Source organism: Novosphingobium profundi, assembly GCF_020524485.1.
Lineage (GTDB): Bacteria > Pseudomonadota > Alphaproteobacteria > Sphingomonadales > Sphingomonadaceae > Novosphingobium > Novosphingobium profundi_A.
The window spans coordinates 567432-682774 of sequence record NZ_JAIVLF010000003.1 but is presented as its reverse complement, the minus strand read 5'-3'; the positions used below and the strand labels follow the sequence as shown (position 1 = coordinate 682774).

Sequence of the window (115343 nt, the reverse complement as noted above, 5' to 3'; positions counted from 1 at the left end):
GTGGCGGGCACGGTCTCGGCCTGGGAGGCGGCGCTGGCCGACCCGGCCTGCATCTTGCCGCTCGATCGTCTGCTGCGCGATGCCATCGTCCATGCCGAAACCGGCGTTGCGGTGACCGCAGGCGGGGCAGGGATTGCGCAGACCAAGGGCGAGGAACTGCGTAGCCAGCCCGGGGCCTATGCCGACATCTTCGAGCCCGAAGGCCGCCCGCTCGCCGAGGGCGACGTGCTGCGCCAGCCTGCGCTCGCCGAAACGCTGCGCACGCTCGCGCGCGAGGGATTGGCGAGTTTCTACACAGGTTCGCTGGCCACGCGCCTGGCTGAGGACCTCACGGCGCTGGGCAGTCCGGTCTCGGCGGGCGATCTGGCCGCACATGCGGTGAGCCGCCCCGCGCCTCTCTCGGTGCCGATCACGGGCGCGCGCCTCTTCAACACTGCGCCCCCCACGCAAGGGTTCGCCTCGCTCCTGATCCTCGCGCTGTTCGACCGCCTGCAGGCCGACGCGCCGGACGGCTTTGATCACGTCCACAGCCTTGTCGAGGCGACCAAGCAGGCCTTTCTGCTGCGCGATGCACACGTGGGCGATCTGACCTTCACCGATTTCGATTTTCAGGGCCTGCTCGCCGATCCCCAGGCGCTCGACGCCCTGGCTGCGCGCATCGACCCCGCAAGAGCGCTGCCCTGGCCGCAGCCCCCGCAGTGGGGCGACACCTGCTGGTTCGCTGCCGCCGATGGGGAGGGCCGGGTGGTCTCGTGCATCCAGTCGACCTACTTCGAGTTCGGCTCGGGGCTGGTCCTGCCGCAGACCGGGATCACCTGGCAGAACCGGGGCTCGTCCTTCCGTCTCGCCGAAGAGGGCTGGAATGCGCTGAAACCGGGGCGCAAGCCCTTCCACACCCTCAATCCCGCCATGGCGCTCTTCGACGATGGCCGGATCGTGGCCTACGGCACGATGGGCGGTGAGGGGCAGCCCCAGACGCAGGCCGCGCTCTTTACCCGCTATGCGCGCTACGGCGTGGACCTGCAGGAGGCGATTTCGGCGCCGCGCTGGCTGCTCGGGCGCACCTGGGGCGATGTCACGACCTCGCTCAAGCTGGAGGACGGCTTCGATCCTGCGCTCTACACAGCGCTCGAAGCGGCGGGGCACGATGTCGAGCGGGTCGGCCCGCCCAGCGCCATGATGGGGCACGCCGGGGCCCTGGTGCGCCTGCCCGATGGCGGCTTTGAAGGCGCGAGCGATCCGCGCAGCGACGGGGCAGCGCTGGGATGGTGAGTGCTCTGCAAACTCCTGGTGGCGCCCGAGCTGTCGCGCGCTGCGACGCGCTGCGCGAAGTGCCCTATTCCGACATGGAAGGGGGGCTCTATCGCGGTTACCTGACGCCAGCCTATGCCGAGGCGCAGGAGGCGCTGACCGGCTGGATGGAAGAGGCCGGGATGCAGGTGCGCCGCGATGCCGCCGCAAACCTCATCGGCCGCTACGAGGCGAGCCGCCCCGATGCGCCCGCGCTTATGATCGCCAGCCACCTTGATTCGGTGCGCGATGGCGGGGCCTACGATGGACCGCTGGGCATCATGCTCGGGATCGAGTGCGTGGCCGCGCTCCATGCAAAGGGGCGCCGCTTTCCTTTCGCGATAGAGGTCTATGCTTTTGGCGATGAGGAAGGTTCGCGCTTTCCCGCCGCGATGCTGACCAGCCGTGCGGTGGCCGGAACGCTGGAGCGCGGCGCGCTCGACATCGCCGATGGGGACGGGGTGACGCTGGCCGAGGCCGGAGTAGATCCGGGGGCCTACCTCACCGCCCGGCGCGCGCGGGGCGAAATCTTTGCGTATCTGGAAGCCCATATCGAACAGGGCCCGGTGCTTGAAGCCAATGGCCTTGCGGTGGGGACGGTCACCGGCATTGCTGCGCAGCTGCGCTACGCGATCACCCTCAAGGGCCTTGCCGGACACGCAGGGACGAGCGCAATGCCGCTGCGCCGCGATCCGCTGCCGGGCGCTGCGCAAATGGTGCTTGCCGCCGAGGAACTGGCCGCGGCCGACATGTCCGATGCCGTCGCCACCGTTGGCCGGATCGAGGCGCTGCCCGGAGCGCCCAATGTCATTCCCGGCGAAGTGCGCTTCACTCTCGATGTGCGCGCGGGCGATATACGCCGCCGCAACCGCGTGGCCGAGGCAATCCTGGCGCGCTGCCAGGCGATCGCCGCGGCGCGGGCGCTCGACCTGGACGTCACGTGCATCCACGACCTTCCGCCCAGCCCTTGTGACGAAGGGCTGATGGAGCTGCTCGACGCCGCGCACGAAAGCGCAGGCCAGCGGGTCTTCCGCCTCGTTTCGGGGGCAGGCCACGATGCCATGAACATGGGCGCGCTATGCCCCACCGCCATGCTGTTCCTGCGCTGCAGGGGCGGTATCAGTCACAACCCGGCCGAACATGTGGAACCTGCGGACGCGGAAATCGCGCTCGCCGTCATGCTCGGTTTCCTCGACCGCCTCGGAGAGCGCCACCATGCCCGTTGAACTCGATCCCCTTCTCTTCGGGGAGATCGATCCGCCCCAGCGCCTGCTCATGGGGCCTGGCCCCGTCAATGCCCACCCGCGCGTGCTGCGCGCGATGTCGGCCGATCTTCTGGGCCAGTTCGACCCCGAGATGACCGGCTACATGGAGCAGGTCATGGCGCTCTACCGCCCGATCTTCGGCACGAAGAACCGCTGGACGATGCTGGTCGATGGCACCGCGCGTGCCGGGATCGAGGCCGCCCTCGTCAGCCTTGTTGCGCCGGGCGAGACCGTACTTGTCGTCAATTTCGGCCGCTTCGGCCTGCTCCTGACCGAAATCCTCACCCGCATCGGCGCGCGGATCGAGACGGTCGAGGCGCCCTGGGGCGAAGTCGTCCCGCTCGGCGCTATCGAGGAGGCGATTGCACGCACCTCGCCAAGACTTGTGGCGACGATCCATGGCGATACCTCGACGACGATGGCGCAGCCGCTTGAGGGTTTCGGCGCGCTGTGCCGTGCAGCGGGCGCGCTTTCCTACGTGGATGCGACCGCGACCATCGGCGGCATGGAACTGGCCGCCGACCGCTGGGATGTCGATGTCGTGACGGGCGGCCTGCAGAAGTGCCTGGGAGGGCCTTCGGGCTCGGCCCCGATCACCATCTCGGACGGGGCGGCCGAGCACATCTTCGCGCGCCGCCACACCGAGGCGGGCATCCGCATGAAGGGGCTGGAGGACGGGCAGGGGCCGCGCATCGCTTCCAACTACTTCGACCTCGCCATGATCATGGATTACTGGTCGGAAAAGCGCCTCAACCACCACACCGAGGCGACCTCGATGCTCTACGCGGCGCGCGAATGCGCCCGCGTGGCGCTGGGCGAGGGGCTGGCCGCGCGCTATGATCGTCATACTCGCTCGGGCCGCGCGATGGCGGCGGGTCTGCGCGCGATGGGCCTCACCGTCTTTGGCGACAATGCGCATCGCATGACCAATGTCACGGGCGTCCACATCCCGGACAGCGTCGATGGCGAGGCGGTGCGCGCGATGATGCGCGACACCTTCGAGATCGAGATCGGCACGGCCTTCGGCCCCTTGCAGGGGCGGATCTGGCGGCTGGGCGCGATGGGCTACAACGCGATGAAGCACAAGGTGCTGATCACGCTCGGCGCGCTGGAAGCGAGCCTGCGCGCCCATGGTTTCGTGCTCCCGCTGGGCGAGGCGGTGCCTGCCGCGATCGAGGCATGGGACAGTGCCGGAGTGGGAGAAACCGCATGAACATGACGCCGCGCGATCTGGTCGGCTATGGCGCGAGCCCGCCCAAGGCGCACTGGCCGGGCGGCAAGCGCGTCGCCCTCCAGTTCGTCATCAACTACGAGGAAGGTGCGGAGAACAGCGTTCTCAACGGCGACAAGGGCTCCGAAGCCTTCCTCTCCGAGATGGTCGGGGCGGCCAGCCACCCGGACCGCGCGATGGCGATGGAAAGCCTCTACGAATACGGCAGCCGGGCCGGGTTCTGGCGGCTTCACCGCATGTTTGCATCGCGCGGCCTTCCAGTGACGGTGTTTGGCGTCGCCAAGGCGCTCGAAGCCAACCCCGAGGCCGTTGCCGCGATGCGGGCGGCCGACTGGGAGATTGCCAGCCACGGCCTGCGCTGGATCGACTATCAGAATGTTCCCGAAGAGGTCGAACGCGCGCACATCGCCGAGGCCATCGCGCTGCATGAAGAGGTCACGGGTACCCGGCCGCTCGGCTGGTATCAGGGGCGGACTTCGCCCAACACCGCGCGCCTCGTGGCCGAGGAAGGCGGTTTCGTGTACGATGCCGACAGCTACGCCGATGACGTGCCCTACTGGGACGATAAGTATGGCCGCGTGCAGCTGGTCGTGCCCTACACGCTCGACGTCAACGACATGAAGATCGTCGCCTACAACGGCTTTACCGAAGGCGAACAGTTCTTCCGCCATATGCGCGACACCTATGACCAGTTGGTCGAGGAGGGCGGGCGGATGATGTCGGTGGGCCTGCATGCCCGCATCGCCGGAAAGCCGGGCCGCGCGCGCTGGGTCGGTCGGTTCCTCGACCATGTTGCGCAAAGCGGCGAGGCCTGGATCGCGCGCCGCATCGATATTGCCCGCCACTGGCAGACCACGCACCCTTACGCCGGAGATAAGGCATGAAGATCAACGATCCCGTTCTCCTCGCCGAAGTCACCGCTGCGTTCCACGAATACGAACGCGCGCTGATGGAGGACGACATCGCGGCGATGGATGCGCTCTTCCACGAGGCGGATACCACCAACCGTTACGGCGTGGGCGAAGTGCTTTACGGCATCGAGGAAATCCGCGCATTTCGAAAGGGGCGGGGGGGCTCCCCCCAGCGCACGCTCGGCAAGGTCTCGATCGTGACCTACGGCGATGCCTTCGCGACCGCGGATGCCGAGTTCTTCCGTGAGGGATCGGAGCGGCGCGGGCGCCAGACGCAAAGCTGGGTCAAATTCGGGGAAGGCGATTTCGGCGGCTGGAAGGTCGTCTCCGCCCATGTCAGCCTGGAGGGAAGCACGCACTGATGGCCGCGCTCTTCGAACACAGCCCCTGGGTCGAGGCGCGCGCCGATGCTGCGCCTACGCGCGGGGACCGTCACGCCGATCTCATGGCCGTGGTTCACGCCGCGAGCCGCGAGGAGCAACTCGCGCTCATCCGCGCGCATCCCGAACTTGCCGGCAAGGCGGCCATCGACCGGACCTTGACGCAGGCGAGCGCGTCGGAACAGGCGAGCGCCGGGCTCGACCGCCTTTCGCCTGCCGAATACGAGGAGTTCCATGCGCTCAACGCGGCCTACCGCGAACGATTCGACTTCCCCTTCATCATCTGCGTGCGCCTGACCGACAAGGCCGGAATCCTTGCCGCCATGCGCGCGCGCCTCGCCAACGACCGCGAGACCGAGATCGCCACTGCCCTTGCGCAGATCGGTGAGATCGTCCGCCTGCGCCTGGAAGACCTCGCATGACCGAACAGATGGGCCTGCGCGCGCTGGAACAGCGCCTTGAACGCGAGCTGGAGCTTGTCGCCTTCAACCGCCCGCAATGGGTGCGCCCGCGCACGTTTGCGGGCGAAGACGTGCTCGATGTTGCCGTTATCGGCGGCGGGCAGTGCGGGCTTGCCACGGCCTTTGGCCTGAGGCGCGAAGGCGTGACCAACGTCATGATCTTCGATGAAGGCCCGGCAGGCTTCGAGGGGCCGTGGGAGACCTATGCGCGCATGGTCACGCTGCGCACGCCCAAGACGCTCACCCCGCTCGATTTCGGTGTGCCTTCGCTCACCTACCAGGCCTGGTGGGAGGCGCAGCATGGCGCCGCGGGCTGGGCCGCGCTCGACAAGATCGCGCGGGGCGACTGGATGGAGTACCTGCGTTGGTACCGCCATGTTCTCGACCTTCCCGTCGTCAACGAGGCGAAGCTGGTGCGCATCGAGCCGCTGCCCGATGAGGCGCTCCACCGCCTGCACTTTGCCGACGGGACCATGGAACTCGCGCGCAAGGTGGTCCTTGCCACTGGCATTCAGGGCGGGGGAGAATGGCACACGCCGGCCATGGTGCGTGACAACCTGCCCAAGGCGCTCTGGGCGCACACCAGCGAACCCATCGACTTTGCCGCGCTTCATGGCAAGCGCATCGGCATCCTGGGGGGCGGTGCCTCGGCCTTCGACAATGCGCACTTTGCACTTTCGCAAGGCGTGGAAGCGGCCGAAGTCTTCATCCGCCGCAGCCAGCTTCCACGGGTCAATCCGATCCGGTTCATGGAGAAGGTGGGTTTTGCTGCGCGCTACCCGGCGCTCGACGATGCGACGAAGTACGCCGCGATGGACTGCTTCCTGGGGCACAACCAGCCCCCGACGAATGATACGTTCGCGCGCGCCGCGTCCTGGCCCGGTTTCCATCTCCACACCGGTGCGCCCTGGCTGGACGTTGCCGAACACAACGGACTGGTGCGCGTGACCACGCCGCATGGCCATCACGAGTTCGACTTCGTGGTGATCTCGACCGGGCTCATCAGTGACCCCGCGCTTCGCCCGGAACTTGCCGAGGTCGCCGATCTCATCGCGCGTTGGGGCGAGGTCGTAACGCCCAAAGGGCGCCGCAACGCGCTCATCGATGCTCATCCCTACCTGGGTGACGGCTTCGAGTTCTGCCCGCGCAAAGGCGTTGACGGCGCGCCGCTTCATGGCCTCTTCGCCTTCAACTATTCCGCGCTGATCAGCCTGGGCCTCTCGGCCTCGGCGCTCTCGGGCCTGCACCTTGCTCTGCCGCGCTTGCTGCGCAGCATTGCCGACCAGCTCTTCCTCGATGACAAGGATGTCCTGGTCGAGGAATTTCTCGCCTACGACGATCCTGAATTCGTCGGTGAATGGCCCCTTCCCGAAGCCGGAGACGCGGCATGAACACGCTCTCGACCCATGTTCTCGACACCGCCCACGGCACTCCCGCCAGCGGCGTCGGCCTCGAATTGATCGCCGAAGGCGGCTCCGTCCTGTTCGCAGGCACGACCAACGCGGACGGCCGCTGCCCGGACCTGCCGCAGGTGCCCTCGGGCGGATACCACCTGCGCTTCGCCGTTGCCGACTATTTCCGGGGCAAGGGCGTACATTTGCCCGAACCGCCGTTCCTCGATGTCGTCCAGATCGACTTCGGCATCGCCGAGACAGGCGCGCACTACCACGTGCCGTTGCTCGTCTCGCCTTACGGCTACTCGACCTACCGGGGCAGCTGATATGGCGATTTCGTTTCTTCTCGATGGCGCGCGGATTGATCTTGATACGTGCGATCCGACGGGGTCGGTCCTCGATTTCCTGCGCTCGCAGCTTCGCCGTACCGGCACCAAGGAAGGCTGCGCGGAAGGCGACTGCGGGGCCTGTACAGTGCTGGTCGGGACGCTGGAGGCGGGGGGCAGGGTGCAGTGGCGCGCGCTCAATTCCTGCATCCAGTTCCTCCCCATGCTGCACGGCAAGGCGCTGATGACGGTGGAGAGCCTGGCGCGCGAGGGCGTTCCCAATCCGCTGCAGGCCTGCATGGCGGGCAATGGTTCCTCGCAGTGTGGCTTCTGCACCCCGGGCTTCGTCATGTCGCTCCATGGCCGCGCCATTGGCGCCACCGGCTGCGATCTTCCGGTCGAGGACGTGATCGCGGGCAACTTGTGCCGCTGCACCGGGTATGGCCCGATCCTGGAGGCGGCGCAGGAAGTGCCGGTTCTCGCACAGGACGATGCCGCCGTGATCGCACAGCTTGCCGAGATTGCAGGGCTACCGGCATCTGGGGAATGGCAGGGGCGGCCCTGGTTCGCCCCGGGCAGCGCGGATGAGTTGACCGGGCTCCTGCGTGAGCATCCTGATGCCACGCTGGTGGCCGGGGCGACCGACGTGGGCCTCTGGATTACCAAGGGTCTGAAGGTCCTCGACACCGTGATCTTCATCGGGGACATTGCCGAGCTGGCCACAATCGAAGCGAGCGATGAGGCGTTGTTCCTTGGCGCCAATGTCCGTCACGCCGATGCGCATGCGGCCCTGGCGCAGCTACATCCCGACCTTGGCGAGTTGTGGCGTCGCTTCGCCGCGCTCCAGGTTCGCAACGCGGGCACCATTGGAGGCAACATCGCCAACGGCTCGCCCATCGGCGATGGGCCGCCTGCGCTGATTGCGCTTGGCGCGCAGGTTATGCTGCGCAGCATGGAGGGTACGCGCACGCTTCCTCTCGAAGACTTCTTCCTCGACTACGGCAAGCAGGATCTGCGCGACGGTGAGTTCGTGGCCGGGGTGCGCATCCCGCGCCCGGAGAGCGGTAGCGTGATCCATATCTCCAAGCTTTCGCGCCGCTTCGACAGCGACATTTCCGCCGTGTGCGGGGCTTTCGCCCTGACCCTGGAGAAGGGTGAGGTGGCTTCTGCCCGTGTGGCTTTTGGCGGGATGGCGGCGACCCCGCGCCGCGCGGCGGCGTGCGAGGCCGCGCTGGTCGGCGCGCCTTTCACGCTGGAAACGATGGAGCGTGCAGCCGAGGCTCTGCGCGAGGATTTCACGCCGCTCGACGACGTACGTGGCTCGTCCGCCTACCGCCTCGAAGCGGCGGGTAATCTGCTGCGTCGTCTCTGGCTGCGCGAGCAAGGCGGGGCGGTTTCGGTGCTGGACATGGAGGCGCTCGATGGCTGAGCGCGATCCCGAACCGGGCGCGCTCGTCCTGGCCAAGCCCTCGCACCCGCATGAGAGCGCACACCTGCACGTGACGGGCGCAGCGCGCTATACCGATGACCTCACCGAGCCCGGTGATATGCTGCATTTGTGCTTTGGCCAAAGCAGCGAGGCGCACGCGCGTATCGTGTCGATGGACCTCGAAGCGGTACGTCAGGCCCCCGGTGTCCACAGTGTCTACACCGCCGCCGATATTCCCGCCGCCAACGATGTCGCGCCTGTCGCGCATGACGATCCGCTGCTGGCCGAGGACGAAGTGGTAAGCCACGGTCAGGCGCTGTTCCTCGTCGCGGCCACAAGCCGCGATGCTGCCCGGCGCGCGGCACGTCTTGCCAAAGTCGAATACGAACCGCTCGACGCCGCGATCACGCCTGCACAGGCGCGCGCGGCAAACAGCCTGATCGAGCCGACCCAGCGCATGGCGCGCGGCGATGCCGGGGCCGCTTTGGCCTCTGCCCCGCACCGCGCCAAGGGCGCCTTCGAGATGGGCGGGCAGGACCACTTCTATCTCGAAGGCCAGATCGCGGTGGCGACGCCGGGCGAGGACGGCGCCGTCCACATCGTCAGCTCTACCCAGCATCCCAGCGAAGTGCAGCATCTGGTCGCGCACATGCTTGGCCTCACTTCGGCCGATGTGACGGTGGAAGTGCGGCGCATGGGCGGGGCCTTTGGCGGCAAGGAAACGCAGGCTGCGCTTTTTGCCGCGGCGGCCGCGCTCGTTGCCGCGCGGACCGGGCGTCCCGCCAAGCTGCGCTGCGATCGTGACGACGACATGGTGATGACCGGCAAGCGCCACCCCTTCGAAGTCGCCTACGAGGTCGGCTACGATGAAGAGGGCCATCTCCTGGCTCTGTCGCTGTTTCTGTCGAGCCCATGTGGGGCAAGCGTCGACCTTTCCCCCGCGATCAACGACCGCGCGATGTTCCACGCGGACAACTGCTACTACCTGCCAGACGTGGAGATCGTCTCGGAACGGCTCAAGACCAACACGGTCTCGGCCACCGCCTTCCGGGGGTTCGGTGGTCCGCAAGGGATGCTCGCGATCGAGCGTATCCTCGACGATGTTGCCGCGCGCCTGGGCCGTGATCCGCTCGAAGTTCGTCTTGCCAATCTCTACACGGCCGGGCGCAGCGAGACGCCCTATGGCATGGAGATCAAGGACAATATTGCGCCCGAGATGATCGCGCGCCTGCGCGAGAGAGCGCGCTACGATGCGCGTTCCAAGGCCATTGACACTTTCAACGCGCAAAGCCCCATTCTCAAGCGCGGCCTTGCGCTAACGCCGGTCAAGTTCGGGATCAGCTTCACGACGACCCACCTCAACCAGGCGGGCGCGCTCGTCCATGTCTATGCCGACGGTTCGATCCAGGTGAACCACGGCGGAACCGAGATGGGACAGGGGGTCTACGTCAAGGTGGCGCAGGTTGTCGCGGATGTCTTCGGCGTACCGCTCGGCACCATTCGCTGCACCGCGACCCGTACCGACAAAGTGCCCAACACGTCCGCGACGGCGGCGAGTTCGGGCGCGGACCTCAACGGCATGGCCGCTTTCAACGCGGCCGCCTCGATCAAGGCGCGCCTCGTCGATTTCCTGTCGCGGACGTACTCCTGCGCGCCCGAGGATGTGACCTTCGGCCCGGAGGGTGTGCAGGCAGGTGCAGCCCGGCTCACCTTTGGCGAAGTGGCGCGGCGCGCGCAGATTGGCCGCGTGTCGCTCAGCTCCACCGGCTTCTACGCGACGCCCGACATCGCCTACGACCGCGCCGCCCACAAGGGCCGTCCGTTCTACTACTTTTCGTATGGCGCCGCGGTGAGCGAGGTGGCGGTGGACACGCTGACCGGCGAGCACAAGGTACTGGCCGTCGACATCCTCCACGACGTGGGCGCCTCGCTTAATCCGGCCATCGACAAGGGCCAGATCGAGGGCGGTTTCGTACAGGGGCAAGGCTGGCTCACGACCGAAGAGCTGGTCTGGGACGCGAAGGGGCGCCTGCTCACCCATAGCCCGGCGACTTACAAGATCCCGACCGCCTCGGACCGCCCGAAACGCCTTACCATCGAACTGTGGGACGGGCAGAACGTGGAGCCCACGATCAACCGTTCCAAGGCCGTGGGAGAGCCACCGTTCATGCTTGCGATCTCGGTCTTTTCCGCGCTCAACCGCGCGATCGGGGCCTGCGTGCCCGAGGCGCGGTGCCTGCCTCCACTTGATGCGCCGGCAACGCCCGAAAAGGTGCTTGCCGCGATTGCGGGGCATCGCAAGGAAGGCACGGCGGCATGACGCAGTGGATTGGTTGGCTGCGGCGGCTTGAGCTTGCACCCTGCGCCATGGTCTCGGTGCTCGCGACCGAGGGCTCGGCGCCGCGCGGCGGCGGCACGCGTATGCTGGTGACCGCGAGGGACCAGCAGGGCACGATTGGCGGCGGTCAGCTGGAATACCGCGCGGTTGAACAGGCGCGTGCGATCCTTGACCGACCGGTCGGCACCTGGCGCGTGCAGGACTATCCGCTTGGGCCTCTGTTGGGGCAATGCTGCGGGGGGCGTGTGCGCCTCCTCATCGAGCATCTCGATTCCGCAGGGCTCGACTGGCTGCACGAAGCCGAGCCCGGACGCATGCTGGAGACCCGCTTTGAGGACGGCGCGGTGCTGCGCCGCATCCATGACCGCGAGACGACAACGCGCCAGTCCGCGCGCGGTGACAAGCCGGGGGTGGGCACGCGGATCATCGAGCCGGTGGGGGAGCGTCCGCGCCCGGTCTACCTTTTCGGAGCGGGCCATGTCGGGCAGGCCATCGCGCGGCATGCAACAGGCCTGCCGCTCCAGCTGGCCTGGTTCGACACCCGCCCGGAGCTGGCCGATCTCGACGGGGTGACCATCGTCGATGTCGAGGATATCGCGACCTGTATCGAGGAAGCGCCGCCCGAGGCCGCCATCGCGATCCTGACGCACGACCATCCGCTCGACTACCACCTGACCCTGACCGCGCTGCGGCGCGATCCGGTCGCTTTCGTGGGCCTGATCGGCTCGTCCACCAAGATCGCCCGCTTCCGCTCGCGCCTCAAGGCCGATGGCATCGCCGACGAGGCACTCGCGCGCCTGACCACGCCCATCGGGGTGCCGGGGGTGAAAGGCAAGGAGCCCGACGTGATCGCGATTTCGGTGCTGGCCCAACTCCTTCAGTTGAGGGGCCAGTAATGGGACTTCGCGCATTTCGGGGGGAGCTGCTTTCGCTGTCCTGTGATCCGCGCGATGCGGGGCCGGAAGGCGAGGGGGCGGTGCGCCACGAGGAGGATGGCCTGCTCGTGGTCGAGGACGGGATCGTCGTGGCGCGTGGCCGCCATGCCGATCTGGCTGGGCGTTTTGCCCAGGTTCCGACCGAGAGGGTGGCGGGGCTGATCGTGCCGGGGTTCATCGATGCCCATGTCCACTATCCGCAGATGGACAGCATGGCTGCGCACGGCGAGCAGCTTCTCGACTGGCTGGAACGGCACATCTTCCCGGCCGAGATGGCCTTTGCGAAGCGCGCCCATGCCGACGCTCTGGCACAGGCGTTCCTGACCGAAATGCTGCGCAACGGCACGACGAGCGCGCTGGTCTTCGCAACGGTCCACGAGCATTCGGTCGATGCGCTGTTCGAGGCGGCGCTGGCGCGGCGTATGCGGGTGATCTCGGGCAAGGTGCTGATGGACGAGGGGCCCGAGGGCCTGCGCGACAGTGTCGCCTCGGGCCGGGCGGAGAGTGAGGCGCTGCTGCGGCGCTGGCGCGGACGCGGGCGGCTGGGCTATGCGTTGACGCCGCGTTTCGCGCTGACCTCCAGTGATGCGCAGCTCGCCGATGCGGGCGCCTTCCTGGCCGACCATCCCGAAGTCCTGCTGCACACGCACCTCGCTGAGAACGTCCACGAGTGCGCGGCCGTCGCGGCGCGCTTTCCCGATGCGGCGGACTATCTCGATGTCTATGACCGCTTCGGCCTCGTCGGGCCGCGTTCGGTCTTCGCGCATGGCATTCACCTGCCCGACCGGGCCTGCGCGCGTCTGCATGAAAGCGGGGCGGGCATCGCGGTCTGTCCCAGCTCCAACCTGTTCCTGGGCTCGGGCCATTTCGACTTCGGGCAGGCGGACCGTTTTGGTGTGAAGCTGGGGCTGGGCAGTGACGTCGGGGCGGGCACGACCTTCTCGTTGCTGCACACGGCGGGCCTTGCCTACCAGGCGGCGCTGGCGCGCGAGGACCGGCTCTCTCCTTTCCGTGCGCTGTACCTGGCAACGCTGGGAAGTGCGCAGCTCCTGGGCATTGCCGACAAGGTCGGTGCACTCGAGGTCGGGCAGGAGGCGGACTTCGTGGTGCTCGATCCCGCCGCGACCCCGCTCCTTGCACGCCGTACACAGGCAGCACCTCTTGCGCAGCGGCTGTTTGCGCTTCAGGTTCTGGGCGATGACCGGGCCGTGGCCCGCACCTATGTTCTGGGCGAGTGCGCCTGGGAAAGGACAGCATGATGACCGATCTCGACACGTTTATTGCCGGGCTTCCCAAGGCCGAACTGCACTTGCACATCGAGGGCAGTCTCGAGCCGGAGCTGATGTTCGAGCTGGCCCGCCGCAACCAGGTCGAGATCCCCTATGCGAGCGTGGAGGAGGTGCGCGCGGCCTATGCCTTCACGAGGCTCCAGGACTTTCTCGACATCTACTACGCCGGCGCCAACGTGCTGCGCACGCGGCGTGATTTCCACGACATGGCGATGGCCTACTTCGACCGGGCGGCCGAGGACGGAGTGGTCCATGCCGAGCTGATGTTCGACCCCCAGACCCACACCGATCGCGGCATTCCCTTTGCCGAGGTGATCGAGGGGCTGCTCTCGGCAATGGACGAAGCACGCGCGAAGCACGGCATGACCAGCTGCCTCATCCTCTCCTTCCTGCGGCATCTGAGCGAAGAGGCCGCCTTTGAAACCCTTGCGGCGGCCGAGCGCTGGCTCGACCGGATCGCGGCGGTGGGGCTGGATTCCAGCGAGGTCGGCCATCCCCCGATCAAGTTCGCGCAGGTCTTTGCCGCGGCGCGCGAAAAGGGCCTGAAGCTCACCGCGCACGCGGGCGAGGAGGGGCCTCCGGAGTACGTCTACCAGGCGCTCGACCTGATCGACGTTGACCGCATCGACCACGGCAACCGCGCGCTGGAGGACCCGGCGCTGACCAGGCGGCTGGCGGAGAGCGGCATGACGCTGACGGTCTGTCCGCTGTCAAACCTCAAGCTCTGCGTGATCGATGACATCGTGCAGCACCCCATCGACGCCATGCTCAAGGCGGGCCTGAAGGCGACGCTCAATTCCGATGATCCGGCCTATTTCGGAGGCTATATCGCGGACAATTATCGGGCGGTGGCAGAGGCGCGCGGGCTGGGGCGTGAGGATCTGGTGACGCTGGCGCGCAACAGCTTCACCGGATCGTTTTTGCCTGCCGAGGACATCGCGCGCCATCTGGCTGCGATCGACGCCTTCGTCGCCGAGGTCGCCTGATGCACAGGCGTGCGGGCGCTGCACTGGCGCTGCTTGTGGCCCTGTTCCTTGCGCCGGTGGCGGCCCTCGCGGCGCAAACGCAGGACGGGGTGCCGCGCAAGGTCATCATCGAGGATGAGGGCTTTGCGCTCATGCACCTCATGCTGCTGGAAAGCCGCAAGATCGACGTGGTGGGCATCACCACGGTCTCGGGCGATGTCTGGGCCAACCGGGCGACCGCGCTTGCGCTGCGCGGACTGGAGTTGACGGGCCGTGACGACATCCCTGTCGCGCAAGGGGCGACCTTTCCGCTCCTCAACTCCGAGGCCGCGACTGCGCGCTGGGAGGGGCTCTACGGCAAGCTTGTCTGGAAAGGCGCGTGGATGCGCGAATGGGTGGAGCCCACCGTGCAGTCGACGCCCGAATATCATGGGCCTTTCGATCCAGTGGACCTGCCCGGTGGCAACCCGCACCTGCAGAAGTCGGACGAGATTGCGGCGAATTTCCTGATCCGTATGGTGCACCAGTACCCGGGCGAGATCACCATCGTTGCTTGCGGGCCGCTGACGAACCTCGCGCTCGCCCAGCGGCTCGATCCTGATTTTGCGGGGCTCGTGGGCGAACTCGTCTACATGGGTGGCAGCTTCAATCCCCAACAGGTACTCAAGGACCAGTCCGCCGCCGAGTTCGCGCGTGAGTTCGAGAACACCCCGCGCCGCGAGTTCAACGTGGCCTTCGATCCCGAGGCCGCGAGCATCGTCTCGCGCAGCCCCTGGCGCAAGCTGACGGTGATCCCGGTCGATCCCTCCACCGCCACACAGCGCACGCCTGAGCTTCTGGCGCGGCTGGAGAAGGTCGCGCCCACCAAGGTCGCGGCGTTCATCGCAGGTCTCGAACCGGGCTTCCCGCTCTGGGACGAGATCGCGGCAGGCTATGTGCTGGACCCAGGCATCGTCACCAAGGCGGACCAGCTTTACGTCGACTACGTTACCGACTTCGGGCCCAAGTACGGTGCCACGCTGAGCTGGCACGAGCACTACCAACCTGGGCTCGGTGAGCGCAAGGCGAACGTGGTGCTGGCGATTGACCCGGCGAGGCTGGAGGACCTGATGGTCACCGCCATGCGCGAAGGGGCCCAGCGGCAGGGCAACTGATCGGGTGGACTGGCGCGGTATCCTCGCGTCGAGCGGTTTGCCCCATGTCCTGGCGGCCTATGATGCCCGTGTGGTTGGCACCTTCCCGCTCGGGCTGGACGTTGCGGGCAGCGATGTGGACATCGTTTGCCATGCCCCCGACGGGCACGCCTTTGCGCAGGAGCTATGGGCGCGTTTTGCAGGGTGCGAGGACTTTACCCTGCGGCAGTGGACGCAGGGCGAGCGCGCAGTGATCGCGCAGTTTTCGATTTGCGATCTGCCCCTCGAAGTCTTCGGCGCGCCAGTGCCGGTCGCGATGCAGGCGGGGTGGCACCACTTCGAGGTGGAACGGCGCTTGCTGGCTCTCGGCGGCAGCACTTTTCAGGCTGCCGTGAAGGCGCTTCGTCACACTGGGATCAAGACCGAACCGGCCTTCGCACAGGTTCTGGGACTTGCAGGGGACCCTTACGCGCAGCTGTTCGATCTGGCTTTGGCCCGCGATGCCCAGCTGCGCGGCATTCTCGCGCAGGCGGGCTTCGCCTAGAGCCACATGCGAAACGGGCCGGCGAAAAGTGTCCTTCCGCCAGCCCGCGTTAGCCGTGCCTCAGTTCTCGCCTTCGTGGAGCCAGTGCTCGGTCTTGGGCGGAATGAATTCGATGATCCGGTCGAGCAGGCGCTCAGGGTTGTCGTCGACGAGCAGCATGTCGCGGTGGCGGTCCTGGAGGAAGCCCTCGGAGACGATCTTGTCGACGAACTGGATGAGGCCGTTGTAGAAATCGCCCACGTTGAGCAGGCCCACGGGCTTGGCGTGGTAGCCCAGCTGCGACCAGCACCAGGCCTCGAACATCTCCTCGAAGGTGCCGATGCCGCCCGGAAGCGTGACGAAGCCGTCGGAGAGCTTGGCCATCAGTGCCTTGCGTTCGTGCATGGACTTGACCACGTGGAGCTCGGTGATGCCCTGGTGGTCCTTTTCGCGCGCGCGCAGCGCCTCGGGGATCACGCCGATCACTTCGCCGCCCGCTGCGCAGACCGCGTCCGCGATCACGCCCATCAGACCCACCTCGCCGCCGCCATAGACAAGGCCGATGCCCCGCTTGGCGAGAAGCGTGCCGAACTGCTCGGCCGTCTCGCGGTAGATCGGGTTACGGCCGGGGGAGGAACCGAGGTAGACACAGATGCGCATGAACGGGATCTTCTTTCTGCTATCGCACGGGAGGGGCAGGCGCGAAGGCCTCAGGCAAGTCTTTCAGGTACCGAAAGCGCTTCGGCGGTAATGGTTTCCCGGGTCGAGACCGATTCCCAGGGGAAGACGAACCAGCGTTTGTCGTGGCTACGATCGATGGTCTGGGCCCAGTAATCGGTCTTCGCGCGCGAGCTGGTGTTGGTGATGATGACGGCAAAGCGCACGAAGCTTGCGTCCGCGCCCAGTTCGGCAAGGCGCGTACGAAGGAATTCGATGGTGCCGCCGCTGTCGTTGATGTCGTCGATGAACAGCAGCTTCTTGCCTTCGCCACTCATCACCGCGAGCTTGGCAAGCAGTTCGTCGGCAAAGTCGGGCTGCTTGGCCGAGTGGTCGATCGAGAGCATGGGGACGTCGAGCTGGTGCGAGACGTAGCAGCCCGGGACGAGGCCGCCGCGCCCGATGCCGATGACAAAATCGGGCATCCAGTCGCTGTCGGCGATCTTGCGCGAGACGACGCGCACCTTGGCAAGGAAGTCCTCGTAGTATTCGAGGTACTGCAGTTGGGGCTCGGACGTGTCGTCCATGGGGGACTCCTGAGAGGAAAGCTGGGGGAGGGAGAGCCTTCCGAATTACCCAATTCCGGCCCTGCAAACAATATTGGAACGCGCGCTATTCCCCCGCCTCGCGCGCTGTATCCGTCCCGAAATCGGCCAGGGCGCTACGGTGGTCGAGGCGGGTGTAGCCATTGCCGATCTCGCGCAGCACCAGTGCCGCGGCGTAGGACGGTGTGCGCGCCGAGGCGGTGCACAGAGCCAGCGTCATGGGCCGCAGCAGCGGTTCGGCGATGCGGGTGAACTGCAGGCGGCCTTCCTGCACCTCGGTCATCACGTCGAGCGAGGTGAGGATGCCTATGCCTGCGCCCTGGCGCACAAGTGCCGCTATCATCTGGATATTGTCCGAGGTGACGCGCCGCTCGAGGGGGACGCTTGTGGCCGCTTCGAGAAGGGCGACCTGCTGGCCGACGGCAAGCGGTTCACCCGGTGCGATGATGGGTTCGCCCACGCATTGCGAGAAGCGGGCCTGCGCGCGCGCGCCGAAGGGATGGCCGGGAGGCGTGACGAAGCCGAGCACCACTTCCACATAGGCACGCACGTTCAATTCGCGCAGCGACTGGGGATCGAACATGATCCCGCAATCGACTTCGCCCTCGGCGACCGCGCGGCGCACCGAATCGTTGTCGAGCACGCGCAGCGAGATCGTGATGCCGGGATAGTCGCGCTGGATGCGGTGGACGGTCTCTGGGATGTAGCCGCGGGTGAGCGCATCGATCACCGCGATCTCGACGTGACCGCGTTTGAGCCCGCGCAGGTCCTCGATCCGCGCGCGCACCTCGGTCATGCCCTTTTCCCACTGGTGGGCGCTGGCCATCATCAACTCGCCCGCCGCGGTCAGCTTGAGGCCGGTGGGCAGGCGCTCGAACAGCGGCATGCCCAGCTCGGCCTCGACGTTGAGGATCTGGCGGTCAATGGCCGAGGCCGACAGGTTCAGCTCGTCCGCGGCCTTGCGGATCGAGCCGAGGCGGCCCACGGCCATGAAGTAGCGCAGGAAGCGCGAGAATGCCGGCATCGCGTGATGGTGTCCCCGAGGTGCGCGTTTTTGGGCAACGCGTTTCAGGGTAGCATTGCATTTTGCCGGGCCCTGTCAAGGACGCGCGGCGGGGTAGGTCCAGGGTATTGAATCTGCAAACGCAGGAGTTTGCAGGGAAGAAATGGGGTGACGGAAAGAAGATTCCGAGGGCCATCGCCCTCGGGCTCCCCAAACTGTCGAACTCACCTTTGTCGCGCCGCCTGGGCCGAGAAAGGTGAGGTCGCCCATTCCGGGGTCAAGGGGCGATGACCCCTTGAAGATATACTTCTCTCTAAGGCCCTTTCCCCTCAGGCCGCCACCGCGCGGCATTCGAGCCGGTCGGAGATGCGCGTGGCCACCGCGTGAAGACGGTCGGCGTAGCGCGCGATTGCAGTCTGCTCGTTCATCGCGTTGAAGAAGTAGGTCAGTGTGAGTGTCGCTTCCACTTCGCCGTCGGCGACGATCGGCACCGCGATCGAGGCGGTGCGGTTGGCCTCGCGCGAGGTATAGGGAGCCGCGCTGACGCCGCGTGCGCGGATCTTCTCAAGACGGGCGAGGAAGGCCTCGCGCTCGAAGTTGGGATCGAGGCCCCAGCGGTTGCGTTCGGCGCTGTCGAGGATCGCGTGGACGCGCGCGGTCGGCAGGGCCGAGAGATAGGCGCGGCCGGTGGTGCTGCTGAGCAGCGGGATGGTGACGCCCGGATTGCACGGTTCGAAGGTCATCGAGGTCTGGGCGTGGGTCGATTCGCGCACGACCATGCGCTGGCCGACGCGCACCGAGACAAAGACCGGCCAGCCGATGTCGCGGGTGAGCGCGGCGATGGGCTCGCGACTCGCTTCGCTCAAGGGGCCGTCCGAGCGGTAGCCGTGGGCCAGTGATTCGACGAGCGCGGTCGGGCGGTAGGTCTTGGACGTCGGCTCCTGCTCGACCAGTCCCTCATGGACGAGCGTCTGCACGATGCGAAAGACCGTGGGATAGGGCAGATTGCCGATGCGCGCGATGTCCATCAGCGGCAGCGGCCCATGCGAATTGATGACTTGCAGGACCGAGATGGACCGGCAGACGGAGCGAATAGGAACCCCTTCCATTTGTGTACTTCCCCCTGTGTTCGCGCGGTTTCGCGTCGTGGTGGGAGGAAGATCGGCAAATTGCGCTGCGCCGCAGCAGGAAATGCAAAGTGTTTCCACCTAATGGAAACTTTTTAAAAAAATTCGTTCTGTGAGAAGAGCTTCAGGTCGGTGTTAGGGGCAGCTCGGGGGGACGTCGTGTGCGATGCAAGCGGCGGTTTCCTTGAGCGGTTGCACATAGCGCTCCAGCGCGACATCGGATTTCATCGCGGCGGAGAAATAGGTCAGCGTGAGAACCGCGAGGATGCGTTCGCCATCGAGCACCGGCACCGAGATCGAGGAGGTCTTGTTCTCGTCGCCGAACAGCGAGGGGCGCCACGCGTAGCCCTCGCGCCGAATGCGCGCGAGCGCCTCGAACATGGTTTCCTGGCGGTCCGCATCCGCCCCTTCGCCTCCGGTGTGGTAGTCGCTGCCCCAGTTCACCAGGTCGCGGGCATGGTCCTCGGGCAGGTAGGCGAGCCAGGCGAGGCCCGTTGCGCTCCCCTCCATCGGCATGGCCGAACCCGCCTCCCAGTTGTGGAAGGTGAGCGTGGTTTCATGGTGGGTCGAGGCGCGGATGACCATGCGCGAGCCGACCCGCACCGAGAGGAGCAGGGGCCAGCCCACTTCGCGGGTCAGCGCGCTCATGTGCGGCTGCGCGCGGGAGCGCAGGGCGCTGTCGTCGTACCCGCTAGAGAGCGTGTGGACGAGCGCGGTGGCACGGTAGCGCTTGCCGCTGGCGTCGCGTTCGATCAGTCCCTCGTGGACCAGCGTCTGCACGATGCGAAACATCGTGGGGTAGGGCAGGTTCTCGATGCGGACGAGGTCGGTGAGCGAGACTTCGCGCTCGTGATTGATCGTGCGCAGCACCGAGAGCGTGCGGCTGACTGCCCGGATGGGAACCCCGTTGTCCACTGCCTGCGCCTGTCCTTCCGCGTTGCTCGTGCCGGTGCGGCCAGAGAGTGCGGCTCGGTCGGGAGGGCAGCAAGCGGTTCGTTCTGAAGTTGGGCCTACAAGGGCCAAACTTGCGCCTGTTCCTCCGCTACGCGGATAAACAGGGCGGTGTCAGGCGGGGGCTTCGCGCGGCGGCAGGGTGACGAGGGGCATGGCGAGCAGCGTTGCGGCAAGCAGCGCACCGCCCCAGAACAGCGGCGCCGCTTCGCCCTGGATGTCGTAGAGCGGACCTGCCGCCAGTGGCCCCAGAACGCGGCCCAGCGCGTTGGCCGACTGCATGACCCCGAGCCCGGTCCCTTGCGCATGCGCGGGCGAGGCCATCGAGACCAGCCCTGAGATCGCCGGGTTGACGAGGGCGAAGCCGCTGGAGGTGAGGAACAGCCCGATCCCGGCCAGCACGAGGCCATGGGCAAAGCCAAGGACAACCAGCCCGCCCGCGATGATTGCCAGAGAGAGGGCGAGCATGGCGGCCTCGCCCAGATGCTTGGCAACAGGGCCTGTGACGGTGAACTGGGTTACCGTGGTGACAAGGCCCATGGCGCCGAAGAGCAGGCCAATGCCAAGCGGATCGAGGCTGAGCACGTCGTCGGCAAAGAGCGCGAGGATCGCCTCCATCTGGGCAAAGGCGATCGAGACCATGAGCGCAAAGCCAATGGCCGCGGCAAAACCGGGACGGCGCAGCAGCGGGCCCTTGTCGGCCGCGCTGGGCTCACTGGCGGTGGGCGCGGCCTCGGGACGGGTCTCGGGCATCAGCCACCAGGTCAGAAGCGCGGCGACAAGGCCCAGCAGCGCGCCCACCACGCAGACCAGCGCAAAGGCGTTGTCTTCGCCTGTAAAGCTGGCGGTCACGCCGCCGATGGCCGGGCCGAAGATGAAGCCGAGCGAGAAGCCGGCGCTGACGATGCCCATGACGTGGGTGCGATTGTCGCGCGTGGAGAGGTCCGAGGCCACCGCGAAGGTGATCGAGAAGCTTCCCGTGGCAAGGCCGCTGACAAAGCGCGCGGCCAACAGCGTCAGCGGCGAGAGCGCGAAGATGTGAAGGACATAGACGAAGGCACCGACGGCCAGACCACCGATCATCACCGGACGACGCCCCCAGCGGTCCGACCAGCGTCCCCACAGCGGACTGGAGAGGAACTGGCCCAGCGAGAAGGCGGCGACCGCGCCTGCAATCTCGATCCCGCTCGCCCCGATCTGGCGGCTGTAGATGGCAAAGACCGGGAACATCAGCCCGAAGCCTGCCAGCGAGACGAAATTGACAAGGATGATCGCGATCAGCGCGCGGCGCCGAAGCGATTGGGCCGTGGTGTCATCGCGGGCTGCAAGCGGGGCGTCGGACATCGGAAAACAAGGCCTTGGATTGGAGAACCTGACGAGGAACGTCTGGCCTGATTGCCTGTAACGGGGAAGGGGCGGTGGGTGAATGGTCGCAAGCCGGAGTGGAGAAGTGTGAAAAGCAACGATTGCCGAGGGCCATCGCCCTCGGGCTCCCCAACCCGTCGACCTCACCTCCTGCGCGCCGTCGGGGCCGAGGAAGGTGAGGTCGCCCGGTTTGGGGTCAAGGGGTGATGACCCCTTGAATCGATTGCTTCCTACTCGCCCTCTGTTCCGGCCAGCGCGGCAACGATCGTCTCGACGAGGTGCTTGCCGCGCGCGTTAAGCTTTTCCTGCATTTCGGCGCTGGGCTGGAAGGTCTCGATCTGCCCGGCGATGTCGATGCCGTTTTGCGTGAGGAGTTCCTCCATCACCGCGACGCGGTCGGTCAGCACCCAGAGTTCGCGCGTGAGGGCGAGCACCGCGCTGCCCACGCGCCCGACGTCCGCATCGACCAGCGTCGGGCGGTCGGGGTGGTTGTAGGCCTTGGGATTGGCGGGCGTGGCAATCGTGTTCATGGCTGCGGCGTTCATTTCGGTTTGTGTCCCTTCACGACGTGGGGATAGATGCCTTGCGCGCTGACATCGACGAAGCCGGCCGCGCGGGCCACTTCGGCAAGATCGAGGCTGGCGGATTCGCGCCAGTAGGGCTCGCCCCCGAGGCGCGCGTTGCTGTCCGCGCGCCAGACCGAGAGCTTGTCCATGTCGGCGTAGCGGGTGACATCGGACATGATCATGTCGCCGCCGGGCTCCAGCACGCGGAAGGCTTCCGCAAAGACGCGGCGGATCACGTCGGCGGGGATCTCGTGGAGCAGGATGTACGAGGCGACGAGATCGAACGAGGCGTCGGCAAAGCCGGTGTCCTCGGCGGGGCGCTGGTGGAGCTTCCAGGCCCAGCCGTGGGCGTTGCCGATGCGCTGCGCGTGTTCGAGGACCCGCAGCGAAAGGTCGACGCCGGTGATCTCGGCCTCGGGGTAGGTCTCCTGCAGGGCCTGCGTGAAGTGGCCGGTCGACGCGCCCATGTCGAGGATGCGCGTGTAGTCGGTGCGCGGGGCCATCGCGGCGACCGCGCGGCGCTGCTTGAAGATGCCGCCCGGGAAGAAGGCGTTGACGAGCTTGCGGTGGACGATCTCGCCGTGGATATACCCTTGCATCTCGTGGTCTTCCCAGCCGCCTGCGGTGCGGTGGAAGTTGACGCCCTCGAAGTAGGCGGGGGGCTCGGTTCCTTCGGGGGCCGGCTCCAGCGTGGTGGCGCCTTGCGACTGGTAACGCTCGATCACGGGATCGAGGTCTTCGCGCACTTCCTCGAAGGCTTCGCGCGCGATGAGGCCGTGGTTGCGCGCATTCCATTCCCCGATCAGCGCCTGGGTGCGCCAGAGCGGGCTTGCCATCAGGCGCTGCTCGATCTGCTGGCTGCGCTGGTCGATGTCCTGCGGCAGCTTCTCAGGATCGGGCACGACGCGCGCGATGTCCTTCTCGACCTCGCCGCGCAGGCCTTGCGTGCCGCGTCCGAAGTGGAGCAGGAAATCGAGCGAGGCACGCCCGCGCTGGCGGACGGGCGGTTCAAGTGGGTTGGTCATGCGCATCCTCTTCTCAAGCTCTCGTGGGCGTGGGGACCAATGTGCCCCTGGCGGGTGTCGTTAGTGGGCGCGGGCCTCGGCCATGGCGTCGCTGCGCTGGGCCCAGATCTCGGAACCGGGGAGCGCGCCGGCAAGGGCCGCGTGCATGAAGTCTCCGGTCTCGCGAGTCATTCGGGCGAGCGCGTCGGCGGCCTTGCGCGCGCCGTCTTCGCTCGGACGGCCGAAGGCGCCGTTGAAATAGTGGTCCATGCCCGCAAAGACGAGCGCGTACCCCAGCCCCTGGGGGGCGGCCTCGTAGGCGTCGAGGTGCTGGTGCCAGTCGTCGATGAAGCCGGGCAGGACATCGCTGGTTCCGGTGATGACGAGCGCGGGATGCCTCAGCGCGCCGAGCCCTTCGCGCGTTGCGAGCCCCTTCATTGCGCCCGGCGGAGACAGCGCGATGACCGCCTCGGGCGCGCGCGCCGTGCCCAGCGTCCAGGCCGGATCGGCGAGCTTTGCCCCGCCCGCAACCAGCGCGATCAGCGCGCCGTAGCTGTGTCCGGCCGCGATCACCTGGCCCGACAGGGTGGTCGCGCCCAAGTCCAGGCCCTGGGGGAGGCCGGATGCAAAGGCCGCATCGACCGCATGCCAGTCGGCGAGGCGGGTGGCGCGGCTGTCGGGGTACTTGTCCGGCTCGGGATATTCCTCGGAATCGGTGTGGAGCGGGGCCGCGACGACAAAGCCCTGCGCGGCCCAGGCGCGCAGCACGCGGTCATAGCGTTTAGGCGTTGCGAAATTGCCATGTGAGAAGATCACCAGCGCGCAGGCCTCGCAGGCGGCCTCGGGCGCGTAGACGGCGACGGCAAGCTTGCGTGCATCTTCGGTTGCCAGCGTCAGGGTCTGCTGGCGCACGCCAGGCGCACTCTCTTCGGCAGCACTCTCCCACGTTGTGGGTGCCCCGGGTGCGGTCGACGCGCAGGCCGGAAGGCTTGCCAGAAGGGACAGTGCGGCCGTTGCCTGAACCAGTGTTGGTAACCTCGTCATGGCCGCAATGATCGACGAGTTGGCGGCCGAGCGCTCCCCGTTTTGTGCGCTGTGTTCGTCAGTTGAAAACGCGTGCAGTCCTGCATTCAGGTGCGCGCAAGCGCGGTGCAGAACACGGGCCACGAGATCAGGAGAAACTCTGCATGACGCGATCCTTCGCATCCCTTGCCCTGCCCACGCTGTTGCCCGCGCTGCTGGCCGGATGCGCCGCTGCGCCGCTGTCTGAGACGCCCGCGCATGCCGATACCGGCTTGAGCGAGGTCGAGGGCGAGGCGCTCTACCAGGAGCGCTTTGCGCGCTACATGCGGCGCGAGCCCGGCGCGGGGCTGGCCGGCTACGACACCCTCGCCCCGGTTGAGGGCACGGCGGCCTGGACGCCTTTTCCGAAGGGAAGCGGCGTGGCGCCCGATGCCCTGGCGGCCGCGCGCGCCTATGCCGCGCAGGCCAACAGTTCCGCGTTCCTCGTCTGGCAGGGCGGCCAGATGGTGAGCGAGGACTACTTCGGCGAGACGACCGCCACCAGTCCGGTTGTCTCCAAGTCGCTGGCCAAGCCCCTCGCGACGATCGCGGTGGGCCGGGCCATGGCGGCAGGGCACATCGCTTCGCTCGACCAGCCCATGGCCGATTTCCTGACCGAGTGGCATGGTACGCCCAAGGCCGCGATCACCATCCGGCAGGTCCTGGGCATGCGCTCGGGGCTCTTGCCGCAGGGCAGTTCCACCGATCCCGAGAGCGTTCTCAACCGCTCCTACCTGCATCCCTTCCACGACCGGGTGCTGATCGAGGACTACCCGCTCGTCGACACGCCGGGCAGCCGCTATGAATATTCCAACGCCAATGGCGACCTTGTCGCGCTCTTGATCGAGCGCGCTACGGGTACCCCTTACGAGGATTGGGTGGGCCGCGAGGTGCTGGCGAAGATCGGTGCGCGTGGCGGGCAGATCTGGATGGACCATCCGGGTGGCACGCCCCATTCGGGGTGCTGCATCCTGCTTCCCGCCGAAAGCTACCTGCGCCTTGCCGTGTTGCTGGCACAGGACGGAACCTGGGAGGGCGCGCGCCTGCTGCCCGAGGGTTTCGTCACCGCCATGCGCACGCCTTCTGCGCAGAACCCGCATGCCGGGCTCGGTGTCTACGTGGGCGCGCCCTATGTCGAATGGCGCGGACCGGCCAACCCGGAGCTGACCTACGGGCGCAACTACCACTCCGAGCCCTATGCCGCAGAGGACCTGTTCCTGTTCGACGGCAATTCCAACCAGGTGGTCTATGTCGTGCCCTCGCGCCAGCTGGTGGTTCTGCGCACCGGAGACAGCCCGCCCAAGGAGCCGGTCTGGGACAACACGGTGCTGCCCAATCTGATCCTGCGTGGGCTTTCTGCTGACTGAGCTTTCACGCGCTGCGCAGATGAAACGAAAGGGGCCCGGATCCAGGCGATCCGGGCCCCTTTCTCTGGTCGCCGTGCCCCGCACCTCGCGGCGCGGGGCACGGCTCCTGCAATCAGTACTTTGCCTTGAGCGTGAGGCCCATGGTGCGGCGCTCGCCGTAGAACAGCTGGTAACTGTTGCCCGAGGGGAGCAGCACGACATAGGCGTTCGAGACGTACTTCTTGTCGAAGAGGTTACGCGCCCAGATGCTGAGGTCGAAGTTGCCGAAGGAGATGCCCGAGCGCGCGTTGAACAGCGTGCGCGAGGGGATGGTCGCCTCGTTGGCGGGGGTGGTGTACATCTTGTCCTGCCAGCTGACATCGCCGCGCAGGAAGAACGAGCCGTTGTCCCAGGGCATCTCGGTCTGCCACTGAGCGCCGAACGAACCCTTGGCGCGCGGCGTGCGTTCGATCTGGTTGCCGCCGACGCTGCCATCGGGCGTGCACACGATCCCGTCGCAGGGCGAAACCGTGCGGCTGAAACGCGCATCGACCGTCTCGTCGCTGTACTCGCCATGCGCATAGGAGAAGTTGGCATCGAACGACCAGTGGTCGTCGGGATAGAACGCGGTGTCGAACTCGGCACCGTAGACGGTGGCACTGCCCAGGTTGAGGACGATGTTCACCGCGTTGGGATCGTTGGCGTAAGTGTCGGCCGAGTTGATCTGGATGTCGCTCCAGTCGGTGTAGAACAGGGCCGCGTTGAAGGTCAGGCGTCCACCCATGAGGGTGTTCTTGGCGCCCACTTCGTAGGTCCAGTTCGATTCCTCGCCATAGGTGCGCTGCGTATCCGAGGCGGCCGTGGCGTTGAAGCCGCCCGCCTTGGTGCCACGCGCGGCCGAGGCATAGAGCAGGGTGTCGGCCGAGGCGTCGAATTCGGCGGTGAAGCGCGGGGTGAAGGCGCGGAAGGTGTCCGCATAGCCCATGCCGTTGCGGTTGTTGAGGACCGAGAGGTCGGTCCAGGAGTAGCGCCCTTCTGCACCCAGGCGCAGGTTGCCCGAGGGCGAGGTCCACTGCGTTTCGCCGAAGACCGAGCGCACCAGCGTTGTCGTCGTCGTGTTGGTGAGCGTGAGGTTGAGCGTCGCATTCTCGGTGAAGGGAACAACCGGCTGGCCCTCGCTCAGCGGCGGGGCGTAGACGAGGTTGAAGTTGTAGTCGTCATCGCCCTTGGAGATGAACCCGCCGAAGGCGAAGTCGAAGCTGGAGCCATCGTAGTCGACGCGCCATTCGTGCGAATCGTAGTCGATCTCGCCGACGGGCGCGTTCTGGAAGACGCAGCTGGCAACGCAGTTCGACGGGTCGGACACGGTCATGTTGCCGATGCTGACATCGCCGGTCACGCGGCCGAACAGGTAGCTGGCGTTCCAGTGCGGGGCGAACTCGTAGGCGGCACGGATGCGCGCGATCTGCGTGCTGGTCCAGGCGCCGTAGCTGCGCGGATCGACATTGGCGCGCGATCCGGTGCCGGGCACTTCGCCGCACATCAGGCTGGGATTGCCGCTGGCACGAATGGCGCCGCAGTTGAGCTGGCCGTTGGCTTCCTCGTAATCGGCGTTGGGGTTGGATTCGCGCTCGATGTCGAACTCGGAATAGCTGGCCTCGATGACCATGCCCTCGGTCGGACGGGCAATGGCCGAGACCGACCAGGAATCGTTGTTCCACCCGCCGATGCGCCCGTCGGTGCCCGGGCTGACTCCGGCATTGGCCCAGGGGTTGGAGTTCTTCCAGGTGCCGTCGAATTCGGAGTGGTTGTAGGTGGCAGCAAGGCCGAACTGGTCGCTGATCGGCAGCTTCGCCTTCACGCTCGCATCGTAGCGGTCGTAGATCCCGGCGGTCACCTCGCCCTCGGCGGTGAAATCGCCGTCGGTGGTGGCCTTGTAGGCAATGAAGTTGACCGCGCCGGCAAAGGCGTTGCGCCCATATCGTGCGCTTTGCGGGCCCTTGACCACCTCGACGCGGTCGAGCGCGGCTACGCCCATGTCGACCGACCAGCTGCGCGGCATGTAGATGCCGTCGTAGAAGGTGGCGACGTTGGTTTCGAGCGCGGTCACGCTGGTCTGCGCCTGGGCGCGGATGACGGGGACCTGGAAGCCGCTGGAATAGTTCTCGAAGCTGAGGCCGGGCGTGAAGCGGGCGATGTCGCTCATGCCTTCGACCGACTTCTTTTCCATCGTCTCGTCGCTGAGCGCGGTGATCGACATCGGCACCTCCTGGATGCTCTCCGCGCGGTTGCGCGCGGTGACGACGATGGTGCCGGCCGGCTGGTTCTCGCTCGCGGTCGGAGCCTCCTGGGCCTGCGCGGCACCGGGCAGCGCGATGGCGAGCGCGCCCAGCGCGATCGAACACAGGGCCTGCGTCTTGTAGGTATGGCGATGGATCATGGTTCCCCCTGGATGGTCGTGTTCGGGCGCATCGGCCCGCGTCTCCTCGAGGGGGAAGGTGTCCCCTTGGCAGCGCGCCCCCAAACCATTTGGGGGGCGCTGTTCAAGGGGTGAATTTGCAAGCCGCTCTGGCGCTCACCGCTGTTCGCAGGGTGAACGCGAGAGCAGGGAAAGGAAGCCTCAGGCCGGCTTGCGGCCCTGGACGACGTGGGGATAGATGCCGTGCGCCGTCACGTCGACGAAGCCGGCCTCGCGCGCCACTTCGGCAAGATCGAGGCTGGCCGATTCGCGCCAGAACGGCTCGCCGCCAAGCCGCGCGCCGCTGTCCGCGCGCCAGACCGAAAGCTTGTCCATGTCGGCGTAGCGGGTGACGTCGGACATGATCATGTCACCGCCCGGCTCTAGTAGTCGGAAGGCTTCGGCAAAGACGGCGCGGATCACGTCGGCGGGGATCTCGTGGAGCAGAATGTACGAAGCGACGAGGTCGAACGAGGCGTCGGCAAAGCCGGTGTCCTCGGCCGGGCGCTGGTAGAGCTTCCAGGCCCAGCCGTGCGCGTTGCCGATGCGCTGGGCGTGTTCGAGAACGCGCAGCGAAAGGTCGACGCCGGTGATTTCGGCCTCGGGGTAGACCTCCTGGAGGGCCTGCGTGAAGTGGCCGGTCGACGCGCCCATGTCGAGGATGCGCCTGTAGTCCTCGCGCGGGGCCATCGCGGCGACCGCGCGGCGCTGTTTGTAGATGCCGCCGGGATAGAGTGCTTCCACCAGCTTGCGGTGGACGATCTCGCCGTGGATATACCCTTGCATCGCGTGGTCTTCCCAGCCGCCCGCAGTGCGGTGGAAGTTGACGCCCTCGAAATAGGCCGGGGGCACCGCGCCTTCGGGCCCGGGCTCAAGCGTGGTCGGCCCTTGCGACTGGTAGCGTTCGATCACCGGATCGATGGTTTCGCGCACGTCCTCGAAGGCCTCGCGCGCGACAAGGCCGTGCATGCGCGCGTGGTATTCACCCAGGAGCTGGCTGGTGCGATAGGCGGGGCTGGCCAGACAGGTCTGGCTGAGCTGCCGGTCAAGCAGATCGAGATCGTCGGGAAGAACCGCCGGGTCGGGCAGCATCTCGGCCTGCTCCGCGCTCACCTGACTGCGCAGCGGCTGGCCGCCACGCGCGAGGTGGATCATGAAGTCGAGCGAGGCGCGCCCGCGCTGCTGCGCGGTGAAGGCCAGCGGGTTGTCGGTGTGAGGTGCGGCAAGGGTGTCGGTCACGAGACGTCCTCCTGCTTGAGTTTGTAGCCGGCAAGCAGCGTGATCGCCGCAATGCTCAGGAAGCCGGGAATGTAACATACGCCGAGCAGCAGCGCCTGCCGGATTTCCGGCGTGCGCATGGCCTCGGGCGGCAGCGTCTTGTCGAACCCGGCGAGCGAGAGCGCGATGCCCACGATCAGCGGTCCGACGGCGAATGTGAATTTCTCGGTGAAGCTGTAGAAAGCGGTGTAAACCCCCTCGCGGCGAACGCCGGTGCGCAGCGCGTCGAAGCTGATGATGTCGGTCAGCATCGACATCGCCATGATGACGTTGGCGCAGGCCCCGAATGAGACCACGGCCATGCGCAGCACGTAGAAGATCAGCGGCTCGGTCGGCGAGGCGAAGTACCAGCTCAGCACGGCCAGCAGGTAGAAGCTGCCGCCCACGATGTAGGTCTGGCTCTTGCCGATCTTGCGCGAAAGCCGGACGAGAAGCGGGGCCGAGGCGAGCTGGACCAGCGTGCCCACGACTGCGGCAGGAGCCAGGATCGTGAGGTCGCGCTGGAGCACGTTGAGGAGAAAGAACATCGCGGCGGCCTGCGAGGAGGCGACGCCGATCAGCTGCGTCGCTTTGACCCCGAGCAGGCGGATGAAGTGGCGGTTGGAGAAGACGTGGCCGACTTCGCTGAGGATCTTCGGGCGCTCCACCTGGCTGGCGGTGAAGCGCGCGCTGCGCGTGCCGAGATAGGCGATCATGGTGGCCCCGAAGATGATCGCCCCGCCGCACAGGCCGATCACCGTGTAGGAGAACTGGCTGGTGCGCCCCAGCGCCTCGAGCGCGATGGGCGAGATCGTGCCCACCACCAGCGAGGCGATCGCGACATACATCATGCGCACACCGTGGATGGCCGAACGCTCGTGGTAGCTGTCGGTCATCTCGGCGGGCATCGACATGTAAGGCACGTTGAAGAGCGCGTAGCCGCAGGTGTAGATGAGGAGGGCGCCAAAAACGTAGGAGGCGCGCAGGATCTCGCTTGCGAACATCGGTGTCGTGAAGATCATGATGTACGAGCCCGCGCAGGCGAACGAGCCCCACAGCAGGAACGGGCGGCGACGGCTGCCGCTGGTGCGCAGACGGTCGCTCCAGGTGCCCACGACCGGGTCGGTGACCACGCCCAGCAGCTTGCTGACGAAGATCAGGGTCCCTGCAAGAGCCGGGTCGATCTGCAGCACGCTCACCATGTAGAACAGGATCAGGCCACCGATCGAGTTCATCAGAATCGCGATGCCCAGCGCGCCCGAGCCCCAGCTGTACTGCAGGCGCAGCGGAACCTGGCGCGGGTTCTCGATGGTATCGCGGGCCGGATCGGGCAGGAATGCGTCCTCCCCGCTGGCGTCGGCGACCTTGCTTGTCATCTTGGCTTCTTCCCCACTCGTCTCGCACGCTTGGTGCACGAAGGGGAAGGCTACCGCGCACAAGGGGTCATGGCGCGCGCTCATTCGATGCGAATTCATGTGATGAACAGCCGTGCGCCCAAGGCCCGAGGAGCAGCTGTTCACCTGCTGAAAACAGCGCGCTTCAAGGCAGGACAGGCGGACCCGTGACGCTAGTGTGCAGGTCCTGTTTCGAGATGACGAAGGAAGACCTGACGATGAGCGATACCCTGCATTTCCCGGTCGTTGTCGTGGGCGCCGGGGGCACGGGGCTCACCGCCGCGCTGGCCGCGCATGATGCGGGCGTGGAGGCGCTGGTGATCGAGCGCGACGCGACCCCGCTCGGCTCCACGGCGATGTCGACCGGGCTCATTCCGGCCTCGGGCACGCCCGAGCAGGCCGCGCAGGGGATCACCGATTCGCCGGAACTGTTCGCGCAGGACATCATGGCCAAGACCAAGGGGCTGACCGATCCCGACATGGCGCTTGCCATGGCGCGCGAGTCGGTCGAGACGATTGCCTGGATGCGCGACGAACACGGCGTTCCGCTCGATCTGGTCGATGGCTTTCTCTATCCCGGCCACAGCGTGCGGCGCATGTACGGGACGCCCAACCGCACCGGGGGTGAGCTGATGGCCGCGCTGGAAGATGCCTGCGGCAAGGCCGAGATCCCGATCCTGACCGAAGCGACCGTGGAAGAGGTGCTGCACGACGGCGCGCGGGTGACAGGCGTGCGCTATCGCCGTCCCGACGGCGCGCTGGAGGATGTCACCTGCGATGCGCTGATCCTGGCCTGCTCGGGCTTTGCGGGCAACCCCGAGATGGTGGCGAAGTTCATCCCCGACATGGCTGCGGCCACCTTCCACGGTCATCCCGGCAACAAGGGCGATGCGGTGCGTTGGGGCGAGGAACTGGGCGCCAGGCTGGAGGACATGACGGGCTACCAGGGGCACGGCGGACTCGCCATGGGGCATGGCATCCCGATCCTGTGGCCGCTGATCATGGAAGGCGGTTTCCAGGTGAATCTGGAGGGCAAGCGCTTCTCCGATGAAAGCGCGGGCTATTCCGAGCAGGCCGCCAAGGTCAACGCGCAGCCCGAGCACGTCGCCTGGTCGATCTTCGATGAGCGCCTGCACCAGCTCATGTGCGCCTTCGATGATTACCGCGATGCCCTCAAGGCAGGCGCGGTGGTGAGTGGGCAGACACTCGAGGAACTGGCCGAGAAGACCCGTCTTCCGGCCAGGGCGCTCGGCGCCACGCTGGCCGATGTCGCCGCCATCGGGCGGGGCGAGGCGCAGGACGTCTGGGGGCGCCGTTTCGAGGAGCGTCAATTGCTGGAAGCGCCTTACTACGCCGCGCGTGTCACGGGTGCGCTGTTCCACACCCAGGGCGGTCTGGTTGTCGATGCCGAGGCGCGCGTGTGCGGCGCGGACGGCACGCCGCTGCCCAATCTCTTCGCCGGTGGCGGCGCGGCGCGCGGGATCTCGGGCACGGGCTCCTACGGCTACCTTGCCGGGAACGGGCTCCTCACCGCAACGACGCTGGGCAAGGTGGCCGGGCGCAGCGCGGCGCGACTGGTCGAAGGCTGAATTTACGCGCGTTCCGTCGGCTCTGGGCAGGCGGGGAAACCACGAAATGAGCGTGCCTTTGGGGCTTCAGGGGAGAGGGCCGCCGGTGTAGTACCACTCCAGCGCCGCGGGATCGGGGCAGGTGGCCTCGCCCACCCGGCGCAGGTCTGCGGCAATGCTGGCGGTCATGCCGTCCTCACGGGCGTGGCCGGTCTCGCCCTTGCGGATCATCGCGCCCGGCCCCAGCACCGGGCAGGGGCATACGGTGGGCAGCTCGAAGCGCGACTGGTGGGCCTTCATCCACGCGAACGAGGTGTATTCAAGCACCCGCGACCAGGCCGCATCGTCGAGCGAGATCCCGAGGAAATCGGCGATCTTGTGGATCGTCCCGGCATGGTCGCGCTTCATGTCGCCAAAGTGGAGGAAGAGCACGTTGGGCGCTGTGCGCAGCGGCCACCAGGCGTTGAGGAACCCGAAAAAGCCCTGCGCGTGCATGCCGCCTTTCGCGATGATGTCCGCATAGAAGGTGGCGAAGTCCGAACGGCACAACATGTCGCGCGGGAGGCCCCAGAGGTCGAACCAGGCATCGGTATGCTGGGCCAGGAATGGCATCAGCGAGACGAGCGCCTCTTCGGGATTACGCAGCACCACGATGTAGCGAACCTGCGCGTTATCCCGTCCGGCCAGATAAGGGACCACGGGCGGCGGAGAGTGGGTCTTGAAGGCGCGCGGACGGTCGGCAGGCATGGCGGACAGGCGGGCGTGGACGTGCGCCGGAGTATCGCCCGGATGGCGCAGGAACTCGATCCACGGGACTTCGGCGTAGATGTCCTCGAAGGCGTGAGTGCCAGCGTTCAGCAACTGGTGGACGATGTTCATCGTCCAGGTCGTGCCGCTCTTGGCGGGAACCGAGATGACGATGTCGCCGTCGCGCCAGGCGATGTCCTGCTGCATCGCGGGTACGATCCAGGGAATGCCCGCTTCGTCCTCGGTCCCGCTCATGTCTTGGCCCCCTTCTCCCGGAAGGAGGCAGGTTAGCGCGCGATCAGAGGCAGAGACGAGCCTTGCCGAAATTTAATCGCGCAAGGCGCTCAGGGCTTCACCGCGCGCGTGACCCAGGGGTAGGACTGGGCGCCCAGGCCATAGGCCTCGACCTCGACGAAGCCCGCTGCACGCAGTTCGTCCTCCCAGTTGGCCAGGCACGTCTCGCGGAAATAGGGTTCCTCGCGGTGGTCGTTGTCCCATTCCAGCAGGACGGCGGTGAACATGTCGACCGCGCGGAACGGTGGCGGGTCGGAGATCACGATCTCACCGCCGGATTTGAGGATGCGGAATGCCTCGGCGAACATCTCGCGATTTACCGGCACGGGTGCTTCGTGGTGGACGGCGTAGCTGAAGACAGCGTCCACGCTTTCGTCCGCTTCGCCCGTCGTGCGCGCGTCGCACTGGCGCAGGTCGACCTTCAGGCCCATTTTCTCGGCGAGGCGGTGGCCCTCTTTCAGACCCCGGCCGTTGAGGTCACAGCCGATCAACTCGGCCTCGGGGAAGACTTTGGAGATCGCGAGCAGGGTGAAGACGCTGCCGCAGCCGATCTCGAGGATGCGCTTGTGGTCGCGGCGGCGGAACTGCTTGACGACATCGATGCGCTGCCCGCCGATGTTCGAGCCCGGTGGCACCGCGGCAAAGCCGCCGTAGCGGAATACGCGCCCGATCCCGGCGCCCTTGGTTCCGAGGTCGTAGCCATCGACGCCGATCGGTGCGAGGTGGAAGTGGATGCCCTCGTACCAGTCCGGGAGCGGGGCCTCGGGATCGAGGGCAAGGCTGCCGCCCGCGCTGTTTACCGGCAGGCTATCGAGATGCTCGTGCATCGCGCGCATTTCCTCGGCGGCGACGAGGTTGCGGTTCATCATCTCCTCGGCGACATACCGCTGGGCGAAGCGCTCCATGCGGTAGTTGGGAAGGCTGGCGGCCAGCGCCTTGGCCTTGTCGACGCGCTCCGCAATGGCTTCGGGCGTATCGGTGGTGCCGGTCGCGTGCGCTTCGGTGAGCGCGCGGCCTTCAGGGCTCGTCTCGAAGTCCTGGCGGGCGGCTTCGCGCGTGGCGACCGAGGTGAACTTGAGGATGCAACCCAGTACGTCGAGCCCGGCGCGGCTGCGCTGCGACATGGTCTGGGACGCGACGGGCATCCGCACGGCCTGGGCGCCGGTTCCTTCCGATTTCGCCTCACTCATTTCTCGCCTCCATCCTCGGCTCGGGCATCAGTTTCTACTTTCCGGCAGGGTGGGGCAAGGGCTCCGGCCACGCGCGCATTTTCCCAGGCGCTGTTCAACAGGTGAGCAGGCGGCGCATCGGGACTGCGGCAAAGGCCTCGGGGCGTGCTGCGATGGGCACACGATCCAGCACAGGAGGAGCAGGACGATGACGAGAAGGACGATGACGGGTTCGAAATGGCGCATCGGCGCACTGATGGCCGCACTTGTGGCCGGGGCAGGGAGCGCGCCTGTCCGGGCGGACGAGACCGAGACCGCGCGCGCGGCGATCTGGACGCTCGAACAGGCGATCTACGAGGGGCGCAGCAACGGCGATGTCTCCGCCTACGCGAACACGACCGCCAAGGGGTACATGGCCTGGCCGCCGGTGCTGGCTGCGCCGATGCGGGTGGACGGCTTCGATGCCGCCCTTGCCAATCCGCAGGCCTCGCAGGAGGAACTGGCGATGGAGCTGATTGATTTCACGCTGCACGGCGAGACGGCGATCATCTACTACCGTACGCACCGTACGCGGCTCGCCGACGGGACGCCCGCCGACGACCGTTTCGATGTCACCCATACCTGGATCCGGGAAGACGGTGCCTGGCGGGTGCTGGGCGGCATGGCGCGCAGCCAGGTCCTTCCCTGATCGATTGGGAGCGTGCCGGTTACTCGGCGGTGAAGCCGGCGCGCTCCAGGATCTTCTGATAGGTACGCTCCTTGGCCGCAAGCGGCGCGCCCATGACCGAGGCGATCATGCGGTCGCGCAGCGCTTCCACCTTGGGCTCGCGCTCGGGCGTCCATTCGAAGCTCTCCACGCTGCCGGTTTCGAGCACGCCCTTGTCCTCAAGCAGTTCCTCCACGACGGCGAGGCGGTCGCGCGTGATCCACAGCTCGGAGAGCAGGCTCATCACCATGCGGGCGAGATCCTCGGTGTCCATGGCTTCGAGGTAGCGGTGGGTGGGCGGGGTGGACGGACTGGACATGGAACAGGTGGCCTTTCGTGGGAATGGGATCATACGGGCGCGAGCGGCATCTGGGCTTCGAGCTGGCGGGTCTCGAGCTGGGCGATGCGTCGCTGGATCACGGCGTGGCGGCGCTGGTCGATGGGAAAGCGCCAGATGATGAGCGCGCCGCCGATTTTCAGAATCGCGGGGAGCAACGCGACGGTGAAGAGCATGCCGAAGGCGGCGGTGGCATCGTTGGTGGCGCCCGCGCGGGCATCGTAGCCAAACTGGCTGAGAAGCAGGAACGCCGCGCCCGCGCCGATGGCCAGCGCCACCTTGTTGGTGAGAAGGTAGAAGGCGAAGTAGCCCCCGGTGCGCTGCTCGCCGGTGCGAAGGCGCCCATAGTCGGCGACATCGGCGAGGATCGCGGGGCTGATGACGACGATGGCCGATGCGCCCGCGCCGATGAAGACTATGACGATGAAGCTGATGGCGAGGATCGTGTCGAGGCTCATCGTGGCGACGTCGACGAACCAGTAGCCCTGCATCGCGAGGCTGGAGATCGTGACCGCGACAACGTAGCTCTTGTGCTTGCCGAAACGGCCTGCGGCCCAGATCCATAGCGGCATTGAGGCGGCCATGGTGATCGCGAAGACGGTCATCAGATAGGGGTACCAGGCGCCGAGCTTGAGGTAGCCGTCATAGAAGGTGAAAATGATCTGCAAGATCCCCATCCCCATCCCGCACAAGGTGAAAGAGGCCAGGTAGATCCACAAGGGCTTGTTGGAGCGCACCGACTTCAAAAAGCCGATCAGTTCGGGGCGCTTGGCCGGGAGCGCGATTCCCTTGGGCGCGAAGAGGAAGCTGATGCCGATCGTGATGGGGAAGATTACTGCGGCGGCCACGAAGAAATAGGCCAGCATGTCGATCGAGTAGGCCGAACTTTCGGTGAGCCCGAACCAGGCGACCGCGATGGGCAGGACGTAGTTGCCCAGGCTCCCCAGCTGGGTGACAATGGCCTTGGCGCCCGTGATCTTTGAGCGCGCGGTGTAGTCGGTGGTCAGCTCCGCGCCCCAGGACTGCTGGTTAATGTCGATCATCGTGAAGCCGAAGTCGTAGAGCGCCTTCCATGCGACGAGGTAGACAAGGCCGACCGGTCCGCTTGGGCGCAGCAGGAAGAAAGAGGCGATGAGGCACAGCAGCCCTCCCGCCACGATCCAGGGCTTGCGCGCCCCCCAGCGCGTGCGCGTGCGGTCCGAGACATAGCCCATGAGCTGGTCGGTGACGGCATCGAAGACCCGCAAGGTGACGAGTACACCGCCCAGTGCAGCTAGGTCGATCCCGAATTCCTTGGCGTAGAGCTGGGGCACGTAGGCCATCATCGGCATCTGCAGCAGGCCCGGCCCGAAGGCGGCGAGTGCGAACGTGATGAGGGCGACGGTGCTTGGCTGCGTGGCGGCTCGTCTCGTCTGGGTCATGGGGCGAGTGTGCCGCAAGAGGTGCGTCGGGGCAGGGGGCTTTGCGCAGCGCTGTTCATCTGCCGAGAACGGAGGGAAAAGAAAGAAGAACCGAGCAAGGGGCCATCGCCCCTTGACCCCCAAACGGGCGGCCTCACCTTTCTCAGCCAACGCCGGGTGCGGGAGGTGAGCTGGGCCGTTCGGGGAGCCCGAGGGCGATGGCCCTCGGAAAGTGTGTACTTTCTTCGGCTCTCTTGCCTTGTCAGCCGGAAAGGCCGGCTTGCGATGTTCCTCCGGCCAGTTCGGGATAGGCCGAAAGCACTTCGCGCCGACCACTGCGGGCGCGTTCGCGGATCTTGCGGCGGGTGAGCCAGTGGAAGGTCTTGCCGTGCTCGGTATTGGTGTCGACGATGCGTGCGGCCCAGCGCCCGATGGTGGCGGGATGATCGGCAATGAGGTTGACCTGCGCGCGGCGCTCCGGGGTCATGCCGCCGGCCTTGCGGTTCTCGCGCAGGAACCCTTCGGTGATGACGAGGCCGGGGCTCAGCGATCCGGTGAGGACGGGCGTGTCGCGTGTCTCCTCGGCCAGGCAATCCATGAGGTAGGTGACCGCCACCTTGCTTGCCGCATAGCCGCTCATCTGGGGCACGAGGCTGCCGTCGGCCCCCGCGCCGAGCATGGTGTAGAGAGCGCCGGCGTGTTCGGCCTGTGCGAAGCCACGAATGGCGGTTCGGCAGCCGTGGACCACGCCCATGACATTGACGTCGAGCATGGAGCGCATGTCCTCGTCGGTAATCTGCATGAGCGGGCCGCCAAGCGCGAGACCGGCGTTGTTGATCCAGATGTCGACCTTGCCCATCTGCACGCAAGTCTGGGCCCACAGCGCGTTCACGTCTTCGGGCCGGGTGACGTCGCAGGCAAGGCCCAGCGCACTTGCGGGCATGTCGCGACCTATCTCCTCGGCGACCGTGTGGGCCTCTTCGGCGTTGGTGGAGGAGACGACCACGTTGATCCCGCGTGTCAGGAGCGCCTCGGCAAGTGCGCGTCCGATTCCGCGTGTGCTGCCGGTGACAACGGCGGTCTTGCGGCTCTCGGGCATCTTCGTGTGTCCTTTCCTTCATCGCCTGGAGTTGCCCAGGTCCCTGCCCGACAATGGGCCCTTCCGGTGCGCAAATGGCCAGCGTGGCGAGAGGGGCTGTTCAAACAGCGAGAGACGGTGGATCGTGACCTGTCACACCTGTGACCTGCTGCCTAGCGAAGAGGGCGGGCCACAGGAGGAGGTGCACAGTGGGAATTTCGGGGGGCGCCATGCTGAGAGGAATACTTGCATTCGGTCTGGGGACGGCAGGCACATCAGGCCCGGCTTCTGTGGGGGAGGAAGGGCCAGAGCCCTTTGCCGAAAGCCAGGCTCTGCCTACGCCCGACTATGCCAATCCGCGTACCTGGGCGGCCTGGCCCGGACGCCCTTCGCGCGCCTTGCAGCAGCCTGGCGGGGGGCTGGCCGAGGGCAGTGCGCACGCGGTCGATGTCTTCTACGTTCACCCCACTAGCTTCCTTTCGCGCAGCGCCTGGAATGCGGATGTCAGCGATGGCCCGACCAATCGCTGGACCGATATCTCTGTGCTGGCGCGTCAGGCGAGCGCGTTCAACGCCTGCTGCCGGATCTACGCGCCGCGTTACCGCCAGGCTTCGCTTGCAGCCGTGCTTGATGGCGAGGAAGGACCGCGCGCTTACGATCTGGCCTATGGCGATGTGTCGCGGGCCTTCACGCACTATCTTGAGACGGCCAACGACGGTCGGCCCTTCGTCCTCATGGGCCACAGCCAGGGAGCCTTGATGGTGCGCCGCCTGCTGCAAGAGCACGTGCGTGGCACACCGCTCGCCGCGCGCATGGTCGCAGCTTATGTCGTGGGCGTCGCCGTGCTTGAAGGCGATTTCGCGCACGATCTGGCGGGGCTCTCCCCATGCCGGGGGGAGAACGACACCGGCTGCGTGCTCAGCTGGAACACCTTTCAGGCGGGCAGTGATGCGCAAGGCTACCGCGCGCGGGCGCAGGGGCCCTTCCTCGCTGCCCATCCTGAGGGCGATGCGCGGCTGCTATGCAACGATCCGGTGACGCTTGCCGGTCGCGCACGCGGGCGCGGCGCGCTGCCCGGAAAGGCGGGCGAGGGGAACCTGCAGGCGCTGGTCCCCGGAGCGGTCACGGTGACCTGCGAGGAGGGCATTGCCATGCTCGAGGTCGATCCGGCGCTCGAGTATGCGCCGCTTCCCGCGGGGAACCTGCATTACCACGACGTTGCCGCCTTCTACTGCGATATTGCGGCGGACGTCGCGCGCCGGATCGCGGCGTTTCAGGGCGCGCAGAGCTGATGCGAAAAGCCCTCCCGCGGCAGGCCGGGGGAGGGCTCTTGCGCTAACGCCGGGGCGCCGTCTGTCAGGCCCTGGGGCTCAGACGTAGTCCTCGGTGTCGATGGTACCGCGCATCACTTCGGGATAGCGGTGGCCATGCACGCTCTCCTGGTTGATGAGGGCCGCAGCCTTCTCCAGCACTTCGGCCGGGACATCGCACGAGGCGGCCGCGTTGTTCTCTTCCCAGTGCGCGACCGAGCGGGTGCCCGGGATCGCGTGGACGTTCTCGCCCTGGGCAAGGACCCAGGCCAGCGCCAGCTGGGCGGGAGCCACACCGGCCTCGGCCGCGAGCGCGTTGAACTGCTGGATGAGTTCCAGGTTCGCGGGCCAGTTCTCGGGCAGGAAGCGCGGATGCGTACGGCGCAGGTCCTTCTCGGTGAGCGTGGCCGGATCGGTCAGCTCCCCGCAAAGCGCGCCGCGCGCGACCGGCGAGAAGGCGACGAGCGCGATGTCGAGTTCCTTCGTCGCTTCCAGCACGCCCAGTTCGACGTTGCGCGTCCACAGCGAATACTCGGTCTGGACGGCCGCCATCGGGTGCACGGCGTGGGCTTCACGGATGTGGGCCGAGGACCACTCCGAGACGCCGTAGGAGCCGATCTTGCCCGCTTCCATGGCGCGCACCATGGCGCCCACCGAATCCGCGATGGGCACCTTGGGATCGAACCTGTGCATGTAGAACAGGTCGATGTGGTCGGTGCGCAGGCGCTCCAGGCTCGCCTCGATCGAGGCGGTGATCGCGTCCGGGCTGCAGTCGATGCCCCGGCGCGCGCCATCGACGATGATCCCGGTCTTGGTGGCGAGGAAGAACTCGTCGCGCCGGTCCATGATCGCGGTGCCCAGGATCTCTTCCGAGACGCCCTTGCCGTAGATGTTGGCCGTGTCGAAATGGTCGCAGCCATTGTCGAGCGCATGGCGGAACAGGGCCTCGGCATCCGCCCTCTCGGGCGGATTGCCATAGGCCCAGGCCACGTTCATGCAGCCAAGCCCGACAGGATTGAGAGCCTTGCCGTTGATCGTGCGGGCCATGCTCAGGACCAGCCGTCCTGCGCTTCGAGGCTGGCGGCGAGTTCGCCGATCACGCGGTAGCAGTCGAGCACCGAGGCGATCGAGGAGTTGGGCTCGCGTCCTTCCTTGATGGCGGCGACGAATTCGCGGTCCTGCAGTTCGATGCCGTTCATCGAGACATCGACGTTGGAGACGTCGATGGGCTCTTCGCGGCCGGTGACGAGATCGTCATAGCGCGCAATGTAGGTGCCGGTGTCGCCGATGTAGCGGAAGAAGGTGCCCAAGGGGCCGTCGTTGTTGAACGAGAGCGAGAGGGTCAGGATCTGGCCGGCCTCGGTCTTCATCTGGATCGACATGTCCATCGCGATGCCCAGCTCCGGGTGCTTGGGGCCCTGCAGCGCGTTCGCTGCAATGACCTTGGAACCGGTCATGTACTGGAAGATGTCGATGGTGTGGGCCGAGTGGTGCCACAGCAGATGGTCGGTCCAGGAGCGCGGCTGGCCCTTCGCGTTCATGTTCTTGCGGCGGAAGAAGTAGGTCTCGACGTCCATCGCCTGGATGTTGAGTTCGCCCGCGTCGATCTTGTTCTTCACGTACTGATGCGAGGGGTTGAAGCGGCGGGTGTGGCCGACCATGCAGACAAGGCCGGTTTCCTTCTGCTTCTCCATCACCGCCTGCGCATCGGCCCAGGTGTCCGCAGCCGGGATCTCGACCTGGACGTGCTTGCCCGCGTTCATGCAGGCGATGGCCTGCTCGGCGTGCATGCCGGTCGGCGTGCACAGGATCACGGCATCGACATCGGGCAGCGCGAGGGCTTCGGACAGGTCGGTGCCCGAGTGGGGCGCGCCGTACTTGGCGGCGACTTCGGCGGCCTGCTCGGCCTTGCGGCTGATGACCGAGGCGATTTCGACACCGTCGATGTTCTTGAGGCCGTCGAGGTGCTTTTCACCGAAGGCGCCGGCGCCAACGAGAGCTATACGCATGAGGGGGAACTCCTTGGTCTGTTCGTACTGTGAGCGGGGCGGCACAGGGATTGTTCCCGCGCCGCCCGCCTATCGGGTCAGATGGCGGCCTGGGCCGCTTCGTTGTTGCCTTCGAGGGTGGGGCTGGGCGGCACGCTCCCGTCCACGGGTTCGAGCACGATATGCCCGATCGCGGTGTTCGAACAAGGCACGTGGTAGTGGCGGTGCAGGCACTTCGTGCTCTTGCCCAGCGCGCCGCGCATGATCAGCCACATGACCATCTCGATGCCTTCCGAGCCTGTTTCGCGCAGGTACTCGATGTGGGGGACGTGGCGCAGGTCCTGCGTGTCGCCGATCAGCTTGTCGAGGAACATGTTGTCCCACTCGGCATTGATGAGGCCCGCACGCTGACCCTGGAGCTGGTGGCTCATGCCGCCCGTGCCCCAGATCTGCACGTTGAGATCCTCACCGAAAGAGTTGACCGCACGCGCGATTGCCTCGCCCAGTGCCCAGCAGCGATTGCCCGACGGCGGCGGATAGGTGACGACGTTGACCGCGAGCGGGATCACCTTGACCGGCCAGGCATCGGGCTTGTCGTACATCATGGTGAGCGGCACGGTGAGGCCGTGATCGACGTCCATCTCGTTGATGATGGTCATGTCGAATTCATCGAGGATCAGGCTCTGGGCAATGTGCCAGGCGAGGTCCGGGTGGCCTTCCACGTCGGGCACCTTGCGCGGGCCCCAGCCTTCATCGGCGGGTGCATAACGCTCCCCGCAGCCGATCGCGAAGGTCGGGATGATGCTCATGTCGAAGGCCGAGGCGTGGTCGTTGTAGACCAGGATCACGACGTCGGGCTTGTTTTCGGGCTTGGCGATCCACTCGCGGGTCCAGTCGTACCCGGCGAAGATCGGGCCGAAGTAATCGTCCCGGTCCTTGCCCTGGTCCGACGCGACGCCGAGCAGCGGCACGTGGCTGGAGGCCACGCCTGCGGTAATTCGGGCCATCTCAGCTGTCTCCCTTGATCGAACGCTGGCCTTCGGGCGAGCGGCCGCCTGCGACCATCATCGCCTGGTAGTCTTCCACGCTCATGCCGGTCATCGTCGAGACCGCCTGCACGAAGCTGAGGCCATCGGTCGAGAAGACCTTGGCGAGGAAGTAGATGTTGCCGCCAAGGTCGAGCAGGCGGTTGTAGTCGCGCGCGAGCACGGCCTCCCGCTGTTCCTGCGTCATCGGCCACTCGTTGATGTAGGCCCGCTCGTCCGCCAGCCAGCGCTGGCGGTTTTCCGGCTTCATCAGGCTCATCGCGAACTGGTTGAGGTGGTAGCCCTTGCGGGCACGCGCGGCGGTGTAGACGCGCGTGCCGGGAATGTCCTCGAAGTCGGCGAGGTACTCGTGAATGTCGCTGTGTCCAGCCATGGACCTCTCCCTTGGGTCGGTTGGGTAGGTGAAGGAAGGCGGCCCCTTAGAGGCCGCGTGCCTTCAGCTTGGCGTCGAGACGCGGGAACACCTTGCGCACATTGCCCTCGAAGATCGCGTGGCGTTCCTCCTCGGTGATGTCGAGCGCGTCGACATAGCGCTTGGTGTCATCGAAGTAGTGGCCGGTCTGGGGATCGATGCCGCGTACCGCGCCCACCATTTCCGAGCCGAACAGGATGTTCTTGTTGTCGATCACGTCGGCCAGCAGGTCGACGCCGGGCTGGTGGTAGACGCAAGTGTCGAAGAACACGTTGTTCATGATGTATTCGTCGAGGCTGGGCTTCTTGAGCATGTCCGCGAGGCCCCGGTAACGGCCCCAGTGGTAGGGCACCGCGCCGCCGCCGTGCGGGATGATGAAGCGTAGCTTGGGGAACTTGGCAAAGAGATCACCCTGCATCAGCTGCATGAAGGCGACTGTGTCGGCGGCGAGGTAGTAGCCGCCCGTCGCATGCATCGCCGGGTTGCACGAACCCGAGACGTGGATCATCGCGGGCACGTCCAGTTCGCACATCGCCTCGTAGATGGGGAACCAGTACTCGTCGGTGAGCGGGGGGTGTTCGAAGTGGCCGCCGCCCGGATCCGGGTTGAGGTTGCAGCCGATGAAGCCGAGTTCCTCGACGCAGCGCTTCAGTTCCTTGACCGAAGCGGTGAGGTCCGCCTTGGGGCTCTGGGGCAGCATGCACACACCCACGAACGTCTCGGGGAACATCTGCGTGACGCGGTAGATGAGGTTGTTGCAGTGCGTGGCCCACTCGGCGGCCACGGCCTGGTCGCCGACGTGTGGGGCCATGGCCGAGGCGCGCGGGGAGAAGATCGTGAGGTCCGCGCCGCGCTCCTTGATAAGCTTGAGCTGGTTGTCCTCGATCGTCTGGCGGATCTCCTCGTCGGAGATTTCGGGGTAGGGCGGGGGCGTGGTGCCAGCCTTGAAGGCGGCCTTCTGCTCCTCGCGCCAGGCGTCGTGGCCCTTGGGCAGGACGGTGTAGTGACCGTGGCAGTCAATGACGAGCGACATGGCTTCAGCTCTCTCCCTTGTTCGGATTCGGATGGGTTTTCTGTGATGCGGCAATGGCCTCGAGCTTGGCCGCGTAGCCCTCGGGCGGCGGGGTGAGGCCCAGCTCGCCGATGTCCTGGTGGCGCGCGACCGTGCCCTGCGTCATCAGCGGATCGATGCCCAGGTCGCGCAGCATCGCGGCGGCCTCGGCCATTTCCGCCGAACGGCGGCGGCCGTGGATCATCATGCGGTCAAGGTTGTAGTCGGCGCGCTCGGGCCATTTGATCGTCTTTTCGCTGGCATCGAGCGAGGCGAGCACGTCCTCGGCCACGCCTTCGGCATGGGCGGCCAGCATCATCTCGGCGGTGAGCGCTTCCAACCCCTTGACCATGACCGAGCGGACCAGCTTGATCGCCGAGGCTCGGCCGATGGCATCGCCGACGATGCGGGTCTTTTCAAAGCCCATTCCGGTAAGGAGGTCTTTCGCCTCGGCCGCGTCGGGTCCGGAGATGTTGAGCGGAACGCCGAGGCGCGCGGGGTTGACGGGCGCCATGATGGCGACGTCGACATAGCGCTTGTCCGCGGCGGCAAAGGCCTCGGCCGCCGCGCGCTTGGTGCCGGGGGCGACCGAATTCATGTCGCAGAACAGCGCGTCGGGCGAAATAAGAGGCGCGCAGGTGCGCGCGACATCCAGCGCCTGGTCGGCGGTGACGAGCGAAAGCACTAGGGAGGCATCGGCAAGCGCTTCTTCGGCGCTGGCGCAGGCCGTGACGTCCAGTTCTTCCATGACGGCGCGGCGCGTGGGCGCGATATCGAAGGCGGCGGCGCGCGGCCCCCAGCTCCCGGCGCGGGCAAAGGTCGATCCGGCTTCTCCGAAGCCGATGAGGCAAGCGAACTTGGTGCGGGCCTGTGTCATGGCGGGCATGTCTGCCCCCGGGGGCGGCGGGGGGCTAATCGGAACTGCCTTGCTCTTATAAGCTTTACCTAATCAGCGTGTTTTTTTGCCTGCCGCGATTTCATGCGCGGCTTGCTCCAGATCGGCGAAAAACTCCTCCTGCACAGTGGTCGGGCGCAGCGAGTGGCGGGTGGTCATGCCGATAACACGGTGGAATTGTGCGGGGAGTTGAGCGACCTGCGAAAGCCACTTCGCTTCCAGTTCGACGGGCACCTGGTCGCGTGAGAGCAGGGTCAGGAAATCGCTGTCCATCATGACCTGCCGGATCATCATCACCGAGCCTGATTCCAGCGGGACCTGTGGGCTCTGGCCATGGCTCTCGAAATAACGCTCGAAGCTGTCGCGAAGCGGTGTGCCGCGCGCGGGCAGGCAGAACGGGTAGCGGGCGAGATCCGCGGCCTCGGGGTCCGTGCCGACGAGGGGGTGGTCGTGGCGGCCCAGAAAGACGGGCACGTCCTCGAACAAGGTGCGCTGTTCGAGGTCGGTCTCGACGAGCGGGCTGCGCAGCGCGCCGACCATCACGTCGAGCGTGCCGTTACGCAAAGGTTCGACCAGTTCGGCGCGCGAGCCCTCGACGATGGTGAGCCGCACTTGCGGGCGGCGCGCATGGAAGCGGGCCACGGCCAGGGGGAGGATGCGCGCGCGCGAGAGCGGCATGGCGCCAATGGCGATGCGGCGCGTTTCGTGGCCGCGCAGGGCTTGTATCTCGGAGAGTCCGGCTTCCAGCTCGACCACGGCAAGGCGGAACTCGCGCGCGAACTGGGCACCGGTCTCGGTCATCACCACGTGCTTGCCTCGGCGCACCACCAGCGGGCGGCGCAGCGCCAGCGCGAGGTCGTTTACCGCGCGGTGGATCGAGGGCAGCGACAGTCCGGTTTCCTGGCTGGCGCCCGCGTAGCTGCCGCTGTCCGAAAGCGCGAGGAGCGCGCGCAGGCGCGACATCGTCACATGAGGGCTGCGCACGTGGAGGAGGGCGGACGAAATGCGGGCCTGAAGGATCTGTCCGGCGTGCGTGGGCACCATCCCGTCGTGACGCCGCTCGAAGAGGGGGACCTGCAGCGCCGCTTCCAGGCGTCCTAACGCCTGTGTTATTGCGGGCTGGCTGAGATTGACCGCGCTCGTCGCCGCGCTGACCGTTCCCAGTTCGGCAATTTTCAAGACCGCGCGCAAGTGGCGCAAGTTCAGTTCCCAAACATCCATGCAGGCATCTTTAGCCAAATCCAATGGCGATTGCCAAAGTTCTCTTTCCCCCTCGCGCACGCGAAGCCCATGTCAGGGCCAACCTGAATTGATAACGAGCGAAGAGGAGTGCTGCCATGTCGGGTGTCGTCGTCCAGAATATCGAGCGGGCCGATCCTGCGATCATCGACGGCCTGGCCGCCTGCGGCGTTGCCACCGTGCACGAGGCGCAGGGGCGTACAGGCCTTCTCGCCAGCTACATGCGCCCGATCTACGCAGGCGCGCGCATTGCCGGTTCCGCCGTGACCATCAGCTCGCCCCCGGGCGACAACTGGATGGTCCACGTCGCCATCGAGCAGCTGCAGGAGGGCGACGTGCTCCTGCTCGCGCCGACCTCCCCGTGCGAGGACGGCTACTTCGGTGACCTTCTCGCCACCAGCGCGATCGCGCGCGGGTGCCGGGGGCTTATCATCGATGCGGGCGTGCGCGACGTGCGCGACCTGACCGAGATGGAATTCCCGGTCTGGTCCAAGGCGATCTACGCGCAAGGCACCGTCAAGAACACGCTGGGTTCGGTCAACGTGCCTGTCGTCTGCGCCAACTGCGCGGTGAACCCGGGTGACGTGATCGTGGCCGACGACGACGGCGTGGTCTGCGTGCCGCGGGAAAAGGCGGCCGAAGTTCTCAAGGCCGCGCAGGCGCGCGAAGCCAACGAAGGCGAGAAGCGCGAGACGCTGGCTTCGGGCGTCCTCGGCCTCGACATGTACAAGATGCGCGAGCGCCTGGAGAAGGAAGGCCTCAAGTATGTCTGATCTTCCCACCAGCGCTCCGGTGATGTGGATGCGCGGGGGGACATCGAAAGGTGCCTACTTCCTCAAGGACGATCTGCCGAGCGATCCCGCCGCGCGCGATGCCTTTCTGCTGGGCGTGATGGGCTCGCCCGACCCACGCCAGATCGATGGCATGGGCGGGGCGGATCCGCTCACCAGCAAGGTCGCGGTGGTGTCGGCATCGGAGCGCGAGGGCATCGATGTCGAGTATCACTTCTTTCAGGTCTTCGTGGATCAGGCGACGGTCTCGGACGCGCAGAACTGTGGCAACATTCTGGCGGGCATCGGTCCCTTCGCCATCGAGCGTGGCCTTGTCGCGGCGACGGGGGATGAGACCCGGGTCGCGATCTACATGGTCAACACCGGCCAGGTCGCGGTCGAAACCGTGCAGACCCCGGGCGGCAAGGTAACCTACGTGGGCGAGGCGGCCATTGATGGCGTACCCGGTACCCACGCGCCGATCCCGGTCGAGTTCCGCGATACGGCAGGCTCGATGTGCGGCTCCTTGCTGCCCACGGGCAAGAACGTCGAGGAGGTGAACGGCGTGGCCGTCACGCTTATCGACAACGGTATGCCCTGCGTCGTCATGAAGGCGGTGGATATGGGGATTACCGGCACCGAAACCCGCGAGGAACTCGAAGCCAACGCCGAGCTCAAGGAAAAGGTAGAGGCGATCCGCCTTGCCGTGGGCGAGCGGATGAACCTTGGCGATGTGACCGAGAAGTCGGTCCCCAAGATGTTCCTCGTATCGCCGCCCGTGAATGGCGGTGCGATCAACACCCGTTGCTTCATTCCGCACCGCGCTCATGCGACAGTCGGCGTGCTGGCGGCGGTGACGGTGGCGACCGCCGCTCTCATCGAGGGAACGCCTGCGGCCGAGGTCGCGCAGATCCCGGAGGACGCGCGCAAGACCCTTTCGGTCGAGCACCCGACCGGCGAGATGAGCTGCGTGCTGGAAGTGAACGAAGAGGGCTCGGTGACGAGCGCCGCCCTGCTGCGCACCGCGCGCAAGCTGATGGATGGAGAGGTCTATGTCTGATCGTATCGTCTGCTGGCACTCTGCGCCCAGCAAGCCTTCGTTCGTGCCGCCCGAGGGCGCGATCGACGCGCATTGCCACGTCTTCGGTCCAATGGCCGAGTTTCCCTTCAGCCCCAAGGCGAAGTACCTTCCCGAGGACGCCGGGCCTGACACGCTGTTCGCGCTGCGCGATCATCTGGGCTTTTCGCGCAACGTGGTCGTCCAGGCGAGCTGCCACGGCACCGACAATGCCGCGACGCTGAACGCCATTGCCCAATCGAACGGCAAGGCGCGCGGCGTGGCCGTGGTCGATCCCGACATTTCGGACGCCGAGCTCCTCGCTCTCCACGAAGGCGGCATTCGCGGTATTCGCTTCAACTTCCTGAAGCGCCTCGTCGACAATGCGCCCAAGGACAAGTTCCTCGAAGTGGCCAAGCGCTTGCCCGAAGGCTGGCACGTGGTGATCTACTTCGAGGCGGATATCCTGGAGGAACTGCGCCCGTTCATGGACGCGATCCCCGTGCCGCTGGTCATCGACCACATGGGCCGCCCGGACGTCACGCAAGGCCCCGATGGAGCCGATATGAAGGCCTTCCGCGCCTTCCTCGACAGCCGTGAGGACATCTGGTTCAAGGCGACCTGCCCCGAGCGCCTCGATGCGCTGAAGGAAGGCGGCATGGGCGATCCCTGGGATAACTTCGCGGCTGCGGTTGCGCCGCTTGTTGCCGATTACCCGGATCGCGTCATCTGGGGTACCGACTGGCCGCACCCCAACATGCAGGACGAGATCGCCGACGATGGCCACATCGTCGATATGATCCCGCGCATTGCGCCCACGACCGAATTGCAGAGGAAGCTGCTCATTACCAACCCGATGCGGCTCTACTGGCCTGAGGAACTCTGAGCGTTCCGCTTTTTGACGAACTCTGACGACAGAGGGGGAGGGCGCCTAGCGCCGTCCCCCTCTCTTTATGGGTATTGGGGCACTTCTTTGAACGATCGTTCAATTCTTGGGTGTTCTTGGTTTTTGAGTACCCCGGAAGGTCCCCTATGCTCCGGGAAATATGCCGCTTACCCTTGAGAAAGGGTAGGTGAATGGTTATTCAGCCGGTAACGCACACCGGAGAATGCCCATGATCGATCGTCGTCTGTTCCTCCAGCGCCTTGCTGCGGCAAGTGCGGCCGGATCTGTGCCCGCGCCGATCGCCAAGGCGCTGGCGCAGCCCGCCAACCGCCGCACCGGCACGCTCAAGGACGTCGAGCACGTGGTGATCCTGATGCAGGAGAACCGCTCGTTCGATCACTACTTCGGCACGCTGCCGGGCGTTCGCGGCTTTGCCGATCCGCGTCCGATGCCGCTGCGTTCGGGCAAGTCGGTCTTCCATCAGCCGCGCCCCGAAGGCGGCGAGATCCTGCCTTTCCGCATGAATGGGCAGACGACCAGCGGCCAGCTGCTCAAGAGCCTTGATCACAGCTGGAAGGGCGAGGGAGAGCAGACCTCGGCCGAGTGGGCGGACTACGCCAGCTGGATCCGCCGCAAGGGCGAGATGACGATGGGCTACTTCACGCGCGAAGATGTGCCCTTCTACCACGCGCTCGCCGATGCCTTCACTGTGTGCGATGCCTATTACTGCTCGCTCCACGGGCCGACCAATCCCAACCGCATGTACCTGTTCACCGGAACCAGCGGCATGGCGGTGGGCGACATGCGCCGCCAGGCCGTTCACAACGAGGACGATGGCAACTGGACCGGCGACATGGCGCGTGACAAGGCCGATTTCGACCAGGTCGCGAGCTGGACGACTTACGCCGAGCGCCTGCAGGAGGCCGGTGTCGACTGGAAGGTCTACCAGGAATACGACAATTTCGGTTGCAATTCGCTGGCCTATTTCGAGCAGTTCCGCGGCCTCGACACCAAGAGCGACCTCTACCGCCGGGGCCGCGCCATCGTGCCCGGCTCGACCGCCGAGAACGCCGCCGACAGCACGGGCCAGCACCTTGTCGATGCGATCCGCGCCGACGTCGAGGCCGACCGCCTTCCGCAGGTCTCCTGGGTGGTGACGCCCACCAAGTTCTGCGAGCATCCCGAGGCGCCGCCCGCCTTCGGCGAGGACATGGTTTCGCGCATCCTCGACGCGCTGGTGGCCAATCCCGAGGTCTGGTCGAAGACCGCGCTCATCATCAACTACGATGAGAACGACGGCTTTTTCGACCACATGCCCGGACCCGTTCCGGCGGCCGCCGGAATTGAGGGTGCGAGCACGGTCGATACGCGCGGCGAAGTCTACGAAGGCAACGCGGTGGGTCTGGGTATGCGCGTGCCGCTCCTCGTGGTCTCGCCCTGGTCGCGCGGGGGCTGGGTCAATTCCGAAGTTCACGACCATACCTCGGTGATCCGCTTCCTTGAAAAGCGCTTCGGGGTGATGGAGCCCAACATCACGCCCTGGCGCCGCCAGGTGACGGGCGATCTCACCAGCCTGTTCGACTTCGCCGATCCCGATGGCTCGGCGCTCCACGCGCTGCCAGCCACCGACGACTATCTGCAGAAGATCATGTCGGTCGCACAGCTTCCCTTGCCCGAGGTGCCCGAAGATCAGGCGCTTCCCGCGCAGGAGCCGGGCCGCCGCCCGACCCGCCCCTTGCCCTACCGCATGGAGGCAAGCGCAGGTGGCAGCAAGGACGGCCTGGAACTGACTTTCGCCAACCCGGGCACACGCGGCGTCGTCTACCAGGTCTACGCCAAGGGCCGCGGCGAACTCGGGCCATGGAGTTACACTGTCGAGCCGGGCAAGAAGATCGCGGCGAGCCTGCCCGGCCTGCCGCGCACCGGCGCCTATGATCTGGCCGTTTTCGGCCCCAACGGCTGGCTGCGCGAACTGGCGGGCGAGGCCGCGGACGAGGGCGTTATGGCCCCGGTCGTGACACTGGACGAGCGCGCGCGCGATACCGTTCACCTCGCGATCCGCAACCCGGGGCAGGCGCCGGAGACCTTCACCATTGCCGCCCCGACTTACGGCGAGCTGGCCGAGCGGAGCGTGACCGTGGCTCCAGGTCAGGAACTGCGGGTGCCGGTGTCGGTTGCGGCCAGCGACCATTGGTACGATCTCGTAGTGACGCAGCAGGGCTCGCCCCGCCGTCGCCGCTTCGCGGGCCATGTCGAGACCGGCAAGGCGAGCCTGTCCGACCCGGCCTTCGAGCAGGGCGCGGTGGCATGAAGGTGCGTTTCCTTTCAGGGGTCTTGGGCGCGGTGGCCGCGCTGACGGCGACCGCCAGCGCCGCGAAAGAGTCTCTCGCGCATTGGCCTGCCGAGGCGCGCGCGACGATCGAAAGCGTCCTTGCCGATGCGCCCCAAGGTTCCTTCGCGGTATTCGATGCCGACAACACGATCTGGCAGAACGACCTGGAAGAATCGCTCCTCCCCTTCATGGAAGCGCGCGGCAAGCTCTCGCCCGAGACGCTGGATCCTTCGCTGAAGCCGATCCCCTTTCACGAGGGCGAGACGCTCTACGGCTACTACCTGCGCCTGTGCGAGATCGACGACAACTTTTGCTACCCGTGGATCGCGCAGGTCTTCTCCGGGCACACGCTGGGTGAGCTGAAGAGCGAGGTCGACGCCCTGATGGCGCGCACGGCGCCGATCCCGGTGCGCTACGAAGAGGACGGCAAGGTCGTCTCGGGCACGGTCGAGAGGCCGCATATCTTTGAAGCGCAGCGCGAACTGCTGGACGAACTGCGCGCGCGTGGTGTCCATGTCTATGTCGTGACCGCGGCCTCCGAAGAGCTGGCGCGCATGGTGCTGGCCGATCCGCGTTACGGCCTGAACATCGCGCCGGAAGACATCGTCGGGGTGACGATGGTGCTGCGCGATCCTGACAGCGGCGCGCTCACCACCGCGCGCAGCCAGGTCGCCAAGGGGCACTTCTTCGATGCGGTCTACCCGGCCGAGCGTCACATGCGCATGGAGATGACCTCCACGCTCTGGGCGCCCAACACCTGGTACGAGGGCAAGGTTGCGGGCATCCGCACCTACATCGACGCGGTGAACCGGCCGCTCCTGGTGGCGGGCGACAGCCCGAGCGACCGCGCGATGCTGTTCGAGGCTTCGGCCTTGCGTCTCTGGATCGATCGCAGCGTGGCCAAGACCGCCGCGCTGGAAGAGGCGAAGGCCACGCGTGCCAAGGCGCAGCGGGCAAGCGGCTTGTCGGTGGATGCGGACACCAACTGGCTGCACCTGCGCCAAGAGGAGCTTGCGCCGCGCCCCTGAGGCGCGATAGGCGCCGCTTCCATGACGGGACAGACACACGAACGAGAGGCCGCGCTGCTGGCCGATCTCGACAGCGCGGGAACGGCGTTCCGCGTCTTCGAACACGAAGCCACCGCAACGGTGGCCGAGAGCGCGGCGGTCAAGGAGCATATCGCGGGCGCGCACACCAAGAACCTGTTCCTGACCGACCGGCGCGGCCGCTTCTGGCTGGTGACGATGCCCGCCGAGGAGCGCGCGGACCTCAAGTTTCTCGCCAGTCGCCTCGGCGCCCCGCGCCTCTCGTTCGGCAAGGCCGAGGACATGGTGGCGTTCCTGGGCGTCGTTCCCGGCTCGGTCACCCCGCTTGCCGCCTTCAACGACACCGAGGGCCGTGTGCAGGTGGTCCTCGATGCCGCCTTCGCGCCTGATGGAACGATCAACATCCACCCCTTGCGCAACACCGCGACCCTCTCGATGCAGACTGCGGACCTCGTCGCCACGCTCACCCGCTGGAACCACGCCCCCGAGCTGCTGACCCTGAAGCCGGACCAGGCCTCAAGGTGACAGCGAAGTTGACACAGTTGACACGGTCCAGAGGGAAAGCCGTGTCACCTGTCACCCGCTGTAAAGTCGTCCCACTGCGCCCCGCAATCCCGACCTGCCTTGTTGGGCGACACGCACCTCTCTCCTTGCCCGTGACCATCGACGCGATAGCCTGACGCGACCATAGCGCAGGCGCCCGGGTGTAGGAAAACCCTATCGCGCCGCGCGGTGGGGCGATTGCCTGCGGCCGCGGCATCCGGACTTGGGTCCAAGTAAGCCGGAAAGACATGGAATCCGAGGGCCATCGCCCTCGGGTTCCCGGAACTGTCGAGCGCAGTTCTGTCCTTCCATGCCCTTCTATGAACGATGGCCTCGTCTTTTTGGGCCGGTTGCGGAATGTCTGGTTTGGAACAGCGAAAGCAAGATTCCTGCCGGTCCTGATGGGGAAGGCATCCTCACCGCTGGCTCGCAACGGCGGCAAGTAGCAGACCTCCTGTCAGTGCTATGTGCTCCAAGGCGATTTGGAAATCGACCGTACGGCGCGGTTCAGCGTAAAGCCAGAACGGGTGGCCAAGGGGAATACAAAGTAGCGTGAAGCCGCCCAGGATGCCTGCCCCCAACCACGCCAGCCCGGCGAAATTGGTAATGAGGAGCGCAGATCCCAGAAGTTGGGTGGCAATGGTCGCAACAGCGAAAGCCTGAGGTGCAGGTAACTTCGCTGTCTGCATCTCTGCGACGATGACGTCAAAATTGAAAACGCCGAAAATGCCGGCAATCACGAAGAATGAGCTCAGAACGATGCGTCCGACAACGAGGGTTGTGGGCTGAGCGAGTAGCGCATGAATCCATTCCGACATGACCATTTCCCCTTGGTAATTTACATTACCGCCCTTTACGCGAGAGCATGGTAATTGCAAGTACCGTGCGTGAACGCCGCAGGAGGATGATGTGGAACAGGATTGCGCGAGGGTGAGCCAGCAGCCGGGAGCGCGGACATCCGCTATGCTTGATGCGGCCTGCGACCTGTTCCTCGAACATGGCTTTGCCGGGGTCTCGGTGAACTCCGTTATTGCCAAAGCAGGTGGGTCAAAGCGCGATCTATATAGCGAATTTGGAGGCAAGGAAGGGCTGTTCCGCCGAGTCATAGCGGGGATCTGTCAAGAAGTGCTCGCCCCTCTCGAAATGCTTCCAATGCATGGTGGTTCAGTCGAGGAAGCCTTGGTCACTTTTGGCAAGACCTTCGTTGCCATCCTGGTCTCGCCGCGCGTTGTCTCGCTCCAGCGCCTGGTGGCTAGCGAAGCATCACGCTATCCAGAGTTCGCAAGAGACTTCCTAAACCATGGGCCATCCAGCGCCTACTCCATCGCTGCGGCAATCTTGACTGAGTGCTATCGTCGTGGTGAAATTCGGCGTGACGGATCCGAAGAATTGGGCGCAATCTTCTGTGATATGTTGGTCGCTGACCTCCAGTTCCGAGCAATGGCCGGTGAAGTCATAGGTGACGAAATCATCGACGCCAAAGTTCGCCTTGGCGTCAATGTCTTCTTGCAGGGCTTGCAGGCGCCCACTCGCTCCTGAGACAGCATCAATAGGTTAGATAATCGTCCCCTCTACACAGCTGGGTGACTAGGCCAGTGACGAAAACCGGCCAGTCCCTTCCCTTGCGTGTCCAACCGACCCTTGAGTGACCAACTAGGGCGCGAAGCGGACGTCTGGATCTCAGTTTGCGGCTTGATGACAGATAGGCCCAAAAAGAAAGGGGGCGGACCCTGCGGTCGCCCCCTTCCTCGTGTGCCGTTATCGGGCCGGTCTTGCGATCAGAACGCCTTCTTGAGCGTCACGAACCACTGGCGCGGGGCGCCGACCATGAAGTACTGCCAGTCGCCCGGAGCGTAGCTGGCCTGGTAGCCGCCCGACTGGCCGATGGTGGAGACGTACTTCTCGTCGGTCACGTTGGTGACGTTGAGCTGGATCTCGGTGCCGTCCAGCGCGTCGTCCGAGTTGACGCGGTAGCCCACGGTCAGGTCGACCAGCGCGCGGCCCTTGAACGAGAGGTCGTTCTCGTAGGTGGCGTAGCGCTTGGACTGGTAGTTCACGTGCGCGCGGCCGATGAAGGTGCCGTCATCGTACGAGATCTCGCCGTTGATGAGGTGCTCGGGCTGGTCGACGACCGACTTGCCGCCCGAGGCCGCGACGAGCTCGCCCGCGCCGTTCAGCACGTCATCGTCATAGGACGCATCGGTGTAGGCGTAGGCCGCGTAGAGCGAGAGCGCGGGGGTCACGCGGTACTGGCCGGTGACTTCGACACCCTTGGTCGTGACCGAGCCGACGTTGTTGAGGACCGACGGGCAGCTCTCGATCGCCGAGCAGGGCGAGACCGAGAAGAGGCGGTTGTCGAACTTCACGTGGTAGCCCACGACCGAAGCCTCGAACTTGGGCAGGTGGAAGCGCAGGCCGCCTTCGAAGGTCTTGGACGTTTCCGGCTTCAGGCCCTGCTCACGGATCGCGGCGAACTGGTCGGGCGAGGTGATGAAGGGCGTCGTCGTGAAGGCGCGCATGTTCTCGGCGTAGCTGCCGAACAGCTCGACCTCGTAGATCGGGCGGTAGTTCACGCCGACCTGCGGGAGGAACATGTCCTTGGCCGTGAGCGAGCCCTGCGTGGCCCAGCTGGCGCTGGTGCGCGAGGGGTCGTTGCTGGCGTCGATGTCGACCTGGATGCCCTTCCAGCCGCCCGAGACCTTGAGGCTGTCGGTCAGCTCCCAGGTGTCCTGGACGTAGTACTGGTAGGTGTTGATGTCGAACTTGTAGAAGTAGTCGTACGCGAACGGGTTCTTGGGGAACTCGTGGTGCGAGATGCTCGAGGTCGGGGCATCGTCGAGGCCGAAGTAGTCGCGCGCGGTGTCGTAGTCGTTGACCTCGTACCAGCCGCCCACTTCGATCTGGTTGCCGCGGAACAGGTCGTACGACAGGCTGCCGGTCACGCCCATGCGGTTGATGAAGTATTCCGTGCCGCGCACCGAGAGGCTCGAGCCGCCCGGGGTCGGGACATAGGGCGTCCACCAGGTGCCGATACCACGGTTGTTGTGGTAGTAGGGCGAGACGCGCACGTGCAGTTCGTCGGTGAGGTCGTAGTCGACGCTCATGCCGATCAGCAGGTCCTTGCGCAGGCCATAGCCGTCGTAATAGGCATCATCGCCCGTCAGCGTGCCATAGCCCTCGTAGTCGTCGACGTAGACGCCGTTCTGCAGGTTGCTGGCGATGTCCTGCGCGGTCTCGAAGTCATAGCGCAGGTAGTCCCAGTCGTAGCCGTGACGATCGAGGATGTCGGGCGTGAGGTCGGCGTAGTCGGCGTCGGCCATCTCGGAGTAGTTGGCGAAGATCTTGAGCTCGCCGCGGTCGCCCATCGGCGCGACCAGCTTGGAGTTGATCTGCCACAGCTCCTGCGAGCCCTTGCCCTTCCACTTGGGCGTGTCCGAGTAGGTGCCCGAAACGTAGGCGCGCACGCCGCCGCCAAGGTCGCCGGTCTCGAAGCGGGCGAACAGGCGCCAGGCATCGTTGCTGCCGAAAGTGGCCGCAGTGGTGAGGCCCATGTCGTAGCTGGGATCGAGGCTTTCAAAGGCGATCGTGCCGCCCAGGTTCGAGCTCGAGGCCGTCGAGAGCGCGCCCGCACCCTGCGACAGCTCGGTCATGCCGATGTTGTCCGAGGTGATCGCGCGGCTGATGTGCAGGCCGTTGAAGTTCGAGTAGCTCATGTCGCCCAGCGGCACGCCGTCGAGCGTGAAGCCCAGCTGGTTCTGCGTGAAGCCGCGCACCGAGATGCGGGTCGTCCACTCGTTGGTGCCCAGCGGCGAGGCCGACTGGAAGTTGACGCTCGGCAGCTTGCTGAGAACGGCGAGCGGGCTGGTGCCGGGCGTGGCGACCGCGATGTCCTCGGCGGTGAGGCCCTGGACCTGGCGGGTCTGGCCGGTGCCGATGACGACGATCTCGTTGCGCCCCGAACCGGCTGCGGCGGGCGCGGCGGCGGAAGTGGCAGCATCGGTGGCGGGGCTTGCGTCGCTGGCGGCAGCGTCCGCGGCGTCGTTGGCCGCCAGGGCCGGGGTCGCCAGCACGGCTGACAGCGCCAGCGCGCTGGCGTTCAGAAAGGCATTTGAGCGCATCGTATCCCTCATGCGTTGCGGCAGAATTGCCGTTTTCAAGAGCGCGCGTGTCAAACGCGCGGGCGCGGTACCAGGGCCTGTGGGGCGCGGGAGGCGCAGGGGACTGCGCGGCGCGAGGAGGCCTGTCCGGTTCCGCTCGGGTGGTGCCCGGAGACGTCGCTTGCGCAACCCGGGGGCTCGGTGGGAGCTGACGCGCTCATAGCGCTCGCGAGAGATTGTTCAACCGTTCAATTTCCATAAATGTAAATTGATGAGGCATTTTGCGGCCTAAATGGCACACTCACCCCTCTGTCCGGGAAGGTTCCCGCGAGTGTGACATTTTTTTGAATGTTTGTTCAGTTGCAAAAGACTGTTCGGTTGCCGGATAGATTGGGGCGCTGTTCAACCCGGCTGCGAGTCGACACGGCGCGCGCGCATAGGAAAAAGGCCCCGCGCGTGTGCGCGGGGCCTCGGTTGGGTCGGGGCAGGATGCCACCCGGGCCGGGCGGCTGTGGCTCAATCGGCCTTGGCGGGGCTGCGGGGCTTGGCCTTGGCGTTGTGCATCCAGAAGGGATCGTCGGGCAGGCGGTGGATCGGTCCGTAGACCTGCTCCAGCAGGACCGCGAGGGCGGGATCGCGCGCGGCCATCTCGGCATCGGTGCGCACCAGCGTGTCGCCCATCTGCGCGGGGAAGTTGCTGTTGAACCAGAACTGCGTGCCCTCGGCCCAGTACTCGTCGATGGTGTTCTCCATGTACTGATCCTTCCAGGTGCCGCGCTTGCGCGCATTGGCGTAGGCGGCGTGGATCAGCGCATCGAAGGCCGGGTCGATTTCGAGCAGGGCCTGGTACATCGCGTGCGAGAACTCGTGGACGAGGATCGTCTCGCCGAAATAGCGCGTGCCGGGTACGGCCTGGATGTTCTCCTCCGCCCCGCTGGTGAGCAGGCCGCCCATGCCGCGCGCGCGCTTGGCCCAGTATTCATAGGGCGTGAGCGGCGCGATCTCGGTGTCGTAGTTCTCCCGCTCAAAAGGCGTGAGTACGATGTCGTCGCGGGCCGGCTTGTCCCAGTCGCGCTGCTCGGGCAGGTCCATGGTCGTCTCGTCCTCGGCCATGATCGCGATGCGAAAGCCCTGGCGCACCAGTTCGCGCGCGATCTCGGGCCGGTGGGCGAGCATGGCGTGGACCATGTTGCGCGCCTTGACGAGCGTGCTCGGCTTCACCTTGGAGGAGCTGGTGATCCACAGGCCATCGGTTTCGATGGCCTGGGTGTAGAAGGGATCGAGCGCCAAGTCGGCGGGCGGGGCGACGATGTCCGCCGCGCTGGCCGTGGCCGCGCCCGCAAGCGCCGCGCCGCCCACGAGCGGCAGGGTCAGGGCAAGGGCGCTGAGTGCGCGGCGGCGGAACGAGGAAAGGCGCAAGGTCGATATCTTCCAGGCTTGGGGCGGCCGCCCGCAGAGGGACGGCGCCGGTGGCGGGAGCGGCGGCGCACCGGCGCCGCGCCGCTCAGGCGAAGGGGCGTTCGAGCGCGGTCTGGGGCTCTGTGAACCAGGCCGCGCCCGTCTCGGTGACATGGAAATGGTCTTCCAGCCGCACGCCGAAGCGCTCGGGATGGACGATCATCGGTTCGTTGGAAAAGCACATGCCCGGTTGCAGAGGCGTGGTGTCCCCGCGCACGAGGTAGGCAGGCTCGTGGATGGCAAGGCCGATGCCATGGCCGGTGCGGTGCGGCAGGCCGGGCAGGGCATAGTCGGGACCAAGGCCCGCTGCGGCAATGACATCGCGCGCGGCCGCGTCGACCTCCTCGCACGGCACGCCGGGGCGCACGGCGGCAAAGGCGGCGGCCTGCGCGGCCTTTTCCAGTTCCCAGGTCTCGGCCTCAAGCGCGCTCACCTTGCCGAAGGCGTACGTGCGGGTGATGTCGGAGTGGTAGCCCTCGACGCGGCAGCCGGTGTCGATGAGGACGAGCTGGTTCTCCTCCAGCTCCTGATCGTAGGGCAGGCCATGCGGATAGGCGGTGGCGTGGCCGAACTGCACCGCGCAGAAGTACGAGCCCGAAGTGCCGAGCGTGCGGTGCGCATCGTCGATGAAGCGGATCACCTCGCTCGCGCGGATGCCGGGCGCCAGGATGCGCGCGGCGGCCTTGTGGACCTCCAGCGTCATCGTCTTGGCCTGCTGCAAGAGCGCCAGTTCCTGCGGCGACTTGAGCATACGGCCGCCATCGATGATCGCGCCTGCATCGATGGTGGAGCCGACCAGCGCCATGAAGCGGCGGGCATGGCCAAAGGAGAGCAGCGGGTCGAGGGCCAGGCAGGTCGCGGGGCCATGCGCACGGCATTCCAGGGCGACCGCGTCCTCTTCCTCTTCCCACAGGACGTACTCGGCCTCGATCTGGAGTTCGGCGTCGAGCGAGCCGCGCTCGAACACCGGGCAGATCACGCGCGGGGTGCCGCTCCTGGGGATGACGAGCGCGACGAGCCGCTCGGTCGGCGACCAGGCGAGGCCGGTGAAGTAGCGCATCGACGGGCCGACATTGACGACCATCGCGTCCGCGCCGGCGTCGATCATGCGCGTGCGGGCGGCCTCGATGCGCGCGGTATATTCCGCGCGCGTGATGGCGGGCGCCCAGTCGCTCCAGCGGCCCAGCCGGGCCAGTTCGGTCTCGCGGTCGGATCCGCCAATCATCGTCGTCATCGTCCTGTCCATCTGCAACTGGGGAAGGGGGAGCCCTTCTCCTGTCATGGTCCGGGGCGGTCGGCAATGTCGGGAGGGACCCGACCGCCCCGGAAGGCTTGCGGGGCTCAGCGCGGGCTGAGCGTCACGACCTTGGGGCCGCTGCCAAGCTCGAAGGCGTAGGCGCCGCGCTCCAGCGAGCCGGTGTCGCTGGCGTAGGGCTTGCCGTCCTTGGTGGTGGTCTCGAAGAGCAGGCGCGCGCGCGGCGTGATGGCGCTTGCCGGATCGAGCGTCAGGCGCACTTCGCCGGTCTTCGTGTCGTAGTCGGCCGAGGCGATCTTGCCCGCCTCCAGCGTGATCCACAGGCCCGCAGGGGCCACGAAGAGGCGGCGGCGCGCGCCGTCCTGGGGCACGACGTGGACGGTGTCGCCCTGGGTTTCCAGCTTGCCGCCCAGGCCCAGCCAGCCGAACTCGGGATGATCGACAAGGTAGGTCGCGGCGGTAATGGCGTGGCCATAGAAGCCCATGCCGTAGTCACCGGTGATCGCATCCCACTGCATCATGTCGGGATAGGAGTGGAACGCGGCCGAACCGAAGCCTTCCTGATCGATGTTGGTGATGCCGCCCATCATGCCGCCGTAGGCAACGCGCAGGAGGTGGAAGTCCTTGGGGTTCTTGCGGTAGGCGGTGAACAGCGGCACCGCGTTCAGGGCCGAGCCGTAGTGGTGGATCTGGCGCTCAATGCGGCTGACCTTGCCGCCATAGAGGAAGTCCCAGTAGCGGCGCGCGTTGCCGTTGTAGCCCCAGCTCGGGATCGTCGGGTCATAGCCCAGAATGACCTCGCGGGTGGCCTCGGCCTGCGGCTCGTAGCCGAAGTGGTCCATCCAGGCGTAGACTTCGGGCTGGCCGGTGGAATCCCAGGCCATCTCCGAGCCGAACGGGTACTTGAGCGAGCGCCAGTGGTCCGCGCGCTCGGTCATCAGCCGCTTCATGTTGGCCGCTTCCTCGGTCATTCCCTCGCGCTCGAGGTCCTTGAGGATGTCGAGGAAGACATCGCCTTCCATCAGGCCAAAGCGCGCGTAGTAGGGCGCATCGCGCATCATCGCGACGCTCGTGACGTAGGCCCACTTGAGGTAGAACTTCCAGTCGTGACGCGTGACCAGCCCCTCGGTGTCGCGCGCCAGGCGGTAGAGCACCCAGTGCCCGATCGCGACGTGGGGGTAGTTGTAGGTGCGGCCAAGGTCGTTGGAATGCTCCTTGTTCCACGCCGTCCAGCTCGACCAGTCGATCTTCGGATCGTAATAGTCGGGGAATTCCTCGGGCTCGTAGTAGAAGATGCTCTTCTTGACGCCGCCCTTGTGCTCGCCCTCGTCGATCTGGAGCGTGCCGAGCACGGTCTCGTCGACCAGGCGCTCGATGCGCGCGACCTCTTCGGGATCCGGATTGTCGAGCTGCTTGATGGCGGCCGCGACCCACGAACCCGCGCCGCCCTCATCGCTCATGCCCGCGACCCACACGCGCCCGTCCTGGGTAAGGATCTTGTTCTCCTCGCGGTCGTAGGAGAGGATCGCAGGGGTGCGGTGGAAGGGATCGCCCTTGCCCTCGAACCACTGCTGGTGCGTGGTGAAGTGGCCAAGGTCGGCGACGACCTTCTCCATGGGCTTGGTGATGTAGTAGCTCACCGTCTGCTTCTGGCCATCGGCGTAGGTCAGCGTCAGGCGCGCGCGGCCCCAGCCGCTGGCCTTGACCTGGTAGCGTGCCCAGCCTTCGCCGCTGCCCTCTTCGCTGAGCGACAGGGCGCCTTCGGGGAAGCTCTCGAACCCCGTGACCTTGCTGGGCGCTTTCAGGAACAGGCTCGCGCTCTGGTCGGTGGGCAGGACGTAGCCGGGAATGCCGACCGCGACCGGGCGCTTGTGCGCGACGAGCGTGTCCTCGATCGCGCGGATGCTGGGGGCGGTCACGAACTTCACGCCATAGCTGCGGCGCTCGCCCGGCTGGAGGGTGATGCTGGTCGGCTCGTTCCACTGGCGGGATGCCTTGGACCATTCCTTCTCGGCAAAGCCCTTGCTGGCGACCGTCCAGTCATAGAAGCCTTCGGAGACCTGCCCGCGCGGCGAGAGGTCGGTGAAGTTGTCGTCCTTCTTGGCCCAGGCCTTCTCGTAGATCGGCTTGTAGGCTTCGAGCGGGGTGCCCTTTTCGGGCAGGACGAGAAGCGCGGGGCCCTCGCCCGAAAGGCGGGTCACCTGCAGGTAGCCTGCATCGCGCCCGATATAGGGATCGACGAAGCTCGCTTCCTGGTGCGCGGAATCCAGGTCCCGGTCGAGGATGATGTTGTCGAAGACCATCGGCATGCCCAGCACGCCGATCTCGACCGCCTCGGCGCTCGTGTTTTCGAGCGTGAAGCGCATGGCGAGGACACCGTCCTCGTTGAGCCAGCGGCGCTCGACCTTGAGCGGGATACCCTCGCCCATCGAAGTGGTGATGTCGGCGGCCGCGAGCACGTCCTTGCCGCCGCGCAGCGCGGTGATCTGCTTGCGCAAGGTGGAGGAGTTGTAGTCCTGCCAGGCCCCGCCGCCGGTGCGCAGGCGCAGGTGCAGGTCGCCGATATGGACATAGCCGTTGGCCGCGCGCTCGGCCTCGCGCCCGGCGGGCACGAAGTCGAAGGCGCTCACGCCCTTGGGTGCCAGGCTCGCCAGCGTCTGGGTGTCCGCGCGCAGCGCCAGGTTGAAGTCCTGCGTCGTCATCTCGGTCTTGATGATCGGCGGGTAGACCTTCTTGGGCTTCTCGTCCTGGGCCTGGACGGCAGTGATCGGAAGCACGGTGGGGGCCGCCGTGGCGATGGCCAGGGCAAGCAGCGGGAGGGGGCGCAGTACGCGGTTCATGTCAGGTCCTCATTTGCGGCCGATGCCAGCCAGGCTCGGGTCTCTTGATCGTGGGATGACGATTGCAGCGGGGGGCGTCAAGGAAAATATACGATATATAATCGGAGTAATTGTGGAGAGGGCGTGCCCTGCTCTGGTCTCTGCGTGCGTTATCGGCTCCTGTATTTCCGCGGGGTTGGAGCGCACTTGGGAGCGGATCCACAGGGGATTGACTCGGCGATCACTCAGGCTATCAATAACGTATACGATATTCGATAGGAGTGTTTCGGGATGAAAGCCAGTCGGCGCCAATGGATGTCTGGGGTTGCCGCGCTCGCGCTGTGCGGGGTGGCGCCGCGCGGGTTTGCCGCGGTCGTGAAGCCGGTCATGCCCCTGCGGGCAACGCCTCTGCCCCTCAACGACGTGCGCCTCACCGCGTCCGACTGGGCGACCGCGGTCGAGGTCAACGAGGGCTACCTGCTCTCGCTCAGCCCGGACCGCTTCCTGCACAACTTCCGCAAGTACGCCGGACTCGAGCCCAAGGCCGAGATCTACGGCGGCTGGGAATCGGACACGATCGCGGGGCATACGCTCGGCCACTACATGACCGCGCTCGTGCTCACCTGGCAGCAGCGCGGCACCGCCGAATGCCGCAGCCGCGCCGACTACATCGTTGACGAGCTGGCCGATTGCCAGACCGCGCGCGGCAACGGCTACATCGGCGCGCTGGGGCGCAAGACCAAGGACGGCGAGATCGTCGATGGCATCACCGTCTTCGACGAGGTGCGCGAGGGCATCATCAAGTCAGGCGGGTTCGACCTCAACGGCTCGTGGTCGCCGCTCTACACCGTGCACAAGATGTTCGCCGGCCTGCTCGACATCCACGCGGCCTGGGGCAACGACAAGGCGCTCAACGTCCTGATCGGGCTCGCCGCGTACTTCGCGGACATGTTCGACGCGCTCGACGAGGCGCAGATGCAGGAGCTGCTGGGCTGCGAATACGGCGGTCTCAACGAAAGCTACGCCGAACTCTACGCGCGCACCGGCAATGCGCGCTGGATGCAGATCGCCAAGCGCATCTACGACAAGCGCGTGCTCGACCCGCTCGTCGCGCAGGAGGACAAGCTGGCGAACTTCCACGCCAACACGCAGGTCCCCAAGCTGATCGGCCTTGGCCGCATCCACGAGCTGACCGGCGAGAAGGCCCCGGCGACGGCCGCGCGCTTCTTCTGGGACATCGTCACGCAGCACCACAGCTACGTGATCGGCGGCAATGCGGACCGGGAGTACTTCTCCGAGCCCGACACCATCGCCCAGCACCTGACCGAGTCCACCTGCGAGCACTGCAACACCTACAACATGCTCAAGCTGACCCGGCAGCTCTATTCCTGGCAGCCCGAGGCGGCGCTGTTCGACTATTACGAACGCGCGCACCTCAACCACGTCCTCTCGGCGCAGAACCCGCACAACGCGGGCTTCACCTACATGACGCCGATGATGAGCGGCGCGGAACGCGGCTATTCGCAGCCGGGCGAGGAAGGCTTCTGGTGCTGCGTGGGCTCGGGGATGGAGAGCCACGCCAAGCACGGCGATTCGATCTACTGGCAGGGTGAGGACACGCTCTTTGTAAACCTGTTCATCGCCTCGCGCGCGGTCTGGAAGGAAAAGGGCGTCGCCCTGAGCCTCGCGACCGATTACCCCTTCGAGGGCGACGTGCGCCTGACGCTCGAGACGGTAAAGTCCTCGCGCTTTGCCCTCGCGCTGCGCATCCCGGGCTGGAGCCAGGGCGCGGTGGGCTTGCGTATCAACGGCGAAGTGGCGCAGGTCACGCCGGTGAACGGCTATGTCCGCATCGAGCGCCGCTGGCAGGCGGGCGACGTGATCGACTATTCGCTGCCGCTCGACCTGCGCCTCGAATCCGCGCCCGGTGCGCCCGAGGTGGTCTCGGTCCTGCGCGGGCCGATGGTCATGGCCGCGGACCTTGGCCCGGTCGAGATGGAGTGGAAGGACGTCGAGCCTGCAATGGTCGGCGAGAACCCGCTGGAGGCCTTCTACCCCATCGTCTCGGACCGTCCGCGCTATGTCACGCGGGGCATCGTGCGCCCGGGTGATCGCAACTTCGTGCCCTTCTACAGCCAGTACGAGCGCCGCAGCGCGATCTACTTCAAGCGCTTCAGCGAAGGGCAGTGGAAGCAGGAAGAGGCCGCCTACCTGGCCGAACAGGCCCGCCAGAAGGACATCGCGGCGCGCTCGATCGACGTCATGCACCTGGGCGAAATGCAGCCCGAGCGTGACCACAACCTGATCTCGGAGAACTCCTGGCCCGCCGCCTACCGCGGGCGCAACGGGCGTGATGCGCGCTCGGGCGGCTTCTTCGAATTCTCGATGAAGGTGAAGCCCGGGCCGCTGCTGCTCCAGGCGACCTACTGGGGCAGCGAGCGCGGCCGTGCCTTCGACATCCTCGTTGACGGGGTGAAGGTGGCCACGCAGGTTCTGGGCGAGGACCGCCCCGGCAAGTTCTTCGATGTCGAGTACCCGCTCCCGCAGGCACTGACCAAGGACAAGGACAGCGTGCGCGTGCGCTTCGTGCCGCACGAGCGCAACACCGCAGGGCCGGTCTTCGGGGTTCGCCTCTTCACCGCCAAGCCCGGCACCGCGACGTAACCGCAGCCCTCCTGGCTGCCACGAACAAGGCCCGCATCTTTTCCATGACCGATACCGTAGACCTGACCCTCGAGGAGGCCGATGCCCTGGCGCGCGACGTGCTGGAGGCCTGGGGCCTGGCGCCCGATCACGCCGCCGCCGTCGCCGCGACGATGGTGGCGGGTGAGCGCGACGGGTGCACCTCGCATGGCCTCTACCGCTTGCTGGTGGCGGCGGCCTCGGTCGAGAAGGGCGTGGTCACGCCCGACGCCGAGCCGGAGGTGAGCGAGCCTGCCCCCGCGCTGGTGCGGGTGGACGGGAAGGGGGGCTTTGCCCAGCTCCCCTTTGCGCGCGGCTTGCCGCTGCTGGTGGAAAAGGCGCGGGCCAAGGGCGTGGCGGCCATGGCGCTCAACAACGTCGTGCACTTTGCCGCGCTCTGGCCCGAAGTCGAGGCGCTGGCGCGCGAGGGGCTGGTGGCGCTGGCCTTCACCCCCAACCACGCCTGGGTGGCGCCAGCGGGCGGCACCAAGCCGGTCTTCGGGACCAACCCCATCGCGTTTGCCTGGCCCCGGCCGGGGCGCGAGCCCTTTGTCTTCGACTTCGCCACCACCGTCATCGCGCGCGGCGACATCGAACTCCACCGCCGTGCGGGCAAGCCCGTGCCCGCCGACTGGGGCTATGACGCCGAAGGGCGCGAGACGACCGACGCCAAGGCCGTCCTTGACGGAGCCATGCGCACCTTCGGCGGTCACAAGGGTTCCGCGCTCGCGGCCATGGTCGAACTGATCGCAGGGCCCCTGATCGGCGACATGACGAGCGCGCAGTCGCTTGCCAGCGACGCCGGGCGTGGGGGCTCACCGCTGGGCGGGGAACTTCTCATCGCGATCGACCCGGCGGGCTTCCTCGGCGACCGGGTCGAGGAATACCTGGCGCACGGCGAGACCATGTTTGCGGCCATCGAAGGGCAGGGCGCGCGCCTTCCGGGCGCCCGGCGCATCGCCGCGCGCCGCGAAACCATGAAGCACGGCCTGCGCATCCCGGCCGCCTTCCACGCCGAACTTCTCGACCTCCTGCAAAAAGGCAAGACCCATGCAACGACCGGCCCTGCGCGCGCTGCTTCTGGCGGCAACGACACTGGCGATGGCGCCGCTGCCGACTGAGGCCGCCGCGCCTGCAAGCGAGGCCGGGGCGAAAGCTACGTCTGCGGCCGACGGCGCGTTCGAGGCGCTCTACACCAGCGAATGGGAATGGCGCCGCTCCTTGTGGGGCCCGGACGAGGACAACCCGCAGGACACCCCCGCGCTGCCCGATGTCGGGCCTGAGGCGCAGGCAGAAAAGCTGGCGCGCTGGAGCAAGGTCAAGGCAAAGCTCTCCAGGATCGACACCGCCGCGCTTTCGCGTGAGAACCAGATCAACTACGCGGTCTACGCGAACCAGATCGACGCGCTGCTGACCGAGCAGCAGTACCGCGACTACGAAAAGCCCTTCAACGCCGACACCAGCTTCTGGGGCAACCTGGCGGCCCGTGTGCGCGAGCCGGTCAAGGACGAGCCGGGTGCGCGCGCGATGCTGGCCATGCTGCGCGATATCCCGCGCTATTACGACCAGCAGATCGCGAACATGCGCGCCGGCATTGCGCGCGGCTTCACCGCGCCGCGCGTCACGCTGGCCGGGCGCGACGAGGGCATTGCGCAGGTCATCGCGGCGGGCGCGAGCGAGCAGAACGTCTTCTTTGCGCCCTTCGCCGACCTGCCCGACACCATTCCCCAGGCCACGCGCACCCAGATCGAGGCCGACGCGCTGCGCGTGATCAAGGCGGACGTAATCCCCGCCCACGGCAAGCTGCTCGCTTTCCTGCGCAATGAGTACACGCCCGCCGCGCGCACCTCGCTGGGCGCCGACAAGCTGCCCGATGGACGCGCCTACTACCTCTCCAAGATCCGCGAGTTCACGACGCTGGAGAAGACGCCCGAGGAGATACACCAGCTGGGCCTCGCCGAGATGGCCCGGATCCGCGCGCGCATGGACGATGTCATGCGCGAGGTCGGTTTTACGGGCACGCTGGGCGAATTCTTCGAGCACTTGCGCACTGATCCGCAGTTCTATCCGAAGACGCCCGAGGAGCTCCTCTACCGCGCGGCCTGGATCGCCAAGAGCTTTGACGGCAAGGCCTCGCAGTACTTCGGGCGCCTCCCGCGCAGCCGCTTTGCGATCAAGCCGGTGCCCGACGACATCGCGCCGTTCTACACCGGCGGGCGCGGTGGACCGGGGATCTATCTCGTCAACACCTACGACCTGCCCTCGCGCCCGTTCTATTCGCAGGTCGCGCTGACCCTGCACGAGAGCGCGCCGGGCCATGCCTTCCAGATGCCGCTCGCGGCCGAGAACACCGCGCTGCCCGCCTTCCGACGCGACACGTATCTGTCCGCCTATGGCGAGGGCTGGGCGCTTTACTGCGAGGCGCTGGGCGAGGACATGGACATGTACGAGACGCCCTACGACCTGTTCGGGATGCTGAGCTATCAGGCCTGGCGCGCCTCGCGGCTGGTGGTCGATACCGGCATCCACGCCAAGGGCTGGACCCGCGAAGAGGCACAGGACTACCTGCGCAGCAACACCGCGCTTTCCAATCACGAGATCGAGACCGAGGTCGACCGCTACATCTCCTGGCCCGGGCAGGCGCTCAGCTACTACATGGGTGAACTCGCCTTCCTCGACGCGCGCCGTAAGGCGAAGGCGGCGCTGGGCGAGAAGTTCAACATCCGCGCCTTCCACGATGCCGTGCTCGAGATCGGCTCGGTACCGCTTCCGCTCATCGACGCGCGCGTCGACCAGCTCATCGCCGAGGGCGGTGTGGGCCCCTATCCCGACGAGGAATGACACCATGATACGTACCGCTCTTGTGGGCGCGCTCCTGTCGAGCGCGCTGGCGCTGCCCGCTTGCGCGCAGCCGGCGCCTACCACCACCACCACCGCCACCGCGCTCGCCCCGCGCGAACTGCATGTGCCAGGCAACCCGATCCTGGCGGACGGGGACTACTATTCGACCGACCCGGCCCCGTTCGTCGCTGAGGATGCGCTCTGGATCCTCGCCGGGCGCGACATGGCCGAGCCCGAGGTCAACGACTTCATCATGCCCGAATGGCAATTGCTCACCACCAAGGACCCGGCCTCGGGCGACTGGACGCATTACCCGGCCGTCGCGCGCCCGCACGCGGTGTTCGACTGGGCTGAGGAAGGGCGCGCCTACGCCGGGCAGATCGTGCCTGGGGCAGATGGGCGCTACTACTTCTATGCGCCGGTGCTGGAGAAGGATTCCGACGCGAAGGACCGCTTCGCGATCGGCGTGGCCGTGGCCGACAGCCCGACCGGGCCCTGGCGCGACGCGCACCCTGAAGGGCCGATCATCTCGCAGCGCGTGCCGGTCGGCAACGACATCCAGAACATCGACCCCACCGTCCTCATCGACGAGGATGGCAAGGTCTACCTCTACTGGGGCACCTTCGGGCAGGTGCGCGCGATTGAGCTCGAACCCGACATGGTCCACACCAAGGGCCCTGAGCGCGAGATCACGGGGCTCACCGGCTTCTTCGAGGCCCCCTGGATCCTGAAGCGCAAGGGCACCTACTACATGCTCTACGCGGGCAACCGGGCGGGGCCGGATTCCGACTGCACGCCCGCGGTCTACCACGCCTGCATCGGCTATGGCTCGGCGCCGTCGCCCTTCGGGCCCTGGACCTATCGCGGCGTGGTGCTGAAGCCTGTGTCTTCCACCACCTCGCACCCGGGCGCGGTCGAGTTCAAGGGGCAGTGGTACCTCGCCTACCACACCGCCGATGCGCAAGGGGGCGGGCACTTCCGCCGTTCGGTCGCGCTCGACGCGATGGAGTGGGACGACAGTGTCAGCCCGGCGCGCATCCGCGAAGTGGTGCCCACGCGCCGCGAAGGCCCCGCGCCTGTGCCCACGCGCAACGTGGCGGCAGCCGCGACGCCCGGCGCCTCGAACACGCCTGTCCCTGTCCAGTACTGGATCGCCGCGCTCAACGACGGGGTGACCAGGGCGAACCCGCTGCCGCCCGAGATGTGGGGCAGCTGGCGTCCGGACAATCCGCCCGGCCAGTGGATCTCCTATGCCTGGGACACGCCGGTGACGCTGAACGGCGCGCGCCTGTGGTTCTGGAACGACCAGCCCGCCGGTGCCTCCGTGGGCGTGGCACCGCCTGAAAGCTGGCATCTTGAATACTGGGACGCCGCGAGGAAGGGGTGGACGCCGGTCAAGGCCGAGGGACCCTACGGCACGCAGCCGGGCCGTTTCCAGGAGGTCGCCTTCGCGCCTGTCACGACGCGGTGCCTGCGCGCGGTCCTCAAGGCCTCGGGCAAGGGCGCCGAGCACGCAGGCCTCGCCGTGCAGGAGTTCGAAGCGCTCGCTCCCGAAGCCGCGCTGCCACGTCCACGCGCGGCGGACGCCCCGGCGCCGGAGCCCTGCGGCTGATTCTATTTGCCGGACAAATTTTGCCTGAAGGTGGCATGAAGATGGCGGGGCTGGACACACCAGCTCCGCCATTTTTGTTTAAAATCAGGGATTTTAGCGGGTTATGAGATACGCCGGTGCGTGTTTCTCAACCATGACAAATGCCTTGACACATACCAAATATTATAGTTCGTATACGATATATAGGGGTAACAAGAACACTACGGTGAAGGGGAATGAAAATGAGGTTCAGGGGATTTTTGCAGGTCACCAGCGCGATGACGCTGGTCGCCATGGCGTCGGTGCCGATGGTCGCGCAAGCGGCCGCAGCCGATGTCACCGAGGATGCGACCAGCCTGGAAGGCGATGATCCGATCATCGTCAACGGCGTGCGCGGGGCGGTCGAAGAGGCCACCGAGAAGAAGCGCAACTCCAAGCAGATCGTCGACTCGGTCGTGGCCGAGGACGTGGGCAAGCTGCCCGACAACAACGTCGTGGAGGCGCTTGCCCGCGTGACCGGCGTCCAGATCGACCGCGCGCGGGGCCAGGGGCAGAGCGTCACCATTCGCGGTCTTTCCGAGATCCAGACCACGGTCAACGGCAACCAGACGAATCTGGGTGACGGGCGCTCGCTCAACCTCGCCGACATCCCGGCTGAACTCCTCAAGCAGGTCGACGTCTACAAGACCCGCAGCGCCGACCAGGTCGAAGGCGGCATCGCGGGTACCGTCAACGTCGAACTGCGCCGTCCCTTCGATCTGGAAGATGGTTGGACCATCGCGGGCAGCGTGCGCGGGTCCTACGACGACATTTCCGAAAAGGTCAGCCCCTACGGCTCGCTGCTGCTGGCCAACCGCTTCGACACCGGCATCGGCGAGATCGGCTTCCTCGTGAACGCCTCGTGGACGCGCACGATCTACCGCGAGAACTACATCGAAAGCGAATCGCCCTTCGAGCGTGAACTGGCCGATGGCTCCATGGGGGTCATCCCCTACCGCGCCTTCTACGGGCTGGAGAACGGCAACACCAAGCGCCCCTCGATCAACGGCGTGCTGCAGTGGAAGCCCACCGACAACCTCGAACTCGTCTTCGAGGGCGGCTACATCGGCTCGCGCGAGAAGCGTTCGGTCGAGCGCCTCTACGTGCAGGACATGCAGGTCCAGGACCTCAGCAATGTCGTGATGATGGACGATGGGCGCACCATCGCCTCGGCCACGGTGAGCAACGCGAACGGCCTGCCTGCGGGCATCGACACGCAGTACAACTCGTTCCACTCCAATCTCTACACCACCAACTTCGAAGCCAACTGGCACTCGGACCGCGTGACGCTGCACGGCAGCGTCCAGTACAACTGGTCGAACGAGGGCAACTACTTCGTCGAGACGATCCTGCGGCCCGAGAACCTGACCTCGGCCAACGTCGACTTCAATTCGGATATCTACAGCCGCGGCGCGCCCTCGATCGCCTTCAACAACGTCGATCTGACCGATCCGTCGCAGTACGTCGTCGATCGCTTCCAGGACAACCGCGGGGGGTCCAACAACAAGGAATTCGCGGCCCAGGCCGACATGACGATCGAGCTGGGTGACAACGGCTTCCTGCGCACGCTGCAGGTCGGTGGCCGCTTCAACCAGCGCAAGGTCGATCGCTATTACGGCTACCGCGACGGCTTCCCGCGCGTCGATGGCACGTTCGCGCCCTTCGAGACCTTCCCGGGCTTCGGCGATGCCTCGATGATCGGGCCCGATATCGGCGGATCGAGCATGGAATGGCTGCGCATTCCGGGTTCCATCACGCGCGCGAATGTCGCCGAGATCCGCCAGTACATCCAGGAGTACGATCCGGGCAACGCGGAGCGCTTCTCCAGCCTCTACCCGCCGAGCGACCAGGGCCAGACCTTCGAATCGAACGAGAAGAACTTCGCGGCCTACGCGCAGGTCAACTACGGTTTCGAGCTCGCGGGCATTCCCATCGACGGTCTCGCCGGCGCGCGCTTCACCAACACCTGGGGCACCTCCACCAGCTACAACTATCGTCCGGGCAACGAGGACAACGGCTGGCTCGACATCGTCCAGGTCTCACCGGGCAAGGGCAACTACGCCGCGATCCTGCCGACCGCGACCGCGATCCTGCACTTCGACCCGCAGGTCCAGCTGCGCCTGTCGTACAGCACCAACGTGTTCCGCCCCAGCTTCTACGATTCGCGCCCCTTCTACTTCGCCGAGACGCGCTCTTCGCCGCCGATCGTCTTTGCGGGCAACCCCTCGCTCAAGCAGCAGCGTGAGCAGTCGTTCAACGCGAGCGCGGAGTACTACTTCGGGCGCGGCGGGCAGATCTCGCTGGCGGGCTACTACAAGAAGGCGTCGAACTTCCTGTACTATGACCGCAACGATGCAGATGCGACCGAGATGCTCAACTACGGCATCGACCTTGACGATTTCGACTCCGATTTCGGCTATGTCGAGATGCAGCGCAACGCAGGCGATGGCACGTTCATTGGCCTCGAAGGCACGGTGCAGACCTTCTTCGATTTTGCCCCGGGCATCCTTCGCAACTTCGGTGTGAGCCTCAATGCCAGCCACATCTTCAAGGCGCGCATCGAGTATCCGTACCCTGAGGACTTCCCCGGTGCCTTCGATTCGCCCAACACCTCGAAGTGGACCGCGAACGCCGCGCTGTTCTACGACACCCCGCAGTTCAGCGCGCGCGTGGCCTACAACTACCGCTCGTCCTACCGCATGGGCATCTGGAACCAGAATCCGGAGTATTCGCCCTATCAGGACGCGACCCAGCGTCTGGACGCGGCGATCAACTACACGCCGGTGAAGTTCATGACCCTCTCGGTCGAGGCGTCGAACATCCTGGGCAACGACGTGTACCGTTACCACGGCAACCAGGCACTGCTGCCGCTGGGCGTGCGCACGCTGGCCCGCACCATCCAGTCCAGCGTACGCTTCCGTTTCTGATGCGCGCACCGGCCTAGCACCAAACCAGAGGAGGGGCCGCACCGGTTGGAAGGTGCGGCCCCTTTTTTGTCCGGGACGGGCTTTCGCAAGTGCAAAAGACTCGTTGCCAAGCCAAAAGTAATATCGTATACGATATCTCAGCCAACCAAACCCACCCCTGAGGAACAGTTTTCATGTCAATTGATTGGAAGGGCGTTTTCCCGGCCGTTACCACGCAGGTGCGCGAGGATTTGTCGATCGACGTCGCCGATACGCAGCGCGTCGTGGACGATCTCATTCGCGACGGCGTGACGGGTGTCATCGCCCTTGGCACGGTGGGCGAGAACAACTCGCTGGAATTCGACGAGAAGGTCGAGGTCCTGACCGGCATCGTCGAGGCCGTGGCCGGGCGCGTTCCCGTCATCACCGGCGTTTCGGAATACGACGTGCGCCGCGCCTCGCGCTGGGCCCAGCAGGCCGAGAAGATCGGCGCGGACGGCCTCATGCTGCTGCCGCCCATGGTCTACGTGCCCCAGCCGCACGAGCTGGTCGCCCACTTCAAGGGCGTCGCGGACAGCACCGGCCTGCCGATCATGCTCTACAACAACCCGCCTGCCTACCGCACGCAGATCACCGCGCAGGTGCTCGAAGCGCTGGTCGATGTGAAGAACATCGTCGCGGTCAAGGAATCGGCCCCCGACAGCCGCCGTTTCACCGACGTGAAGAACGCCTGCGGCGACCGCTTCGTGCTCTTTGCCGGGCTCGACGACGTGGCGCTCGAAGGTCTGTACCTGGGCGCACAGGGCTGGGTTTCGGGCCTCACCAACGCCTTCCCGCGCGAATCGGTGGAACTGGTCAACGCCTTCCAGCGCGGCGACCACGCCAAGGCGCTGGAGATTTACCGCTGGTTCATGCCGCTCCTCCACCTTGATGCCGAGCATGACCTGGTCCAGTCGATCAAGCTGGCCGAGCAGGTCATGGGCCGTGGTTCGGAGCGTGTCCTGCCCCCGCGCCAGCCGCTCGTCGGTGCGCGCCGCGCCGAGGTGATCGCGATGGTCGAAAAGGCCGCGGCCACGCGGCCCGTGCTCGCCGATCCCGTCGTCGCCTGATACAGGAACCTCGATGCGACACACCTTCTTCTGCATCGATGGTCACACAGCCGGGAACCCCGTCCGCCTTGTCGCGGGCGGGGCTCCGCTGTTGAAAGGGGCCACGATGTCCGAGCGCCGGCAGGATTTCCTGGAGCGCTTCGACTGGATCCGCACCGGGCTGTGCTTCGAGCCGCGCGGCCATGACATGATGTCGGGCGGTTTCCTCTATCCCCCGACCGATCCCGCCAACGACATCGGCATTCTCTTCATCGAGACCTCGGGCTGCCTGCCGATGTGCGGGCACGGGACCATCGGCATCATCACCTTCGGGCTCGAACATGGCCTGATCCAGCCCGCAACGCCGGGCAGCCTGCGTGTGGAGGTCCCCGCCGGGCTCATCGAGATCGCCTACAATGTCGAGGGCGCGAAGGTGACTTCGGTGCGCATCACCAATGTGCCGTCCTATGTCGCCGCGCGCGGTATCGAGATCGACGTGGAAGGGCTGGGGCCGCTCACCGTCGATGTCTCCTACGGGGGCAATTACTATGCCATCGTCGAGCCGCAGGGCGCCTACACGGGCCTTGAGGCGATGAGTGCGAGCCAGATTCTCACCCTCTCGCCGCGCGTGCGCGAAGCGGTGCGCGCCGCGTTCGAGCCGGTCCATCCGCTCGACCCCACGATCCGCGGTGTCAGCCATGTGCTGTGGACCGATGTTCCGCGCGGCGAAGGCGCGGACGGGCGCAACGCGGTGTTCTACGGCGACAAGGCCATCGACCGCAGCCCGTGCGGGACGGGCACGTCCTCGCGCCTGGCCCACCTGGCCGGGCAGGGCAAGCTCCAGGTCGGGGACCGCTTCGTCCATGAGAGCTACATCGGCAGTCAGTTCATCGGACGCGTCGAGAAGGAGATCACGCTGGGCGACACGCCGGCCATCGTGCCCTCGATCGAAGGCTCGGCCATAGCCACCGGGTTCAACACCATCTGGATCGACCGCGAGGACAGGTTCTGGGACGGTTTCCAGGTCACCTGATCCAAGTACGGCGGGGGCGGGGGATGACCTCGCCCCCGCTTCGCGTCTGTAGAGCGGGCCCTGCCGACGGGCCCCACGCACCACGAAAACAACAGGGTTGCCCATCATGTCCGCTGCGTCCCGTTCCCCGCTCCTTGGCCTTGCGCTGGCGCTCTCGGTTGCCGTGCCCGCGCTCGCGAGCGGGCTTCTCGCCGCTCCGGCCCACGCCGAGCCGACCCGCGCCGAAGTCGCGCGTTCGGTGCACCTGCGCGAGGATTGGCAGTATCTGACACGCGGCATCGCCTGGCCCGCCAGCTGGACGCCGGACAGCGCGGCCTTCGCCTACCGCCGCACGGTCGAAGGCGGCTTTGCCTTCGAGACGGTGACGCTGGACGGCCTGACGCGCGCGCCCTCGTTCGACCATGCGCGCCTCGCCGAAGGGCTGGGCCACGTGCTCGGGCACGAGATCGCGCCGCTGCGTCTGCCCTTTACCGAGTTCAGTTTCACCGACGCCGCGCGCCAGACGATCCGCTTCCAAATCGACTACACGCCCTACGAATGTGGCCTTGCCGACTACACCTGCCGCAAGCTGTCCTATCCCGGCCGCCCGCGCGGCTTTGGCGTGGTGCGAGATCTCTCGGTGCCCGCCGACAACACCCCGCGGGTTTCGCCCGATGGTGCGCTTGAGGCGCTGGTCGAGGACAGCAACCTCCTTGTCCGGGCTGCGGACGGAGGCGAGGTGCGCCTGCGCACGGGCACAGGGACTGAAGGTAACTTCTACGATCCCGAGACCATCGCCTGGTCGCCCGACAGCCGCCACCTGATGATCTACCGCGTGCGCCCGGGCTATGCGCGCCAAGTCCTGCGCGTCGAGGCGGCACCTGCGGGACAACTGCAACCGGGCCTGCAGACCCAGCTTTACCCCAAGCCCGGCGATGTGATCGACCAGGAACAGCCCGTCCTTGTCGATGTCCAGACCGGCGCGGTGACCGAGATCGACCCCGCGCTCTTTCCCAACCCCTACGAACTGTCCGCCCCGCGCTGGCGGCGCGATGGTGAGAGCGCCGAGTTCGACTACATGCAGCGCGGCTTCCAGGAAGCCAAAGTGATTGCCGTTGATGCTGCCACGGGCCGCGCGCATGCCGCCGTGACGGAGACAGCGGGCACCTTCGTCTTTGGCGAAAAGCGCTTCGTCCACGACGTCGATGGCCTGGGCAAGGAGCTGATCTGGACCTCCGAGCGCGACGGCAATCGCCATATCTACCTCGTCGATGGGAAGAGCGGGAAGGTGGCCCGCCAGATCACCAGGGGCGACTGGGTCGTGCGCGAGGTCGTCCGGGTGGACGATGCGGCGCGCCGGATCTGGTTTGCCGCGAGTGGCATGACCCCGAACGAGGACCCCTATTTCGTGCATTACTACCGGGTCGATTTCGACGGGCGCAACCTTGTCGCGCTGACGCCCGAGACGGCCAACCACCAGGCCCGCTTCGCGCCCGACATGCGCCATTTCGTCGACACCTATTCGCGCGTCGATGCGCCCGAGGTCACCGTGCTGCGCCGCGCCGAGGATGGCGCAAAGGTGGCCGAGATCGCGCGCGGGGACATCACGCGCCTCACCGACGCGGGTTTCCGGCCCCCGGAAGTCTTCACCGCCAAGGGCCGCGATGGCACGAGTGATATCTGGGGCCTTGTCGTGCGCCCGCGCGACTACGACCCGGCCAAGTCCTACCCTGTCATCGAGAACATCTACGCCGGGCCCCACGACAGCTTCGTGCCCAAGAGCTTCTGGCCCTTTGGCTACCATTCGGGCGGGGACAAGGTGATCGGGATGCAGGCGCTGGCGGACCTGGGTTTCATCGTCGTCCAGATCGACGGCATGGGGACGGCCAACCGCTCCAAGGCGTTCCATGACGTCGCCTGGAAGAACCTGGCCGATTCCGGCTTTCCCGACCGCATCGCCTGGCACCGTGCGCTCGCCGCGCGCGATCCCTCCTACGACATCGCGCGCGTGGGTATCTACGGCGCCTCGGCGGGCGGGCAGAGCACGCTCAACGCGCTCCTTTTCCATGGCGATTTCTACAAGGCCGGCTTTGCGCTGGCGGGCTGCTACGACAACCGCATGGACAAGATCAGCTGGAACGAGCAGTGGCTCGGCTGGCCGGTCGATGCGTCCTACCTTGCCGCCTCGGGCGTGGAGCACGCCGACAAGCTTCGGGGCCGCCTTTTCATGGTGGTGGGCGAGCAGGACAGCAATGTCGATCCGGCCTCGACGATGCAGGTGGTCGATGCGCTCATCAAGGCGGACAAGGACTTCGACCTGCTGGTCGTGCCCGGTGGCGAGCATTCCACCGGCCGTTCGAGCGGCCCCATCGACTACGTGACGCGCCGCCAGTTCGATTTCTTCGTGGACGCGCTGCAGACCCACGGCACCGAGGCTGCCGCGCTCTGATGGGCAAAGAGGGGGCGGGCCGCCCGCCCCCTCGTACGCTCAGGCCGTGACGCGCAGCATTACCACGCCGTGCGCGGGGACTTCGTAGCTTCCCGCAAGGCCCGACGTGACCGCGCCCGACCACAGATCCTCGACTTTCGACACGCTCGCCAGCCCTGCATCGCCCGCGCTCATCGTCGCGGTGATCGGCGCCTCGGCGCGGTTGAAGAGCGCCAGCGCCACCGACCCGTCGGCAAGCGGCTTGGCCCAGACCTCGGTGGTACCCTCGGTGCGCACGGCCTGGCCCTGGATGCCGCGCGTGTCCTGATCGACCGCGATGATGCGGCGGTTGGCGAGGATCGCGAGCATGTCTGCGCTGGTCTCGCGCAGGTCATGGCCCATCATCAGCGGGGCGGCCGACATGGCCCAGAGCGACATGTGTGTGCGGTATTCGTCCGCGCTCATCCCGCCGTTGCCGATTTCCAGCATGTCGGGGTCGTTCCAGCCGTGGGGGCCGGCGTGCTCGGGCTTGCCGTTATGGTCAAAGCCGATTTGCGCCATCGTCTTGTAGTCGTCGGTGATGTCACCGGTCGTGCGCCACAGCTCGCCGCCGACATCGCGGCCCCAGCTGCCGACCTCGAAGCGGCCGTACTCGCACAGCGAGAAGAGGATATCGCGGCCCGTTTCGCGCAGCGCCTTGCCCATTTCGTAGTAGCTGCGCACCACGGTGTCGCGGTCGTTGTAGAACCACTCGCCCGAGCACAGGTCGTACTTGAGGTAATCGAAGCCCCAGTCGGCAAAGGTCTGCGCGTCCTGCTTCACGTGGCCGTAGCTGCCTTCATACCCCGCGCAGGTCTTGGGCCCCTGCGAGGAGTAGATGCCGATCTTGAGGCCGCGCGCGTGGACGTAGTCGGTCAGCGCCTTCATGTCGGGAAACTTGGCGTTGGGCTGCAGCGCGCCGTTGGCATCGCGCGTGCCCTGCCAGCCATCGTCGATGTTGATGTAGGTGTAGCCGGCATCGCGCAGGCCGCTTGTGACCATGGCATCGGCCATCGCGCGCACCGTGGCATCGTCGATGTGCTCGTCGAACTTGTTCCAGCTCGACCAGCCCATCGGCGGGGTGGGGGCGAGCGTGCCGGGGATCGGCGCGCCCATCTCGGGCAGTTCGGTGAACTGGAAGGCGCGTGCCTTCGCGTCCTTCGCGGTGCCCTTGTGGCCGGTCTCGTCGATCTCGCTGAACCAGATCTGGCCGGTGAGCTGGACCTTCCCGTCCGCCATGGCGACGTGCCAGGTGCGGGTCGGGTGGTCCCAGTCGTTGATGTTGGTGGCCTCGAAGGTGAGCGTGCCATCTTCCATGCGCGCGTTTTGCATCGTGACCGGGCCATACCACTGGGTGGTGACTTCGCCCTCGATGGCATCGCCCTTCGAGCGAACCTCCATCATGGTGACGCCGGGGCGGTCGGGGGCCTCGTCGAAGAGCCAGACGCCGTCAAACGGGGTCTTGGCCTGCGCGGCGGGCGCGAAGGGAAGGGCCACGGCGGCAAGCGCGGCGGCAATCACGGCGGAACGTGACACGGGAGGTCTCCTCAGGGTTCGTGGATGGCGGGGCAGGACGCGCGGGGGCGTCCTGCCCGATAGGCGGGGGTCAGGCGCGCTGGGCGGCGAGATCGCGCCCGGCGCTGCTGCGCGGGCGGCTGTAGAGGCAGTAGAAGATCAGCCCGGCGACGTTCCATATCGCAAAGCGGATGAGCGTGTCGGTGGGCAGGCTGAAGAGCAGGTAGGCGCAGCCCGCAATGGCGAGCGTGCCGACAAGGTAGGGCTGCGGGCAGCGGAACAGGCGCGGCAGCGACGGCTCGCGGCGGCGCATGATCATCAGGCACGCGCCGACCGCGATGAAGGCGATGAGCGTGCCCGCGTTCGCCATCTCGGCGATCTTGTCGAGCGGGAAGATCCCCGCGACCAGCGCGATGGAGATGCCGGTCATCAGCGTGATGCGCGTGGGCGAACCGGTCTTCGGGTTGATCCGGGCAAGCGCGCGGGGCAGCAGCCCATCACGCGCCATGACGAAGAACACGCGGCTCTGCCCGTACATCATCACCAGGATGACAGACGGCAGCGCGATGATCGCGGCGAGCGCGATGACATGCGCGGCAAAAGGCTGGTCGAGCGCGCGCAGCACCAGCGCGAGCGGCTCGGCGCTATGGCCCAGTTCCTGGAACGGGAGCGCGCCCACGGCGGCAAAGGCCACGGCCATGTAGATCACCGTGCACACCAGCATCGAGCCGATGATGCCGATGGTAAGGTCACGGCCCGGGTTCTTGGCTTCCTCGGCCGAGGTCGCGACGGCATCGAAGCCATAGAAGGCAAAGAAGACGATGGCCGCCGCCGCCATGACCCCGCGCTTGGCGCCGCCGATCTCGCTGCTGCCAAAGCCGTAGGGCATGAAAGGCTGGAGATTGTCGGCCTGGAAGGCGGGCAGCGCAATCGCGACGAAGACGCTGAGCGCGGCGAGCTTGATGATGACGAGGATGATGTTGAGCGTCGCGCTCTCGCGCGTCCCCCCGATCAGCATGCCCATGATGGCAAGCGCAACCAGGACGGCGGGCAGGTTGATGAGGCCGCCTGTGAACGGGCCTGTCAGCAGCATTTCGGCCAGCGGTACGCCCGCCGACTGGATCCAGCCGACCAGATAGCCCGACCAGCCCACAGCGACCGTCGAGCAGGCGAGCGAGTATTCGAGGATCAGGCTCCAGCCCACGATCCAGGCGACGGTCTCGCCCATGGCCGCGTAGCTGAAGGTATAGGCGCTGCCCGCCGCCGGAATGAGCGTGGCCATCTCGGCATAGGCGAGCGCCGCGCAGGCGCAGACCGCGCCCGCGATGGCAAAGGCCAGGATCACCGCGGGACCTGCACGCTCGGCGCCCACGCCGGTCAGCGTGTAGATACCCGTGCCGACGATGGCGCCGACACCCAGGGCCACGAGGTGCGGCCAGCTCAGGGTCTTGGCAAGGCTATGCCCGGTTTCGCGATGAGCGAGAGATTCGAGTGTCTTTCTCGGTCCGAGCATGCAGTCCCCTTGCTGTGCAGTGCGTCAGCCGGTCGGGCTGACGGCGAAATGGGCCCGAAGGTCTTCGAGCGTGTTGGCGATGTGATGGGTCAGCTGGGCGCGCACGGCGTCCTCGTCGCGCGCGAGCCAGGCGTCGAGCAGCCCCTTGTGCTCGGTGTGCGCCCGGTTGCCGCGACCGGCGGGCTCCAGATGGGCAATGACGTAGCGCTCGGCGAGCACTTCGAGGCGCTCGACCAGCTGGGTGGTGAGCAGGCGCTGCCCGGGGCGCACCAGCGTCACGTGGAATTCGCGGTTGCGCACGCCCACTTCGCTGAGCGCGGAATTGGCGGCCGTGTCGAGCCGTTCGAACGCGGCGATGGCGGCCTGCTGGTCTTCCTCGGTGGCCATGCGCGCGCCGCGGGCGGCGGCGACGGGCTCGAAGGCGAGGCGCAGCTCGTAGATTTCCTCGGCCTGGTCGCTCGTCATCGGCTGGACGAACCAGCCGCGGTTGGGCTGGCTGGTGAGGAGGCCCTCATGTTCGAGGCGGGCGAGCGCTTCGCGCAGCGGGATCTTGCTGACCCCCAGTTCCTTGGCGAGCGCGTCCTGGCGGACCGGCTCCATGACCGAAAGCTTGCCTTCGATGATCCGCTCGCGGATGACTTCGAAAATCCGCTCTGCCAGTGTCCGAACTACAATTGTCACGACTTAATTCTCCAGGAATGCATCACGCCCGCAGGCGGCATGCGACAACCGTATAACGTAGACGGATGTTCCTGCGCCCGCAAATGAACCTTTGGTCAGGGTTCCGCCCTGATTAGGCCGACTATCGGGAAGGGACAATTTGCGGGTCATTGAGTCTTGCTGCCTCGTGGAATTAGATATACCGTATACGAAATAAGTTTGTGGTCAACGGAGTTTTTGATGGGGCACGTGGGGATCATCGGGGGCGGTGTTGTGGGCTTGTCCGCAGCGCTGGCGCTGCTCAAGGCGGGCCACCGCGTCACCCTCCTGGACAACGATCCCGGCGCCGCCGCGCCGTCCTGGGGCAACGCCGGGCACATCGCGGTCGAGCAGGTCGCCCCGCTGGCCTCGATGGAGCAGGTGCGCAGTGTCCCGGGACGTCTTTTCGCCGCAGGCGGCCCGCTTGCACTGCCCCCGCGCGAGATCGCGACCTGGCTTCCCTTCACCACACGCCTTCTGGGCGCGTCGGGTGCGAAGCGCTTTGCGGCGGGGCGCACGGCGCTCTCGCGGCTGTTGGCCGAGGCGCTTGGCGCCTGGCGCGCGCAAGTGGAGGAGATCGGCGCACCGGACCTGCTGCGCGAAGGCGGTCACCTGGTGACCTGGCTGGACGAACGCGCTGCGCGTGAGGGCGCGCGCGATCTTGCGGCCGCCGACACGGGCACGGCCAGGGCCGCGCCCGCCTCGTCGGCCGACCTGGCGCGTCTTTCGGCGCTCGGTGCCGCGCACCCTGCAGGTGCCATGCGCTTTACCGGCACCGCGCAGATCACCGATCTGAATGAACTGCGCAAGGCGCTCCTCGCGGCCTTTGCCGAGCGCGGCGGCACGCGGATCGAGGGGGAGGGGCGTCTGGTCCGTGAAGGCCGACGCATTTCCATTGCGGGCGTGGAGTGTGACCAGGTGGTGGTCTGTGCAGGCGTGCGCTCGGGCGCGCTGCTGGCGCCGGTCGGCCACAAGGTGCCGATCATTGCCGAGAGGGGCTATCACGTGCGCGCCGACGCGCAGCACTGGCCCGAGGACCTGCCGCCCGTCGTCTACGAGGAGCGCGCGATGATCGTCACGCGCTATCGTTCGTGCGTGCAGGCGGCGAGCTTCGTGGAGTTTGCGCGCGCCGATGCCCCCGCCGACCCGCGCAAGTGGGCGCGGCTGGAACGCCACATCGCCGAGCTTGGCCTGCCGATCACCGGGCCGTTCCAGCGCTGGATGGGCGCGCGCCCGACCCTGCCCGACTACCTGCCCGCGATTGGCCGCTCGCAGCTTGCCGACAATCTCTACTACGCCTTCGGGCACCAGCACCTGGGGCTGACGCTGGCCGCTGTCACCGGACGGCTCGTGACCGAGATGCTCGATGGTCGCCGCACCAGCCTGCCGCTCGCGCCCTTCGACCTTTCCCGTTTCGCCTGACCTCTCCCCGACAGGCACGGGGGCGTAGGCCCCACTTGCCTGGCAGACCTGGATGATGCCCGGATGACTTCCCCCCGTGCGCCCTTGAGCGCCTGTGCTCGCCCGTCTTCGGCCTCGCGCCGCGCGCTTCTGAAAAGCGGTATCGGCGCGCTGGCGCTGCCCGCACTCGCCCCGTCCCTCGCCCGCGCGGCCGAGCCGGGCGTGCGCCGCGTCAGCCGCGCATTGGCGCAGGAGGGCGCGGCCTTTGTGACCGGGTGCGAGGGCGGCTGTGTCACCAGCCTGCTCGCCGCAGGCCACGAAGCGCTCGGCGACTTCATCCGCGCGGGCGGACGTCTGGGCGAGGTGCGCGGGGCTTTCCGCATCGGCGCGGGGGAATGGCGCACCTTTGCCACCACGGCGCTGGCGGGCGACGTCGCAGAGGCCACGGCGAACACGCTCGCCACCCGCTATGCGCTGGGCGCGGGCCTGGTCCTCACCGTAGGCTTCGCGCTGGAGGGGGGCGACCTTGCCCTCACCCTCGATCTGGCGAACACCGGCGGCGAGGCGCTCGAACTGGGCGATCTGGCGCTGGGCCTCCCGATCAACGAGCTGCAGGCAAGCGACGGCAAGGACCCGCAGGGGCTCTTGAAACACAGCTTCATCTCGGGCGCGGGCTCGCACGTGTTCTGGCAGCGCAAGGACAGCGCGACGCCCTGGCTGGCGATGTTCGCGCAGGAGGGCAGCGCGCTGGAATACTGGGAGGGCTTTCGCCGTGAGGGCCCCTGCTACCAGGTCTATTTCCACGCCGCGTGCGCGGTGGACAAGGTGCGCAAGGCCCATTCGCGCTGGCGCCTTCCCGCGACGTCGCTGCACCTTGCCCCAGGCGCGCGCGCGCAGCGCGGCGTGACCTTTGCGCTGGTGGAAGGCTATGCCCAGATGCGCGCCGCGATTGCCGATCGCGGCCTGGTCGATGTCGAGCTGAGCCCGGGCATGACCGTGCCCAGTGATCTTGCGGTCACGCTCTCGCTGGGCTCGCGCATTCCGGTCGCCCGGATCGAGGCGGAGCATCCCGGCAACACGCGCATTACCGCGCTGGGGACGCGCGCGGGGCGCCAGCTCTACCGCGTGGAGCTGGCACGGCTGGGCGAGAACCACCTGACGCTGGTGCAGGAGAACGGCGCGCGCACGACGCTCGAATTTTTCGCGACCGAGCCGGTCGAGACGATGATCGCCAAGCGCGGGGCCTTCATTGCCAGCCACCGCCACACCGATCCCGCCAAGTGGTACAACGGGCTTCTGGCCGAATGGAACATGCAGAGCGAGGTGCTGCTGGGCCCCGACAACTACGACCGCATCGGGGGCTGGCGCATCTATGAAGTGACCTGCGATGATCCGGGCCTTTCCAAGCCCGCGTTCCTGGGCGCCAAGCTCGCCGAATACCCGGTCCAGGCCGAGATCGACGCGCTGGACGACTATATCGAGCACTTCGTCTGGGGTGGCCTTCAGCAGACGAGCGAGGAGCCCTGGCCTTACGGCATCTACGGCATCCTCGACTGGAAGCGGAACCGCGAGAGCGAAGACCCCGGCCCCAAGGGGCGCGAGCACCTGTGGCGCACCTACGATTACCCGCACATCGTCGTCATGTACTTCGGGATGTACCGGGCCGCGCGGCTTCATCCGGGTGTCTCGACACGGCTTTCGGCCGAGGCCTACCTCGAACGCGCCTTTGGCACCGCGCGCGCGATGTTCACCGTGCCCGACACGCTGGTCGGCTGGGACGCGAACAACATCGGCTACTATAACGAGATCGTCCTGCCCGAACTCATCGACGCGCTCGAGGCGGAAGGCAAGGAGGCCTGGGCGGGCGAATTGCGCGGCTTCTGGGAGCACAAGGTGCGTCACTTCGTGGAAGAAGTGGAGGACCTTTTCGTCTCGGAATACGCCTTCGATTCCACGGGCTTTGAATCGACGCAGGCCATGGCCCGCTACGCGCTGGAGCGCCCCGGCACGTTTGCGCCCGAACGCGCCCGCGCCTTTCGCGAGCGCCAGTTCGCCGCCAACCTGTTCTGCCGGGGCTGGCTGGAGCCTTCCTACTATTACCTTGGCAGCGATTACCGGGGGCAGGGCGGCGATGCCTATACGCTGACCTACATGGCGCAGATGGGCGGCTGGGGCGTGCTCGACTACGCGCTCCACGATGCGCCCGACCCGCACGCGCTGCTGCGCTTGGGCCACGCCTCGACGCTGAGCAGCTGGGCGCTGCTCAACAGTGGGACACCCGAAAGCGGCCACGGCTACTGGTATCCGGGCAAGGCCAACGACGGCGCGGCGGGCGGCGGGTTCGAGCCTGCCGCGCTCGGGCAGACCTGGCTCGACCAGCCGCACTGGCACGGGGCCTGGTACTATTCGTGCGAGATCGACCTGGGCTTCTGCGGGGCCTTGCGCGCGGCCGCAACGACCCTCGCCGACGATCCGCTGCTGGGGCGCATCGCCCATGGCGGCAGCCTTGAGGAGGCAGGTGGGATCCTGCGCGTGGTCCCGCGTGACGGGGTGCGCCGCCGTTTCCACGTCCGGCTTCAGCACGCCGCGTTCGATCTGCAGCTGGCACCCGGTGTACGCTTCGCGCGCGAAGAGGCCATCGAAGTGGCTCCCTCGGGCAAGGGGTGCCGCGTCGTGCTCGAACACGGCGCGGGCCCTGCGCGCACCAGCCTGCTCACGCTCGGGCAGGTGCAAGGTCTGCGCATCGACGGGGCGGCGCGCGATCTGGATGCGCGCGGACGGGTTGCGCTGGAGATCGCGCAGGGCACCACGCGCACGGTGGTTGACCTCGCCTTCGCCTGAGCGGCGGGAAATTCGCATTCCGGACAGCGGCGCGCGCAGAGCCTGACAGGAAGGGCCTTTTCGGGCTAGGGCGGTCCGCGCGCACCCTTGCGCCCCTGCCCGAATGAGAGGACCCGCCATGACCCAGCCCTCCACGCCGCTTCCTGCGACACCCAGCTTCCGCCTCGACGGGCGCCGCGCGCTGGTGACGGGGGCGGGACGCGGGATCGGCCTTGCCGCCGCCGCCGCGCTGGCCGAGGCGGGGGCCGAGGTAACCCTGGTGGCCCGCACGCAGCCGGAGATCGAGGCCGTCGCGGCCCAGTTGCGCCAAGCGGGCTACCGCGCCGAGGCCGCGCCGCTCGATGTCTCGGACACAGAAGCCGTGCGCGCCTTCTTTGCCGCGCGCGAGCCGTTCCATGTCCTCCTCAACAACGCGGGCACCAACCGCCCCAAGCCGATGTGGGAGGCCAGCGAAGATGATTTCGACGCGGTCATGGACCTCAATGTGAAGGCCGCGTTTTTTGTCGCGCAGGCCTGCGTGGAGCGGATGATGGCGACGGGCACCAAGGGCAGCCTCATCCACATGGGCTCGCAGATGGGCCATGTGGGAGGCCCCAACCGCTCGCTCTACTGCGCCAGCAAGTGGGCGCTGGAGGGCATGAACAAGGCCTTTGCGCTGGACCTGGCGCCCCACGGCATCCGCTCCAACACGATTGCCCCGACGTTCATCGAAACACCTCTCACCAAACCCTTTTTCGAGGACCCCGCGTTCAAGGCAAGTGTGCTGGAAAAGATCAAGATCGGCCGCATCGGCGTGCCCGAGGACCTGATGGGCGCGGTGCTGTTTCTGGCGGGCGATGCCTCGGCGATGATGACCGGCACGAGCCTTGTCGTCGATGGTGGCTGGACCGCCGAATAGCTATAAGCTCAGACTAAGTATCATCCGATCCAGCGCGTCTCGCAAGGCGCTTGATCGCGATCAAGAACGGGGCATTCCCGCACGCCTATTCTCATCACCGATCTAACAGGACCGGATAAAGAGGATAGCCCGAATGACCCTAGCACCCGATACCCCGCCGCCGCCCGGCGACAGCGCGCCGATCTTCGGCACGCACCTGTTCGACGGCTGCGCGGCGGCCAAGGGCTACGCGCTCAACGCCATGTGCTTCTCCTTCAACGAGGCGGCCAACCGCGAGGCCTTCCTCGCGGACGAGGACGCCTACTGCCAGCGCTATGGCCTGAGCTCAGAGCAGCTCGCTGCGGTGCGCGCGCGCAATGTCCTCGCCATGATCGAGGCGGGCGGGAACATCTACTACCTCGCCAAGCTGGCGGGCATCTTCGGCCTCAACGTGCAGGACGTGGGCGCGCAGCAGACCGGCATGAGCGTGGACGAATTCAAGGCGATGCTGCTCGCGCAGGGTCGCAAGGCCGGGGAGGACTGAGACCATGGCCCGGATCATCGGAGGTTACTTCACCAGCCACGTCCCCGCCATCGGCGGCGCCATCGTGCGCGGCGACCAGGACGAGCCCTACTGGAAGCCTTTCTTTGACGGCTTCCCGCCCGTGCGCGAATGGCTGGAGGCCGAGCGTCCCGACGTGGCGGTGTGCTTCTACAACGACCACGGCCTCAACTTCTTCCTCGACAAGATGCCGACTTTTGCGGTGGGCGCGGCGCACGAGTACCGCAACGAGGACGAGGGCTGGGGCCTGCCGCTGTTCAAGTCCTTCGCCGGCCACCCGGACCTCAGCTGGCACATCATCGAGCAGCTGGTGGGCGATGAGTTCGACGTGACCACCTGCCAGTCGATGCTGGTCGACCACGCGCTCTCGATCCCCTTTGAGCTCGCCTATCCCGACGCGAAGCAATGGCCCCTGAAGCTGGTGCCGATTGCGATCAACACGGTGCAGTACCCGCTGCCTTCGGCCAAGCGCTGCCTGGCGCTCGGCCGCGCGGTCCACCGCGCGCTGGAAAGCTGGCAGGGGGCCGAGAAGATCGTGGTGATCGGCACGGGTGGCCTTTCGCACCAGCTTGACGGCGAGCGTGCGGGCTTCGTCAATCCCGACTACGACCGCTTCTGCATGGACAGCCTGGCCGCCAACCCGGAAGCGATCTGCGTCGACAGCACGAAGGAGATCGTGCGCAAGTCGGGCTCGCAAGGGGTGGAGATCCTCAACTGGATCGCGGCGCGCGGCGCGCTGGGCGCGGCGCCTGCGCGCGAGACGCACCGCAATTACCACATCCCGATCTCGAACACGGCGGCGGCGACGATGCTTCTCGAGACCGCCTGAGCCTGTTCGCCTAAGGTAAAAGCCGGAAGCCCCGCCGGATATGTCGGCGGGGCTATGTTGCGTGCCGCGCTCAGCCACCTGCGGCGAGGAAGGCGCGGAACGGGGCGAGGCCGGGCACGTGGCTGGTGCTCCCGCCATCGCAGACCAGCACTTCACCCGTCACGTTGCGCGCCGCATCCGAGGCGAGGAAAGCCACCGCCTCGGCAATGTCTTCGGGCGCGCCGAGCCGGTCGCGCAGGGTCTCGGCCTCGACCGCTTCGCGAAGGCCTGCCGGGAAGGCTTCGAGCAGCGAGGGCGTGACCGTCATTCCCGGAGCCACCGCGTTGCAGCGTACCCCATGGACGCCGTGGCTCGCCGCGATGGCGCGCGTCATCTGGATGATCGCGGCCTTCGAGGAGGAATAGGCGGCCTGCACGATATGGCCCTGCAGCGCGAGGTTGGTGACCGTGTTGACGATGTTACCCTGGCTTGCGCGCAAGTGCGGCAGCGCGGTGCGGCAGGCGATCATGGTGCCGCGCACGTTGATCGCGAAGGTGCGGTCCCAGAACGCGGTGTCCATGCTCTCGACATCGGTATCGGCGAGCGCGACGTCGGGGCCGAGCAGCGCGGCGTTGTTGTGCAGCACGTCGAGGCGCCCGAAGTGCGAGAGCGTCTCCTCGACCATGTTCTCGATCGAGCCCGGATCTTCCAGGTCGACCTCGATGGCATGGGCATCGGGCAGTTCGCGCGCGAGATCGATCGCGCGGGCAAAGGCAATGTCGGCGATGACGACCTTGGCGCCGCGTGCGGTCAAAAGGCGCGCGGTCGCGCCGCCGATCCCGCCCGCGCCGCCGGTGACGATGGCGACCTTTCCGTCCATGCGGATTGCATCCTGGGCCATGTTCCTCTCCTCTTCCTCAGGTGTTTTTCCCTGCATAGGGATCGGGGCGGGCTGCGAAAGTCGGTACTTTTTCCACCCCCTTGAGGAGGTGGCCCGCGTCAAACCGCGAATCGCACCCCTGCGTTCGCGCGAATCGTGAAGCGCCAGCGGCCATCTCTATCCGCGTGTCGGGTAGCCCTATCCGCTCTTCGAACTCCAAGGTTAACACGATTTTTCGCGCGGGTTCGCTCGCGCGTCCGCGGACTTTGCCGTGGCTGTGCGCGCAAATGGTATAATAAATTATATCCATATATTTCAGATATATAGGAGTTTTGCGATTTGGCCTTCTCCCACAAACATTCGTGGCGTGGACATTTTGGGCGTTTGCCGTCGATCCTGCGAACAAAGCCAAGCAGCCTTCGGGGCGGCGCTACCGCGTTTTCGCCCCCGTCCGGTCACGAGGCCAGGCTCGGGGAGCTCTCGGACACAAGGCATGCATGGGGGCATGCCTTGCCGGAGAAAACGGGGCGGCTGACCGGCAACAACGATGACGACACCAGGGGGAAGCATGAAGATCAGGACCAGGAACACGCTGCTGGCAAGCGCAATGGCGCTGACGCCGCTGATGATGGCAAGCGGCGGCACGGCGTGGGCACAGGAAGCGCCGACCGCCGCCGAGGACGAGACCGCGACGCACACGCCGGGCGTCATCACTGTCACCGCGCGCAAGCGCTCGGAAAGCGCGCTCGATGTGCCCGTGGCGATCAGCGCCTATTCGGGCGAGGACCTCAACGCGCTCAACGTGCAGACGGTCGAGGAACTGACCGCGATCACGCCGGGCATGAACCTCAACAACTCGATTGCCGGATCGGCGCGCTCGGACCGCAGCCAGACCGCGCTGATCATTCGCGGCATGGCGCCCAGCCGCGGCAACCGGACAAGCTCGACCTTCATCAACGGCGTTCCCATTTCCGATGGCACCGTGACGGGCATCTTCGATTTCGACCATGTCGAAGTGCTCAAGGGGCCGCAGAGCGCCTACTTCGGCCGCCAGACATTTGCTGGCGCGATCAACATGGTGACCGCGCAGCCGACCGACTACTTCACCGGCTATGTGAGCGCTCTTGGCGGCTCGCGCGACTACCTGGACCTGCGCGGTGCGGTGGGCGGTCCGATCGTTCCGGGCGTGCTCTCGTTCCGGGCGAGCGGGCGCTATTTCACCCGTGACGGATCGTGGAAGAACAACGCGATGCCGGGCGAGATGCTGGGCGACCAGTCGACCCGCAGCGGCTCGCTCCAGCTGGATTTCACGCCGACCGACAATCTCTCGGTCAAGCTCTTCGGCATGATCGCGCACGACGATGACGGCGCGGGCGCGACCGGCGTGCTGCTGCCCGAGCAGGCCAACTGCGAGATCGGCGGCAATCCCTTCTTCTGCGGCCAGCTGCCCGATCTGCTGCCCGGCCAGCCCAGCGCGAACACCGAGATCACGCCCGGCCTGCAGGAGATGTTCGCCAACTATTCGCCGATCATGTCGCAGGACGAGAACATCGACCACTACGGCATGGTGCGCGACAGCAACCACTTCAGCGCGACGGTCGAATACGTCACCGACAGCGGCATCAGCCTGACCAGCATGACCGGGCTCAACCGCAATTCCTGGACCGTGCTCTACCCCATCACGGGCGTCGCCTCGCCGTACGAGAACACCTTCACGAACGACGAGTTCGCGATGGAGAACACCGACTGGCCGTTCACCATCCAGCACCGCCAGAAGGACTTCTCGCAGGAGTTCAGGGTCTCCTCCGATCCCGATGCGCGCCTGCGCTGGATGGCCGGCGGCAGCTACCTGTGGGCCAAGGGCTATGAAGGCTACGCGCAGCTCTACTTCTTTAGCGGGCTCTCCTCGGACTTTTCCTCGACCAGCGAGAACGAGACCTGGGGCGGCTTCTTCGGCCTGTCCTATGACCTGACCGACACAATCACGATCGACCTCGACGGGCGCTACCAGTCCGACACGATCATGAGCCGCGACGGCGCGACCGATGTGATCGGCTACGAGAAGACCTACAATAACTTCCTTCCGCGCGTCAGCGTCCAGTACAAGCCCAGTCCGGACCTCATGCTCTATGCGACCTACTCGCGCGGTGTGAACCCGGGGCTGGGCATCGACCCGCTGCTTTCGGTCCCGCCCGAGTACGCCGCGGACCTCGAAGCGCAGGGCGTCACCCACGGCGTGAAGCCCGAAATCCTCGACAACTTCGAGGCGGGGTTCAAGGGCAGCCTGTTCAATGGCCGCCTGATCTTTGCGGGTGATGTCTACTACGACATCTGGTCCGACAAGATCACCGAGACGACGCTGCTCATCCCGCGTCCCAACGACACGCCGCTCTATGTCTCGGTCTTCACCAACCAGGGCCGCGTCGACCTCAAGGGGTTCGAGCTGGAGATGACCGCGCGTCCGACCGACGAGCTGACGATGTTCCTGGCTGGTGCGATCAACGATAGTACGATCAAGCGCGGCTCGTGCGCCTTTTGCCAGACAATGACCGGCGACGGGGACGCGACGGGCAACCGCCTGCCGTTTACCTCGAAGTACTCGCTGCAGGGCTGGGCGGAGTACGCCGTGCCGGTGCCGTCGATGGGCGACTATTCGGTCTATGGCCGGGGTGAGTTCACCTACAAGTCGGGCGTTTACGCCAGCGAAGGCAACTACGCGAAGACCGACGATGCCGCAGTCGTCAACTTCCGCCTGGGCATGCGCTCGGACGGTCTCAGCTTCGAGGGCTTCGTCACCAACGCGTTCAACAACAAGACCTACACCAGCGTGCAGCCCAACTGGGAACTGGCGAACCCGGCGCAGAGCTTTGCCACGTATGACACGATGGTGGTGGGCCTGCCCCAGCTGCGTACCTGGGGCTTCCGCGTCCGCTACGACTTCTGAGGCGCGAGGGGAGGGGGCCTTGGCTCCCTTCCCGAACTTGCCTACGAAAAACCCCGGCGGTGTGCGAACCGCCGGGGTTTTTCGTGGGCGCTTGCGTGGGGCTTCCCTAAAGGTCAGACCGGGCGGTAGGGGAAGGACGTGACAGGCTTCGCGCCCATGCGTTCGAGCGCGTTGATGACGGCGGCGCCGGCCAGCAGCGAGCCCGGCTCACCAATGCCGGTCGGGGCCTCCTCGCTGTCGACGATGGCCACCTCGATCCGGCGCGGCATGTCGTACATGCCCTGGATCGGGTAGTCGTGGAAGTTCGACTGCACGGCTGCGCCGTTTTCCACGGTCAGTTCGCTGACAAAGGTGTTGGAGAGCGCAAAGGCGATGCCGCCCTCGATCTGCGCGCGCACGATGTCCGGGTTGATCGCAAGGCCCAGATCCACCGCGCACACGATCCTCTCGATGCGGTAGTCCTCGGGCGTGCCCGAGACTTCGGCGATCTGGGCAATGTGGGTCTCATCGGCGAATTGCACCGCGACGCCCCGGGTGATCCCTTCGGGCGCAGGGCTATCCCAGTCCACCATGGCGGCCGCGCGGCGCAGGACCCCGGCTGCGCGCGGGCGCTCGGCAAGAAGGTTCAGGCGAAAGGCGAGTGGATCGGCCTTTGCCGCGCGGGCAAGGCGATCAACAAAGATCTCCTTGGCCGGCGCGGTGTGGTTGTTGGCAATGCCCCTGTAGGTCTCGACCGGAATGTCGAGATCGGCGCGCCACCAGTCGAGACGGCCCGCCGGAAAATCATACTGTTCAAAGGCATTGCCCAGGATCACGCTGAAACGGTGGACCTCGGGGGCGATCTTGAGGAGGTGCGGAAACACGCCTTCGCCGCCGATGCCGTGTTCGATGGCGGTGGGGCGCCCGGTGTCATCGAGCGCGGCGCGCAGGCGGTGGAGCGCCTGAGGACGGTAGCGCATGGCGGCCATCTCGTCCTCGCGCGTGCGCATCAGCTTGATCGGCCAGCGCCCCTGCGTCGCCTTGAGCACTTGCGCCAGTTCACAGATCCAGTCCGAATCCGCTGCCGCGCGCCGCCCGAAGCTGCCGCCTGCGGCAATCGTCTCCAGATGGACCTTCTCGGTGGGGACGCCCAGGATTTCGGCTGCGGCCTGCTGGTTGATCGTCTGCGACTGGAACCCGGCGCGCAGATAGCACTCCCCGTCCTCGATCCGCCCCATCGAGGTCAGCGGCTCCATCGGCGCGTGGGCGAGGTAGGGGAAGGTGAACTCGGCTTCGAGGACCTGCGCGGCCTTGGCAAAGGCCGCCGCACTGTCGCCGCGCTCCTCGCTGAATTCGGGCTCGGCGCTGTCCATCGCCTCGGCGAGGGTGTCGAGGTAGCCTTGCGAACTGGTGGTGCTCGCCGCGCTTTCGTCCCAGGTGATGTCGAGCGCGTCGCGCGCCTTCATCGCCTGCCAGGTGCCGTCCGCAACGACGGCAAGGCCACCTGGAATCTCAACGACCGCGCGCACTCCGGGCATGGCTTTTGCCGCGCTGGCATCGAAGCGCGCGACGCGCGCGCCAAGGCGCGGCGGGCGGGCCAGCAGCGCGACCTTGAGGCCGGGCCAGCCCCCGTCGATGGCGTAGAGCTGGCGCCCGGTCGACTTGGCGCGCGCATCGAGCGCACCCAGCGCGCGCTGACCGACGAGGCTGTAGGCGCTGCGCGGTTTGGGGCTGGCCTCGGGCACGTCCTGGGCTCCGGCCTCGGCGGCAAGTTCCCCGAAATGGGCGCTGCGCTCGCCAGCGCGAACGACGCCGTTCGCGACCGTGATGTCGCCTGCGGGAACCTGCCAGCGCGCGGCGGCGGCGGCGACGAGCATGGCGCGCGCGTTCGCCCCGGCTTCGCGCAGCTGCTGCCAGCTTTGTGCGATGGAGGTGGAGCCGCCGGTGGTCTGCGCGCCGTAGTCGAGGTGGACATAGTCGGGGAGACGTGCGGGCGCGCCTTCCACGCGCACCTGCTCCCAGTTGGCGTCGAGTTCCTCGGCAAGGATCGTGGCGAGCCCCGTCCAGATGCCCTGACCCATGTCGAGGTGCTTGGCATAGACGGTGACGGTGCCCTGTGCATCGATGCTCAGGAACGGGCTGGCCAGGTGGGGGGCGTCCTCTTGCGCCCTCGCGAGACTTTGCGCGCCGTCGGGCGTCGCGCCCCGGGCCAGCTTCGGGGCCATGATGCCCAGCACCAGCGCCGTGGCCGAGAGCGAGACGAACCGGCGGCGATCCAGGCCCGCGTGGGCTCGGGGCGAGGAGGTGTCCGGTTCGTGTCGCATCAGGTGAGGAACTCCGTCAGGGTCTTCGTCCAGGCTTCGGGCTGCTGGTCGATGATATCGACGCCGCCGCCCTCCAGCTCGGCATAAGCCATGTCCGGGCGCAGGGCCCGGGCGCGCTGGGCGTGTTCGTAGATCTGGTCGCCGGTGTTGGTGAGGATCAGCGTGGGGCAGGCAAGGCGTGGCAGGCTGTCCTCGTGGCGGTACTGGAAGCCGGCGTTGTGTCCGTACCAGAACGGCGAGGGGGCCCCCATGGCCTGAAGGACGTAGCTGTTGACGGTCTCGACAGGAAGGCTGCCTGCCACGAGGCGTTCGCGGATCGCGGCGAACTCGGCGAAATGCTGGCCGCCGGGCTTGGGCACGATTTCCTTTTCGCGCAGATGCTTGTCGGCAAAGAAGGCGCTGCGCTCAGCATCGGTCAGCGGCATCGGGCCGTTGAGGACCAGACGCTGGACCCGTTCGGGCAGGGCCAGGGCCACTTCGGTCGCGACCATGGCGCCGGTGTGGTGCCCGGCGATGGCGAAGCTTTCGAGCCCGAGCGCGTCGATGGCCGCGACGATGCTGGCCGCAAGGTCCTCGACGCGCGGCGGGAAGGGCGGGCAGTCCGAATTGCCAAAGCCGGGCAGGTCGATGCCGATGGCATCGAAGCCCGCTTCGGCGAGGAGCCCGTAGACCGCCGCGAACTGGCGGCTGTCCATCGCCGCCTGGTGTACCAGCACGAGCGGGCGGCCCGTGCCGGTACGGCGGTAGTGGATCTGCCCGAAGGGGCCGTCGACATAGCCCCGGCGCGGGGAGACTTCGGCGCTGCCCGCAGCCATCAGGCGAGCAGCGTCTGGCCGAGCTTGCGGCCGAAGGTGACCGCGCTCGAGACGATGGCGCCGCTCAGGAACGAATGGCCGAGGAAACCAATGCCGATGGCCTCGCCCGCCGCGTAGAGGCCCTCGATGGCCTCGCCGTTCGCGCCGGTGACGCGCAGGTCATGGTCCACCTTGATGCCCGGGTAGCAGGTGATCGAATAGCCGTAGTGGCGCACCGCGTAGAACGGGCCGTTTGCGATCGGGGCGGGCAGGTGCTGGCGCTTGAACATGTCCGAGCCGACCTTCTGGCCGCGGTTGTAGGTGTCGATGGTGTTCGTGAAGGTGCCGACCGGCAGCTTGCAGCGGGTGGCGAGCTCTTCCAGGCTATCGGCGCGCACGTAGTCTTCGTCGAAGCCTTCGAAGAGCTGTTCGAGCTTTTCCGGCTCCCACTTGAAGAGCGGCGGGGCCTCATTGCGGATGGCCTCGTCGTAGATGACCCAGAACGACCAGTCGGACTGGCGCATGATGGCGCGTTCGCGCGAATCGATGATGGGCTCGTCCTCGGGCATGAAGCGCTCGCCCTCGGCGTTGACGTAGACTTCCCAGGGCTGGCGCACGCTGGGCACGATCACGGTGTGGACCCAGGCGGCAGCGGGAGCGCCAAGGTCGCGCGTGCCGCCGAAGGACGGGAGCAGGGTGTCCTCGAACCAGCTCGTGCCGCCTGCCTTGCGGGCCAGCTTGAGACCGTCGCCGACCACGGTGTCGATGTGGTAGCGCAGCGGCACCACGCCGTGGATCTCCTGCCACAACTCCTTGCTGCCGCCAAAGCCGCCGGTGGTGAGCACCACGGCCCTGGCTTCCAGGCGAATTTCCTCGCCCTTGTGGGTGGCGACAACGCCCCTGGCGACGCCGTCCTCGACGATCACGTCCTCGACCCGGGTTTCGAGGAAGAGTTCGAGATTTCCGGCCTTGATGGCCGGCGCAATCGCGTTGCGGTAGGCCTTGATCAGCGAGAAGCCCTGCTCGGTGCTGCGGTAGGTGCGCGGCGTCGTGTAGAGGTCGTGCTCGGGCGCGAAGACGGGCTCGAAGGGGGTGCAGGTCCAGCCCGATTCCAGCAGCCAGTCGATGGCTTCGGGCGCGCGCTCGATCCAGTCGCGCAGCAGCACGTGGTCGCCCGTTCCGTGGTTGATGCGCATGGCGTCGGCAAAGTGGGTGTCGGCATCGTCGGCCACGCCCGCGGCGCGCTGCATCGCCGTGCCCGCCGCGCTGATCGAGCCGCCCGAGAGGACCAGCGTGCCACCGATGTCGTCCGCAGCTTCCACCAGCGCGACCTTGAGCCCGCGCGCGGCGGCCGCTGCCGCTGCAGGAACGCCGGCCGTGCCTGCCCCGACCACGATGATATCGAACCCGTCCGTCATGTTGTCTCCGCTTCTCGAGCCTGGATTTGGTGCCTTGTTGGCTTGGAGCAAAGACTGACGTGGCCCGTGCCCGACGGCGAGCCGTGAGACCTCGATGATCGCGCCGCGAACATTTTTCCGTCCGCGTGCTCGACCCGGTGGAGATGAAAGTGGCGCGCGAGGGCGCGGATCAGGCGGTGCCCGCCGGGACGCTGCGGCCCATGTCCTCGCCGATGCGCCGCGCGGTCTGGAGCACGGGGTCGAGGTACTTGGCCAGCGCATCCTCGACCGTCATGGCCGTTGCGAAGAACACCAGCGTCAGCGCGCCGAGCAGCTTCTCGCCCTCGAAGATGGGCACCGCGAAGGAGGAGGTGCGGCCCGGATTGGCCGAATAGGCGGTGCGCGAGATCGCGACATAGCCCTGCTTGCGGATCTTCTCGGCCTCGCCGCTGTTCTCGAAGACGCGCAGCATCTGCACGTCGCCTTCCGAGCCGGTCGCTTCCACGTGGCGGATCAGCGAGGCGCGCGAATCGGGCGTGGCGTGGGCCAGATAGGCCCGCCCCGAGGCCGACTGGATCAGGGGCACCTGCCAGCCGGGGTAATAGTGGTTGAAGGTCAGCGGGGTCTGGGTGCTGGTGGAATCGCGCACGACCATCATGTTGCCCATGCGCGTGACCACGCTGATCGGCCAGTGCACGATGCCGGTCAGCGCCTCGATGTGCGGGCGCGCGGCGGTGACGAGCGCGTCGTGGCCCTGGAAGCCATAGGACAGCGCCTGTACCAGCGGGGTCGGGCGGTAGCGCTTGCGCGAGGGTTCGCGCTCGACCACGCCCTCCTCCACGAGCGCGCGCACGAGCCGCAGCACGGTGGGATAGGGCAGGTCCACCGAACGCTGGATTTCGGAGAGACTGGGCGAGCCCTTCAGATTGATGACGCGCAGGATTTCGAGCGCGCGTCCAATCACGCGTATGGATGAATCGGCGGTCAATGGCTTCTCGGTTTTCAGGTTTTATTGTTCTGGAATGGAGGACATCTTGTCGTGTTTCGGGCGAGACATGCAAGCCGAATTGTTCATTTCACGAACATCGCATTTCCCGAAGCTGGCATCACGCAGGCCCGACCCGCATCCCCGGGGCTCGAAAAGCGAGATACGTGACGACAGGGGATGTGCGTGCGGGAGACCGAAGTTCTGATTGCCGGTGGTGGACCGGTGGGCGCGATTGGCGCGGTGCGGCTTGCCAGCATGGGGATCGATGTCCTGTGCTGCGAGCAGACCGAGAGCTTCGCGAGCGATCTTCGCGCCTCCACGATCCACGCCGCCACGCTGGAAATGCTCGATGCGGTCGACGCCGCCGAGCCGCTCATTGCCAAGGGTTTGAAGGCGCCGGTCTACCAGTGGCGCGACCGCCGCTCGGGCGAGCACTATGATTTCGACCTGGGCGAAGTGGCCGATGTCGCGCGCTTTCCTTTCCGTCTCCAGTGCCCGCAGCACCACATGGCCGGGCTCCTGACGCAGACCCTGCCAAGCATGGCGAACGCCGAGATGCGCTTTGGCACGAAGCTCGTCTCCGCGCACGAGGACGCGGAAGGGGTGGTCGCGACGCTGGAGAAGGACGGGCGCACCGAAGAGGTCCGCGCGAAGTTCCTCGTCGGGGCGGACGGATCGCATTCGACCGTGCGCAAGCTGATGGGCGTCGACTTCGAAGGCTTCACCTACGAGGAGAAGTTCGTCAGCGTCTCGACCGCGCACCCGATCGAGGAGACCATGCGCGACATTGCGCTCGTCAACTACATCGCCGATCCCGAGGAATGGCTCGTGCTGCTGGCCGTGCCCGGGCTCTGGCGCATCCTGGTGCCCGGCGACAAGGCCGTCAGCGACGAGGCGCTGCTGCGCGATGAGGCGATTGCCGACATCTTCGCGCGGATCGTTCCGGGCACGCCCGTGGAGACGACCTTCCGCAAGATCTACCGCGTGCACCAGCGCGTCGCCTCGCTCTTCCACAAGGGGCGCATGCTGCTGGTCGGCGATGCCGCGCACATCAACAACCCGCTCGGCGGTTTCGGCATGAATTCGGGCATCCACGATGTCTGGAATCTGGCCGACAAGCTGTGGAGCGTGCTGCGCCAGGATGGCGATAGCGAGCAACTTGCGCTGTTCGACCGCCAGCGCCGCGGGATCACCAAGGCCTTCATCCAGGCCCAGTCGATCGAGAACAAGGCCTTCATGGAGCACGCTCCGGGAGAGGCCCACGCCGCCCGCCTCGCACGCATGGCCGGGATCGCCAACGATCCGGTCAAGCGCCGCGAATACCTTCTGAAACAGGCCATGTTCCAAAGTCTGGCCGACGCGGAGAAAATTGCATGAGCATCGATACTGTACCCGGACGCGTGAACCGCGACCAGCTGGGCTTCCGCCGCAAGTTCGGTGTCCTGGGCCCCTCGACCAACACCAGCGTCCAGCCCGATTTCGACGACCTGCGCGTGCCCGGTGTCACCAACCACTACAGCCGCATCGTCGTCGACAACGCCAAGGCGGTCTCCAACGAGACCTTCATGGCGGGCGCCTGGGAGATCAGTGACAACACCGTGGACGCAGTCAAGGGCGTGCTCACCTGCGCACCCGACTACCTCGTCATGGGCATGTCGGCGGTGACCTTCTTTGGCGGGGCGGAAGGGGCCGACAAGTGGCGCCGCAACGTCGAGGAGATTTCCGGGCTTGGCGTTTCGACCGGCGCGGATTCGGTCGTCGCCGCGCTCAAGGCCTATGGGCCGGGGATCAAGAAGGTCGCCTTCTTCTCGCCCTACTTCCCGACCGCCAATGCCGAAGTGAAGAACTTCCTGGCCGACCACGGCTACGAGACGGTGCGCGACATTCCGCTGCAGTGCCCCTCCTGGCTCGCCATCGCCGAAGTCGAGGAGCGCCGCACCATCGACACCTTCAAGGCGCTCGACGGCGATGACGTGGACGCGCTGATCCAGGTCGGCACCAACATTTCGGGCATCCGCGCGGCGGCGGCAGCCGAGCTGTACCTGGGCAAGCCGGTCATCGCGATCAACACCGCAACCTACTGGCACGCGCTGCGCGCCAATGGCATTCAGGACCGCCTGATGGGCTTTGGCCGCCTGATGAGCGAATTCTGATCGCTCCCGGCGAGGTCCTGCGCGGGAGGCATAGTCTGCCGCCTGCGCAGGGCCTTGCCACACCTGCCTTGTTTCTTTCCCGCTAGACGTCGAGACCTTCGAGCCATGACCACGACCGCCACCAGCTTCATTGACGGCGCCTTCCTTCCGGCCGGGGACGGCTTCGAGCTTCCCGTCTTCGATCCGACGAGCGGGGTGCAGGCGAGCGCGCTGCGCGAGGCCGATGCGGCCGAAGTCGATGCCGCGGTCAAGGCCGCGCGCGCGGCCTTTGGGCCGTGGAGCGCGCTTGGCAGCGAGGCGCGCAGCAATGTGCTCCAGGCCATCGATGCCAAGCTGCGGGCACATGGCGACGAACTCGCCGAGTTGGAAGCGCGCACCTCGGGCCTTCCGATCTCGGGCGTGCGCCCGCTGATCGACCGCGCCGCCGAGAACTTCAAGCGCTTTGCCGAGGTCGCCAGCATGATGGCGGGCGAGACCTTCCAGCAGAACGAGAAGTACCTCACCTACACCACCCGCGAAGCCAAGGGCGTTGCCGCGCTCATCGCGCCGTGGAACGCGCCGCTGGCGCTGGGCTCGATGCGGCTTGCGACCTGCATCGCCTTTGGCAACACCTGTGTGCTGAAGCCGTCCGAATACACGCCCCAGTCGACCCTACGCATGGTCGAGCTGATGCACGAGGCGGGCCTTCCCAAGGGCGTCGTCAATGTCGTCAACGGCCGGGGCAGCGTGACCGGGGAAGCGCTCACCACCCACCCGGACATCGACATGATCGGCTTTACCGGCGGCACCACCACGGGGCGCCGGATCATGGCTGCGGCGGGCGAGCGGCTGACCCCGGTGACGATGGAACTGGGCGGCAAGTCGGCGGCCATCGTCACGCCCGATGCGGACCTGGAACGCGCGCTCGACGGCACGCTGCTCGCCATCTACGCGAGCAACGGCCAGCAGTGCCTGGGCGGCTCGCGCATCCTCGTCCACGAATCCATCGCCGAGGAATTCATCGCCGCCTTCGTCGCGCGGGCCAAGGCCATCCGCATCGGCGATCCGTGCGATCCGGCGACCGAGATGGGTCCGCTCGCCTTCGAGGCGCACCGCGCGCACGTGCAGCACTACCTGGATGTGGCGCGCGAGGATGGCGCCGAGATCCTGCACGGAGGAACGGCGCCCGAGGGCCGCGAGCAGGGCTGGTTCATGGAGCCCATCGTCGCGCGTGCGCCCAGCAATGCCGCGCGGATCTGCCAGGAGGAGATATTCGGGCCCTTCGCGACCTTCCTGACCTATTCCGACCTCGATGAGGCCATCGCGATGGCCAATGCCTCCGACTTCGGCCTCGTCTCCTATGTCTGGACGCGCGATCTGGCGACGGCCATGGCCTGCAGCGCGCGCATCCGCGCGGGCACGATCTGGGTCAACACGCCGATGATGCGCGAATTGCGCGCGCCGTTTGGCGGGTACAAGGAATCGGGCATCGGCCGCGACGGCGCGCGCCACTGCGCGGACTTCTTCACCGAGGCCAAGACCACCTCGATCCCGCTGGAAGATACGCCGATCCGCCGCCTCGGCGCCTGATCCGCAAGAGACGCAAGGAAAAGGGGCCGCGCCCGTACCTTGTCGAAGGTGCGGGCGCGGCCCTCTTCGTGTTCGGGTGGGCTCAGTAGTCGCCGAATTCGTTGGTGTCGGGAAAGACCGTTTCCTCATAGCGCGCCAGCACATAGGCGTGGCCCTTGGCATAGCCGTTCATGCGCACCATCAGCGCGTCCTTGCGGGTAACCCAGATGTCGAGGTCGCCGTCGATGTCGCCCGTGCGCCACAGGAAGCGATGGCACGCGAAGGTGCCTGCGGGCACGTGCATGTCCTCCTCGCCCAGGTACTCGACCGGCATCTCGACCTTGCGGCCATGGCCCATCGTGCCCCCGTTCCAGGTAAGCGAGGTGGTGAGCAGCTCGATGGTCTGGACGCCCGGCACGCTGCGGTCGAGCTTCATCAGCTTCCAGCCTTCCGCGGCGGTCGGGTGGTAGCCCAGCACCTCGCGCGTGGCCTCGAAAGGGAAGGCGGAGACGTCGATGGGCGCGCCGTCCGGGCCGAGCACGACGGAGGTCACTTCGCCGCCTGTCACCTGGCGCACCACCGACCCTGCATAGCGGCCGTCCGCATAGAGGCGCGCAAAACCGTCGCGCGGGGTGAAGTCGGCCTCTACCGTCTGCATGACCTGGCGCACGATGGAATTGCCCGGAAAGCGCGAGAGCGTCATCGCCGTGCGCGACCCGTCCGGGTTGCAGGTGAGGATGAAGTCCTCCCAGTCCGCCGTGCGCTCGGGCGCATCGAGGGGGTGGGTGACGTACGAGCCGGTGATGCGTGTGAAGGGCATGGGCGCAACAGATCGCGCAAGGGCATGGCGATCAATTCTGCAGCGCACCGATGTTCACGCGGCGAAGGAAAGGAGGCAAGCAGGAAGCCAATTTCAAGGGGCCATCGCCCCTTGACCCCAAAATCGGCAACCTCACCTTTCTCCATCCAGGATGGCGTGAGAAAGGTGCGGTCGACAGTTCGGGGAGCCCGAGGGCGATGGCCCTCGGAATCCTGTCTTCTGATTTCAGGCCGCCGTTTCGGGCGTCGGTTCGGTCTGGCCGGCGTAGGGCACATCGCGTCCGCCAAAGCGGCGCACGCGGATGTTGGCCTGTTCGCCATGCCCGGCAAAGCCTTCGAGCGCACACAGGCGCGAGCAGTAGTCGCCGATCAGCGCGGAGGCCTCGTCGGTCTCGATGCGCTGGTAGGTGCAGGTCTTCAGGAACTTGCCGACCCACAGGCCACCGGTGTAGCGCGCGGCCTTCCTGGTGGGGAGCGTGTGGTTGGTGCCGATGACCTTGTCGCCGAAGCTGACGTTGGTGCGGCTGCCCAAGAACAGCGCGCCGTAGTTGGTCATGTTGTCGAGGAAGTAGTTGGGGGCGGCGGTCATCACCTGGACGTGCTCGGAGGCGATCTCGTCGGCGATTGCGACCATTTCCTCGGTGCTGTCGGCGACGATGACTTCGCCGAAGGCCTCCCAAGCCTTGCGGGCATGTTCGGCGGTGGGGAGGATCTGCAGGAGGCGCTCGATCTCGGCCATCGTCTCGCGCGCGAACTTTTCCGAATTGGTGAGGAGGACGCCCGGGCTGTCGGGGCCATGCTCGACCTGGCCCAGGATGTCGGTCGCGGCGATCTCGGGATCGCAGCCCACCTCATCGGCGATGATCAGCGTCTCGGTGGGACCTGCGAAGAGGTCGATGCCGACACGTCCGAACAACTGGCGCTTGGCTTCGGCGACGAAGGCGTTGCCCGGGCCGACCAGGATATCGACCGGATCGATCGAGGCCGTGCCGATGGCCATGGCACCCACCGCCTGGATGCCGCCCAGCGCATAGATCACGTCGGCCCCGGCGAGCGCCTGTGCGGCGACAATGGCGCGGGCCGGGCGGCCCTGGAACGGCGGGGCGCAGGTGACGACGCGCTTCACGCCCGCAACCTTGGCGGTGATCACCGACATGTGCGCGCCGGCCAGCAGCGGGTACTTGCCGCCCGGGACGTAGCACCCGGCCGAGTTCAGCGGGATGTTCTTGTGCCCCAGGACAACGCCGGGAAGCGTCTCGACCTCGACGTCCTTCATCGAGGCGCGCTGGACCTGCGCGAAGTTGCGCACCTGCGTCTGCGCGAACTCGATGTCCTTGCGCTCCTGCGGGGTCAGGCTGTCGACGCAGGCCTCGATCTCGGCGTCGGTCAGGCGATAGTCCTCGCGGTCCCAGCCATCAAAGCGGATCGACATGTCGCGCACGGCGGCATCGCCGCGCTGTTCGATGTCGGCCAGCGCGGCTTCGACGATATCGCGGACCTTGCGGTCGGCATCGGCCTTCGTCTCGGCGCTTGCGCCGCGCTTCAGATACTGCGCCATCTTCACTCTACCCTTCGTCATGTGTCGTCATGGATGAGGCCGACTTGGCGCGGTCCGGGCCGTGCGGGAACGCTGCGTGGGGCAGATGTCCATATCGCGAAAAGATGGACCGTTCCCGGCGTCGCAGGGGAGGGCGCGGGGAGAAAACTCAGGCCTTCTCCAGCCGCTCGATGATCGGGCCGAGTACATCCGCGATGAGCTTCTCGCGCATCGCGCGGCGGGCATCGTCCTCTTCGGGCGAGAGCGTCAGGTCCTCGATCCCGCTGGCCACGGCAAGGCCCTGTGCTTCCAGCACCTGTTCCATCGCGCGCATGCGTTCGCGCGTGACCGAAAGTTCCATCGTCAGCGTCACCATCGCGCGCAGCATCTGGTCGACGATGGGGTTTTCCAGGAAAGTGACGGTGCGGTCGCCGGGCTTGGGGCCTGCGGGAAATGCGTCCTGTGCCGGGGTATCTGCCGGGGTGGTCATGGCTTGCGCCCTCCGAAGAAGAAATAGGTGGCCGCGCCCGCGCTTTCGTAGTCGGCAAAGGCGTGGTCGGGATCGAACCCGGCGCGGGTCAGTTCGGCCATCATGTCGAGCTCGACGAAGCCGGTCCAGAAGGGCTCGCCATTGTGGCGCACCTGCCAGTCGTTGGTGGCCTGCTTGATGAGCGGGATGCGGTGCGCGTGGTAAGGCACGTCAAGGTGCAGGACGAGGCCGCCCGGCTTCAGGAGGCGCCAACATTCCTTGAGGATCTCCTGCGTCTGCGCTGCGGTCGTCTCGTGGAACATGATGATCGAGGTGATGAAGTCGACGCTCTCGTCGGGAAGGCCGGTGTCCGCCGCGTTGGCCTCGAGAAAGTCGATGGCAAGCCCGTTCGCTTCGGCCGTGCCATGGGCAAAGCGCACCAGCGGGCGCGCGCACTCCAGCCCTGTGACCTCGGCCTCGGGCCAGACTTTCTTGTAGGCGTGGGTCTGCTCGCCGGTGCCGCAGCCCATGTCGAGGACGCGGGCAGGGACAAGGTCCGGTGCGCGGCGCTGCGCGACTTCGGCCACGAACTGGCCCAGCGTGTCCTTCTCCAGCGAGCCGCGCGCGGACATGCCCTTGGCGCTGCGGTAGAGTTCGACCGTGCCGGTGTAGTTGAGGCCCTGTTCGATGTCGTCGGCGCGGCGCTCGCGCCAGTAGCCGCCGGGCTGGCGGTGGATCTCGGTGGTGCTGACCGGGGCGCGAACAACCAGATCATCGCGCAAGGTCACGCTGCCGCCAGCCGGACGCGCATCGCGCAGCGCGCGGTAGGTTTCGATGCGGTCATCGATGATGCGGTCGGTCGTGTCCTGCACCGCGTCCCACATCAGGTTCTGGCTGTGGAAGGTGAGCGCCGACCAGGTCTGGAACAAGGGGTCGTTCTCGACCGCGGCGACCGCCTCCTTGCGGGTGGCGGGAGGAGCGCCGTGTTCCGCCTCGTAGGCCGGGGCCAAGGTCGCATCGAAGCGGCGGTCGAGCGCCGCCTCGACATCGAAATTGATGAATTTCTTGAAGCCGCCGATGAAATTCTGCCGGGCGGTCTCGTCGTGGTTGGGCGTGAACGCGAAGTCGCGCGCCGTGAAGGTTTCGTTCTGGGCCATGGGGGAAGTCTCGCGCAGGAGTTCGCCCTCTGCAATGTGGGGGCGTGCGCTGTTCGCGACATGAACATCTTGCGGGCATAGTGCTTATGCGTTTTGCGTATATCAGGTCGAATAATTCGACTGGAATTTCGATATCTCTCTGGCAGCAAGGGCGCTCAGCCATTGCCAGGGAGAAGACATGTACGCGGATATTCAGGACGATCTGGAGATCGTCGGCATCGTCAACCACCGTCCCGGATCGGTGGCGAGTGGACCGCAAGGGGCCGACTTTGATCCTGCCTATATCCGCAAGGCTGCGCTGGAGCAGGAAGCGGCGGGCTATGACCGGGTGTTGATTGCCAATGCTGCGGTCATGCCTGAAAGCTTTGCCATCGGCGCGCACCTCTCGGGCGTGACCTCCAAGCTCGGCTTCATGATGGCGCATCGCCCGGGGCCGGTGCAGCCCACCTACGCCGCGCGTCATCTCGCGACGCTTGACCGGCTGAGCGAGGGCCGCGCGGCGGTCCACGTCATTGCCGGGGCCGACGACCGCGAGGTCCAGGCCGATGGCGCCTTCAACACCAAGGAAGAGCGCTACCGCATTGCCGCGGAATACGTGGAAGTCATGCGCCGGGTCTGGTCGAGCGAGCAGCCCTTCGATTTCGACGGTGAATTCTACAAATACCGCGACGCCTTCGCGATGGTGCGCCCGCACGGCGGGGCCATGCCGGTCTACTGGGGCGGCACCTCGGACCTGGCGCTCGATCTGTGCGGCAAGGTCGCCGACGTCTACGCGCAAGGGGGGGACACTTTTGAGGGCGCGGGCGACCTCGCGCGCAAGGCGCATGCGGCGGCCGCGCGGCACGGGCGTGACATCAAGGTGCTGATGACCATGGTGATCCTCTTGGGCGAGACCGAGGATGCGGCCTGGGAGCGCGCAATGAAGCTGGAGCAGCAGGTGACCGAGCGCATCGCGGGCGGCGAGCGCGGCATTGTCATGGGCAAGCACGACAAGGACGACGACAAGGCCGCGGCGGGCGCCTTCCAGCGCATGCTCGCACAGTCCAAGCAGGGTGACCGGCTCGACCGGTGCCTGTGGACAGGGCTCAACAAGGCCTTCAAGGGGCGCGGCAACAATTCGGTTCTGGTCGGAACGCCGCAGCAGGTCGCCGACAGCCTGATGGAGTACCGCCGCCTTGGCATTACCCGCTTCCTCCTGCGCAGCCCCGAACAGGACACCGACGCCGCGCTGATCGGGCGCGAGCTCGTACCCGAACTCAAGGCACAGATGGCCGCGGCCAAGGCGGCGCTGGCATGAGCGGGATTGCGCCTTACACCATGGCGCTGTGCCGTCCGGCGACGGGCAGTGTCTTTGGCGCGGACGGCATGCCGCTCGACGGTGCGCTCGACGCCAACATCGCCATTGCCTGCGAGGCCATTGCACGCGCGGCGGGCGAGCATGGCGCGCGCCTTGTCGTCTTTCCCCAGTTCGCGATGACCGGCTACACCCCGCTTGGCCCCGAGGCCTGGCTGGGCGCGGCGGTCACCTTTCCGGGGCCGGAAATGGAGCGGCTGGGCGAAGCCGCGCGCAAGGCCGGCGTCTATGCCGCCGTGCAGATCGCCGAGAAGCACGCGGCCTTTCCGGGGCGCTATTTCTTCTCGGTCGCGGTGCTCACGCCCGAGGGCGAGATTGGGCTGGCTTACCGCAAGAACTATTCGCTCTCGCTGCGCACCAGCCCGGTCGACGTCTACGACCGTTTCGTCGAGACCTTCGGGCATGGGGCGTTCCTGCCCGTGCTTGACACGCCGATTGGCGGGCTGGGCGTCACCATCGGGGCCGAGCCGCACTGGCCCGAGCCGATCCGCGCCATGGCGCTCAAAGGTGCCGAAGTGATCCTCAATCCGGTCGCCGCGATGCAGGGGATCGACTACCTCAACCGTCCGGGCGCAGAGCTGTGCCGCCCGGTGCGCGCCTTTGAAAACGCGGTCTACTTCGGCATGGCGAACATTGCGCAAGGGGAGCTGGCCTCGGCGGCCTGGGACTACGAAGGCCGTCCCATCGGCGCGGCGGTGAGCGACGAATTCCACCTCTCGACCATCGACATCGAGGGATTGCGCCGTGCGCGCAGCCAACCGGCGGGCAACCTCCTGGCCGGGATGCTGCCCCAGATCGAGGAGGACCGCAGCGCGCTCACGCTCTGGCCCTCCAACGCCTTTGGCGATGCGCCGCCGGCAGGCTTTGCGGCGATGATTGCAGTCGAAACGCAGGTGCGCGAGCGGCTGCAGGCGCTGGGCCGCGATCACGCGCCCGCGCCTGAGCCAACCTCCTAGCCAAGGAAGCTTTCGACCACCGCCTGGCGCCTTGCGGCAAAGGCGGGGGCGGAGGCGGCGGGCAGGCTTTCGTAGCGCGCGCCCGGCAGGGTGGGGGCCAGCTCGGCGGTGTTGGCGGCAAGCGGATCGTCGCTCGCCGCCATCATCAGCGTGGGCACGGGCACCAGCGGCAGGCGCTCGCGCACGGGCCAGGTGAAGGCGGCGTGGTAGCCCAGCGGATAGGTCTCGTTCGCCTTCAGCAGTTCGAGCAGCCAGGCGTGGAGCGCGGGCGCGGGCATGATCCCGGCCTCGCGGCGCCCCTCGCGCGTGCGGTTGTACCAAGGCCAGAAGCTGCACTGGTCGCGCAGGAACTGGAACGCGCGCGACAGATACGCGCCGTCAAGATCGGGCGTGAAGGCGGGCGCGTAATTGGCGAGCAGGCTTTCGAGGAACGCGCCTTCGAACAGGCCCACTCCGTCGAGCACGAGATGGGCGACGCGGGTGGGCTGGGCGATGGCGATCTCGGCGGCGATGCACGCGCCGGTGTGCGAGCCGTAGAGGTCGAACTCTTCCAGCCCCAGAGCGTCGAGCGCGGCCAGCGTGGTCGCGGCGAAATCGCGCGCATCGGGAGCGGCCAGCGGGTGGGGCGAGCTGTCTCCAAACCCGGCGGTGTCGGGCGCGAGGACACGGCGCCCGGTCCCCAGCTGTTCGATCAGCGGCACCAGCTGGCGCGAACTTCCCGGCGAGGCGTGAAGGAGGACGAGCGGGCGCCCCTCCCGGCGCACTTCGCGGTAATGGACCTGGCCAAAGGGCACGTCCACGAAGCCACGGCGCACGGGCGAAGCGGGGGAATTCGAGGACATATGCAGGTTCTCCTTGCCGGTCTGGTCGCGGGTGTAACGGGATAGCGACGGTCCCAATGCGGTGACAGGCGCGCGCAGGCAAATGGCCGTCAGGAGAAAACGCGCCCCTGTCTGTCAGCCATGCGCGAGCGTGATCACCGAGCCCATGAAGACCAGTCCTGCGCCGCTGGCCATGGCCGTCCGGAGCAGGCCTTCGCCCGCTGCGCTGCGCGGCCACAGCTCGAACAGGCCGATATAGAGGAAGCTGCCCGAAAACAGCGCGAGGAGCAGCGCGAAATGCGCTTCGCCCATCGGGAGCAATTGACCCAGCACGATGCCCAGAAGCGGGGCGAGCGAATTGGCGAGCAGCCAGCGCGGCGCGTTGTGGGCGTGGCCGTGGGCCAGGCTGAGCCCCGCCATGTTGGCGCCATCTGCCAGATCGTGGGCGAGCACGGCGGCGGCCACGATCCAGCCCGTCGTCGGCGAGATCTGGAAAGCAAGCCCGATCCCGACACCGTCGAGCAGACTGTGCGCAAGGAGCGCGATGCGCCCCGCGCTCGCCTTGGGGGCGGCGGTTTCGGGCAGGTGATGGAGCAGGAGGCCTGCCGCAAGGCCGATCAGCGCCATGACAAGGACGGTGGCCGTCGCGCCCGGGCCGGTCTGGCCGTGAAGCGCCTCGGGCAGGAGGTCGAAGAGGGCCAGCCCCAGCACGAAGCCGCTGGTCACGCCGAAGATCAGCGTGCTTCGGCGCACGAGGCGCAAGGTGATCACCCCGCCCGCATAGGTGGCGAGCGCCGTCGCCAGGCCGACGAGGAGGAGCGAGAGTGTGGGGGAACCGGACATCGCTGCCATGTGATGTTGTTACATGGCAAATTCAAGTGCGATCAGCCCTGTCCTCATGGGCAAGATGGCAAGGGCTCTTGCGCGAATTACATCGCGGCGCTGGCCACCCTGGTCGCGGTGTCGGCCTCGGCGAGTTCGAGCGTTGGCCGGGCCTCGGCGTCCGGTGCCTCGGGGTAGATGAAGCCGTAGACCGGGTTGTGGCGCGAGCCGAGCGCGCCGATGGGCGCGAACCAGACGCGCACTTCGCTCCAGTCCCCGGCATCCGAGACGTCTTCGGCCAGGACCCCGCGCTCGATCATGCCCGGGCGCGACCAGTTGGCGTGGTTGAGAAGGACGTGGCGCGTGTCGACGATCTTGGAGACCACCGCGACATGGCCGTAGGGCATCGCGTGCGAGGGGGCCATGGCCATGACCGCGCCGACTTCGGGCTCACCGCCGCGTGCGTAGGTGCCCGCGGCCTGCTTCCACCAGGTGCGCGCATCGCCGTGGATCGAGATGCCCGATTGCGCGCGCGCGTAAGGCACGCACTGCAGGACATGGGCCGACGCGGGCAGCGCGGTCAGGGCAAGGGCGGTTCCCAGCAGCGCGGACAGGGCCTGTGCGAGGCGGCCCGAGACAACTTTTGCACCCGCCTTGCGCGGCGCCGGCGAGAATGTGCGGCGCAGTGCCCCTGTCAGGAATTTCATGAACGACCCTTGAATTTGCGAACCCGGGGCGCCTCTAGGTGATGGTGTATCTTGAAGCCAGATAGGCGTTCCACGCCTTGCCGTGCTTCCCGCGCAGCTCGTCCCGTAGGGTTCCCGGCGTGCGACGAACTGCGTTTCATCGCACGCCGGGAGAGGGGGATCAGAAGCGGAAGGTCACGTAGGTCGCGCCGTAGAAGAGGTCGCGCCCCGGCTTGAAGGCATCCGCCAGGTCACTGTAATTGGTGTAGAAACCGATGGTGGTGAAGGGATTGAGGGCATAGCGACCCGAGACCGAATAGCGCGTCGCGAAGTAGCGCGCGTCGCTCGAATCGCCGCTGCGGATGACCGCGCCGCCCAGCGAGTAGACCGCATCGTGCACCGAGGTGCGCCAGAGCCCAGCCATCGAGAGATTGAGCGACAGGCCCTTGGCGGGCGCGAGGCCGAGCGAGGGCTGGAGGATGGTGAGGTTGTGGGGGCCCAGGTCGCCGTTGTAGGTGAGCGGGCGCGGGAACAGCGGGCCGTAGGTGCCCAGCTTCCCGTCGTTGGGGTCCTTGTCGCCCGAACCGAGGTCAAAGCGCAGCCCCAGCTGCGGCTTCCACGGGGCCTTGAACGAGTAGGAGCCCTGCGCCGTCAGGTAGTAGGCGTCGATGTCGCGCGGGCCGTTGGTGCCCCACTGGCGGATGCCTTCGAGGCTGTAGTTCCAGGGGCCGTCGATCCCGGCGAGGCGCAGCGAAAGGGTGCGGCGTTCATCGCGCGCGGCCGGGTTCACGCTGTCGAACCCGCGCATCGCGTCGGTGGCCACGAAGATCGCTTCGACGCGGCCCGAGTGCGCGCCCTCGCCAAAGCCGTAGCCCGCGTTGAGGCCCCACAGGTCGTAGTCGGTGTTGGTGGCATCATCGAAGGTGCCCTTGCGCTCGGTCACCGGGTGGCCGATCATGAAGCCCCCGTCGAAGCGGCCTGTCTTGCCGATCACGCGCACCAGGTCGAGCGAGCGGCGGGTGTTGGCGCCCTCGCGCATGTCGAAGACGGTGTAGCCGCCAAGCCCCACTTCCTGACGCCCGACACGGGCCTTGATCTCGCCCGAGCCGATCGGCACGCGCGCCTCCAGGAAGGCCTGGTTGAAGTCGGCCCGGCCCTCATCGATGATGGCCTCGACGGAATCGAGGCCCGTGGTCGTGGCGTGCTCGATGTCGACGAAGGCGCGCAGCGAAGCGCTGTCCTGCCGCCCGATATGGACATCGCCCCAGAGGCGGGCGCGGATCTGGAAATTGCCGTCATCGTCCTGGGGACCCGCCCCGAAACGCTCGCCCGGGCGCAGCTCCCCGCGCAGGCGCAGTTCGCCGCCCAGCGTGCCGTAGACGTCGGGCGCGATGGGGATGTACTTGAGCTTCGTCCACAGGTTCGCATCGCGCACGTCGGCGAAACTGGCGTAGTTCTCCTCGTGGTTGATTGGGTGGAAGGCCGGGTCGGGCTCCTGCAGCACGCGTCCGTCCCAGGTGACGATGGGCGCCCGCGCCCCTTGCGGCAGCTGGGTCGTGTCGGCGGACGCCTTGTCCTGCGGGATTGGCAGCGGCGCGGGGATGGGAACGGGCTGGCGTGTATCCTGCTCTTGCGCCTGCTCCTGAGGCGCGGGCGCGGCAGGCGCAGCTCCACTGGCCAGCACCAGCGGTGCCATGAATGCGATCATCTAGAACTCTCCCGAAAGGTCTCGTCCCGGTTATCCGGGTTGGCGCGCGGACGTGTCTGATGCAGGTCGGGGCGCGGTGGGTGCCAGGGGGCGGCGGTGAAGGGCGAAGGTCTGAAGCAGGTGAACCGCGATCCCGAAGACGAGGCCCCACAGCGCCGCGCCAAGGCCGAACAGCGTGAGCCCCGAGGCCGAAACCGCGAAGGTGACGAGCGCGCCGTCGCGCCCGTCCTCGGCTTTCAGCGCCGCGCTCAGCGATCCGGCGACAACGGGGAAGAGGGCAAGGCCTGCCAGCGCGGCGATGAGGAATTCGGGCAGCAGCGCAAAGAGCGCGAGCACGGTCGAGGCGAAGGCACCGAAGACAAGGTAGGTCACCCCGCCCGCGACCCCGGCGACGTAGCGCTTTTCCTTCTCGGGATGCGCCTCTTCGCCAAGGCAGATCGCGGCGGTGAGCGCGGCGAGGTTGAGGCCGTGGCACCCGAACGGGGCGAGCACGACCGAGGTGATGGCGCTTGCCGAGATCAGCGGGCGCGCCGGGGGATGCGCGAAACCGGCGGTGCGCAGGACCGCGATGCCGGGCAGGAACTGGCCGGTCAGCGCAACCACGGCCAGCGGTACGGCGATGTTGGCGGCCGCGGCAAGATCGAAACGGGGCGTCGTCCAGACCGGCAGGGTGAGGCTGGGCGTTGCGATGGTGCCTGAAAGCGAGCCGGTGAGCGCGCACAGCGTTACGCCCACGGCCAGCACGGCGACGACGGCGTAGCGCGGCGAGACGACGCGTCCGGCAAAGAAGGCGCCCATCATCGCCACCACCGTCAGCGGGGCCTCGGGCAGCGTGCCGACCATGTCGATCACGAAGCGGAACAGGATGCCCGCCAGCATGGCCGCAGTGATCGCGGGCGGCAGGCGGCGGGTAAGCTGGTCGAAAGCGCCCGAGATGCCGACCAGGAAGACCGCGACATTGGCGACGATATAGGCGCCGATGGCGGTCGCAAAGTCGGTCTGGGGCAGCATGGTGACAAGGAGAGCCGAGCCGGGCGCCGACCAGGCGATGACGATCGGCACCTTCCAGCGCAGGCTGAGCACGATGCCCAGCACCCCGCTGCCGATCGAGATCGCCCAGACCCAGGAGGCCACCAGCGGTTGTTCCAGGCCCGCAGAGGCCTGGAACACGATGACCAGCGGTCCCGCGTAGGAAATGGTGGTGGCGATGATCCCGGCGAGAATCGTCGGCAGCCAGGTAAGATGCCGAAGGGGCATGGAACTCTCCTTGGGCGCGCTCAGGCAGTGAGCGCGCGTTCGGGGGTTTCAGGAGCGGGGGTGTTCGGGGTGGCCGCAGCCGTCACCGTCGCCTGGCGGCGCAGGCTCAGGGTGAAGAGCGCGGTCGCGGCCACCGAGATGAAGCCCGGAACCGCGAAGGCGACGAAGTTCCAGCCCATCGGCAGCTGCGCGGAGAGGAGAATGCCGCCCAGCATCGGCCCGACAATGGCGCCCACGCGGCCCATGCCCGAAGCCCAGCCCAGGCCCGTCGAGCGGACCGAAAGGGTGTAGAACTCCGCGACGCAGGCGTAGAGCAGGATCTGCGTGCCGGTGGTCCCGGCGCCGGCGATGAAGATCAGCAGGTAGAGGACGGGCATCGGGCTGTTGAGGCCGAGCAGCATGAGGCAGGCCGAGCCGAGCGCGAAGTAGGCCATGACCACGCGGGGCAGGCCGAAGCGGTCGGCGAGACGTCCGCCCGAGATCGCCCCGAACATGCCCCCGAAGCTGAGTGCGAGGAGGAACGAGAGGCTGGAACCCAGCGAATAGCCCGCGCTGACCATGAGCTTGGGCAGCCAGGAGCTGAGCCCGTAGACCATGAGGAGGCAGCAGAAGAACGACAGCCACATGGCGAAGGTGCCGAGCGCGCGGCCCTGGCGGAACAGTTCGCCGACCGAAGTCGAAGCGCCCTTGGCCTCATGGTATTCGAGCGGGGCGTCGGCGGGCAGGTTGGCCTCGGGCGCCAACTGGCGCAGGTGCGCGCGGGCGGTCTCGGTATCCCCTTTGCGGATGAGGAAGCCGATGGATTCGGGCAGCGCCTTCAGGATCAGCGGCAGGCAGACGAGCGGGACTGCGGCGGCGAAGAACATGGACGGCCAGCCGAAGGCGGGCAGGAGGTAGATGGCGAGCCCGGCCGCGACCATGCCGCCCACCGCATAGCCGCTGAACATGAGCGCGACGAGCGTGGAGCGGATGCGCTTGGGCGCATATTCGTTGGTGAGCGCAACCGCGTTGGGCATGAGGCCACCACAGCCAAGGCCCGCGGCAAAACGCAGCAGCCCGAAGGTGAGCGGGGTCGTCACGAAGCCGTTGAGGAAGGTGGAGGCGCTGAACAGGGTGAAGCACAAGGTGATGCAGGTCTTGCGCCCGATGCGGTCGCCAAGCGGGCCAAAGAAAAGCGCGCCGCCCATCATGCCGAACAGCGCCCAGCTGGCGAGCGAGCCCGCCTCGGTCGGGCTGAGGCCCCATTCGTCCATCAGGCGCGGCAGGACCGCGCCGTAGATGAAGACGTCGTAGCCATCCACGACGAGCAGGATGGCGCAGGCGACAATGATCTTCTTGTGCAGTGAACTCAGAGGCGCCTGCTCGATCAGGCGGCCGACATCGATACCTTGCATATCGATACTCTCCCGGTTTGTGATTTTGTATTTTTCAGGAGACTGAGTGATTTAGCAGGGGGTGCCAAATACCGATTGAGTGCCGGGGCGATACGCTGCGAGTATTCTTGCGGGATTTGCGCAAGGTACTCAGGGGCTTAACCGCTCGCGATCGCGGCCTCGTGTGCGTCGAGCGCTGTGGGCACGTCGTAGCCCCAGTCGCGGTATTTGCGCGCAATCGTGGCGATCATCAGCGCCAGTTCGGGCGAGTGGTCGCCGGGCCGGTGGCTCATGATGATGGGCGACGTCGCGCTCTCGGCAAGCTCGCGGTAGACGACGTCGTGGCTGCGCGCGCGGCGCACCGATTCGGGCACGATGGCGATGCCTTCCTCGGCCGCGACGAGGCCGATAGCGATCTGCAGTTCGCGCGCCTCGTGCGCGATCCTTGGCTCGATCCCATAGTCGCGCCAGAGCGAGAGAACCTGGTCGGCATAGCTGGGGCGGGGCTGGCGCGGGTAGATGATCTGCGGCTCCTGCGCGAGTTCGCTTAGCGACACCGGCCCGGACCCGCTTGCCATGGGGTGGTCGGGCGAGAAGGCGGCGACAAGCTTCTCGTGGCGCAGGATCACGCGCTGGACCGCCGGATCATCGAAGCGGATGCGCCCGAAGCCGACATCGATGCGCCCGTCCTTGAGCGCGGCGAGCTGGTCGAGCGTGGTGCTCTCGACCATGACCAGTTCGACGTTTTCGGCCACCTTGCGAAATTCCCGGATGAGTTCGGGCAGGCGGGCATAGATGGTGGACGCGACGAAGCCGATGACAAGGCGCCGCCGCTCGCTGGTCGCGGCCGCGCGCACCATTGCCTCCACGTCCTCGATCCGGGCGAGCACCTGGAGCGCCTGCGAATGGAGCAGGCGCCCGACCTTGGTCAGCTGCAGCGGGCGGCTCGAACGGTCGAGCAGGGTCGCCCCGACATGCGCCTCAAGTTGCTGGATCGCACGGGAAAGGGGCGGCTGAGCGATGTGCAGCCGCTCGGCCGCGCGGTTGAAATTGCCTTCGTCGGCGACCGCGACGAAGTAGCGAAGGAGGCGCAGATCCATTCAAGATACCTCTCAGGTATAATCCCATGACCCTATTGATCTTTGAATGCGGGCCTGGGGAGCACTAGATTTCCCTCGAAACGTAATCATACGGGAGAGAGGCTGCAATGGCTGCGTTGGATCGCGCTGATACCTTCATTGTCGATGTGCCGACAATTCGCCCGCATGTTCTGGCCATGGCCACCATGCATTCACAGGCGATGACGATCGTGCGCCTGGTCGACGGTGACGGTGTCGAGGGCCTCGGGGAAGGCACCACCATCGGTGGCCTCAGCTACGGCGAGGAGAGCCCCGAGAGCATCAAGTCCGCGATCGACACCTACATTCTGCCCGTGCTGGAAGCGAGCGACATCTCCCGCGTGGGCGAGACGATGGCGCGGATCAACGCCTGTGTGCGCGGCAACCATTTTGCCAAGTGCGCCGTGGAAAGTGCGCTCCTCGACATGGCGGGCAAGCGCCTGGGCGTCCCGGTCTCCGAACTGATCGGCGGTGGGCGCGTGCGCGACACGCTGCCCGTGGCCTGGACGCTGGCGAGCGGCGACACCGCGCGTGACATCGCCGAGGGCGAGCAGATGCTGGCCGAGCGTCGCCACAACATCTTCAAGCTCAAGATCGGCAAGCGCGCCGTGCGCGATGACGTCGCCCATGTGGGCGCGATCTGCAAGGCGCTGGGCGACCGGGCCAGCATCCGTGTCGACGTCAACCAGAACTGGAGCGAGCCCCAGGCGCGCCTCGGCATGGCGATGCTGCACGATGTGGGCTGTGATCTCGTCGAGCAGCCGACCGCGGGCGATGACATCGCGGCCATGGCGCGGCTCTCGCAAGGCCAGACCATCCCGCTCATGGCCGACGAGGCGCTGCACGGGCCGCGTTCGGCGCTGCGCATTGCCGAGGCGGGCGCCGCGTCGGTTTTCGCGCTCAAGATCGAGCAGTCGGGTGGCCTCTTTGCCACGGCCGAAGTTGCCGCGATTGCGGGCGCTGCGGGCCTTGGCCTGTACGGCGGCACGATGCTGGAAGGCAGCGTCGGCACGGCCGCTTCGGCCCATGTCTTTGCGACCCTGCCGCAGCTCGACTGGGGTACCGAACTGTTCGGCCCGCTTCTCCAGACCGACGAGATTCTGGCCGAGCCGCTGCACTATGCCGACTTCGCGCTGCGCGTGCCGACCGGCCCTGGCCTGGGTATCGCGCTCGACGAGGACAAGATCGCCTATTTCCGGCGCGACCGCGACGGTCCGCGCCTCCACGCCGTCAATACAGGAGCCTGATC

Annotated in this window: 94 protein-coding genes (1 of these 94 only partly in view); 46 read left to right on the top strand and 48 right to left on the bottom strand. The window is 66.7% G+C overall.

Annotated elements, in window-relative coordinates:
• The 15 genes in view from LC060_RS09415 to LC060_RS09345 are tightly spaced (at most 4 nt apart) and all read left to right on the top strand, a layout consistent with a single transcriptional unit that may run on beyond the window.
• On the top strand, positions 1-1272 hold the 3' portion of the coding sequence (locus LC060_RS09415; RefSeq protein WP_226634872.1) for a gamma-glutamyltransferase family protein. It extends 306 nt beyond the left edge of the window; the window shows 1272 of its 1578 coding nt (coding positions 307-1578); its start codon lies beyond the left edge, outside the window; its stop codon occupies positions 1270-1272.
• Positions 1266-2516 (top strand): allantoate amidohydrolase, encoded by a 1251-nt coding sequence (locus tag LC060_RS09410; protein WP_226634870.1) that lies wholly within the window; start codon positions 1266-1268, stop codon positions 2514-2516. Before LC060_RS09415 ends, LC060_RS09410 begins: the two co-directional genes overlap by 7 nt.
• Entirely contained in the window at positions 2506-3768 is a 1263-nt protein-coding gene (locus tag LC060_RS09405) for a pyridoxal-phosphate-dependent aminotransferase family protein (RefSeq protein ID WP_226634868.1), read from the top strand. Before LC060_RS09410 ends, LC060_RS09405 begins: the two co-directional genes overlap by 11 nt.
• The gene (puuE, locus tag LC060_RS09400) at positions 3765-4670 is read left to right on the top strand and encodes an allantoinase PuuE (protein WP_413465099.1); all 906 of its coding nucleotides are present in this window, start codon (positions 3765-3767) and stop codon (positions 4668-4670) included. Before LC060_RS09405 ends, puuE begins: the two co-directional genes overlap by 4 nt.
• Positions 4667-5059 carry an oxalurate catabolism protein HpxZ gene (gene hpxZ / locus LC060_RS09395; RefSeq protein WP_226634866.1) on the top strand — a complete coding sequence of 131 codons (393 nt, stop codon included), beginning with the start codon at positions 4667-4669 and terminating at the stop codon, positions 5057-5059. The genes puuE and hpxZ overlap by 4 nt, the downstream gene beginning before the upstream one ends.
• Positions 5059-5499, top strand: coding sequence for a 2-oxo-4-hydroxy-4-carboxy-5-ureidoimidazoline decarboxylase (gene uraD / locus LC060_RS09390; RefSeq protein ID WP_226634864.1), 441 nt, complete (start codon positions 5059-5061; stop codon positions 5497-5499). The genes hpxZ and uraD overlap by 1 nt, the downstream gene beginning before the upstream one ends.
• On the top strand, positions 5496-6929 hold the full coding sequence (locus LC060_RS09385; RefSeq protein ID WP_319005414.1) for an NAD(P)/FAD-dependent oxidoreductase: 1434 nt from the start codon (positions 5496-5498) through the stop codon (positions 6927-6929). The genes uraD and LC060_RS09385 overlap by 4 nt, the downstream gene beginning before the upstream one ends.
• Positions 6926-7258 (top strand): hydroxyisourate hydrolase, encoded by a 333-nt coding sequence (gene uraH, locus LC060_RS09380; protein ID WP_226634862.1) that lies wholly within the window; start codon positions 6926-6928, stop codon positions 7256-7258. Before LC060_RS09385 ends, uraH begins: the two co-directional genes overlap by 4 nt.
• A 1-nt stretch (position 7259) precedes the next feature.
• Complete coding sequence (gene xdhA / locus LC060_RS09375; RefSeq protein ID WP_226634860.1) at positions 7260-8687, top strand: xanthine dehydrogenase small subunit; 1428 nt, start codon at positions 7260-7262, stop codon at positions 8685-8687.
• The gene (gene xdhB, locus LC060_RS09370; protein WP_226634858.1) at positions 8680-11007 is read left to right on the top strand and encodes a xanthine dehydrogenase molybdopterin binding subunit; all 2328 of its coding nucleotides are present in this window, start codon (positions 8680-8682) and stop codon (positions 11005-11007) included. The genes xdhA and xdhB overlap by 8 nt, the downstream gene beginning before the upstream one ends.
• A complete protein-coding gene (gene xdhC / locus LC060_RS09365) occupies positions 11004-11921 on the top strand; it encodes a xanthine dehydrogenase accessory protein XdhC (protein ID WP_226634856.1) in 918 nt (305 codons plus the stop codon). The genes xdhB and xdhC overlap by 4 nt, the downstream gene beginning before the upstream one ends.
• A complete protein-coding gene (gene guaD / locus LC060_RS09360) occupies positions 11921-13219 on the top strand; it encodes a guanine deaminase (RefSeq protein ID WP_226634853.1) in 1299 nt (432 codons plus the stop codon). The genes xdhC and guaD overlap by 1 nt, the downstream gene beginning before the upstream one ends.
• Complete coding sequence (locus tag LC060_RS09355; protein WP_226634849.1) at positions 13219-14235, top strand: adenosine deaminase; 1017 nt, start codon at positions 13219-13221, stop codon at positions 14233-14235. The genes guaD and LC060_RS09355 overlap by 1 nt, the downstream gene beginning before the upstream one ends.
• Complete coding sequence (locus LC060_RS09350; RefSeq protein WP_226634847.1) at positions 14235-15368, top strand: nucleoside hydrolase; 1134 nt, start codon at positions 14235-14237, stop codon at positions 15366-15368. Before LC060_RS09355 ends, LC060_RS09350 begins: the two co-directional genes overlap by 1 nt.
• A gap of 4 nt (positions 15369-15372) precedes the next feature.
• Positions 15373-15891, top strand: a complete 519-nt coding sequence (locus LC060_RS09345; protein ID WP_226634845.1) for a DUF4269 domain-containing protein — start codon at positions 15373-15375, stop codon at positions 15889-15891.
• A 60-nt stretch (positions 15892-15951) separates the two neighbouring features.
• Here the strand turns inward: LC060_RS09345 and LC060_RS09340 are convergent, their stop codons facing one another.
• The 9 genes from LC060_RS09340 to LC060_RS09300 all read right to left on the bottom strand — a co-directional run bounded on the left by LC060_RS09340 (position 15952) and on the right by LC060_RS09300 (position 24060).
• Positions 15952-16530 (bottom strand): TIGR00730 family Rossman fold protein, encoded by a 579-nt coding sequence (locus LC060_RS09340; protein WP_226634843.1) that lies wholly within the window; start codon positions 16528-16530, stop codon positions 15952-15954.
• Between the two features lie 50 nt (positions 16531-16580).
• Entirely contained in the window at positions 16581-17114 is a 534-nt protein-coding gene (locus LC060_RS09335; RefSeq protein ID WP_226634842.1) for a phosphoribosyltransferase, read from the bottom strand.
• A gap of 85 nt (positions 17115-17199) precedes the next feature.
• On the bottom strand, positions 17200-18156 hold the full coding sequence (locus tag LC060_RS09330; RefSeq protein ID WP_226634840.1) for a LysR family transcriptional regulator: 957 nt from the start codon (positions 18154-18156) through the stop codon (positions 17200-17202).
• A gap of 308 nt (positions 18157-18464) precedes the next feature.
• Positions 18465-19244 (bottom strand): IclR family transcriptional regulator, encoded by a 780-nt coding sequence (locus LC060_RS09325; RefSeq protein ID WP_226634838.1) that lies wholly within the window; start codon positions 19242-19244, stop codon positions 18465-18467.
• A 153-nt stretch (positions 19245-19397) separates the two neighbouring features.
• Positions 19398-20177, bottom strand: coding sequence for a helix-turn-helix domain-containing protein (locus LC060_RS09320; RefSeq protein ID WP_226634830.1), 780 nt, complete (start codon positions 20175-20177; stop codon positions 19398-19400).
• Between the two features lie 150 nt (positions 20178-20327).
• On the bottom strand, positions 20328-21557 hold the full coding sequence (locus LC060_RS09315) for an MFS transporter (RefSeq protein ID WP_226634828.1): 1230 nt from the start codon (positions 21555-21557) through the stop codon (positions 20328-20330).
• A 251-nt stretch (positions 21558-21808) separates the two neighbouring features.
• Positions 21809-22108 carry a hypothetical protein gene (locus LC060_RS09310; protein WP_226634820.1) on the bottom strand — a complete coding sequence of 100 codons (300 nt, stop codon included), beginning with the start codon at positions 22106-22108 and terminating at the stop codon, positions 21809-21811.
• An 11-nt stretch (positions 22109-22119) separates the two neighbouring features.
• Positions 22120-23169: a class I SAM-dependent methyltransferase gene (locus tag LC060_RS09305; RefSeq protein WP_226634818.1), complete on the bottom strand. Its 1050-nt coding sequence runs from the start codon at positions 23167-23169 to the stop codon at positions 22120-22122.
• Positions 23170-23229: 60 nt separating this feature from the next.
• Complete coding sequence (locus tag LC060_RS09300; protein WP_226634816.1) at positions 23230-24060, bottom strand: alpha/beta hydrolase family protein; 831 nt, start codon at positions 24058-24060, stop codon at positions 23230-23232.
• A 275-nt stretch (positions 24061-24335) separates the two neighbouring features.
• On the opposite strand from LC060_RS09300, the gene LC060_RS09295 reads away from it, so the two are divergent.
• On the top strand, positions 24336-25577 hold the full coding sequence (locus LC060_RS09295) for a serine hydrolase domain-containing protein (RefSeq protein ID WP_226634814.1): 1242 nt from the start codon (positions 24336-24338) through the stop codon (positions 25575-25577).
• Between the two features lie 112 nt (positions 25578-25689).
• Here LC060_RS09295 and LC060_RS09290 read toward each other — a convergent pair whose 3' ends face one another.
• The 3 genes from LC060_RS09290 to LC060_RS09280 all read right to left on the bottom strand — a co-directional run bounded on the left by LC060_RS09290 (position 25690) and on the right by LC060_RS09280 (position 30647).
• Complete coding sequence (locus LC060_RS09290; RefSeq protein WP_226634812.1) at positions 25690-27996, bottom strand: TonB-dependent receptor; 2307 nt, start codon at positions 27994-27996, stop codon at positions 25690-25692.
• 180 nt (positions 27997-28176) lie between these two features.
• A complete protein-coding gene (locus LC060_RS21035; RefSeq protein WP_226634811.1) occupies positions 28177-29253 on the bottom strand; it encodes a class I SAM-dependent methyltransferase in 1077 nt (358 codons plus the stop codon).
• The gene (locus LC060_RS09280) at positions 29250-30647 is read right to left on the bottom strand and encodes an MFS transporter (RefSeq protein WP_226634809.1); all 1398 of its coding nucleotides are present in this window, start codon (positions 30645-30647) and stop codon (positions 29250-29252) included. The genes LC060_RS21035 and LC060_RS09280 overlap by 4 nt, the downstream gene beginning before the upstream one ends.
• A gap of 236 nt (positions 30648-30883) precedes the next feature.
• Here LC060_RS09280 and LC060_RS09275 point away from each other — a divergent pair, with 236 nt between their 5' ends.
• Positions 30884-32254, top strand: a complete 1371-nt coding sequence (locus tag LC060_RS09275) for an FAD-dependent oxidoreductase (RefSeq protein ID WP_226634806.1) — start codon at positions 30884-30886, stop codon at positions 32252-32254.
• Positions 32255-32320: 66 nt separating this feature from the next.
• On the opposite strand, the gene LC060_RS09270 is transcribed toward LC060_RS09275, so the two are convergent.
• Together LC060_RS09270 and LC060_RS09265 are read right to left on the bottom strand one after the other, a co-directional pair.
• A complete protein-coding gene (locus LC060_RS09270) occupies positions 32321-33235 on the bottom strand; it encodes a sulfotransferase domain-containing protein (RefSeq protein WP_226634804.1) in 915 nt (304 codons plus the stop codon).
• Positions 33236-33324: 89 nt separating this feature from the next.
• Positions 33325-34464 carry a class I SAM-dependent methyltransferase gene (locus tag LC060_RS09265; RefSeq protein WP_226634802.1) on the bottom strand — a complete coding sequence of 380 codons (1140 nt, stop codon included), beginning with the start codon at positions 34462-34464 and terminating at the stop codon, positions 33325-33327.
• 187 nt (positions 34465-34651) lie between these two features.
• On the opposite strand from LC060_RS09265, the gene LC060_RS09260 reads away from it, so the two are divergent.
• On the top strand, positions 34652-35131 hold the full coding sequence (locus tag LC060_RS09260; RefSeq protein WP_226634800.1) for a nuclear transport factor 2 family protein: 480 nt from the start codon (positions 34652-34654) through the stop codon (positions 35129-35131).
• Between the two features lie 19 nt (positions 35132-35150).
• Here LC060_RS09260 and LC060_RS09255 read toward each other — a convergent pair whose 3' ends face one another.
• From LC060_RS09255 to LC060_RS09245, 3 genes are all read right to left on the bottom strand, one after another.
• Positions 35151-35468 (bottom strand): hypothetical protein, encoded by a 318-nt coding sequence (locus tag LC060_RS09255; protein WP_226634798.1) that lies wholly within the window; start codon positions 35466-35468, stop codon positions 35151-35153.
• Between the two features lie 29 nt (positions 35469-35497).
• Positions 35498-36907 (bottom strand): MFS transporter, encoded by a 1410-nt coding sequence (locus tag LC060_RS09250; RefSeq protein WP_226634796.1) that lies wholly within the window; start codon positions 36905-36907, stop codon positions 35498-35500.
• A gap of 241 nt (positions 36908-37148) precedes the next feature.
• Entirely contained in the window at positions 37149-37985 is an 837-nt protein-coding gene (locus LC060_RS09245) for an SDR family oxidoreductase (protein ID WP_226634795.1), read from the bottom strand.
• A gap of 209 nt (positions 37986-38194) precedes the next feature.
• On the opposite strand from LC060_RS09245, the gene LC060_RS09240 reads away from it, so the two are divergent.
• Positions 38195-39256, top strand: a complete 1062-nt coding sequence (locus LC060_RS09240) for a DUF3089 domain-containing protein (RefSeq protein ID WP_226634786.1) — start codon at positions 38195-38197, stop codon at positions 39254-39256.
• 78 nt (positions 39257-39334) lie between these two features.
• Here the strand turns inward: LC060_RS09240 and LC060_RS09235 are convergent, their stop codons facing one another.
• The 7 genes from LC060_RS09235 to LC060_RS09205 all read right to left on the bottom strand — a co-directional run bounded on the left by LC060_RS09235 (position 39335) and on the right by LC060_RS09205 (position 45887).
• Positions 39335-40321 (bottom strand): aldo/keto reductase, encoded by a 987-nt coding sequence (locus LC060_RS09235; RefSeq protein WP_226634784.1) that lies wholly within the window; start codon positions 40319-40321, stop codon positions 39335-39337.
• Positions 40322-40323: 2 nt separating this feature from the next.
• Complete coding sequence (locus tag LC060_RS09230; protein ID WP_226634783.1) at positions 40324-41283, bottom strand: Gfo/Idh/MocA family oxidoreductase; 960 nt, start codon at positions 41281-41283, stop codon at positions 40324-40326.
• Positions 41284-41360: 77 nt separating this feature from the next.
• Positions 41361-42269, bottom strand: coding sequence for a class III extradiol dioxygenase subunit beta (locus LC060_RS09225; RefSeq protein WP_226634781.1), 909 nt, complete (start codon positions 42267-42269; stop codon positions 41361-41363).
• A 1-nt stretch (position 42270) separates the two neighbouring features.
• Positions 42271-42681: a protocatechuate 4,5-dioxygenase subunit alpha gene (ligA, locus tag LC060_RS09220; protein ID WP_213503780.1), complete on the bottom strand. Its 411-nt coding sequence runs from the start codon at positions 42679-42681 to the stop codon at positions 42271-42273.
• A gap of 46 nt (positions 42682-42727) precedes the next feature.
• Entirely contained in the window at positions 42728-43753 is a 1026-nt protein-coding gene (locus tag LC060_RS09215; RefSeq protein ID WP_226634779.1) for an amidohydrolase family protein, read from the bottom strand.
• Between the two features lie 4 nt (positions 43754-43757).
• A complete protein-coding gene (locus LC060_RS09210) occupies positions 43758-44657 on the bottom strand; it encodes an NAD(P)-dependent oxidoreductase (RefSeq protein WP_226634778.1) in 900 nt (299 codons plus the stop codon).
• A gap of 63 nt (positions 44658-44720) precedes the next feature.
• Positions 44721-45887: a LysR family transcriptional regulator gene (locus tag LC060_RS09205; RefSeq protein WP_226634776.1), complete on the bottom strand. Its 1167-nt coding sequence runs from the start codon at positions 45885-45887 to the stop codon at positions 44721-44723.
• 116 nt (positions 45888-46003) lie between these two features.
• Here LC060_RS09205 and ligK point away from each other — a divergent pair, with 116 nt between their 5' ends.
• From ligK to LC060_RS09175, 6 genes are all read left to right on the top strand, one after another.
• Entirely contained in the window at positions 46004-46678 is a 675-nt protein-coding gene (gene ligK, locus LC060_RS09200) for a 4-carboxy-4-hydroxy-2-oxoadipate aldolase/oxaloacetate decarboxylase (protein ID WP_226634774.1), read from the top strand.
• Positions 46671-47735 carry a 4-oxalomesaconate tautomerase gene (locus tag LC060_RS09195; RefSeq protein WP_226634772.1) on the top strand — a complete coding sequence of 355 codons (1065 nt, stop codon included), beginning with the start codon at positions 46671-46673 and terminating at the stop codon, positions 47733-47735. The genes ligK and LC060_RS09195 overlap by 8 nt, the downstream gene beginning before the upstream one ends.
• The gene (locus LC060_RS09190) at positions 47728-48618 is read left to right on the top strand and encodes an amidohydrolase family protein (RefSeq protein WP_226634770.1); all 891 of its coding nucleotides are present in this window, start codon (positions 47728-47730) and stop codon (positions 48616-48618) included. Before LC060_RS09195 ends, LC060_RS09190 begins: the two co-directional genes overlap by 8 nt.
• 229 nt (positions 48619-48847) lie before the next feature.
• Complete coding sequence (locus LC060_RS09185) at positions 48848-50929, top strand: phosphocholine-specific phospholipase C (protein ID WP_226634768.1); 2082 nt, start codon at positions 48848-48850, stop codon at positions 50927-50929.
• Positions 50926-51978 carry an HAD family hydrolase gene (locus tag LC060_RS09180; protein ID WP_226634766.1) on the top strand — a complete coding sequence of 351 codons (1053 nt, stop codon included), beginning with the start codon at positions 50926-50928 and terminating at the stop codon, positions 51976-51978. The genes LC060_RS09185 and LC060_RS09180 overlap by 4 nt, the downstream gene beginning before the upstream one ends.
• Positions 51979-51999: 21 nt before the next feature.
• The gene (locus LC060_RS09175) at positions 52000-52521 is read left to right on the top strand and encodes a prolyl-tRNA synthetase associated domain-containing protein (protein WP_226634764.1); all 522 of its coding nucleotides are present in this window, start codon (positions 52000-52002) and stop codon (positions 52519-52521) included.
• 434 nt (positions 52522-52955) lie between these two features.
• Here LC060_RS09175 and LC060_RS09170 read toward each other — a convergent pair whose 3' ends face one another.
• Positions 52956-53357, bottom strand: coding sequence for a DoxX family protein (locus LC060_RS09170; RefSeq protein ID WP_226634762.1), 402 nt, complete (start codon positions 53355-53357; stop codon positions 52956-52958).
• A 112-nt stretch (positions 53358-53469) separates the two neighbouring features.
• Here LC060_RS09170 and LC060_RS09165 point away from each other — a divergent pair, with 112 nt between their 5' ends.
• Positions 53470-54078 carry a TetR/AcrR family transcriptional regulator gene (locus tag LC060_RS09165; RefSeq protein WP_226634754.1) on the top strand — a complete coding sequence of 203 codons (609 nt, stop codon included), beginning with the start codon at positions 53470-53472 and terminating at the stop codon, positions 54076-54078.
• Positions 54079-54317: 239 nt separating this feature from the next.
• On the opposite strand, the gene LC060_RS09160 is transcribed toward LC060_RS09165, so the two are convergent.
• The 4 genes from LC060_RS09160 to LC060_RS09145 form a co-directional block, all read right to left on the bottom strand.
• A complete protein-coding gene (locus LC060_RS09160; RefSeq protein WP_226634752.1) occupies positions 54318-56657 on the bottom strand; it encodes a TonB-dependent receptor in 2340 nt (779 codons plus the stop codon).
• Between the two features lie 495 nt (positions 56658-57152).
• Positions 57153-58055, bottom strand: coding sequence for a glycoside hydrolase (locus tag LC060_RS09155; protein WP_226634750.1), 903 nt, complete (start codon positions 58053-58055; stop codon positions 57153-57155).
• 85 nt (positions 58056-58140) lie between these two features.
• On the bottom strand, positions 58141-59328 hold the full coding sequence (locus tag LC060_RS09150) for a M24 family metallopeptidase (protein WP_226634748.1): 1188 nt from the start codon (positions 59326-59328) through the stop codon (positions 58141-58143).
• A 107-nt stretch (positions 59329-59435) separates the two neighbouring features.
• Positions 59436-62189, bottom strand: coding sequence for a DUF5695 domain-containing protein (locus LC060_RS09145; RefSeq protein ID WP_226634747.1), 2754 nt, complete (start codon positions 62187-62189; stop codon positions 59436-59438).
• Between the two features lie 294 nt (positions 62190-62483).
• On the opposite strand from LC060_RS09145, the gene LC060_RS09140 reads away from it, so the two are divergent.
• The 8 genes from LC060_RS09140 to LC060_RS09105 all read left to right on the top strand — a co-directional run bounded on the left by LC060_RS09140 (position 62484) and on the right by LC060_RS09105 (position 76776).
• On the top strand, positions 62484-64832 hold the full coding sequence (locus LC060_RS09140) for a glycoside hydrolase family 127 protein (protein WP_226634745.1): 2349 nt from the start codon (positions 62484-62486) through the stop codon (positions 64830-64832).
• 44 nt (positions 64833-64876) lie between these two features.
• Entirely contained in the window at positions 64877-65971 is a 1095-nt protein-coding gene (locus LC060_RS09135; RefSeq protein WP_319005413.1) for an Ldh family oxidoreductase, read from the top strand.
• Positions 65901-67691 (top strand): DUF885 domain-containing protein, encoded by a 1791-nt coding sequence (locus LC060_RS09130; protein ID WP_226634743.1) that lies wholly within the window; start codon positions 65901-65903, stop codon positions 67689-67691. Before LC060_RS09135 ends, LC060_RS09130 begins: the two co-directional genes overlap by 71 nt.
• Positions 67692-67695: 4 nt before the next feature.
• A complete protein-coding gene (locus tag LC060_RS09125) occupies positions 67696-69303 on the top strand; it encodes a family 43 glycosylhydrolase (RefSeq protein ID WP_226634741.1) in 1608 nt (535 codons plus the stop codon).
• Positions 69304-69524: 221 nt separating this feature from the next.
• Positions 69525-72248 (top strand): TonB-dependent receptor, encoded by a 2724-nt coding sequence (locus LC060_RS09120; protein ID WP_226634739.1) that lies wholly within the window; start codon positions 69525-69527, stop codon positions 72246-72248.
• 173 nt (positions 72249-72421) lie between these two features.
• The gene (locus LC060_RS09115; RefSeq protein WP_226634737.1) at positions 72422-73336 is read left to right on the top strand and encodes a dihydrodipicolinate synthase family protein; all 915 of its coding nucleotides are present in this window, start codon (positions 72422-72424) and stop codon (positions 73334-73336) included.
• Positions 73337-73349: 13 nt separating this feature from the next.
• Complete coding sequence (locus tag LC060_RS09110) at positions 73350-74348, top strand: 4-hydroxyproline epimerase (RefSeq protein WP_226634735.1); 999 nt, start codon at positions 73350-73352, stop codon at positions 74346-74348.
• A gap of 106 nt (positions 74349-74454) precedes the next feature.
• Positions 74455-76776, top strand: a complete 2322-nt coding sequence (locus LC060_RS09105) for a DPP IV N-terminal domain-containing protein (protein ID WP_226634734.1) — start codon at positions 74455-74457, stop codon at positions 76774-76776.
• Positions 76777-76815: 39 nt separating this feature from the next.
• On the opposite strand, the gene LC060_RS09100 is transcribed toward LC060_RS09105, so the two are convergent.
• The 3 genes from LC060_RS09100 to LC060_RS09090 all read right to left on the bottom strand — a co-directional run bounded on the left by LC060_RS09100 (position 76816) and on the right by LC060_RS09090 (position 80503).
• Positions 76816-78330 carry a glycoside hydrolase family 27 protein gene (locus LC060_RS09100; RefSeq protein ID WP_226634732.1) on the bottom strand — a complete coding sequence of 505 codons (1515 nt, stop codon included), beginning with the start codon at positions 78328-78330 and terminating at the stop codon, positions 76816-76818.
• 70 nt (positions 78331-78400) lie between these two features.
• Positions 78401-79822, bottom strand: a complete 1422-nt coding sequence (locus LC060_RS09095; protein ID WP_226634730.1) for an amino acid permease — start codon at positions 79820-79822, stop codon at positions 78401-78403.
• 24 nt (positions 79823-79846) lie between these two features.
• Complete coding sequence (locus LC060_RS09090; protein ID WP_226634728.1) at positions 79847-80503, bottom strand: GntR family transcriptional regulator; 657 nt, start codon at positions 80501-80503, stop codon at positions 79847-79849.
• Positions 80504-80722: 219 nt separating this feature from the next.
• Here LC060_RS09090 and LC060_RS09085 point away from each other — a divergent pair, with 219 nt between their 5' ends.
• The 5 genes from LC060_RS09085 to LC060_RS09065 all read left to right on the top strand — a co-directional run bounded on the left by LC060_RS09085 (position 80723) and on the right by LC060_RS09065 (position 87031).
• On the top strand, positions 80723-81943 hold the full coding sequence (locus LC060_RS09085) for an NAD(P)/FAD-dependent oxidoreductase (protein WP_226634726.1): 1221 nt from the start codon (positions 80723-80725) through the stop codon (positions 81941-81943).
• Between the two features lie 63 nt (positions 81944-82006).
• On the top strand, positions 82007-84763 hold the full coding sequence (locus LC060_RS09080) for a DUF5695 domain-containing protein (protein ID WP_226634724.1): 2757 nt from the start codon (positions 82007-82009) through the stop codon (positions 84761-84763).
• Positions 84764-84881: 118 nt separating this feature from the next.
• Positions 84882-85661: an SDR family NAD(P)-dependent oxidoreductase gene (locus LC060_RS09075; RefSeq protein WP_226634722.1), complete on the top strand. Its 780-nt coding sequence runs from the start codon at positions 84882-84884 to the stop codon at positions 85659-85661.
• A 133-nt stretch (positions 85662-85794) separates the two neighbouring features.
• Positions 85795-86184: a protocatechuate 4,5-dioxygenase subunit alpha gene (locus LC060_RS09070; protein WP_213503748.1), complete on the top strand. Its 390-nt coding sequence runs from the start codon at positions 85795-85797 to the stop codon at positions 86182-86184.
• Between the two features lie 4 nt (positions 86185-86188).
• A complete protein-coding gene (locus tag LC060_RS09065) occupies positions 86189-87031 on the top strand; it encodes a class III extradiol dioxygenase family protein (protein ID WP_226634720.1) in 843 nt (280 codons plus the stop codon).
• A 70-nt stretch (positions 87032-87101) separates the two neighbouring features.
• Here the strand turns inward: LC060_RS09065 and LC060_RS09060 are convergent, their stop codons facing one another.
• Entirely contained in the window at positions 87102-87911 is an 810-nt protein-coding gene (locus LC060_RS09060) for an SDR family NAD(P)-dependent oxidoreductase (RefSeq protein WP_226634718.1), read from the bottom strand.
• A 547-nt stretch (positions 87912-88458) separates the two neighbouring features.
• Here LC060_RS09060 and LC060_RS09055 point away from each other — a divergent pair.
• Positions 88459-90834 (top strand): TonB-dependent receptor, encoded by a 2376-nt coding sequence (locus tag LC060_RS09055; RefSeq protein ID WP_226634715.1) that lies wholly within the window; start codon positions 88459-88461, stop codon positions 90832-90834.
• Between the two features lie 113 nt (positions 90835-90947).
• Here the strand turns inward: LC060_RS09055 and LC060_RS09050 are convergent, their stop codons facing one another.
• The 4 genes from LC060_RS09050 to LC060_RS09035 form a co-directional block, all read right to left on the bottom strand.
• Positions 90948-93137, bottom strand: a complete 2190-nt coding sequence (locus LC060_RS09050) for a xanthine dehydrogenase family protein molybdopterin-binding subunit (protein ID WP_226634714.1) — start codon at positions 93135-93137, stop codon at positions 90948-90950.
• A complete protein-coding gene (locus tag LC060_RS09045; protein ID WP_226634711.1) occupies positions 93137-93952 on the bottom strand; it encodes an alpha/beta fold hydrolase in 816 nt (271 codons plus the stop codon). Before LC060_RS09045 ends, LC060_RS09050 begins: the two co-directional genes overlap by 1 nt.
• Positions 93952-95349, bottom strand: a complete 1398-nt coding sequence (locus tag LC060_RS09040) for an FAD-dependent oxidoreductase (RefSeq protein WP_226634703.1) — start codon at positions 95347-95349, stop codon at positions 93952-93954. The genes LC060_RS09045 and LC060_RS09040 overlap by 1 nt, the downstream gene beginning before the upstream one ends.
• Before the next feature lie 169 nt (positions 95350-95518).
• Positions 95519-96316 (bottom strand): helix-turn-helix domain-containing protein, encoded by a 798-nt coding sequence (locus tag LC060_RS09035; RefSeq protein ID WP_226634701.1) that lies wholly within the window; start codon positions 96314-96316, stop codon positions 95519-95521.
• Positions 96317-96499: 183 nt separating this feature from the next.
• Here LC060_RS09035 and LC060_RS09030 point away from each other — a divergent pair, with 183 nt between their 5' ends.
• From LC060_RS09030 to LC060_RS09020, 3 genes are all read left to right on the top strand, one after another.
• The gene (locus LC060_RS09030; protein WP_413465098.1) at positions 96500-97693 is read left to right on the top strand and encodes an FAD-dependent oxidoreductase; all 1194 of its coding nucleotides are present in this window, start codon (positions 96500-96502) and stop codon (positions 97691-97693) included.
• Positions 97690-98469: an arylmalonate decarboxylase gene (locus LC060_RS09025; protein WP_226634697.1), complete on the top strand. Its 780-nt coding sequence runs from the start codon at positions 97690-97692 to the stop codon at positions 98467-98469. The genes LC060_RS09030 and LC060_RS09025 overlap by 4 nt, the downstream gene beginning before the upstream one ends.
• A gap of 105 nt (positions 98470-98574) precedes the next feature.
• Positions 98575-100038 (top strand): aldehyde dehydrogenase family protein, encoded by a 1464-nt coding sequence (locus LC060_RS09020; RefSeq protein ID WP_226634695.1) that lies wholly within the window; start codon positions 98575-98577, stop codon positions 100036-100038.
• 82 nt (positions 100039-100120) lie between these two features.
• On the opposite strand, the gene LC060_RS09015 is transcribed toward LC060_RS09020, so the two are convergent.
• The 4 genes from LC060_RS09015 to LC060_RS09000 all read right to left on the bottom strand — a co-directional run bounded on the left by LC060_RS09015 (position 100121) and on the right by LC060_RS09000 (position 103999).
• Positions 100121-100837 carry a DUF3108 domain-containing protein gene (locus LC060_RS09015; RefSeq protein ID WP_226634693.1) on the bottom strand — a complete coding sequence of 239 codons (717 nt, stop codon included), beginning with the start codon at positions 100835-100837 and terminating at the stop codon, positions 100121-100123.
• Positions 100838-101062: 225 nt separating this feature from the next.
• Positions 101063-102394: a histidinol dehydrogenase gene (gene hisD / locus LC060_RS09010; protein ID WP_413465103.1), complete on the bottom strand. Its 1332-nt coding sequence runs from the start codon at positions 102392-102394 to the stop codon at positions 101063-101065.
• Positions 102395-102542: 148 nt separating this feature from the next.
• Complete coding sequence (locus tag LC060_RS09005) at positions 102543-102863, bottom strand: hypothetical protein (protein ID WP_226634689.1); 321 nt, start codon at positions 102861-102863, stop codon at positions 102543-102545.
• Positions 102860-103999, bottom strand: a complete 1140-nt coding sequence (locus LC060_RS09000; protein ID WP_226634687.1) for a class I SAM-dependent methyltransferase — start codon at positions 103997-103999, stop codon at positions 102860-102862. The genes LC060_RS09005 and LC060_RS09000 overlap by 4 nt, the downstream gene beginning before the upstream one ends.
• Positions 104000-104177: 178 nt before the next feature.
• On the opposite strand from LC060_RS09000, the gene LC060_RS08995 reads away from it, so the two are divergent.
• Together LC060_RS08995 and LC060_RS08990 are read left to right on the top strand one after the other, a co-directional pair.
• The gene (locus LC060_RS08995) at positions 104178-105296 is read left to right on the top strand and encodes an LLM class flavin-dependent oxidoreductase (RefSeq protein WP_226634686.1); all 1119 of its coding nucleotides are present in this window, start codon (positions 104178-104180) and stop codon (positions 105294-105296) included.
• Entirely contained in the window at positions 105293-106309 is a 1017-nt protein-coding gene (locus LC060_RS08990) for a nitrilase-related carbon-nitrogen hydrolase (protein ID WP_226634684.1), read from the top strand. Before LC060_RS08995 ends, LC060_RS08990 begins: the two co-directional genes overlap by 4 nt.
• Here the strand turns inward: LC060_RS08990 and LC060_RS08985 are convergent.
• The 7 genes from LC060_RS08985 to LC060_RS08955 all read right to left on the bottom strand — a co-directional run bounded on the left by LC060_RS08985 (position 106306) and on the right by LC060_RS08955 (position 114076).
• On the bottom strand, positions 106306-107151 hold the full coding sequence (locus LC060_RS08985; protein WP_226634682.1) for an alpha/beta fold hydrolase: 846 nt from the start codon (positions 107149-107151) through the stop codon (positions 106306-106308). The two genes, LC060_RS08990 and LC060_RS08985, sit on opposite strands and share 4 nt — an antisense overlap.
• Positions 107152-107265: 114 nt before the next feature.
• Entirely contained in the window at positions 107266-107982 is a 717-nt protein-coding gene (locus LC060_RS08980; protein ID WP_226634680.1) for a ZIP family metal transporter, read from the bottom strand.
• A gap of 77 nt (positions 107983-108059) precedes the next feature.
• Positions 108060-108659 carry a CHAP domain-containing protein gene (locus LC060_RS08975; RefSeq protein ID WP_226634678.1) on the bottom strand — a complete coding sequence of 200 codons (600 nt, stop codon included), beginning with the start codon at positions 108657-108659 and terminating at the stop codon, positions 108060-108062.
• A gap of 160 nt (positions 108660-108819) precedes the next feature.
• Positions 108820-110346: an alginate export family protein gene (locus LC060_RS08970; RefSeq protein ID WP_226634676.1), complete on the bottom strand. Its 1527-nt coding sequence runs from the start codon at positions 110344-110346 to the stop codon at positions 108820-108822.
• Between the two features lie 30 nt (positions 110347-110376).
• Positions 110377-111603: a benzoate/H(+) symporter BenE family transporter gene (locus LC060_RS08965; RefSeq protein ID WP_226634675.1), complete on the bottom strand. Its 1227-nt coding sequence runs from the start codon at positions 111601-111603 to the stop codon at positions 110377-110379.
• A 20-nt stretch (positions 111604-111623) separates the two neighbouring features.
• A complete protein-coding gene (locus LC060_RS08960) occupies positions 111624-112997 on the bottom strand; it encodes an MFS transporter (RefSeq protein WP_226634673.1) in 1374 nt (457 codons plus the stop codon).
• Positions 112998-113134: 137 nt separating this feature from the next.
• A complete protein-coding gene (locus tag LC060_RS08955) occupies positions 113135-114076 on the bottom strand; it encodes a LysR family transcriptional regulator (protein ID WP_226634671.1) in 942 nt (313 codons plus the stop codon).
• Between the two features lie 107 nt (positions 114077-114183).
• Here LC060_RS08955 and LC060_RS08950 point away from each other — a divergent pair, with 107 nt between their 5' ends.
• Positions 114184-115341 carry a muconate/chloromuconate family cycloisomerase gene (locus tag LC060_RS08950; RefSeq protein ID WP_226634669.1) on the top strand — a complete coding sequence of 386 codons (1158 nt, stop codon included), beginning with the start codon at positions 114184-114186 and terminating at the stop codon, positions 115339-115341.
• Positions 115342-115343: the final 2 nt, after the last annotated feature.

Bases quoted from the DNA above. Each gene is read 5' to 3' on its own strand.
- LC060_RS09410 (WP_226634870.1), top strand. From the start codon at position 1,266: ATGGTGAGTGCTCTGCAAACTCCTGGTGGCGCCCGAGCTGTCGCGCGC.
- LC060_RS09405 (WP_226634868.1), top strand. From the start codon at position 2,506: ATGCCCGTTGAACTCGATCCCCTTCTCTTCGGGGAGATCGATCCGCCC.
- puuE (WP_413465099.1), top strand. From the start codon at position 3,765: ATGAACATGACGCCGCGCGATCTGGTCGGCTATGGCGCGAGCCCGCCC.
- hpxZ (WP_226634866.1), top strand. From the start codon at position 4,667: ATGAAGATCAACGATCCCGTTCTCCTCGCCGAAGTCACCGCTGCGTTC.
- uraD (WP_226634864.1), top strand. From the start codon at position 5,059: ATGGCCGCGCTCTTCGAACACAGCCCCTGGGTCGAGGCGCGCGCCGAT.
- LC060_RS09385 (WP_319005414.1), top strand. From the start codon at position 5,496: ATGACCGAACAGATGGGCCTGCGCGCGCTGGAACAGCGCCTTGAACGC.
- uraH (WP_226634862.1), top strand. From the start codon at position 6,926: ATGAACACGCTCTCGACCCATGTTCTCGACACCGCCCACGGCACTCCC.
- xdhA (WP_226634860.1), top strand. From the start codon at position 7,260: ATGGCGATTTCGTTTCTTCTCGATGGCGCGCGGATTGATCTTGATACG.
- xdhB (WP_226634858.1), top strand. From the start codon at position 8,680: ATGGCTGAGCGCGATCCCGAACCGGGCGCGCTCGTCCTGGCCAAGCCC.
- xdhC (WP_226634856.1), top strand. From the start codon at position 11,004: ATGACGCAGTGGATTGGTTGGCTGCGGCGGCTTGAGCTTGCACCCTGC.
- guaD (WP_226634853.1), top strand. From the start codon at position 11,921: ATGGGACTTCGCGCATTTCGGGGGGAGCTGCTTTCGCTGTCCTGTGAT.
- LC060_RS09355 (WP_226634849.1), top strand. From the start codon at position 13,219: ATGACCGATCTCGACACGTTTATTGCCGGGCTTCCCAAGGCCGAACTG.
- LC060_RS09350 (WP_226634847.1), top strand. From the start codon at position 14,235: ATGCACAGGCGTGCGGGCGCTGCACTGGCGCTGCTTGTGGCCCTGTTC.
- LC060_RS09340 (WP_226634843.1), bottom strand. From the start codon at position 16,530: ATGCGCATCTGTGTCTACCTCGGTTCCTCCCCCGGCCGTAACCCGATC.
- LC060_RS09335 (WP_226634842.1), bottom strand. From the start codon at position 17,114: ATGGACGACACGTCCGAGCCCCAACTGCAGTACCTCGAATACTACGAG.
- LC060_RS09330 (WP_226634840.1), bottom strand. From the start codon at position 18,156: ATGCCGGCATTCTCGCGCTTCCTGCGCTACTTCATGGCCGTGGGCCGC.
- LC060_RS09325 (WP_226634838.1), bottom strand. From the start codon at position 19,244: ATGGAAGGGGTTCCTATTCGCTCCGTCTGCCGGTCCATCTCGGTCCTG.
- LC060_RS09315 (WP_226634828.1), bottom strand. From the start codon at position 21,557: ATGTCCGACGCCCCGCTTGCAGCCCGCGATGACACCACGGCCCAATCG.
- LC060_RS09310 (WP_226634820.1), bottom strand. From the start codon at position 22,108: ATGAACACGATTGCCACGCCCGCCAATCCCAAGGCCTACAACCACCCC.
- LC060_RS09305 (WP_226634818.1), bottom strand. From the start codon at position 23,169: ATGACCAACCCACTTGAACCGCCCGTCCGCCAGCGCGGGCGTGCCTCG.
- LC060_RS09295 (WP_226634814.1), top strand. From the start codon at position 24,336: ATGACGCGATCCTTCGCATCCCTTGCCCTGCCCACGCTGTTGCCCGCG.
- LC060_RS09290 (WP_226634812.1), bottom strand. From the start codon at position 27,996: ATGATCCATCGCCATACCTACAAGACGCAGGCCCTGTGTTCGATCGCG.
- LC060_RS09280 (WP_226634809.1), bottom strand. From the start codon at position 30,647: ATGACAAGCAAGGTCGCCGACGCCAGCGGGGAGGACGCATTCCTGCCC.
- LC060_RS09275 (WP_226634806.1), top strand. From the start codon at position 30,884: ATGAGCGATACCCTGCATTTCCCGGTCGTTGTCGTGGGCGCCGGGGGC.
- LC060_RS09270 (WP_226634804.1), bottom strand. From the start codon at position 33,235: ATGAGCGGGACCGAGGACGAAGCGGGCATTCCCTGGATCGTACCCGCG.
- LC060_RS09265 (WP_226634802.1), bottom strand. From the start codon at position 34,464: ATGAGTGAGGCGAAATCGGAAGGAACCGGCGCCCAGGCCGTGCGGATG.
- LC060_RS09260 (WP_226634800.1), top strand. From the start codon at position 34,652: ATGACGAGAAGGACGATGACGGGTTCGAAATGGCGCATCGGCGCACTG.
- LC060_RS09255 (WP_226634798.1), bottom strand. From the start codon at position 35,468: ATGTCCAGTCCGTCCACCCCGCCCACCCACCGCTACCTCGAAGCCATG.
- LC060_RS09250 (WP_226634796.1), bottom strand. From the start codon at position 36,907: ATGACCCAGACGAGACGAGCCGCCACGCAGCCAAGCACCGTCGCCCTC.
- LC060_RS09245 (WP_226634795.1), bottom strand. From the start codon at position 37,985: ATGCCCGAGAGCCGCAAGACCGCCGTTGTCACCGGCAGCACACGCGGA.
- LC060_RS09240 (WP_226634786.1), top strand. From the start codon at position 38,195: ATGCTGAGAGGAATACTTGCATTCGGTCTGGGGACGGCAGGCACATCA.
- LC060_RS09235 (WP_226634784.1), bottom strand. From the start codon at position 40,321: ATGGCCCGCACGATCAACGGCAAGGCTCTCAATCCTGTCGGGCTTGGC.
- LC060_RS09230 (WP_226634783.1), bottom strand. From the start codon at position 41,283: ATGCGTATAGCTCTCGTTGGCGCCGGCGCCTTCGGTGAAAAGCACCTC.
- LC060_RS09225 (WP_226634781.1), bottom strand. From the start codon at position 42,269: ATGGCCCGAATTACCGCAGGCGTGGCCTCCAGCCACGTGCCGCTGCTC.
- ligA (WP_213503780.1), bottom strand. From the start codon at position 42,681: ATGGCTGGACACAGCGACATTCACGAGTACCTCGCCGACTTCGAGGAC.
- LC060_RS09215 (WP_226634779.1), bottom strand. From the start codon at position 43,753: ATGTCGCTCGTCATTGACTGCCACGGTCACTACACCGTCCTGCCCAAG.
- LC060_RS09210 (WP_226634778.1), bottom strand. From the start codon at position 44,657: ATGCCCGCCATGACACAGGCCCGCACCAAGTTCGCTTGCCTCATCGGC.
- LC060_RS09205 (WP_226634776.1), bottom strand. From the start codon at position 45,887: ATGGATGTTTGGGAACTGAACTTGCGCCACTTGCGCGCGGTCTTGAAA.
- ligK (WP_226634774.1), top strand. From the start codon at position 46,004: ATGTCGGGTGTCGTCGTCCAGAATATCGAGCGGGCCGATCCTGCGATC.
- LC060_RS09195 (WP_226634772.1), top strand. From the start codon at position 46,671: ATGTCTGATCTTCCCACCAGCGCTCCGGTGATGTGGATGCGCGGGGGG.
- LC060_RS09190 (WP_226634770.1), top strand. From the start codon at position 47,728: ATGTCTGATCGTATCGTCTGCTGGCACTCTGCGCCCAGCAAGCCTTCG.
- LC060_RS09185 (WP_226634768.1), top strand. From the start codon at position 48,848: ATGATCGATCGTCGTCTGTTCCTCCAGCGCCTTGCTGCGGCAAGTGCG.
- LC060_RS09180 (WP_226634766.1), top strand. From the start codon at position 50,926: ATGAAGGTGCGTTTCCTTTCAGGGGTCTTGGGCGCGGTGGCCGCGCTG.
- LC060_RS09175 (WP_226634764.1), top strand. From the start codon at position 52,000: ATGACGGGACAGACACACGAACGAGAGGCCGCGCTGCTGGCCGATCTC.
- LC060_RS09170 (WP_226634762.1), bottom strand. From the start codon at position 53,357: ATGTCGGAATGGATTCATGCGCTACTCGCTCAGCCCACAACCCTCGTT.
- LC060_RS09160 (WP_226634752.1), bottom strand. From the start codon at position 56,657: ATGCGCTCAAATGCCTTTCTGAACGCCAGCGCGCTGGCGCTGTCAGCC.
- LC060_RS09150 (WP_226634748.1), bottom strand. From the start codon at position 59,328: ATGACGACGATGATTGGCGGATCCGACCGCGAGACCGAACTGGCCCGG.
- LC060_RS09145 (WP_226634747.1), bottom strand. From the start codon at position 62,189: ATGAACCGCGTACTGCGCCCCCTCCCGCTGCTTGCCCTGGCCATCGCC.
- LC060_RS09140 (WP_226634745.1), top strand. From the start codon at position 62,484: ATGTCTGGGGTTGCCGCGCTCGCGCTGTGCGGGGTGGCGCCGCGCGGG.
- LC060_RS09135 (WP_319005413.1), top strand. From the start codon at position 64,877: ATGACCGATACCGTAGACCTGACCCTCGAGGAGGCCGATGCCCTGGCG.
- LC060_RS09130 (WP_226634743.1), top strand. From the start codon at position 65,901: ATGCAACGACCGGCCCTGCGCGCGCTGCTTCTGGCGGCAACGACACTG.
- LC060_RS09125 (WP_226634741.1), top strand. From the start codon at position 67,696: ATGATACGTACCGCTCTTGTGGGCGCGCTCCTGTCGAGCGCGCTGGCG.
- LC060_RS09120 (WP_226634739.1), top strand. From the start codon at position 69,525: ATGAGGTTCAGGGGATTTTTGCAGGTCACCAGCGCGATGACGCTGGTC.
- LC060_RS09115 (WP_226634737.1), top strand. From the start codon at position 72,422: ATGTCAATTGATTGGAAGGGCGTTTTCCCGGCCGTTACCACGCAGGTG.
- LC060_RS09110 (WP_226634735.1), top strand. From the start codon at position 73,350: ATGCGACACACCTTCTTCTGCATCGATGGTCACACAGCCGGGAACCCC.
- LC060_RS09105 (WP_226634734.1), top strand. From the start codon at position 74,455: ATGTCCGCTGCGTCCCGTTCCCCGCTCCTTGGCCTTGCGCTGGCGCTC.
- LC060_RS09095 (WP_226634730.1), bottom strand. From the start codon at position 79,822: ATGCTCGGACCGAGAAAGACACTCGAATCTCTCGCTCATCGCGAAACC.
- LC060_RS09085 (WP_226634726.1), top strand. From the start codon at position 80,723: ATGGGGCACGTGGGGATCATCGGGGGCGGTGTTGTGGGCTTGTCCGCA.
- LC060_RS09080 (WP_226634724.1), top strand. From the start codon at position 82,007: ATGACTTCCCCCCGTGCGCCCTTGAGCGCCTGTGCTCGCCCGTCTTCG.
- LC060_RS09075 (WP_226634722.1), top strand. From the start codon at position 84,882: ATGACCCAGCCCTCCACGCCGCTTCCTGCGACACCCAGCTTCCGCCTC.
- LC060_RS09070 (WP_213503748.1), top strand. From the start codon at position 85,795: ATGACCCTAGCACCCGATACCCCGCCGCCGCCCGGCGACAGCGCGCCG.
- LC060_RS09065 (WP_226634720.1), top strand. From the start codon at position 86,189: ATGGCCCGGATCATCGGAGGTTACTTCACCAGCCACGTCCCCGCCATC.
- LC060_RS09060 (WP_226634718.1), bottom strand. From the start codon at position 87,911: ATGGCCCAGGATGCAATCCGCATGGACGGAAAGGTCGCCATCGTCACC.
- LC060_RS09055 (WP_226634715.1), top strand. From the start codon at position 88,459: ATGAAGATCAGGACCAGGAACACGCTGCTGGCAAGCGCAATGGCGCTG.
- LC060_RS09050 (WP_226634714.1), bottom strand. From the start codon at position 93,137: ATGCGACACGAACCGGACACCTCCTCGCCCCGAGCCCACGCGGGCCTG.
- LC060_RS09045 (WP_226634711.1), bottom strand. From the start codon at position 93,952: ATGGCTGCGGGCAGCGCCGAAGTCTCCCCGCGCCGGGGCTATGTCGAC.
- LC060_RS09040 (WP_226634703.1), bottom strand. From the start codon at position 95,349: ATGACGGACGGGTTCGATATCATCGTGGTCGGGGCAGGCACGGCCGGC.
- LC060_RS09025 (WP_226634697.1), top strand. From the start codon at position 97,690: ATGAGCATCGATACTGTACCCGGACGCGTGAACCGCGACCAGCTGGGC.
- LC060_RS09020 (WP_226634695.1), top strand. From the start codon at position 98,575: ATGACCACGACCGCCACCAGCTTCATTGACGGCGCCTTCCTTCCGGCC.
- LC060_RS09015 (WP_226634693.1), bottom strand. From the start codon at position 100,837: ATGCCCTTCACACGCATCACCGGCTCGTACGTCACCCACCCCCTCGAT.
- hisD (WP_413465103.1), bottom strand. From the start codon at position 102,394: ATGGCGCAGTATCTGAAGCGCGGCGCAAGCGCCGAGACGAAGGCCGAT.
- LC060_RS09005 (WP_226634689.1), bottom strand. From the start codon at position 102,863: ATGACCACCCCGGCAGATACCCCGGCACAGGACGCATTTCCCGCAGGC.
- LC060_RS09000 (WP_226634687.1), bottom strand. From the start codon at position 103,999: ATGGCCCAGAACGAAACCTTCACGGCGCGCGACTTCGCGTTCACGCCC.
- LC060_RS08995 (WP_226634686.1), top strand. From the start codon at position 104,178: ATGTACGCGGATATTCAGGACGATCTGGAGATCGTCGGCATCGTCAAC.
- LC060_RS08990 (WP_226634684.1), top strand. From the start codon at position 105,293: ATGAGCGGGATTGCGCCTTACACCATGGCGCTGTGCCGTCCGGCGACG.
- LC060_RS08985 (WP_226634682.1), bottom strand. From the start codon at position 107,151: ATGTCCTCGAATTCCCCCGCTTCGCCCGTGCGCCGTGGCTTCGTGGAC.
- LC060_RS08980 (WP_226634680.1), bottom strand. From the start codon at position 107,982: ATGGCAGCGATGTCCGGTTCCCCCACACTCTCGCTCCTCCTCGTCGGC.
- LC060_RS08975 (WP_226634678.1), bottom strand. From the start codon at position 108,659: ATGAAATTCCTGACAGGGGCACTGCGCCGCACATTCTCGCCGGCGCCG.
- LC060_RS08970 (WP_226634676.1), bottom strand. From the start codon at position 110,346: ATGATCGCATTCATGGCACCGCTGGTGCTGGCCAGTGGAGCTGCGCCT.
- LC060_RS08965 (WP_226634675.1), bottom strand. From the start codon at position 111,603: ATGCCCCTTCGGCATCTTACCTGGCTGCCGACGATTCTCGCCGGGATC.
- LC060_RS08960 (WP_226634673.1), bottom strand. From the start codon at position 112,997: ATGCAAGGTATCGATGTCGGCCGCCTGATCGAGCAGGCGCCTCTGAGT.
- LC060_RS08955 (WP_226634671.1), bottom strand. From the start codon at position 114,076: ATGGATCTGCGCCTCCTTCGCTACTTCGTCGCGGTCGCCGACGAAGGC.
- LC060_RS08950 (WP_226634669.1), top strand. From the start codon at position 114,184: ATGGCTGCGTTGGATCGCGCTGATACCTTCATTGTCGATGTGCCGACA.